The sequence below is a fragment of the Ruegeria sp. HKCCA4633 genome (assembly GCF_013034605.1).
In the GTDB taxonomy this organism is placed as follows: domain Bacteria; phylum Pseudomonadota; class Alphaproteobacteria; order Rhodobacterales; family Rhodobacteraceae; genus Ruegeria.
Window position 1 is genome coordinate 225,712 of record NZ_WQGJ01000004.1, and the last position, 114,390, is coordinate 340,101.

Sequence of the window (114,390 nt, forward strand, 5' to 3'; positions counted from 1 at the left end):
GTGTGTTGTCCAGCGCCAAATCCGCCACACCCTGCGCCAGAGCCGGGGCGAGCAGATAGCCGTGCCGATAAAGTCCGTTGGCATAGATTGTCCGACCCAAGCGACGGATGCGGGGCAAATTGTCGGGAAAGGCGGGACGCAGATCGACGCCGATTTCCAACACCTCGGCCTCACCAAAGGCCGGGTTCAGGGCATAGGCTGCGCTGAGCAGTTCCAGCATGGATCGGGCCGTGATGCGGCTGCTGTCTTCGCTTTCGATCATGGTCGCGCCCAGCATGTAGATGCCATCGCCCCGGGGCACGATATAAAGCGGCATTCGGGGGTGCAAAAGACGCACGGGGCGTGTCAACTCAACGTCCGGGCAACGCACGACCAGCATCTCACCCTTCACACCCCGAAGATCATGCAGGTATTCGCGTGCGTGCAGTCCGCGACAGTCGATCGCGTGCTCAATTTGTGCAGGGGCCAATTTGCGATGGAATTCCACCCCTTGTTCCTTCAAGCCTCGGTGTAGGTCCTGCAATGCCTGGCGGGGATCAAGGTGGGCTTCCTGGTCAAAGAACAGGCCCTTCCCAAACCCGTGCAAATCAGGCTCTAATTCAGCAATTTTTGCGCGATCGGCTTCCACAAACGCTTCGGTCCGACGCGCAAATCTGCGTAGGTCCGGCAGGTCTCGTGTATTGGCGACAACCAGCGTACCGCACCGCTGTACCTTTGTGCGACCAGCCCACCAATCGATTGCCCGCTGACCCAGTCTCAGCACCGGTTCTTCCGCGTTTTCGTATTCGCACCAGGGTGCCAGCATACCCCCGGCCCACCATGAACACCCGTGCGGGCCTGGCGGGCCGCCGGGATCAAACACCTGCACCTTCGCGCCGCGCGACACCAGTTCGCTGGCGACGGCCAGACCGGCCACCCCGGCTCCTATGACAGACCAGACGGTCACTTGGGCCAGACCTGATGGAAATGATGCACCGGACCGTGCCCAGAACCCACGTTCAGCTCATCTGCGCGTCCAATCGCGCCTTGCAGGTATTCATGCGCCTGCGCAACGGCATCCTGCATCGTCAGACCCTTTGCCAAACCCGCGGCAATCGAGGACGATAAAGTGCATCCAGTCCCATGCGTATTTTTGGTGTTCCGGCGCGGGGCCTGAAACTCTGCCACGATACCCGTCGGATCGATCAGCAAGTCATGGCATACCTCACCCGCACTATGACCGCCTTTCATCAACACAGCGCGCGCACCCAAAGCGCAAAGAGCCTGACCCTGGGCGGCCATCTCATCGGGTGTTTCGGCCTCTTTTGCATCCAACAGGCAAGCAGCTTCGGGCAGATTTGGGGTCAAAACCGCCGCCATCGGCAACAGCACATCGCGCAAGGTCTGGATTGCCTCTTGCGCCAGCAAGGCGTCACCAGACTTGGCGATCATCACCGGGTCCAGAACAATGGGTCGCTGAAAGTCGGCCAACCCGTTTGCGACGGTTTGAATGATCTCAGGTGTTGCCAGCATACCGATCTTGACAGCTTTGACATCCAGATCGCCCAGCACCGCTTGAATTTGCGCCTCGATCACGTCCAGAGGAATACCATGCACCGCTGTGACGGCCTGCGTGTTCTGTGCGGTGACGGCGGTGATCACGCTTGCACCAAAAACACCAAGTGCTGACATGGCCTTCATGTCAGCCTGTATTCCGGCACCGCCGCCGCTGTCAGATCCCGCAATGGTCAAGGCAATTGCAGCCATATCGTCGCTCCATCTTCTTTGGGCAACGATGTAGGAAAACTGTCTGCATTCAAAAGACCGTTCCCTACGCCGGAATTGCCCGGATCAGGTTCGATGGGTTAACGCAGCCACGCCTCTCAGCCCTGCAAATAGGGCACCCCAACGGTTGGGGCAGACAATCTCAGCCACCGACACCGAACGCAAGAGCCAAATGGGCGTTATCGGTCAGCAAACTGGATATATCGCTGGTCCGTTTTGCAACACGCGTAGTGGCGCGGCAGGCGCAAAACACATAAGGCGCGGCACCCTGACTGGGAAACCGCGCCTCATGATCTTTATGGGTGCACCCAGACGGTATTGACGTCTGGTGCAAGTCTATATCAGCTTTTGCCTTTCCAGGGCACCAGAATACGTTCGGCCCAGCGCATCAGCATGTCGATGCCGAAGCCGATGACACCAATCAGGATGATGCCCATGATCACGATGTCGGTATTCTGGAATTTGGAGGCAACCATAATCATCATGCCGGCCCCTTTTTCAGCGGCGACCAGTTCAGCAGCAACAACCGTGCCCCAGCAGACGCCCATCGCAACCCGCGCACCGGTGAAGATCTCGGGCAACGAATTGGGGATGATCACATGGCGCATCACCTGCCACTTTGACGCCCCAAGGGAATAGGCCGCGTGTACCTTCGAGATGTTCACGCCGGACACACCAGAACGGGCCGCAATCGCCATGATCCAGAGCGCAGCCAGGAACAGCAAGATGATCTTGCCTCCCTCACCGATCCCTGCCCAAATGATCACCAGCGGGATCAAAGCCAGCGGCGGAACCGGGCGCATAAACTCGACAATCGGGTCGAACCAGCCACGGAACCAGTTGGACAGACCCATGGCATAGCCCAAGGGAATGCCCACAAGCGATCCCAGTAGGAAGCCCACGATCACGCGGAACAGCGAGTAACCCAGATGCTCCCAAAGGGTGAAATTCCGGAAGCCTTCGCTGGCAATCTCGCCCAAGCGCTCGAAAACGTTTTCCGGTGCGGGCAGCCAGATCGGCTCCATCTGCCAGCCCTTGTCCGGGTCGATGTTGAGCGTGCCGCGCTGCGACATGACCACACGACCGAAATCAGTGTTCACAGAACCACCCGGCTCAATCGACTGACCATTCACGGCAACGATCTTTGCACCTTCGTCACGACCGATCTCATCATTTCGGTCAAGGCGGGCCAACTTACTGCGATAGGCCTGCACCACAACGGCATCGTCCTTGGCGAATCCGTCGCCGGGCGCGACCTCGGGTTCATCCACCGGTGCGTCCGCAGGGTGCACGATCACCGTCACTGAGGCGTCATCGGTCTGACCATCAGCCGTTTCAACAGTGTAGGTGAATGAGCCCTCTCCGACATAAGGACCGGGCGCGTGCAAGAAAGACGGCAACAAGGCCGACCCGGTGAATGCGCCCCAAAGCACGAAGATGGCGATGATCGAGATGATTGATGCCTTACGATCCGAGACAACGGCGCTTTCATCGCCGAAAGTGACCGTCTTAAGTGAGGTGAAATCATGGCGGTCTGTGCCTGCAGTCACCAGTTTGACCACAAAGAAAGCGCCGATAAATATCGCGATATAGATCAGAATGGGGATCATTGCGCTGCCTCCGTCCGACCCATGATTTCTTCTTCCATGTCCCAGATCATGCCCAGGATCTCTTCGCGGTTGGTGGCGAAGTCAGGGTGTTTCTTGACCTCACGCAGATCCTGGTCGACGCCCATATCTGCGAAGGGGAGGCGATATTCCTTGTGAATGCGCCCCGGTCTGGGTGCCATCACGAGCAGACGCTCGCCCAATAGCAGCGCTTCTTCCACCGAGTGGGTGATCAGGATGATTGTCTTGCCGGTCTCTTTCCACAGCTTCAAAACCAGCGATTGCATTTTTTCACGGGTCAGCGCGTCCAGCGCGCCAAGCGGTTCGTCCATCAGGATGACATCGGGGTCATTTGCGAGACACCGCGCCAGCGCCACACGCTGCTGCATCCCGCCAGACAATTCGTAGATAGCCTTTTCCTTGAAGTCCTGAAGCCCCACGACCTCAAGTAGATGATCGACCTCGGCCGCGTATTGCGCTTCCTTCTGCCCCTTCATCCGAGGGCCAAAGCTTACATTATCACGCACGCTCATCCATTCGAACAAAGCGCCCTTCTGAAACACCATGCCACGTTCGGCATCAGGGCCAGTGACCGTGTGGCCATTCATCACGATCTGCCCTTCGGTCGGGGCCAGAAAACCCGCAACGATGTTCAGCAGTGTGGTCTTGCCGCAACCTGAGGGGCCCAGCACGCTCATCAACTCGCCTTCGTTCAGATGCAACGTGACATCCTTCAACGCCTGCACGGCCGTTCCGTTAGGCAGGTCGAAGCGCATGGAGATGTTTTCGATGGATAAACCTGTCATATCCCGCTTTCTGTAGATGAGGGCGCCGCCACAAGCAGGCGGCACGCCCGATTGCCGGGGGAGGATCGGCGGGCGCATGGAAATGCGCCACGCCAAACCTTGTTACTTGCCGTCGGCAATCGTCATCGGCTCGGTGTTGACCGAGTTGGCATAGCTGTCCAGCGCACCGTCGATGCTGCCGGCCTCGACAAACACGTCGGCTACGCCCTTCATGAAGGTCTGCACATTGCCGCCCAGCCATTTCTGCGACAGCTGATCATCCATACTGGGGAAACCCATCGTCCCGATGGCCGCGCGCGCGCCTTCAAGATCCATGCCGGATTCTTTGGCAACAACTTCAAGCATCGCATCACCGCCCGCACCCGAGTTCCAACGCTCATTTGCATCCGCAGTTACCTGAAGGAACTGGGCGACCAGCTCAGGGTTTTCCGAGATAAAGCTTTCCGGGGCCGAGGTCACATCGAACACCAGAATACCCAGTTCTTCCTTCTCGGCACCGGTCAACAGAACGTTGCCGTGCTCTTTCATCCGGGACAGACCGCCGCCATAGCCACACGCGAAATCAACTGCGCCCTGGCTTAGGGCCGCAGCGCCTTCAGGCGGGGCCATGTCGACAACTTCAAGGCTGGCCAAGTCGATACCGAAGTGATCCATCTGGCGAAGGAAGCCATAGTGCGCGGCGGTACCCAGTGGCACAGCCACCTTTTTACCTGCCAGCTCGCTGGCGTTTTCCTTATCGATCTCCAGCGCTTCCGACACGACACAGTTGTCGTTCTCAGAATACGTCACAGCGACATCGACCACCTGAATCGCCTGACCAGCGGATGCGGCAACAACGAAAGGCGGAATGCCCTGGCTGACCGCGATCTGCACGTCGCCCGAGGCCATGGCCGCGCTCATCGCAGTGCCGGTTTCAAAGCTCACCCAATTCACCTTGAGGCCAAGTGCCTCGTCATAGGTTCCGTTGGCCTTGGCTTCTAGCATGGGCAGCGGCCATTCCAGGAAGTATGCAACGGTGATTTCGTCCAGGTCCTGCGCAAGCACTGCATGGCTTGTCAACGCAAGCACACTGGTCGCAGCGAGAGTGGCGAGTGTTTTTTTCATGGTATCCTCCGGTTGGGTCACTTTTTTACAGCGCGTTCCGCTGTTTTACTGTGAGAGAGCATTGGGTGCGCCTTACGGTACTGTGCCGTGTATTTTTCTTTTTTGCACGCCGCCAATCAAGAAGCCTCTCATTCTATCGTTTTGCAGAACAGGTGTTCTGAAATAGAACACTAGTGAGTACGCATTCTTTTCGTCAACTGTTTATTCTTCAAGTTTTGCTGTGAGCGTATTCAAAAGTTGAAACGGTTAAAAACTCGTCGTAGTTCTGCAATGCAGTAGATATGGGAGTGGGCATGGCAAGATCGACAGACAGCTCTATCGTCGCAAAGTGCGCTATGATCATGGATGCCCTGACCCACGCAAAAAGACCTATGGGTTTTTCGGATATCGTTGCGCGGACAGGTTTGGTCAAAAGCTCGTGCCACCGCGTACTTGCCGTTCTTCAAAGTGAGCGGATGGTCGAATACGACAAAAGCGGCAGAACCTACAAACCTGGCTCGCGATTTCAGGAATGGGCACGCGCCGGATTTCGACACCCGGATCTTCAGCAGGTTGTCGCAGAACCTGTTGACCGCCTCAGCGAAGCGACAGGATTGAACATTGCGCTGTCTGTTTTGGATGGCGATACCATTTTGTACCTGCGGACAACCAATAATGTTTCGGTTCGGTACGCAGCGCGTGCAGGCGACCACGCACCGCTGCACTGCACAGCCGCAGGCAAAGTTTTCCTTGCGTTTATGCCCGAAAAACAGCGCAATTCCGTGCTCGACTCGGCCGGATTGGAAAAGTTCACCGAATACACAAAGACAAACCTGCCAGAGCTTGAGACCGACTTGGGTGTCGTTCGGAATCAGGGCTATGCGGTTGTCGTGAAAGAGGAATTTCTCCAGGTCATGGGCATGTCCGCTCCTATTTGGAATGATCAGGGCAAAGTCGCCGCCTGTCTTTCTGTTTGGACTTTGACGGCAGACGACACGCCAGAGGAATTGCTTGCCAGCCTTGACTTGCTGAAACAAACCGCTGCCGAGATCTGTAGTCGGATCGGCGGCGAAGCACCCGAAAACTTCCACTTGACGACCTGACGGATGCTATCGAATATTGGAATTATTGTTCCGATATACGAGATTTTTATGTTCGCAACACCACCTGCCATGGCCACGCGGCCGAACTCGCTTTGGGCCAGCACTGCGCCGTCAATGCCCGACAGCCCACAATTGACCGGCGATCTGCACGCGGACGTGTCCATTCTGGGCGCTGGCTTCACCGGTCTGCGCGCAGCATTGGCCTTGGCCGAGGCAGGTACGTCAGCCGTCGTACTCGATGCCGGTGATGTAGGCTGGGGCGCATCGGGGCGCACTGGCGGGCAGGTCAATCCTATGCTGCCTTTCAACTCACCCAAAGACTTACAGCTTATGCTGGGACAGACTTATTTTGAGCGTCTGACCGAAGTGTCTCTGAATTCCGCCGACGAATTGTTCTCGTTGATCGACACCTATCAAATCCCGTGCCAAGCCCGGCAGAAGGGCTGGCTGAGGGTACTGCACAACGACCGGGCCTTGCAAAAGGCCGAGGCGGACGTGAAAGCCTGGAACGAATTTGGCGCAGGAATGGAGCTTCTGCGTGGGGATGATCTGCGAATCACCTCGGGCACTGCTGCCTATTCCAGTGGTGTCGTGACCCCACGCGGTGGCGCCGTACAGCCAATGATGCTGGCGCGCGGCGTAGCAGGTGCCGCCCAACAACGCGGCGTTTCGATTTTTGGAAACAGCGCTGTCACCTCGATGAACAAGGTCGGCGGTAAGTGGCAACTGCGCACAGATCAGGGTTCGGTCACCTCTGACACTGTGATCGTTGCAACCAACGGCTATACCGGCCCACTGGTGCCGAAACTACCCAACAGCATCATGCCTCTGACCCCGATCCAGATTGCAACAGACCCGTTGCCGGAAGACGTCATTGCTTCGATCCTGCCACAGGGGCACACAATCTCGGACAGCCGACGGATCATCATGTATGCACGGCGAGAGCCAGACAATCGGTTGGTCTACGGTGGGTTGGGCCGCATGGACCGCGCGGGCAACCTGGGCGGTTTCGATTGGCTTCAACGAGACGCCGAACGCGTTTTTCCTCAGGTGAAAGGAGCCAACTGGTCCCATCATTGGGGCGGGCGCATCGCGGTTACCGACGACCACCTGCCTCACCTGCATGAACCGCAGCCGGGCCTTTTAATCGGGCTAGGCTACAACGGGCGCGGCGTTGCAATGTCACATGTGATGGGCCGCGTTCTAGCCGAGCGTGCCCTGGGCGCTGACTCTGAATCTCTGACCTTTCCAACAACACCGGTGCGGGCCATGTCCTATCGCCCGTTCAAGATTGCAGGTCTGGGAACGGCGATCTGGTCGATGCGTTTCATGGATTGGCTGGAAACCAGATAGTGCCAAACGAAGCCATGTCGTTTTGATTTTTACAACGGTCAAAACGTAAAAGAGGCGGCAATCGCCGCCTCAGTCTTAGCCTTTCATTCCGTCCCAGAAGGATTTGACGGAAGAGAAAAAGCTTTTGGATTCCGGGTGGTTGTCTTCACCCAGGTCCTCAAACTCGCGCAGCAGCTCTTTCTGACGACTGGTCAGGTTGACCGGAGTTTCCACCGCCAGTTCGATGAACATATCACCAACGCCACCACCACGCAGGGCGGGCATGCCTTTGCCACGCAGGCGCATCTGGCGACCTGACTGACTGCCGGCTGGAATCTGGACACGGCCCCGTCCACCATCAATGGTCGGAACTTCGATCGAACCGCCCAGCGCGGCCTTGGCCATGCTAACCGGAACCCGGCAATAAAGGTTTACGCTGTCGCGTTCGAACAGTTTGTGGTCGGAGACCTCGACAAAGATATAGAGATCGCCCGGAGGACCGCCGCGCATCCCAGCTTCGCCCTCGCCAGCCAGCCGAATCCGTGTTCCGGTTTCAACACCAGCTGGGATATTGACGGACAAAGCACGATCTTTTTCGACACGGCCGGAACCCTGGCAGGATTTGCAGGGGTTCTTGATGATCTGACCCAGCCCAGAACAGGTCGGGCAAGTGCGTTCAACCGTAAAGAAGCCCTGTTGCGCCCGCACTTTGCCCATGCCCGAACAAGTGGGGCAGGTTGTGGGTTCAACGCCACCTTCAGCGCCGGTTCCGTCACAGGACGAACAGGCCACGGCGGTGGGGACGTTAATGGTTTTCTGCAGGCCCGAGAACGCCTCTTCCAGCGACACGCGCAGGTTATAGCGCAGGTCCGAGCCGCGCGCGGCGCGACGGCCGCCGCCTCCTCCGCGTTGACCGCCCATGAAGTCGCCGAACAGGTCATCGAACACATCCGAGAACGCGCTGGAGAAATCGCCCTGACCAAAGCCGCCGCCAGGACGCCCGCCGCCACCCATACCGTTTTCAAAGGCTGCGTGGCCAAAACGGTCGTAGGCCGCCTTGCGTTCGGCGTCTTTCAGAACGTCATAGGCTTCGTTCGCTTCCTTGAACTGCGCCTCGGCATCCGGGTTGTCCTTGTTACGGTCGGGATGCAATTCTTTGGCTTTCTTGCGAAAACCCTTTTTGATCTCGTCCGCCGATGCACCTTTGGCTACGCCGAGCACATCGTAATAGTCGCGTTTTGACATCAGTGTTTCCTTCTGCCTCAACGTAATCGGGCCGGCCCGGCAACCGGACCGGCCCGAATTGGCCCGGTTACCCGTTAGTTACGCTTGTCGTTGTCCAGATCTTCGAACTCGGCATCGACAATGTCATCGTCACCCGGTGCGGCGTCGGCTGCTGCGGGCTCTTCTTCGCCTTCTTCGGCTTGCGCCTTATAGATGGCTTCGCCCAGCTTCATGGCCGCTTCGGTGACGTTCTGGATGCCCGACTTGATCTTGTCGGCATTCTCGGTCTCCAGCTCGTCCTTCAAAGCGGCGATCGCCAGCTCGATGGCTTCGATGGTGGTCGGGTCGACCTTGTCGGAATGCTCTTCCATCGACTTCTCGGTCGAGTGGATAAGGCTTTCCGCCTGGTTCTTGGCGTCGACCAGTTCGCGGCGTTCCTTGTCGGCTTCCGCGTTCTCTTCGGCGTCCTTGACCATCTTTTCGATGTCCTCGTCGGACAGACCGCCCGAAGCCTGGATGGTGATCTTCTGCTCTTTGCCGGTGCCTTTGTCTTTGGCCGAAACCGAGACAATGCCGTTGGCGTCGATGTCAAACGTCACCTCGATCTGAGGCATACCGCGCGGTGCGGGCGGGATGTCTTCAAGGTTGAACTGACCCAGGATCTTGTTGTCCGCAGCCATTTCACGCTCACCCTGGAACACGCGGATGGTCACGGCATTCTGGTTGTCCTCGGCGGTCGAGAAGACCTGAGACTTCTTGGTCGGGATCGTGGTGTTGCGGTCGATCAGACGGGTGAACACGCCACCCAGAGTCTCGATGCCCAGCGACAGCGGGGTCACGTCAAGCAGAACAACGTCTTTAACGTCGCCTTGCAGAACACCGGCCTGAATGGCGGCGCCCATAGCAACCACTTCGTCCGGGTTCACACCCTTGTGCGGCTCTTTCCCGAAGAATTTGGTGACCTCTTCGATCACTTTCGGCATCCGGGTCATACCACCAACCAGAACAACTTCGTCCACGTCAGCAGCCGACAGACCGGCGTCTTTCAGAGCGGCAGCGCAAGGCTTCATCGACTTTTTGATCAGGTCCGACACCAGCGATTCCAGCTTGGCACGGGTCAGTTTCATGACCATGTGCAGCGGCTGACCGTTCGAACCCATCGAGATGAACGGCTGGTTGATTTCGGTCTGCGAGGTCGAAGACAGCTCGATCTTGGCTTTTTCAGCGGCCTCTTTCAGACGCTGCAGGGCCATCTTGTCTTGGGACAGATCGACGCCGTGTTCCTTTTTGAACTCATCCGCCAGGTAGTTGACGATGCGCATGTCAAAGTCTTCACCACCCAGGAAGGTGTCACCGTTGGTCGATTTGACCTCGAACAGGCCGTCATCGATTTCCAGGATGGTCACGTCGAAGGTACCACCACCAAGGTCATAAACCGCGATGGTTTGGGTTTCTTCCTTGTCCAGACCATAGGCCAGAGCAGCCGCTGTCGGTTCGTTGATGATCCGCAGCACTTCCAGACCGGCGATTTTACCGGCGTCTTTGGTGGCCTGACGCTGTGCGTCGTTGAAGTAGGCCGGTACGGTGATGACTGCTTGTGTGACTTCTTCACCCAGATAGCTCTCGGCGGTTTCCTTCATCTTGCCCAGAGTGAAGGCCGAGATCTGGCTTGGGGAGTACTTTTCACCGCGGGCCTCGACCCACGCGTCACCATTGCCGCCATCAACGATGGCGTACGGCACCATTTTCTTGTCTTTTTCGACTTCTGCATCATCCACACGACGGCCGATCAGACGCTTGACGCCAAAGATCGTGTTGTCGGGGTTGGTGACCGCCTGACGCTTTGCAGGCTGACCGACCAGTCGCTCATCTTCGGTGAAGGCGACGATCGAGGGCGTGGTCCGCGCCCCTTCTGCGTTTTCGATGACCTTCGGCTGCGAGCCGTCCATGATGGCCACACACGAGTTGGTGGTTCCGAGGTCAATCCCGATGACTTTTCCCATTTTTGCAATCCCTTTCTCTTCAAGGCGATGTCCCGAGAACCGGACCCGTTACGGCATCCCGTCCCCGATCTGATGTGCGCGACAGCACTACCATCGCGCGTCCCGGCGTATATAAGGGCGAGACCAAGGGCCTGCAAGCACCGTAAAAGGCAGGTTTTCGGGAATCTGTGGCCTTTTTTGGCAAGGATTTGGAAAGGATTGGGGTTTCCGGAATGGCGCGGCTGATTTTGCGGGGGTTCGACATCAGAAAAGGCCATCTGGATCCTGCCACCCAGACGCAGGTCATCGCTGATCTGCGGCCGATTCTGAAATCCGCGCCCTTGTTTCGCCCCGTCACGCCTTCGGGCAAAGAGATGTCGGTGCGTATGACCTCGGCCGGGGATTTGGGTTGGGTGACAGACAAGGCAGGCTACCGTTATCAGGAACAGCATCCCAAGGGCGGAGTTTGGCCCGGCATTCCCAACAGTATTTTGGGTATCTGGCATGACTTGGTCAGCACGGAACATGAGCCGGATTGCTGTTTGGTCAATTATTATGGCGAAGGCGCAAAGATGGGCCTGCATCAGGACAAGGACGAGGCTGATTTTTCCTGGCCCGTGTTGTCAATTTCTCTGGGCGATGACGCCCTGTTTCGCATTGGCAACACCACCCGTGGCGGCAAGACCGAGTCGATCTGGCTCAGCTCGGGGGATGTGGTCGTTATGGGTGGGTCCGCACGGTTGGCATATCACGGGGTGGACCGGATCAGATTCGGATCGTCGCGCCTGTTGCCTAAGGGCGGGCGGATCAATCTGACACTGCGGGTGGCGCGTTAACGGCGGGCATTCCAGCTTTGCGAAACATGCTGGCGCGTAAAGAACTCACCCATCAATCCGATCATCAACAAGGCGATCCCGACCCAAAGCGCGTATTCCCAACTGGTGTTGCGGGGGAAATAGTTCTGAAAAATGAAACCGCGGCACTGATCAATGATGTGAAAAAGCGGATTCCAGGCGAACATCATCAACAACCATCCGCCCATCGTGTTTGCGACAAACATTTTACCGGAAAACACCATGTTCATTCGGCGGTAAATGTTTGACAGCATAGCAACGGTTGTCGGGAACCAGGGTTTGATCGCCATGAACACAAGCCCGATCGCGCATCCGGTGAACCAGGCCAGTAAAACCATCCCAAAGGCACCACCGGGATTCTCAATGTCCAAAGGGGCGACTGCAACATTGTAAATGAACAGAAGGACGCACATGGCCATCACCTGTTTGTACAGCGTGCCGAAAGCCGCCGCCAGGATAAGGACCATCGCATTCATTGGTGAATGCAGCGTCATTGGGTTGTTGGCCGAACCAACCCCGGAAATCGACCCAATCGACTGGATATGCATCATAAACGGAAGGACGCCGGACAGGATATACAGCAGGAATTCACCCCTGATCTTGGCTATGCCACCCCGACCCAGCAATGTCATGAGCAGGTAGAACACCATGCACATCACCACCAGTTGTATGACGTTAATCAAAATGGCGATAACCGCATTCGGGTGCTGTGCCCGCACATTTCTGACAACAGCATGGAACACAAGCTCAGCAGTTGTGAACGCGCCGCCCAGCAGCGATTGATTGCGCTTGAAGTAAAACACTCGAAGGTCTTTCCTGCCTCGTCGCCCTCAATCTGGCATGAATATCTTGCCGTTCCGTAACCGCCACATCATAAGTCGGTCATGAGTTTGGATCAACAAACCACAGGAACGGAGCATTTTTGTGACCTATGACGCGCTTATCCCAGTCATCCGACGTCTTGCCCTTCAGGCGGGTGATAAGATCATGGAGATTTATGAGGCAGATGATTTCGATGTCAAAGTCAAATCTGACTCCAGCCCAGTAACCGAGGCAGATGAGGCTGCAGACGCATTGATTTCCGCCGGTTTGCGCGCAGCTTTCCCGGATATTCTGCTGGTCACTGAAGAACAGGCGGCTTCGCATTCGGAAAAAGGTGATACGTTCCTGATAGTTGATCCGCTGGACGGCACCAAAGAATTCATCAACCGCCGTGGCGACTTTACCGTCAACATTGCGCTGGTCGAAAACGGAACACCAACGCGAGGTGTTGTTTATGCCCCAGCTCGCGGTCGTATGTTCTACACACAAGCAGATGGCCGTTCGGTCGAGGAAACCGGCGCGTTTGACAAGGACACACCTGGTGATTTGACGAATATTTCAGTCTCTAAACCAGACAATTCGGCGCTTTTGGTCGTGGCTTCGAAATCCCACAGGGATCAGGCGACCGAGGATTACATCAGCAAGTACCAAGCCAAAGACAGCAAAAGCGCAGGGTCTTCCCTCAAGTTCTGTCTGGTGGCCACCGGTGAAGCGGATATCTACCCTCGTGTCGGTCGCACAATGGAATGGGATACAGCGGCAGGTCACGCGGTTCTGGCCGGGGCCGGTGGCCAGGTGGTGCGTTTTGACGACCATTCGCCGCTGCTCTATGGCAAAGAAGGCTATGCCAACCCGTTTTTTATCGCCTACGCTCCGGGTGTTGAACTAAAGGAAGCCTGATGTCTGTTCTGATTGCCATCCCCGCCCGCTATGCCTCGACCCGCTATCCGGGCAAGCCGTTGGTGCCGCTATCTGGTGCCACAGGCACTGCGATGACGCTGATCGAACGGTCCTGGCGCGCAGCCAAGTCTGTCTCGGGCGTTGATCGGGTGGTCGTTGCAACGGATGACGATCGTATCCGCGAGGTCTCGGAAGGGTTTGGGGCCGAAGTGGTGATGACTTCGGAAAGCTGTCAGAACGGCACCGAACGCTGCGCCGAAGCGCATGAGGTTCTGGGGGCTGGGTATGATATGGTGGTCAACCTTCAGGGCGACGCGCCACTGACGCCACACTGGTTTGTAGAAGACCTGATCGCGGGCCTGCGCGCGGCGCCGGATGCTGGTGTGGCCACGCCTGTGCTGCGCTGTGACGGCGACGCGCTGAACAGTTTGCTGAACGACCGAAAGCATGACCGTGTCGGAGGAACCACCGCTGTGTTCGGTCGCGATCACAGCGCGATGTATTTCTCGAAAGAGGTCGTGCCGTTTACCTCGCAGACCTATGCAGGCGACGAGCCGACCCCGGTGTTTCATCACGTGGGTGTATATGCTTATCGGCCCGATGCGCTTGCCGCATATCCAGGCTGGCCCACCGGCCCGCTGGAGCAATTGGAAGGCCTGGAGCAGCTTCGGTTCATGGAGAACGGCCGCAAGGTACTGTGCGTCGAAGTCGAGGCCAAGGGCCGCCAGTTCTGGGAACTGAACAACCCGCAGGATGTCCCAAAAATCGAAGAGATGATGGCGGCGATGGGGTTGGAATAACCGATTTTCCTCATGACATCCGGCGGTGCTCAAATTTTAAGTATAGTTAACTCGTTTTAAAGGACGCATCATGACAACTATCCTTGTTACTGGCGGTGCAGGGTATATCGGCTCGCACGCGTGCAAAGCGCTGGCGCAAGCGGGTTATGTGCCTGTGACATATGACAATCTGGTCACGGGTTGGCAGGATGCGGTGAAGTACGGCCCTTTCGAGCAGGGCGACCTGCTGGACCGCGCGCGTCTGGACGAGGTGTTTGCCAAACACCAACCGGCAGCCGTGATGCATTTTGCGGCCCTAAGCCAGGTGGGCGACGCGATGAAGCAGCCCGGATTGTACTGGTCAAACAACGTCACCGGTTCGTTGACCTTGATCGAAGCTGCGGTTGCAGCCGGGTGTTTGAATTTTGTGTTCTCGTCCACATGCGCCACCTATGGTGAACATGACAACGTGGTTCTGGATGAATCCACCGCGCAGTATCCACTGAATGCCTATGGTGCATCGAAACGTGCAATCGAAGATATCCTGAAAGATTTCGAAGCGGCCCACGGCCTGCGCCACGTCATTTTCCGCTATTTCAACGTTGCCGGGGCAGACCCTGACGGAGACGTTGGTGAATTCCACCAGCCCGAAACGCACCTGATCCCTCTGATGCTGGATGCGATCGACGGCAAACGCGAAGGCCTGACCGTCTTTGGGACCGACTATGACACCCCCGACGGCACATGTATCCGCGACTATGTACATGTCTGCGATCTGGTCGACGCGCATGTTCTGGGGCTGGAATGGCTGGAACAAGGCAAGGAAAGCCGTGTTTTCAATCTGGGCACCGGATCAGGATTTTCCGTGTTGGAGGTAATCGAGCAATCCAAATCCGTTACCAACCGCCCTGTGCCTTATTCAACCGGGCCTCGTCGGGCAGGCGATTGTACCAAGCTGGTCTCGGGCTCTGTTCGGGCTGAAACTGAACTGGGATGGATGCCAAAACGCTCCACGTTAGAGACAATGATAGCGGATGCCTGGCGCTGGCATCAGAACGGCCACTACGAGAAATGAGGCTAAATTGACCTTCAGCGCGTTACAAAAGCTGCCCAAGATCGGCTGGCGGCAAAAGTATCAGCTGCGCTGGAAACGTCGGCGGCTTCTGTGGCGATCCTTTCGCAGCCGGAACCAGTTGACCTGCCTGAACGATCGGACCGGCAAGATCCGCGCTGGTGACGTGCTGGCTTTTACCACTCTGCGCAACGAAATGACCCGCCTTTCCTGGTTTCTTCGCCACTACCGCCAGTTGGGTGTGCGCCACTTTCTGGTCGTCGACAATGGCAGCGATGACGGCTCGGCAGAGTATCTCTTGGATCAACCAGATGTTTCTGTCTGGCAAACCTATTCAAGCTATCGGGGATCACGATTTGGTCTGGATTGGCTGACTTGGCTCCAGATGCGGCATGGACACGCGCACTGGTGTCTTATGGTCGATGCGGATGAGCTGTTGGTTTATTCCCATTGCGATACCCGGCCCCTTCAGGACCTGACACATTGGCTGGAGCAGAAAGGGCGGGTTGGTTTTGGCGCGTTGATGCTGGACCTCTATCCCAAAGGTCCGTTGGGCCGCGACACCTATGACCCGGATACCGACCCAACAGATCTGCTGTGTTGGTTCGATGCGGGGCCATATCGCGCAGAGCGACAAAGCCCGATTGGCAATCTGTGGGTTCAAGGCGGCGCAAGGGAACGGATGTTCTTCACCCAGACGCGGCAGCGCTCTCCCACTCTGAACAAGATTCCACTGATCCGCTGGTCGCGGCGGTATGCGTATGTGAACTCATGCCACTCGGCCCTGCCGCGCCACCTGAACGCAGCTTATGATGGGCCCGGTGGAGCGGCGCCTTCGGGAGTATTGCTGCACACAAAATTCCTGCCGGAGATTGTTGAAAAGTCCAAATCGGAAAAAGAACGACGCCAGCACTTTCATGATCCAAGCCAATTTGCGGCGTATTATGACGGGATCATTAATCAGCCGGTCATGTGGACTCCACAATCAGTCCGTTATACCGGCTGGAAACAGTTGCAACAAATGGGGTTGATGCCTGGCGGGGATTGGGGCCTGCAATGAAAATACGACAGTCAACCGCACGTTTACACTTTGTCGGTTTAAAAAAGTTGCCTCAGAAGATGCATAGGTGGCATAAACCGGTAATGCCTTGTCCTGCCAACTGGAAAGACGAGGTCGGGGAAAGCTCGCGTAATAATAAAGGTTGGGCAGTCACGTGAGCCTGTTCGAATCCTACAAAATGCGATTGCGGCGCAAGCGCCGTATTCTGCGCTGCCTCAGACGAAGCCGTGAACTGAAACCCGCCAGCGTCAACACATCGGCCATCCGACACGACGACATTCTTCTAATGAGCGTTGTCCGGAACGAAAAAATCCGCCTGCCGTTTTTCCTGGAATACTACCGCAAACTGGGCATCAACCACTTTTTGTTCATCGACAACAATAGCGATGACGGAAGTTTCGAATTCCTACAAGAACAGGCCGACGTGTCAGTTTGGCGAACGACAACCAGCTACAAACGCGCGGGCTATGGTCTGGACTGGTCGAACTACATTTTGCGGAAATACGCACATGGTCATTGGGTTCTGACCGTCGATCCGGATGAATTCTTCATCTATCCGTTTTGCGACACCCGCCCTATACGCGCATTGACGGATTGGCTGGATGGCAGCGCCGTGCGCAGTTTTGGAACCATGCTGATCGACATGTACCCCGAAGGTCCGGTAGATGCAGAACCCTACCGCGAGGGGCAGAACCCGTTCGAAATCGCGCGCTGGTTCGATCCCGGGAACTACATGATCACCAAGAACCCGGATTATAAGAACCTGTGGATTCAAGGCGGTCCTAGAGCGCGCGTGTTTTTTCGCGAAAACCCCTCCAAAGCGCCTGCGTTGAACAAGATTCCCTTGGTGAAGTGGGATCGGCGCTATGTCTATGTCAGCTCGACCCATTCGCTTTTGCCGCGGGGTTTGAACCAAGTTTATGACGAGTGGGGCGGGGAAAAAGCCAGCGGGTCACTGCTTCATGCCAAACTGATCGACACCCTTGGCGACAAAGCGCGCGAGGAACTGCAGCGCGGTCAACATTACCGCGGATCAGGTGAATACAAAGCCTATGCCGCACAGCTTGAGGAAAAACCCGTTTTCTGGTGCCAATGGTCCGAGGCTTACATCAATTGGCGACAGCTTGAGATTCTGGGCCTTATGTCCAAGGGGAATTGGGCATGAGTAGCCTGGGCATCGTCATGCTGGTCCATACTTCGCTGGACCGAGCCGAGCAGGTGGCGCGCCATTGGACGGCTGCGGGATGTCCGGTTGTGGTGCACGTGGATCGCAAAGTCCCGGATGGCACTTACGCCCGTTTTGTCGCGTCCTGCTCAAACGATCCCGATATCGTTTTTTCTGAACGTCACCGGTGCGATTGGGGCGGCTGGGGCATCGTCGCTGCCTCGCAAAGCGCATCCGAATTGATGCTTGAGCAATTTCCTGACGTTCGGCACGCGTTTCTGTCTTCAGGAGCATGCCTGCCCCTGCGTCCGGTTCAGGAGCTAATCGATTACCTGGCTGAACGGCCCCGCGTGGATTTTATCGAAAGCGCAACGACATCCGATGTCAGCTGGACCATTGGCGGTCTGGATCATGAACGGTTTACCCTGCGGTTCCCATTCTCGTGGCGCAAACAGCGCAAGCTGTTTGACACCTATGTCAGGCTACAGCGTGCCGTGGGGTACCGCAGACAAATTCCAGATGGTTTGGTGCCTCATATGGGCAGCCAGTGGTGGTGCCTGACCCGCCAGACACTCTCAGCCATCCTTCAAGATCCCAAACGTAAACAATACGACAAGTATTTCCGCCATGTTTGGATTCCGGATGAAAGCTATTTCCAGACCCTTGCACGACAATATTCGACGCATATCGAAAGCCGATCCCTGACTCTGTCCAAATTCGATTACCAGGGCCGTCCTCATATTTTCTATGACGATCACCTGCAATTGCTGCGACGCTCGGATTGCTTTGTTGCCCGTAAGATCTGGCCTCAGGCCGAACGACTGTATCAGGCATTTCTGACGGACCAGACCAGTGCCATGAAACCGGCTGAGCCCAATCCCGGCAAGATCGACCGCATCTTCTCGAAAGCGGTGGAACGGCGGACGCGAGGACGCGACGGGCTTTATATGCAAAGCCGCTTTCCACGGCACGGCAGCGAAAACGGCCTGACATCTTCGCCTTATTCTGTATTCCAGGGATTTTCCGTGCTGTTTGAGGATTTTGAATCCTGGCTTGTGACCACCACGGGAGCAAAAGTCCATGGGCACTTGTTCGGACCTGATCGCGCCGAATTTGAACAAGGGGAAACCATCACAAACGGCGCCCTTAGCGACAGCGCAACTTTACGGGATTACAACCCCACAGCATTCCTGTCGAACCTGATCTGGAACACGCGGGGGGAACGGCAGTGTTTTCAGTTCAGCCCAAGAGACACGCAAGAGATCAACTGGTTTTTGGCGCGCGACAAGAACGCCCAGATTTCGGTCATCACCGGAGCCTGGGCAATTCCATTGTTCCGTTCAAACCTCAACTTCTCGGAGATCCGGTGCGAAGCGGCACGGTTGCAGCAGATTGAAACCAAGCAGCTCGAGGTTTTGACCTCGGTCTGGACCAAAGCCCGCATGCGCAGTTGGACCTTGGCCGATTTCATTGAATCGCCGATGGATCCGTTACAGACGATTCTGGATGAGATCGGCGCACATCAGGCCAGCCACTTGACCGAAGTGCCCACCATGGTTGATCTGACCGGTTTCGGGAAGTTCCTGCAAAATCTGAAGAATCAGGGTATGCACCCATATCTGATGGGTGATTTCCCGTCTGACGATGTGTTTGGTCGGCAGACAAAACCTTTCCGAAAACCCTATCTGGTGCAGTGACGGCCAATGGCAGCCAAATATGATTACTTTGTTGTACTGGCGGCCATGCGCACAGGGTCTAACCTGCTGGAGGCAAACCTGAACGCGCTTGACAGCGTGACCTGCCATGGCGAGGCGTTTAATCCCCATTTTGCCGGGAATCTGCAGTCAGATACACTGCTGGGCCTGACGCTGGAAGACCGTGACGCAGATCCGATGAAGCTGCTGAAAGCCATTCGTACAGCACCCGGTGACATCAACGGGTTCCGGTATTTCGAAGAACACGATCCGCGCATTCTGAAGCCCGTTTTGAATGACCATCGCTGCGCAAAGATCATTCTGACCCGCAATCCACTGGACAGCTACCTGTCCTTGAAGATCGCGCGGACCACACAGCAATGGCTGCTGAAGAATGTTAAACGCCGCGTCGATGCCCAAGTCACCTTTGATGCACAGGAATTCTTGGATTATCTGGAACAGGTCCAGAGCCATCAGCACATGCTGCGGCGACATTTGCAAAAGACAGGTCAGAGCGCTTTTTTCATCTCCTATGAAGACCTGACTGAAATGGACGTCCTGAACGGCCTAGCCGAATGGCTGGGGGTCAAAGCGCGACTGACCCGGCTGGACGACACGCTGAAACCGCAAAACCCAGCGCCCGCAGTGTCAAAAGTCACAAATCCTGACGACATGACGCGTGCGCTGGCGGATGTCGACCAGTTTGGGCTGCATCACACCTCTCGCTTTGAGCCGCAGCGCGGTGCCGCCGTCCCGCAATACGTCGCGGCACCAAAGTCGGCCTTGATGTATTTGCCCATTCGTAACGGATTAGAGGCTGTTATAAACCAATGGCTGGCCGATCTGGACGGCGGTAAGACTGGTGATCTAATCACCGATCGCAACCGCAAACAGATCCGCGCCTGGTTGAGGAACCACACCGGTCACCGAAAATTCACAGTCCTGCGCCATCCGTTGGCGCGGGCGCATACCGCGTTTTGCCAACACATTCTAAGTACTGGACCTGGCAGCTACAAAATGGTGCGCAACTATCTGCGGAACCGACTAAAGGTGCCGATTCCAGGGCAGGTGCGGGACACCAATTATTCTGTCGCGCAGCACCGTGATGCGTTTTTAGCCTTTCTCGGCTTCCTACGTCTTAACCTCAACAATCAAACCCCAATCCGCGTTGACGGGACATGGTGCAGCCAATCCCGGGTTCTGGACGGAATTTCCGGTTTCCTTTTGCCAGACCTGATCCTGCGGGAAGAAGACCTGACCACAGCGCTTCCAGCGCTTGCACGAGATATCGGTCATTCAAACCCGCCAAAGCCCAGCACACGCGCGCCTGATGAACCGTTTACGCTGGACCAGATCTATGATGCTGAGCTAGAGGCGCTGGCAGAGGACGTCTACCAGCATGACTATGAGGTGTTCGGGTTTGGAGCCTGGGCCCCGGTGCCGCCTAGGGACGCAAAGTGATTAGCGTGCCTTTGTTGACCATCGCATAAATCTCTTCAATCTCGTCATTCTTGACAGCGATGCATCCTGCGGTCCAATCGGGTGTTTTCCGCGCGCGCTTGAGCTCTGACCGAAGATTCGGCTGGCCGTGAATAAAGATATCACCGCCCGGATTAACGCCTGCTGCCTTGGCCTGAGCGATATCCTGAGAGTTGGGGTAGGAAATACCTAACGATAGGTGATAGCGGCTTCGCGGATTTCTGCGGTCAATCAGATAGCTGCCCTCTGGCGTGCGACCATCCCCTTTTTTGGTTTTGGTGCCTCGTGGCGCAAATCCCAAATCCACATCGTATTCTCGCAAAACCTGCTCATGATGCAGCAGATAGAGTTTGCGTGCGCCTTTGTTGACCACCAAAGAGGTCACTTCGGGCCCATCATAAGTCAAAAATCTTGGGCCAGCTTTGGCACAAGCCGTAAGGCTCAGCGTTGCCATAGCCCCCAATCCGAATGCTCGACGATCCATTTTTCACTGCCTGCTCTGTTTTTTGGAGATTAATATGCCAAAAACCTTGCGAAACGGAAATCACTTTTTGCTGTTCATCTGCTCGGCCAGACGGCGTTCGATGCTTTCCAGCCGTTCCAGCACTTCGTCGCGATAGGCATCGGTTTTAACCTCGTCCTCGGCATGGTGTGCGTCCTGCATCGAGTTCACGATCAAACCCACCAACAGGTTCACCACGGCAAAGGTCGTGACCATGATAAATGGCACAAAAAACAGCCAGGCGTAGGGATATACCTCCATCACGGGGCGGACGATGCCCATGGACCAGCTTTCCAACGTCATGATTTGGAACAAGGTATAGGCCGACAGGCCCAGATCACCGAACCAGGCGGGAAATGACACCGAGAACAGTTTGGTCGAGATTACCGCGCCGATGTAGAATAGGATTGCCATCAACAAGAAGACACTGGCCATCCCGGGCAGGGCCGAAATAAAGCCTTCGACCACGCGGCGCAGGCGGGGCGCCACGGAAATCACGCGCAACACCCTCAGGATCCGCAGGGCACGCAGCACGGAAAGACCACCAGCACTGGGGACAAGTGCGACACCCACGATCAGGAAATCGAATATATTCCAACCGCTTGTAAAGAATCTGCGCCCGGTCGCGATCAGCTTTATTGTGATCTCAGCCACGAAGATGGCAAGGCACAGCTTGTCTAGCGTGACAATCAGCGGTCCTGCTGCGTTCATCAAAGTGGGTGATGTCTCCATCCCCAAAAGAATTGCGTTGAAAATTATGACTGCCGTGATGAAACGCCCGAAAGCCGGGGCTTCGATGATGGTCAGCAAACGCTGTTTGACACTCATGTGTCGCGATCTCCTGTCTGGTCAAGATGCGGCGTTCAGGACAAAGCGCGCAGCAAGTTCCGTGTGTGACGACCACCGAAATTGGTCAACGACCTGTACCCATTCAAGGGTGTAGCCTGCGTTAACAAGGATTTTTGCGTCCCGCGCAAAGCTCACCGGGTTGCAGGAAACATAGGCAATCACTGGTCGACTGGCTTGAGCCAACTCCTCCACCTGCGCCTCGGATCCGGCGCGGGGCGGGTCTAAAACAATCGCGTCAAAGGCCTTTAGTTCATCAGGCATCAATGGACGACGAAACAGGTCGCGGGCCTCAGTTGTTACGCGTTTCAAACCCTGCGCTCTGCGCCAGCCCTGATCCAGCGCCTGAACCATTGCGGCCTCGCCTTCCACAGCATGAACTTCGGCTTTTTGGGCCAGGGGAAGCGAAAACGTACCGCTACCTGAAAACAGGTCGACGGCGCGCTTTGCACCCTCTGTTGCCTCCAAAACCGCCTGTAATAGAGCCTGTTCTCCGTCCTTGGTCGCTTGCAAGAACGCACCGGACGGCGGAGTGACGGCGGCTCTTCCAAACCGCTGAACCGGCGCCTGTCGCATAGCGATCACTTCACCGTCCCAACTCAGCCGCGCCAACCCGTGTTTCTCGGTCGCTTTAGCCAGCGCTAGTTCCAGCGGACCGTCCAAGGGTTTGCCGCCTCTAACAGCTACATCCAATCCGCCTTCGGAGAGTGTCAGTGTCACCGCCAGAACACCCTTACGGCTTCCACCCAGAACGGCCAGCGCCTCGGCCACAGGAATGGCCGCGGTCAACTCGGGGTCCAACAACCGGCAGTCGGGGATTTCCGTGATCGTGTCCGACGCGCGACCATGAAACCCGGCCAACGTACCTTTCTTTGTTCGTCTTACAGCAACCGTTGCACGCCTGCGCGACTGTTCGGGTGACGTGTGGATCGGGCGCATCTGTGCATCCAGACCCTGCGCGGCCAAGGCGTTGCGCACAATTTCAAGCTTCCAATCGGCCACAAAGGCGTCAGAGGCATGCTGCAACTGACACCCGCCGCAGGCTTTGTAGTGGCGACACGGCGCCTTGACCCGATCTTCGGATGGCGTTTCCACCCGGATATCGGTCAGCACTTGACCCGTCAAAGTGCCGCTTACGACCTCACCTGGTAGAGTGCGCGGGGCATAGACGGGGCCATCGGCAATACCATCGCCCTGATGGCCGAGCCGTGTGATTGTGAATCGCTGCGTCATGAAGGGCCTGATAGCCGGGCTTTCAAGTCAACAAAACCCTTATTCAGCAGCTTCCGCCTGAATAAAGCCGCCAGATTGACGATGCCAGAACCGCGCATACAGACTGCCCTGATCCAGCAGCGTCTCATGTGTTCCGCTTTCGACAATCCGCCCCTGGTCCAGGACAACGATCCGATCCATCTCGCTGAGGGTGGACAGCCGGTGTGCAATGGCCAGAACGGTCTTACCCTCCATTACCCGATGCAGCGCGGTCTGAATCGAGGCTTCGACCTCGGAATCAAGTGCCGAGGTTGCTTCGTCCAGAACCAAAATCGGCGCGTCCTTCAGAATGGCACGGGCCAAAGCGATCCGCTGACGCTGTCCGCCGCTGAGTTTTACACCCCTTTCGCCCAGATGAGCGTCATAGCCTTGGCGACCGTTAGCATCCTCAAGGCTGAGGATGAATTCATGCGCCTCGGCCTTTTTCGCAGCGGTTATCATCTCATCCTCGGACGCATCCGGGCGACCGTACAGGATGTTTTCGCGCGCCGAACGGTTGAACATTGCTGTTTCTTGTGTGACCATACCGATCTGGCGGCGCAGGCTGTCTTGTGTCACCTGCGACACGTCTTGCCCGTCAATACGAATAGCGCCACTTTCCCTGTCATAGAGTCGAAGCAGCAAGGACACGAGCGTCGACTTACCCGCGCCCGAGGCGCCGACGATACCCAGCTTTTCGCCGGGTTTTATAGTCAGGGTCAGATCTGTAACACCGCCTATGTCCCGACCATAAGCAAAGCTGGCATTTTCGAATGAGATTGATCCGTCGTGCACAACCAGGTCTTTTGCGTCCCCCGCATCCTCGACCCGGTCACGCTTGGCCAGCGTTTTCATCCCGTTTTCGATTTCACCCACATTGGCGTAGAGGCCCATTAGAGTGAAACTGACCCAACCCGTCATTTGCGCAATCCGGATTGAGACGGCACCTGCTGCCACTATATCCCCTGCGGTCGCAATGCCGATTTGCCACAACCAAAGCGTCGCACCCAGCAGCAGAACCGGCAAAACACCAGCCAACGTCATCAGGATAAATCGAAAACTGGCCGAAAGCTTACCGAAATCCAGCGACCGTTCGCGCAGTTCCACCATCGAGTCGCGCGCAGCCCGATCTTCAAAAGCGGAATGTGCAAACAACTTAACCGTCTTGATGTTGGTGATCGTGTCAACGACCTGCCCCGAAACCATCGCCCGCGCCCCGGCCCGCGCGGCAGAGCGTTGACGGATGCGCGGCAAATACCAGCGCACAAGCAGGAAGTAGACCACGAGCCAAGCGGCAAAAGGCAGCATCGCAAGCGGGTGAATAGACCCTAACAAAAGCAAAGACCCCACAAGAGACGCCAGGGCAAATACAATGGCGCTGATCGTTTCTGACACGACCGAAGCCATCGCGTTCGACGTTTGCATCTGCTTCTGTGCGATGCGTCCAGCGAAATCATCGTCGAAATACGTCACCGACTGGCCCAGCGTCCAACGGTTCAACTTGGCCAACACCAAGGGTGTGATGTTGGGCATGACGATGTAATTGTTCGAAACCGAAGACAGGCCAAACAGGATCGGACGCACCAGCATAAAGAAAGCGATCGAGCCGAAGATCATCCACATGTTTTGCACGGTCAGAAAGTTTTCCGGACCGCTAGACGTTGCCACGTCGATCACACGGCCCAAAATCCAAGCCGTGCCCGCCTCCATCGCGCCGGCTGTGGCCGAAAAGAACGCTGCAACAAACAACATCGGCCAAGCACCGGACAGGCTCCAGCGAATGAACGCTCCCAACGTCTGCGGCGGGGGCGTTTCGATGTTTTTGAACGGTTGGATGAGGTCAGCGACCCTCATTCCGCGGCCTCCGGATTCATGAAGCCGCCAGATTGCCGCGCCCAGAACTGCGCGTAAAGACCACGCTGCGTCAACAGGTCGGAATGGGCGCCTTCTTCGACGATGCGGCCATCATCCATGACCAGAATACGGTCCATCTGCGCGATCGTGCTGAGCCTGTGCGCAATGGCGATCACGGTTTTGCCTTGCATCATGCCGTATAGGGTTTCCTGAATTGACGCTTCAACCTCGGAATCTAGGGCGGATGTCGCCTCATCCAACAACAATATCGGCGCATCTTTAAGGATTACCCGTGCCAGCGTCACACGCTGCCGCTGCCCGCCGGACAGCTTTACACCACGCTCGCCCACATGCGCGTCGTACCCCGTGCGTCCTTGCGGGTCTTGCAGGTCAAGGATGAACTCATGCGCTTCGGCCTGCTTGGCGGCGGCGATCATCTGATCCTCGGTCGCATCAGGGCGGCCATAAAGGATATTGTCCCGCACCGACCGGTGCAGCAAAGCGCTGTCCTGCTGAACCATGCCGATATGACTGCGCAGGCTGTCCTGCGTGACATCTGCGATGTTCTGCCCGTCAATCAGGATCGCGCCCCGCTCGACATCATAAAACCGTAATAGAAGCTTAACTAGGGTCGATTTTCCAGCACCGGACCGACCGATCAAACCGATCTTTTCGCCGGGTTGGATGGTTAGGTTGATGTGGTCCAAACCACCGGCTTCGCGACCGTAGTGGTGCGACAGGTCGCGGATATGGATCTCACCCTTGTTCAGTCGCAAGGGTTTCGCAGCGGGCGCATCCAACAGATCAATGGGTTGGGCAATCGTCTCCATCCCCTCGGCCACGATACCAAGCTGGCGGAAAAAGCTGGTCAGCGCCCACATGATCCATCCGGTCATGGCGTTCAGACGAAGAGTCAGTGCGGTGGCAGCCGCAACGACACCAACCGAGGCGGTGCCTTGCATCCACAACGCAATTGCCCAACCAACAACGCCCACAATCAGCATGCCGTTCAAGGTGACCAGAACCGCATCCATGATCGTAAAAATCCGCATCTCAATCTGGAAAGTTCGGCGGGTTTCTTCGATCGCCTCGCGGGCATAGTCCAACTCTTGCGGACCATGGGCGAACATCTTGACGGAATGGATGTTGGTATAGCTGTCCACAACCCGGCCGGTGACAGTCGAGCGCGCATCTGAGGCCGCTTTTGACGCCGGACCGACACGCTGCACCGTCCAGCGCACCAGCATCGCATAAAACGCAAACCAGATTAGCAAGGGGATCAACAAACGCGGATCCGCTGCGTACAGCAAGATCGCCGCACCGATCAGATAGGCTAGCGAGAAGGAAATCGCATCAAAGACCTGAAAGACCACCTCGCCTGCGGCAGGTGGCGTTTGCATGATCCGGTTCGCAATCCGCCCGGCAAAATCGTTTTCGAACCAGCCAACCGATTGGCGCAGCACATGTTTGTGCGCGCGCCAGCGGATCAGCGTGCCAAAGTTAGGCAGGATCGTGTTGTTCAACAGAAGTACGTCGATCAGATGCAGTAACGGACGAAGCAGCAGAACAAACGCCGCCATCAATAACAGCTCTGTCCCGTGGTTCTGCCAGACTTCTGCAGGAGATCCGCCCAGCAGGTCGACAACGCGGCCCATATAATAGATCAACCCGATTTCGACCCCTGCGACGACGATAGAAATCAGTGCGGCCCAGACAAACACCCGGACGAAAGGCCGCGAATAATCCAACATGAACGGCCACAACTTGGTTGGTGGCGCGTCGGTCTCTTTGTAGGCGACAAAAGGGTTAACGAGATTTTCGAAATAGCGAAACATGGAGAGTGCTCCGATTGAGCAAAAATGTAGACGTGCGAAGAAGAATGGCGCCTGAACACCACCCTTTACGGGGCAAGTGTTCTGGCTTTAGCCGAACCAGATCCCGTAATACATTCGCAGTCCTCCATCCATGTGACAGTCGCACGTAACCACAAACGTGTTGGTTTGTCATCCCCTTTTGAGACTTAGCGCTAACTTGCCAGCAACTCCTCGCGCGACAACGCAAAGCCGGACGCGATCCAGCGGTTTTCAAGCTCGGCCAGTTTCTGGCCCAGCGCTGGTCCTGTGAAAGTGGGGATCAGATCCTTGGCTTGAATTGGAAAACGGGCAGCCGCCCCTTTATGCAAGTCATGCCTCAAGGCTTCGGACCAGGGTTGTTCCAGAAAAGCGCAACGCAGAAGAGTCTCGTGCAAACCGCCTTCGTCACCGTAGCGGTAACCCAGCTCGGCCACGCTGGTGGTGGCTTGTGCCTCGTTACGCATACGGGTCAGACGTTGCAATTGCGAACGGCTCAATCGCAATGTCGCTGCGTCTTCAGGCGTGGCGATGGCTGCCAGCCGTCGCACCGGATCGGGATCAGCACCCGCCGCCTGTTCGAGCGCAACAAGAGGCGCAAGGGATCGGTCGTTTGCGCCCGGCAACAGCTGCGCCAAGACACCCGTGCTGCGCATTGTTGCAATTGCAGGGGCCGGATCGGGCGCTGCCAGTAGTTTCAGCAGTTCCGCCCCGACCCGTTCGCGCGACAGTGATTTCAACCCGTCAAGATTGGCACCAATTGCGGAAAGTGCATCTGGGTCGAACCCAGCCTGTGGATCACCATACCAAGCGTGAAACCGGAAATATCGAAGCGAGCGCAAATAATCTTCGCGTATACGATTCTCGGCCGTTCCAATGAACCGCACCCGTCGCGCCTCAAGATCGGGCAACCCTTCAAGCGGATCCAACACAGTGCCATCTGGCTGCGCATAGATTGCGTTCATGGTGAAATCGCGCCGGGCCGCGTCTTCCTCGACATGATCGGAAAACGCAACAACAGCGCGCCGCCCGTCGGTTTCAACATCTCGACGGAAGGTCGTGATCTCGTGCGGGATACCGGCGCTGACGACCGTGATCGTACCGTGGTCAATACCCGTTGGAATAGCCTTGAGCCCCGCGGCCTGCGCCATCTCAACCACCTGCTGTGGTCGCGCGTCGGTAGCGATATCGATATCCGAGACAGGTGCGCCCAAAAGCGCGTTGCGCACACAGCCACCCACAAAAAGTGCCTGCGCACCAGATGCAGTCAGAGCGGCGCATACCTGTTGGGTCGCTGGTTCACTGACCCAAGGCTCGTTTATCTGCATCATTCATTCACCCGTGCTGCAAGCCCGCGCAATATGCGAGCCGTCGCACCCCAGATATAATAGGGGCCGAACGGAACTGTGTAATATCTGCGTTTCTGACCGCGCCAGCGACGCGACTCAACCAGATAATTCTCGGGATCTAGAAGATGGGCAAGAGGCGTCGAGAAAACCTCATCCACCTCGCCGGGTTCGGGCACAGGTTTGAATGTGTCACGTACCACTGCAACCACAGGGGTGACGTTGAAAGAGGTGACGGTTTCATGCGCCGGCAGAAACCCCAGAACCTCGGGCTGGTCAACGGGCAACCCAATCTCTTCCTGCGCCTCGCGCAGGGCTGCCGCGGTTACGTCGGCGTCACTTTCATCCTGCTTACCGCCCGGAAATGCGATCTGACCGGGGTGATGCTTCAGGGCTGAGGACCGTTTAGTCAAAAGCACCCGAGGCGTTTCATAAGCCAAAGATATGGCCACCAGAACACCGGCAGGACGCAGCCGCCGCCTGGGTGGCAAAACTGTGTCAGGGTTCAGGTCAAAATCGCTGGACCCGTGACCGGGGCGGCGCAAAGCCGCCCGGATCTGTTCAACCGGATCATGCACCTTTTCTGTCTTCAGCTTCAAAGCCCACAGTTGCCGGATCCAGCACGTAATGCGCACCACAGAATTGGCAATCAGCCGTGACCAGACCTTCCGGCGTTGTCATCTTTTCGATGTCCTTCGCCGAATAGATCGACAAGCTCTGGCGCACCCGGTCCTCGGAACAGGTGCAGCCAAATTGAACCGATTGCGCGTCATAAACACGCGGCTGTTCCTCGTGGAACAGACGAACCAATAGATCGGTCGGAGCAACCGAAGGGCCGATCATTTCCAGATCCTCGACAGTATCCAGCAGGATATTGACGCGACCCCAGTTCTCACCCTCTTCGCCGTCCACCAAGTCGCTTGCTGTCAGGATCTCGCCAGTACCTTCACCAGATGCTGCAAAGGGCGAGGCTTTCGGCATGTGCTGCAACATGATGCCGCCGGCGCGCCAATGCTCGCCCACACCAGGCTCGGTCGATTTACCAAAGCTCAACGAGAACCGCGTCGGCAACTGTTCGGATTGCGCGAAATACGCCTCGGCACATGCGCTCAGCGATCCGCCCGCCAGCGGCGTGATACCCTGATACGGTTGCGTGCCTTCGCCCTGGTCGATCATGATGGCAAAATACCCCTCGCCCACCTGATCAAAAGGTGCCGCGTCGGTCAGCCGGTCGCGGTCAAAGCTGGCATATGCACGGATTTGGGCGGCTTGGCCCTCTTCCTGCGGCGCGTAATAGTCGGTTGCGATCATGCGCACCGCCCCTTTGGACTGCACCTGCAACGACAGCTTCCAGCGCAACGCAACGGTCTGGCCGATCAACGCGGTCAGCAAGGCCATTTCAGCCACCAGCGCTTCGACTTGCGGCGGATAGTCGTGCTGCTTCAGGATGCCATCCAGCACGCCATCCAGACGGGCCACGCGGCCACGCATGTCGGATGCATCAAGTTGAAAGGGCAGGACGGTGTCGTCCCACGCGATTTTTGTTCCAAGAGACATGGGGTTTCCTTACACGCCACAGGTTGGCATACCGGCACCATATAGGTCGTACAGATTGGGTTTTAAGGGGCCATACATGATCAGACGGTTTGGTGAAACCCCTCAGGCAGGGCAGAAATACACACTGCGACCGGGAGTGTACGTGCTTTTGCCTCGTGGACGATCATTGTTGGTGACATGGTATGACGACGGCTTCAACCCAGAGCTGCAACTGCCGGGCGGAGGCATTGATCCAGGCGAATCGCCAATCACGGCCCTGCATCGCGAGGTCTACGAAGAAACCGGCTGGCTGGTTGCCAACCCACGTCGCGTCGGCGCCTTTCGCCGCTACGCGTATATGCCCGAATACGATCTGTGGGCGGAAAAGGTCTGCATGATCTATCGCGCGCGTCCTGTCCGCCGCATCGGACCGCCAGCCGAGGCGTTTCACGAAGCACGATGGATAGATGCATCAGATGCGATTGAAAAGCTTGGCAATGACGGCGATCGGCATTTTGCCAAGCTGCACCTTTGGTCGCTTTAAGGGCCGTTATATTCGAAGAACACGGCCGAGACGTCATCCCCTATCCCCTCGTTGGGCGACATCACCTGCGTCAGTCGCCAGAACATGTCATCCAGAAACTCGGATCCGCCATGTTCCGTAACGCAATGTTGTGCCATCTCCTGCAAACCGTTTTCGTCCAACAGACCGCCATCGGCCAGGGGACATTCGGTAAACCCGTCGGAATACAGCAACAGCTTGTCCCCGGGCTGCAATTTTGTCTCGATCTGTTGAAAGCCTGCGTCCTCGATCAGTCCGACAGGCAAACCGCCGTCGCCCAAAAACTCACTACCGCCATCCTTCCGCAACAAAAGAGGGTGCGGGTGCCCGGCCTGCACCATCTTCATTAGACCGTTGCGCAGGTCGACGATGGCATAAACCATCGTGAAATATTCTTCGATCCCCGTATCCGCCATCAGCCTTGAATTGAGCGTTTTGGCGACATCCTCGGGCGGTAAAAGTGCGTAGAATTTGTTAAATCGCTGTTCCATTGCGACGTTCTGATCAAAGTGCTTACTGGACAGATAGCTGCCCAACCGGGCCGTCATCATGGCCGATGTGATCCCGTGGCCGGACACATCAATGCTGTAGAACCCCAACCGATTCACGCCGGGCGAGAACATGCCAACAAGATCGCCGCCAATATGGCCGCACGGTTTCAGCAACAGGCTGACCCGCGAGTTGCCAAAGTCGCGCATTAGTTCAGGCACCAGCGATTCCTGAATCTTACGCGCCTGCATCAAATCCTTGTCGATCGCGTCATGCGCCAGCTTCAGCTCTTCCAGCGCGGATTCAATCAGCCTGTTTTTCTGCGAAAGCTCGCGCTGCATATCTAAAATACGCGCTCCGGCAGAGATACGCGCGCGCAGTTCATCCGCCTCCAAAGGTTTGATGAGGAAATCATCAGCCCCGGCATCCAGACCTCGGGCGACTTCTTGCTTTTCGCTCTTGGACGTCAGCAGAATGAAATAGCTGTATTGGTCCGAATTCAGCGCGCGGAACGCGCAGCAGAACTCCAGACCACTCATCCCCGGCATAACCCAGTCGCTAAGAACAAGATCGGGCGGGTCTGTCTGGCAAAGCTCCAACGCGGCCTCGCCGGTATCGGCCTCGACCACATCAAACCCCCATTTCCTGAGAGAGGCCACCAGGATGAGCCGCTGCAAACGGCTGTCATCCACAACCAGCACCTTGCGGATCGCGCCGAAGTCCAGATCTGATCTGGTGTCCTCAAGACTCGCCCTTGGTACCATTTACACTCAGCTCTTACAAAATTGACCGGTCAAAGAGACCCTAGCGTCTGCGGGCTTAACATCCGGTGAAGACCCGACTCACGTTCAAATGGTGCCCTTAACCTGGTTTTTACCAGCCGTGGTTTAACCAGAACCTTGAAGGTTAAATGGCAGGTATCTCACAATGATCCACTGGGACAGAGTCAGGCAATTGCGGGACGAAGTTGGCCCAGATGAATTTGACGAGGTGGTCGAGATTTTTCTGGAAGAGGTGCAAGAGGTTATCGCGCGTCTGCATCACGATACCAACCGAATCGAATTGGAACAGAACCTGCATTTCCTGAAAGGCAGCGCTCTCAGCCTTGGGTTCGATCAATTCTCGAAACTCTGCCAGGATGGCGAACGGCAGGCCGCGGCAGGTCAAGGCGTAGAAGTTGATCTGCCGGCCCTGCTGGCGCTTTTTGACAGCTCGAAACTCAAGTTCGAAGCAGAGTTGCAACAGAATCTCTGCTAGATCACAAACTGCGCCAGGGTCTCGTCCTCGGTGATGTCTGTATAGGTGAACCCGGCCTCATCCAGATGCGCAAACAGGCGCATGAAGTTTTCAGGTTTGCGGGTTTCAATCCCGATCAGGACCGAGCCGAAATTGCGCGCTGATTTTTTCATGTATTCAAAGCGGGCGATGTCGTCTTCGGGGCCAAGAATACCAAGGAACTCTTTCAGCGCACCCGGGCGCTGCGGCAGGCGCAGGATAAAGTACTTTTTCACCCCCGAGTAACGCTGCGCGCGTTCTTTGACCTCGGGCAAACGTTCGAAATCGAAATTACCACCGGACGTCACGCAGACTACGGTCTTGCCGCGCACAAAGCTTTGGACGTCACCCACCGCCTCAATCGCCAAAGCCCCAGCCGGTTCAAGCACGATGCCTTCGACATTCAACATTTCAATCATAGTGGCGCAGATACGGTCTTCGGACAGGACCAGCACATCCGACAGGTGGCGCGATTTCAGCAAATCGAACGGTTTCTCACCAATTCGTCCGACCGCCGCGCCATCGACGAAGGTATCCACATGATCCAGCACAACGGGATGCCCTGCCGCCAATGCAGCACGCAGACATGCGCCCCCAGCGGGCTCGACAAACAAGCAATGACTGCGATCCCCGAACCACGTCGCCACGCCCGAGGACATGCCGCCACCGCCCACCGGCAACACGACATGATCTGGCACCCCGCCCAGTTGCTCTTCGATCTCAACCGCCAATGAGGCCTGACCTTCGATCACATCCGCGTCGTCGAACGGTGACAGGAAATGCCCGCCCTGCTGCGTGCACCACGCTTGGGCAGCTGCCAGCGTGTCATCGAAATAGTCTCCGGTCAGGTGAATCTCGATATTTTCGCCGCCAAAGATACGAGTCTTTTGGATTTTCTGCTGTGGCGTCGTGACCGGCATGAAGATCACGCCCTTGACCCCCAGATGCTTGCACATGAAGGCCACACCCTGTGCGTGATTGCCCGCGCTGGCACAGACAAATAGGTCCTGCCCCTGCTGCTTGCGCATCGCGTTGAACGCGCCGCGAATCTTATACGACCGCACCGGGCTCAGGTCTTCACGTTTGAGCCAAATGTCCGCGCCATAACGGTCGGACAGATGGGCATTCCGCTGCAAAGGCGTTGCAGGAAACACAGAGCGCATCGCTTGTTCTGCGGCGCGGGCGCGGGTCATGAAATCAGTCATGTCCGCCTCACTGCCGTATCACCGCGATAAGGGCAAGGAATACATATGTGTACGGGCTCAGGACAGCTGGCGCTTTTCGAAAAAGACACCGTACATGGTGGTAAAGATGCTGACATTGATCATCGGAAGGATGAGCGTGCCGAAAAACACGGTCAGCAACACTCCAACAACCGGAATAATCGCCAGAGCGGTGAAAATCAATTGCACCAGAACCTGGAACAGGAACGCAACAACCAGCAACACCAAAATAGAAGGGCCGACGCCAGTTGTGTTGCTCCAAGCGTCTTTTAGTGAGATCGGGCTTCCAATTGCAGCCGCCGGAAGAATTATGGAAAGGCGGAAGAAGCAAATGACCAGAAAAACCGTGTAGGAAATCAAAATAATAAGGGAAAGCCACGCAAGGCTTTCGCCCAGAACCGCAACAACCAAGCTCATGGGGATAAATGCGATTGCCATTAGAATTCCCAGCATGAGAAAACGACCGAAGTAGGCTAGAATCCTGTCGAAACGGAATGTTGGAAGCACTCCCGTAGGATACTCTTCTAAAAGGATGAAGCGGTGCCATGACACGGCAATCCAGAACATGGTGCCCAACAACACTACCAGCAGGACGAACATAAAGATCAAGATTGACCCGGCAGTCGTGCCCGGAGGTAATTCGCCAGCATTTTCGTCAAGCGCCTCAAGCGGAATACCAAGGGCCAGAAACAAAGCCACAATTGCGATAGTCGCTATCACCGCAGGCCCAACCGTGATTTGCAGGACCTGTTTCAGGTTACCAAACACCATCCGCACTGAATGAACGAAAATTTGCCATCCCAACATCCGAAAACTGCCCCTTCAACCAAACATTGTTTTAATTGCGTATGTTTCACCCCAATTCCCGCTCTGCGTCAATCCACACAGCTTGCCCCCGAGTTCAAAACCCGTTAGGGGCCAATCGTTCTACGCATAAAGGGAAGTCAGATGTCCGCGCCCAAGAAAGTTGTTCTGGCCTATTCCGGTGGCCTTGATACCTCGATCATTCTGAAATGGCTGCAGACCGAGTATGGTTGTGAGGTCGTGACCTTCACCGCCGATCTGGGTCAGGGTGAGGAGTTGGAGCCCGCCCGCCAAAAGGCTGAACTGCTGGGGATCAAGCCCGAGAACATCTATATCGAGGACATCCGCGAAGAGTTCGTGCGCGACTTTGTCTTCCCGATGTTCCGCGCCAATGCGGTCTATGAAGGGCTGTATCTATTGGGCACGTCGATCGCGCGCCCTCTGATCTCGAAACGCCTGGTTGAGATCGCCGAGGCCACCGGTGCCGATGCTGTTGCGCACGGCGCGACCGGCAAGGGCAACGATCAGGTTCGCTTTGAACTGGCAGCTTACGCCCTGAATCCCGAGATCAAGGTGATTGCGCCCTGGCGTGAATGGGACCTGACCAGCCGCACCAAACTGCTGGAGTTTGCGGAACAGAACCAGATCCCGATTGCCAAGGACAAGCGCGGCGAGGCTCCGTTCTCGGTCGATGCGAACCTGCTGCACACCTCGTCCGAGGGCAAGGTTCTGGAAGACCCTGCCGACATGGCGCCTGACTACGTCTATCAGCGCACCGTCCATCCCGAGGATGCGCCAAACGAGCCCGAGTTCATCGAGATCGGCTTTGAAAAAGGTGACGCGGTCAGCATCAATGGCGAAGCGATGAGCCCGGCCACCATCCTCACCAAGCTGAACGAATATGGCGGAAAGCACGGCATTGGCCGTCTGGATCTGGTCGAAGGCCGCTTCGTGGGCATGAAGTCGCGCGGCATCTATGAAACACCCGGCGGCACCATCCTGCTGGAAGCGCATCGCGGGATCGAATCCATCACCATGGACCGCGGCGCGATGCACCTGAAAGACCAGCTGATGCCGCAATATGCCGAGCTGATCTATAATGGCTTCTGGTATTCGCCCGAGCGTGAGATGCTGCAAGCCGCCATCGACAAATCGCAAGAGCATGTCACCGGCACCGTTCGTGTGAAACTGTACAAGGGTCTGGCCTCGACCGTAGGCCGCTGGTCGGATCACTCGCTGTACTCCGAGGCGCACGTGACCTTTGAGGAAGACGCTGGTGCATACGATCAGACAGACGCAGCCGGTTTCATCCAGCTGAACGCACTACGCCTGAAACTTCTGGCCGCACGCGACAAGCGTTTGTCCAAGTGATCGACGAAGACGATAACGACGACGAACTCGATATGTTCATCGAGGCGCAGGACACGGTTTGGGCCGATGTCCTGCGTGAATTGGAACAGGGGCAGAAAACCAGCCACTGGATGTGGTTTGTGTTTCCGCAACTGGCCGAGCTGGGCCAATCTCATATGGCGCAGCTTTACGGCATAGAAGATCTGGACGAGGCAACGAGCTATCTGAACCACCCTGAACTGCGCCGTCGGCTGACGGAAGCAGCGTCGCTGATGCTGTCGCACAAAGGGCGAGATGCGGCTGACATTCTGGGTGGGGTTGATGCAAAGAAGCTTCGATCTTCGATGACGCTGTTTTCTTCTGTCGCGGATGCTCCGGTCGAATTTCAGGCTGTTCTCGACGCCTTTTACGATGGTCAGGCCTGCGATCGCACAACGCAGATGCTTGGTGCGTCATAAAGCCAAGCTCCCGTTGGGTCAGCCTTGCCTGCGCGCCGTCTGACCCTTTACGCATTCGGAAACTGCGAAAGGAACCCGGATGCTTGAAGACATCGCTGATGGAATTCAAAAGGGCCTGAACGGCAAAACCTTTGATGGCTCGTTGAAATTCGACTGTGGCGCAGACGGGGTGATTGTTCTGGCCGACAATCAGGCCACGACGCAGGATCAGGACACGGATTGCACCATCCGTATCTCACAAGACAACCTGACCAAGCTGCTGACAGGGAAACTGAACCCGATGACGGGTGTCGCTATGGGCAAGCTCAAGATTTCGGGCAATATGGGCGTCGCGATGAAGCTGGGTCAGCTGCTCGGCTAAACTCAGCGCAATTCTGCAATGGATTTCTGCATTGCCAGAATCAACGCGTCCCGTTGCTCGGACAGCTCGGCTTGGGTTTTCCCTGCGGCCTCAGCCATCACACCTTCTGTAAGCTGCTGGGCGACATCATCAGTCAAATAGACCTGACCCAAATCATCCCACCATCCATTGAACGTATCGGTGAAATGGTCGCAAAAGGCTTTCAACCCACCCTTGCCAGCGCCGAGGTTGAATAACATGGTCGGCCCCATCGCCGCCCACCTTACACCCGGTCCTGCCCAGACGGCTTTGTCCACATCTTCGACCGACGCAACACCCGACACCACAAGATGAATGGCTTCACGCCACAAAGCAGCTTGCAACCGGTTTGCTACATGGCCGGGCACCTCTTTGTTGACCCGGATCGTGGTCTTACCCACGCTTTCATAAAACGCCTGTGCCGCATCAACCACACCATCGGAAGTTTTCTCATTCCCCATCACCTCAACCAGCGGGATTAGGTGCGGTGGGTTGAAGGGATGCCCCAAAACAAAATGCGACGGGTCAGACCATCCAGGCTGCATTTGGCCAAGTGTTAGACCCGATGCAGAGCTGGCGACGATTGCGCCCTTGGACAAAGCAGGCTCAATCTCGGCAAAGGTTGCATGTTTTATCTGCAAACGCTCAGGCACATTTTCCTGAACAAATCCCGCATCAGCCACTGCGGCAGCAGCGCTGGAATGAAACGTGATGGCGTCCGGGTTTCCATTCTCCGTCAAGCCCAGCGCACCAAGGGTCGACCATGCATTCTCTACATACTGGCATACTTTCCTTTCGACGTTCGGGTCAGGATCAAAGAGGGCAACAGAACGCCCGGATGCCAGAAAAAGAGCTGCCCAACTAGCGCCAATGACGCCTCCGCCCAAGCAGGCCGTGTGCTGTATTTCCATCAGAACAATCCCGGGTTCAAAGGTGAAGCTGCTGTCATACCACCATCCACGGTGAAAAGCTGACCTGTGGCAAAGCTTGCCTCATCCGAAGCCAGCCAGACCGCCATGCTCGCAATATCCTCGGGTTTCCCAAAACGACCTGCAGCATGGCGGGCAATCGCATCCTTGTGCGCGGCATCAGGGTCATTGGCCAACTCGAACGCGGCGTCCAGCATTCCTGTTTCAATCCATCCGGGGCAAATCGCGTTGCAGCGGATCTTTGGCCCGTGATCGACCGCAATAGAACGGGTCAAGCCATGCACAAATGCCTTGGACGCGTTGTAAAGCGCCATGGACGGATCAGCGGTATTCCCGGAAATAGAGCCTATATTAATGATCGCAGCGCCCTCATCCATCCGAGGTATGTAAGCCCGGCACATATTGAAGACGCCCTTGCAATTGGTGCCAATCACAGCTTCCCAATCCGCGTCCGAACTGTCTGGAACAGTCTTTTCGACCTGCACACCAGCATTATTCACCAGAATGTCGATGCCGCCTGCGGCCTCGGCCAACGCTTCGACAGCGTCCGTGTCCGTGACATCCAGCGGACACCAGATGATGTCGTCAGCCAACCCATCAGGCCGCGCCCCGCGTCCACATGTCGTCACTGTCGCGCCTTCACGGCGAAAGGCTTCGACTATTCCTCGGCCAATGCCTTGCCGCCCACCTGTCACAAGCGCTCTTTTCCCAGCCAACCGCATCAGTGTGCCACCATCACATGGCGCACGGACGTGTAGGCATCCAGCGCATAAACCGACATGTCACAACCCGTGCCTGATCCTTTCATCGCAGCCCAGGGCATTTCCGCCGCTGGCATTCCGTGCGTATTCACCCAGGTCATGCCGTACCGCAGCCGCGCCGCCATTTTCATCGCGGTCGAGACATCCTTGGTCCAGACAGACGACGCCAACCCGTACCGCCCCGCGTTTGCAATCCGAAGGGCTTCGTCCGCCTCGGTAAATCGCGACAGAGTCACGACCGGGCCGAACACCTCGCTGCACGCGATCTCAGCGTTATTATCCACATTTGCGACGACGGTCGGCTGATAGAAGAACCCTTCCCCCTCACCAACCTTGCCACCTACGGCGATTTCAGCGCTGCTGCGGGCGCGATCGACAAATCCGGCGACCCGGTCGCGTTGGGCGGCTGATACGATGGGCCCCATTTCTGTACCATCGGCCTTTGGCGCACCGATCCTGATCTGAGCAACCTGATCAGCGACGGCAGCAACCACTTTGTCGTATACATCATCCTGCACCATCACCCGACAGGGCTGAGCACAATCCTGACCTGCGTTGAAGAACGAACCGTATCGGATCGTCTCGGCCACGGCGTCGATATCAGCATCATTGAACACGATGACCGGTGCCTTGCCCCCCAGTTCCAGATGCACATGGCGGATCTGGTTGGATGCAGCGCGCATCGCGGCCATTCCGGTCGCAGGTGAGCCGGTGATGGAAATCCCCTCAATCCGTGGGTCATTGATCAGGCTGTCACCAACCGACATGCCCCGACCATGGACCACGTTCAACACACCTTTGGGCAATACATCTGCCAGCAACTCTGCCAGCCGCAGAGTGGCCAGCGGCGTGATTTCGGACGGTTTCATTACAATGGTGCAGCCCGCCGCCAGAGGCGCAGCGATCTTCCATGCCGCCATCATAAGCGGATAGTTCCACGGTGCGATGGACGCCACGGGGCCAATCGGATCCTTTCGGATCATCGACGTGTGGCCCGCAGCGTATTCTCCGGCCACTGACCCGCTTATCGTGCGTGAGGCACCGGCCATGAAGCGGAAAGTGTCGATGGTCAGAGGCATCTCTTCATCGCGGGCCATCGGCCACGGCTTGCCGACGTCCAGTGTCTCTAACTCGGACAATTCATCTGTATTTTCTTCCATTACATCCGCAATCGTATGCAGATATCCCGACCGCTCGGCGGGCGTGACAAGCCGATAGGTGTCAAAGGCTTCATGGGCAGCACGTGTTGCGGCTTCGATCTGCTCGGGCGTTGCCTCGGGCACATGGGCTACTGTCTCGCCGGTGGATGGATCCAGAACGGGCAGAGCATCGCCCTGACCCTCAACCATCTCTCCGTTAATAAGCATCTTCGTCTGCATATCTTTCCCCCGTCAAAAAGCGGTCTGGTCGTTGCCCTTCAGGCCCAAACGTTGGCGGGCCTCGTCCGGTGTAGCGACCGTCAGGCCAAGATTTTCGATGATTGAGCGAATCTTGCGGACCTGATCAGCGTTGGACTTCGCCTTTTCGCCGGGCCCGATGTAAAGGCTGTCTTCCAGCCCAACCCGCACATTGCCACCAAGAATCGCGGCCTGTGTCGTGAAGGCCATCTGGTGGCGACCTGCGGCCAGCACCGACCATTCATAGCTATTTCCAAACAACTTTTCGGCAATTGTGTGCATGTGCATCAAGTTATCGGGGTCGGCACCAACACCGCCCAGAATCCCAAAAACCATCTGGATGAAAAATGGCGGCTTTACCCAACCCTGATCCACCACCCAAGCCAGGTTGTAGAGATGTCCCAAATCGTAGCATTCGAATTCGAATTTCGTGCCGTGACCTTCGCCCAATTCCTTCATCGCATATTCGATATCAGCAAACGTGTTGCGGAAAATGAAGTCGCGGGTCATGTCCAGAAACTCGGGTTCCCAGTCATGTTTCCAGCCTGAATATTTCTGCATCATAGGGAAGATGCCGAAGTTCATCGAGCCCATGTTCATGCTGGCCATTTCGGGGCTGGCCCGTAATGCCGCACGCAGGCGTTCTTCGCGGGTCATGCCCAACCCGCCACCGGTTGAGACATTCATCACAGCACCGGTTGCTTGTTTGATGCGGGGCAGGAACTGCATGAAAAGGTCAGGGTCCGGATCTGGTCGACCGTTTTCCGGATTGCGGGCATGAAGATGGATGATCGCAGCCCCGGCCTCGACGGCACCAATACTGGCCTCGGTGATTTCGTTTGGCGTGATGGGCAAGTGTTCTGACATGGTCGGCGTATGAATCCCGCCAGTCGGAGCACATGTAATGATGACCGGTTTGCTCATAGCTTCATCTGCTGGACTTGTGCGCTCAGCCCTCCGTCCAGAACCCAAAGTTGACCGCTGGCATATCGAGCCTCGTCCGAAGCCAGCCAATTCACCAGATTCGCGATGTCGTCGGGCGTGCCATATGTGCGCATCGGGTGCACATCGCGCACGGCCTGCTGCAACTGGTCGATGGTCTTGCCGCCACCGCCCGAGCCATCGCCGGTGAAAAAGCTCTGCAACATGGGTGTGTCGACATAGCCGGGGCATATGGCATTCACACGAATACCTTCCGGTCCATGATCACACGCCATTGCACGCGTCAGTGCATGAACAGCACCTTTGGTCGCGCAATAGGCGGCAAGGCCGGGGTCCGCAATGAACCCATCGTAACTCCCGAAATTGATGATCGAGGCTGACGTTCCCGACGTGGCCCCTTTGCGCAACAGTGGCAACGCGTGTTTTGAGGTCAAAAACGTGCCGTTGACATTCACAGCGAAGGACTGGTTCCATTCCTCCAACGTGGTCTGTTCGATAGTTTTCTCGATCTCAATACCAGCGGCGTTGACCAGAATGTCCAATTGGCCAGCTTCCGCACCAACCTGTTCCATCGCGGCAATCGCATCAGCTTCTTGCGTGACGTCCAGTTTCACAAAGATGCTGCCGTCGTCATCATGGGCTGACAAGGATCCTTCGGGCGTCAGATCAGCCGCATAAACCAGTGCGCCTTCGCGCAGAAAACGCGCCACGATCGCGCGCCCGATCCCGCCGCGCCCACCGGTTACAAGCGCTGTTTTGCCGTCCAGCATCATTCTTTGGTCTCCTTCAATGGCGGATAGCGATAGCGAGTCGCTGCAACCGTCCAATCCATGTGATTGCGTACATATTCCTGCGTGGCGTCTCGTGGCGGGGTGTAGTCCCAGGCCTCTCCGGCACCCGCCTCCATCGCGGCGTGCAAGGCGCGCCGGGACTTTTGCGTTGCAATGACGTCCGCACGCAGGCTTTCGCTGTTCCAACGTCGCGCCACGTCTTCAGCAAACTTTGCGGAATGTTCAGCGTAAGCCGGGTCATCGACCACATTCACCTTTTCCAACGGATCCTTGGACAGGTCGTAAAGCTGAGGTGGGTCCGGGTCGCAGTGAATATACTTCAACGGCCCGCGTCGGATCATGAATACCGGATAAGGCGTCATCTCGGCGCAATATTCGCCGATGGCTTCATCCACAGGGTCAGCTTCTCCGCGCGCAAGCGGCATCAAGGATCGGCCATCAATCGGCTCCCCGAAGATCGCGTCAGAACCGCTGGCGATGTCCACAAATGTCGGCAACAGGTCGAGCAGGGAACAGGCGTTGGCAGCACAGCCTTTGGCAACACCGGGACCCGCCATGATCAGCGGCACACGGGCCGAGTGTTCAAAGAAATTCATCTTGTACCACAACCCACGCTCACCCAGCATATCGCCGTGGTCTGCGGTGACGATGACGATGGTATTGTCTAACGCGCCGATGTCTTTCAAAGCTTTGACCATCGCGCCGACCTTGCTGTCAAAGTAACTGACATTGGCCAGATAAGCGCGACGCGCGCGGCGGATTTCTTCTTCGTTCAGAGGGACATAGCTTGCCTCGATCCCATCCATCACGCGACGTGAGAACGGGTCTTGCTCTTCGGGCGTCAGTGTAAATTCCGGCATCGGGACGTCTGCGTCGGAATACAGGTTCCACCACTCGGGCTTGGCGACATAGGGGTCATGCGGATGGATAAAGCTGGCCACCATACAGAACGGAGCATTGTCCCCAGCCGCCCGATCGCGGCCCCTGTCGATCAACCAGCGACGCGCGGCAAATTCGACCTCGTCGTCATAATCCGTCTGGAAGGTGGCGACCGCCTCACCGCTTTCCTTGACGGTTTGCATGTTGTGATACCACTTGTCGATCCGCTCGTCCGGGGCTTCCCAGTCCGGGGTCCAGGCAAAATCGGCGGGGTAAATGTCGGTTGTCACACGGTCCTGAAACCCGTGTTTCTGGTCTGGCCCAACGAAATGCATCTTGCCCGACAGGCAGGTCCAGTAGCCCAGCGCCTTGAGGTAATGCGCAAAGGTCGGGACCGAGGCACGAAACTCGCTGGCGTTGTCATATGCCGCGATGCGACTGATCAGCTGCCCGGCCATGAACGCAAATCGCGACGGCGCGCAAAGGGGTGAGTTGCAATAGGCCGCGTCAAATCGCATCCCGCGTGCGGCAAGCGCGTCGATGTTTGGGGTCTTGACCGTTGGATGGCCGTAAGCGCCGCAAAAATGCGGCGCCAGTTGATCGGCCATGATCACAACGATGTTCGGCCGTGTCACGGTGCAGCCTTTGCATATGCGTCCAGAACTAGCCCATGGAAATGATGCACCGCATGTTCCGATTTGCCCGAGCCATTGGGATCATGCACGATCCGGCCTTGCGTAAAGGCCGGGGTGCTCATACCGCGCTGAACGCTTTCGACAATGTCGATGTCTTCGCGTTGCAGAACCTCATCAAGATAGCGGATGGCTTCCAGTTCGGCTTCGTCTGGTTCCGGGGTTTCAAGGAAGAAATCATAGGTTTCGAGCGTGCGGTCAGGACCAATCGGGATAATATTCAGCACGATCATCGAAGACCGCCCCGGATAGCGCATCAAACATGTCGTGGGCCACAACCACCAAACTGCATGGGTTCGTACTGTGGCATTGGACACGTCATAAGCAGTGTTAGCACCCTTACCCGCCTCGGCCATATGGCTGGAGTAGATGCCGTATGTGGTCACCTTGTAGGTGTCCATATCGACCAAATCACAGAAATCCTTGTGCGCTGTCGGGCAGTGGTAGCATTCAAGGAAGTTGTCGACGACGTTCTTCCAGTTCGACTTGATGTCATAGGTCAGGCGGTGACCAAATGACAGCTGCTCGATATCCGGTGCCCAATGGCGGATTTCGGTTTCCAGATTCCCGGAAACTTCGCTCAAAGGCTGTGCATTAGAGTCTAAGTTGACGTATATGAACCCCGCAAACTCTTCGACCTGTACTTGGTCCAGGCAGATATCCGATGTTTTGAAATTAGCCAGGTTCTCGGTCTCGGGCGCGCGCACCAACTGGCCGTCCAGTTTATAGACCCAAGCGTGATACGGGCACATGATACGCGTGGTTTCGCCCTCGCCCGACAACAGATGATGTGCGCGGTGTTTGCAGACATTATAGAACGCACGCAATGTGCCCTCGCGGTCGCGCACGACAGCAATCGGACGTCCGGCGATTTCGACGGTTGTGTATGACCCTGGAACGCGCAGCTTTTCAACGTGGCACACCCATTGCCAGGTCTTGGCTAGCACTTCGTTTTGATCGACCTGATACCAGGACGGATCGACATAGGCTTCGGCTTTCAGGGAACTGGTATTGAAGGGATCGGTGCTAAAACCATCGGAAATCCGCTCGAACTGGGTTTTGGACGGCAGCTGGCTCATGGGTGGCTCCACAGCTCAGGGACAGGCTTTGCCCCAATGATTGACGTGTGGCGCGTATGATCCTCTGAGTCTTGGTTCGTCTCTTAACTTTTTTCGCCTTATTGTTTTCCGTTTTAGCCAACTTGATGATCCCGATTGCGTCAGTCTTTGGGCTTGCGATGCATCGGCCAAGCGCGGAACTCGAATGGAACTCTGCCCTCGACCCTGTCGCGCGTGGGGGGCAGGCCAAATCTTTCTTTATAAGCCCGGCTGAAATGCACCGGGCTGGAAAAGCCCGACGCCAGAGCGACCTCTGCAATGGGAAGCTCAGTCTGCGTGACCAGGCCACGTGCCCGATCCAAGCGAATGTCACGATAGTAAAGCGCGGGCGTTTTCTTGATGTAGGTCGCGAACAGCCGATCCAGTTGGCGATGAGAGATTCCCGCGCGTTTGCAAATCTGGGGAACGGGAATCGGCTCCTCAAGATTGGCCTCCATCACCTGAATCGCCGTTTTAAGCTTGGCGGGCACTGTCGTTCCCAAAGGCTCGGTTCCTTGGGGTTGCTGTTGTTCCGTGGGGCCACGCAAACGATCGTGAAAAACGTATCTGGCCGCTGCATTGGCAAGGGCGCTGCCATGTATCCCCTGAAGAATCTGCAGGCCAAAGTCAGTTGCTGCAGAGCCACCGCAACAGGTAAGCCGATTGCCGTCCATAACATAAAGATTCTCAACGACCTCGACTTCCGGATAAAGCTCCTGCAAGGCATCGATATGCTCGTAATGAACGGTGGCGCGCCGTCCGTTCAATAACCCCGCCTGCGCCAAAATAAAAGCGCCGGTATCCAATGCGCCCAAAGTCGCGCCGCTGCGCGCAAATTTACGCAAAGCTGTTCCCAGTTTGGATGTCAGGTGCCGTTCTGGTGTCCAACTGGAAGAGACAATGGCAATATCAGCCTCGGTGAACGAAAGCGCGTCAAGCGGTTGAGTTTCAATGCCAGCGCCGTTGCTGGACACACAGAAACCACCTGCTTCTGATACGAAGTCCCATTTAAAATAAGGCTTTCCATCCAGATAGTTGGCTGCACGAAACGGATCTATGAATGCCATGGTTGCCGCCATATTGAAGCTGGGCGCAACTATGACCAGCACGCGCGTCGAAACCTGCATCTCCTGTGTCATCGATCCTGAATCCAACCTTGCATCACCACATCTCAGAAAAGGTCTTTTGACTGCGATACACAAGGTTTCTTAGGGCTGGGCTGAATTTGATAAACTCGCCTCACCAGCGCGTGACATGAGATGTCAGGCAATTGCATGTTGATCCAAGTCGGGTCACCTTGGTCGTGAAAGGAGACCTGACATGACACGGACTGCTTACCTCGACACGCTTAAACCAGCCCTTCTGTTCACGCTGATCGCCTTGGCAGCGATGTTGCGTGCTTTACCTGCGCCGGCGGCCGGAACAGAAACACTGACAGTAGCCGGAGGATGTTTCTGGTGCGTTGAATCTGATTTTGAGTCTGTCCCCGGCGTCATCGAGGCTGTTTCAGGCTATACCGGCGGCAAGTCAGCTAATCCCACTTATGATCAGGTCTCAAAAGGAGGAACCGGCCATTATGAAGCGGTTCAGATCACGTTCAATCCAGTTCAAATCTCACGGGAAACGCTTCTGAACATGTTCTTCCGCTCGATCGACCCCACAGATGCCGGAGGTCAGTTCTGCGATCGCGGTGATAGCTATCGCACTGCGATTTTCGTCTCTAACACAGGGGAAAAAGCTTTGGCCGAGAAAGCAAAAGCAGATGCGCAGCGGGCCCTGGGCCAGACAGTGGTAACGCCGATCCTGAGCGAAGGAACTTTTTACCCAGCCGAGGCGTATCATCAGGATTACTACAAGGGGAACAAACTGATTTTGACCCGCTTCGGGCCGAAGCGACAGCACAGCGCATACAAAGCTTACCGCAAAGCCTGCGGCCGTGACGCGCGCGTCAAACAGCTTTGGGGTACTGACGCGCCGTTTGTTGGATCTTAGTCAAAGGACGCGTCGCGCACCTCTTTCAAATCGGGGATAACATCAGCCGTTCCGTGCCGCGTGACCATCAGGGCCGCGGCGCGGTTTGCTTGCAGAATAGCCTGTTCCATCGGCATTCCACGATCCATTCCTGCCAGTACATAGCCGGTGAAGGTATCGCCTGCCCCTGTTGTATCCACCGCTTGCACCTTATGTGCCGCAAACTCGACCGGTTCGCTGCCCTGCTGTAAATACCGCGCGCCCTTTGAGCCCAGCGTGACGATGACGTGCCGCACTGGCAAATCAGCGGCGCTTAAGCCGGTTTCCTGACGCAATTGTTCAGCTTCGACCTCGTTGAGGATCAGGAAATCCAGATAGGGAAGAACCGCCTTCACAGCCTCTGCCTGAAACGGCGCTGCGGCGTAACACACGGTTAGCCCCAGCCGGTGCCCCAACTGCGCAGCTTCCACTTGTGCGTTGGTTTCATTCTGAAGGATCAGCAGATCGCCCGTGTTTGCTGAGGATAGCGCTTGTCCCAGATCACTGACCTCTAACGCATGATTGGCACCGGGATACAGGATGATCAGATTCTCGCCCTCAGCATCCACCGCAATGATCGCGTGTCCGGTTGGCAAATCGACCTCTGAGATAAAGCGTGTATCCACGCCATATTCCGTCAATCGATCCTTCGCCCAGCGCCCATCCTGGCCAACAGCACCGATATGGCTGACGCGCGATCCGGCCCGAGCCGCAGCCACCGACATGTTGGCCCCCTTGCCGCCCAGAAACCGATCCAGTCCAAGGGCGGCCAGAGTTTCCCCCGGCGCAGGCAGATGCGGCAGGTCATAGACCATATCCGCGTTGATCGAGCCGAGGTTCCAGATTGTCATGTCTTATCCGATGTCGCACGAGGCCAGAATGGCCATGTTTAGAATGTCATTGGCGGTCGCAACGGTCGAACAGATTTGAATCGGTTTGTCGATGCCTGACAGAATCGGACCAATTACAGTTGCACCACCCATTTCTTGCATCAATTTGGTCGAGATGGAGGCCGAGTGCCGCGCCGGAACAATCAGAATGTTCGCCGGACCGGTCAGACGCTGGAAGGGATAGGTAGCCTGCTGATCAACGTTCAACGCCACATCCACGGTCATCTCGCCTTCGTATTCAAAGTCAACACCGCGCTGGTCCAGCACCGTCGGAGCCACGTGCATCTTTTCGGCCCGTTCGGACACCGGGTAACCAAAAGTCGAGAAGCTGACGAAGGCCACCCGGGGCTCCAGGCCCATGTGACGCGCAACCGCAGCCGATCGTTCAGCAATGTTTGCCAGGTCATTCTCATCCGGCCATTCATGAACCAGCGTATCGCCAATCAGAACAATCCGGCCCTTGTGCAAAAGGGCGGTCACACCAGCGGCCCCACGCGCTGCATCGGCATCAAACACGTGGTTGATCCGATCCATCACATGCGCCGATTTGCGCGTCGCACCCGTAACCAGCCCATCCCCATGGCCATGGGCCAGCATCAATGATGAAAACACGTGCCGATCCCGCGCGGCGAGGCGGTGAATGTCCTTTCGGTCGAAACCCTTGCGCTGCAAACGGTCGTAGAGGAAATTCGAATAGCTCTCGAGATGCGTTGTGTTGGCGGCATTCACAACCTCCAGCTCACGCACAGCGTCACCCAAGCCCGCTTCTTCCAGCTTGGCCCTGACCTCATCGGCGCGACCGACCACCAGCGCCTTTCCGAAGCCGGATCGTTGGTACATGACCGCAGCGCGCAGCACCCTTGGATCATCACCTTCGGCAAAGATCATCCGGCTTTGTGCCTGACGCGCACGGGCGTTCAAACCGCGCAGGATGCTTGCGGTCGGATCCATGCGGGATTTCAGGCTCAGCTCATAGGCATCCATGTCGATGATCGGGCGCCGCGCCGCACCGGTGTCCATCCCGGCCTTGGCAACGGCTGGCGGGATACGGTGGATCAGACGTGGGTCGAACGGTGTCGGGATGATATAGTCGCGCCCGAAGGTCAGAGATTTGCCATAGGCCATCGCGACCTCGTCCGGCACATCCTCGCGCGCCAGATTAGCCAACGCATGGGCGCAGGCAATTTTCATTTCGTCATTGATAGCGCGCGCATGGATGTCCAATGCGCCCCGGAACAGATAGGGGAAGCCAAGTACGTTATTGACCTGATTGGGATAATCGCTGCGCCCGGTGGCGACGATGGCATCAACGCGGACTTCGTGTGCTTCTTCCGGAGTGATTTCGGGGTCAGGGTTCGCCATCGCAAAGATCACTGGGTTGTCCGCCATGCTGGCGACCATCTCTTGCGTGACCGCACCCTTGACCGACACGCCCAGGAACACATCCGCGCCCTTCATCGCATCTTCCAGCGTACGCAAATCTGTAGAGATGGCATGCGCGGACTTCCATTGGTTCATACCCTCTGTACGGCCCTGATAGATCACGCCTTTGGTGTCGCACACGATGCAGTTCTCGTGCCGCGCGCCCATCGCCTTGAGCAACTCGATACAGGCGATCCCTGCCGCACCCGCACCGTTCAGGACAATCTTTACATCCTCGATCTTCTTACCCGAGATTCGCAGTGCGTTCAGCAAACCCGCCGCGCAGATCACCGCCGTGCCATGTTGGTCATCGTGGAAGACTGGGATATCCATCTCTTCCTTCAGGCGCTGCTCGATGATGAAGCATTCAGGTGCTTTGATGTCTTCCAGGTTGATCCCGCCAAAGGTGGGGCCCATCAGGCGTACCGCACGGCAGAACTCATCCGGGTCTTCGGTGTCCAGTTCGATATCGATCGAGTTCACATCAGCGAACCGCTTGAACAGGACGGATTTCCCTTCCATTACCGGCTTCGAGCCCAGCGCGCCAAGATTGCCCAGGCCCAATACGGCGGTACCGTTCGAGATCACGGCGACCAGATTACCTTTGTTGGTATAGTCATACGCGGTTTCGGGCGCTTCGGCGATGGCTTCACATGGAACAGCAACACCGGGGCTATAAGCCAGCGACAGATCACGCTGCGTGGTCATGGGCACGGTGGCTTGCACCTCCCACTTGCCGGGGGTCGGGTCCAGGTGAAAGGCCAGTGCTTCTTCTTTGGTGATCTTCGCTTTGGGCATGGAATTGGTCGTTTCTTTACAACTGCGGGACCTTCGCCTCATAGCGCAGGCAACCGCGCGCCTCAACGAGAATACGTTTTCACCTTTCGCAGCAGATGGGGGATTTGTAAGGTCGCGCCCGGAATACGCCAAAAGGGGGCCGCTTTTGTCCACAGTCACGCCGATGATGGCGCAATATCTCGAGATCAAAGAGGCCCACGCCGATGCCCTGCTGTTTTATCGCATGGGCGATTTCTACGAGATGTTCTTTGAAGATGCCGTCAATGCCGCCGAAGCGCTGGACATCGCCCTAACCAAACGCGGCAAGCACAATGGAAATGATATTCCAATGTGCGGCGTGCCAGTGCACGCAGCCGAAGGGTATTTGCTTACACTGATCCGCAAAGGCTTTCGTGTCGCTGTCTGCGAACAGATGGAAAGCCCTGCGGAAGCGAAGAAAAGAGGCTCTAAATCAGTCGTAAAGCGGGACGTCGTGCGTCTAGTGACGCCCGGCACACTGACCGAAGACGCCCTGCTGGAAGCCCGCCGCCACAACTTTCTGGCTGCCTATGCCGAGGTTCGGGATGAGGCCGCCTTGGCCTGGGCCGATATCTCGACCGGCGCGTTTCACGTGATGCCTCTGACCTCGATTCGGCTCAGCCCGGAACTGGCACGGCTGGCCCCGTCCGAGTTGATCGTGGCCGACGGTGTTCAAGACAAGCTTAGTGAGCCGGTTCGGGATCTGGGGATTTCTCTGACGCCTGTGGGACGTGCCAGTTTTGACAGCACAGCAGCGGAAAAGCGCATATGCGGCTTGTTTCACGTCGGTGCGCTGGATGCGTTCGGGACTTTCGGTCGCGCCGAAGTTTCGGCGATGGGCGCACTGATCGATTACCTTGAGATCACGCAAAAGGGCAAATTACCCCTGCTGCAAACCCCTCTCAAAGAATCAGAAGACCGCGTCGTCCAAATTGACGCCGCAACACGCCGCAATCTGGAACTGACACGGTCGCTCTCTGGTGGGCGCGCCGGGTCTTTGTTGTCCGTGGTCGATCGCACCGTAACACCCGGCGGCGCGCGGTTGCTGGAACAGCGCCTGTCCAACCCGTCCCGAAATCTGGACGTGATCCATGCGCGCCTGGATGCGGTAAGCTTCGCAACTGAGGACAGCCTGATTGCGTCAGACCTGCGTGAAGCGCTACGCAAAACACCGGATCTGGACCGCGCCTTGTCACGCTTGTCGTTGGACCGAGGTGGTCCGCGCGATCTGGCTGCCATCCGTAACGGGTTGGCGCAAGCGGCCACGATTGCCAGTTTGCGCAGTGTCCAAGAGTTGCCAGTACTGTTGTCAACCGCCGTCCAAAACCTGACTGGGTTTGACGATCTCTTGACCCTTCTGGACGAAGCGCTTGTTGCGGAACCACCTCTGCTGGCACGTGACGGCGGCTTCATCGCCCCCGGTTTCGAAGTTGAACTGGACGAAGCCCGTACCCTGCGCGACGAAGGCCGCTCGGTTATCGCCGGCTTTCAACAGAAATACGCGGAACACACGGGTATCGCCTCGCTTAAGATAAAGCACAATAATGTGCTGGGGTACTTCATCGAAACCACAGCGACCCATGCCGAGAAAATGCTGAACCCGCCGTTCAGCGAAACCTATATCCACCGTCAGACCACCGCCAATCAGGTGCGTTTCACCACCGTCGAACTGTCAGAGATCGAAACCCGTATCCTGAACGCAAGGAATCTGGCGCTTGAGATTGAAAAGCGGCTCTATCAAAGACTTTCTGATGAGGTTTTGACCCTTGCAGCACAGCTTAATCAAGCTGCCCGCGGGCTGGCAGAGCTGGATTTAACCACTGCCCTCGCCGATCTGGCACGCGGGGAAAACTGGTGTCGCCCACATGTGGACACATCACGTGCGTTCAACGTGCACGGCGGTCGACATCCGGTCGTTGAGCACGCCTTACGGCAGCAAAGCGGCGATGCCTTTGTCGCCAACGACTGCGATCTAAGCGCGGATGACGGCGCGGCCATATGGTTACTGACCGGCCCCAACATGGCTGGTAAATCAACCTTCCTGCGCCAAAACGCCCTGATAGCCCTGCTTGCCCAAATGGGCAGCTACGTGCCTGCTGAACAGGCCCATATCGGCGTTGTCAGTCAATTGTTCAGCCGGGTCGGTGCATCCGATGACCTGGCCCGGGGTCGCTCGACCTTTATGGTGGAAATGGTCGAAACCGCTGCAATTCTCAATCAGGCCGATGATCGCGCACTGGTCATTCTCGATGAAATTGGCCGCGGCACCGCCACTTATGACGGCCTCTCGATCGCGTGGGCTACGCTTGAACATCTACATGCATCCAACAAATGCCGCGCTCTGTTCGCAACTCATTACCACGAACTCACCGCTTTGGCCGGTAAACTGGAAGGCGTGGATAACGCAACCGTTGCGGTCAAAGAATGGGAAGGCGAAGTGATCTTCCTGCACGAGGTCCACAAGGGCGCCGCCGACCGCTCCTATGGTGTGCAAGTTGCCCAGCTTGCCGGATTGCCTGCATCAGTCGTCGAACGCGCTCGCGTGGTACTGAATCAATTGGAAAAAACCGAACGGGAAGGCGGTAAACAAAAGGCTCTGATCGACGATCTGCCTTTGTTTTCTGCAGCATCACCGCCACCGCCGCCCTCAACCAAAGCATCTCCTGTCACAGATATGTTGAGCGACGTCCTGCCCGACGAACTCACCCCACGCGAAGCGCTCGACCTGATTTACAAACTGAAAGAGGCGGCCAATTCCTGACCGCCCCTTCTTCTTGTTGATAAATACGGCCGCCAGAGGCTTGGCCTCTTCGAGGCCAACTAGTTCGAAGGTGTTGACGACACCCCAACCTGCGCCGGACGCAGCAAGCGGTCGTGCAACATGAAACCTTCGGCAGACACCTGAATGATGTCGCCGGCTTTTGTGCCGGGCACCGGTGCCTCAAACATCGCCTCATGCACATTAGGATCAAAGCGGTCGCCAACCTCAGGTGTGATCACCTCAATCCCGTGCTTCTGGAACACATCCTTCAGCGCGCGCATGGTCAATTCAACGCCTTCCAGCAGGCCAGCAGCAACTTCTTTCTGCTCATCCGTCGCTGCCTCAAGCGCGCGCTTCATGTTGTCGTAAACCGGCAGCATGTCCCGTGCCAGCTTGGAACCGCCATATTGTTCCGCATCGCGACGCGCCTTGTCGCCACGCTTGCGTGCATTCTCGGCATCTGCCAGCGCGCGCATGAACTTGTCTTTATAATCGTCCCGCTCAGCGCGCAACTCATCCAATTCCAGCGCTTCGTCGCTGATCTCTGCAAACTCCTCGGCCAGCTCTTCCGCTTCCGCAGACATGATATCGTCCAGAAAATCTTCGTTCTTCGGCTCTGCCATCTCTTACCCTCTAGCTCCGGTCGGATATCAGCTTGCCGACCAGTTGCGCCGTATAATCCACGATCGGTACGATCCGTCCATAATTCAGACGCGTTGGCCCGATGATCCCGACCGCACCGATTATCTTACGATCAGCGTTCATATATGGAGACACCACCAAAGAGGAACCCGAAAGTGAGAAAAGTTTGTTCTCAGACCCAATAAAAATGCGCACACCTTCGCCATCTTCGGTCAATTCAAGGAATTCAGCGATGTCCCGCTTACGCTCCAGATCATCAAACAGGGTCCGAATCCGATCAAGTTCTTCGGCCCGACCCGGTTCGTTCAAAAGATTCGCCCGTCCACGCACGATCAAACGGGCCGAGTCGCTGCCATCTCCGTCCCAGACGGCCATTCCACTTTCCACCATCTCACGCGCCAGAACGTCGATCTCTTGCTTGCGTGCATCAATCTGCGTCTGCATCTGCCGACGCACTTCGCTGAGTGTCCGCCCCTCGATGAGCGCATTAAGGAAGTTCGCAGCCTCACGCATCGAGCTTGGGGTTTGTCCGGGCGGCGGGGTGAACAGGCGGTTTTCCACATGACCATCCGAGAAAACCAGCACTACCAAAGCCCGATCATGACCCAGTGATACGAATTCAATATGTTTGATTTCCGATTCATGCTTGGGCGTTAAAACCAGCGAGGCGCCTTGTGTCACGTGTGACAAAGCCGAGCCCACACGATCGAGCATTCCGCCAAAATCGCCTGTGTTAGAGCCTAAAGTTTGTTCTAATTTCTCGCGATCATCCGCGCCCAAGTCTCCGACTTCAAGCAATCCGTCCACAAACATCCGCAGACCTTGCTGCGTTGGAATTCGACCAGCGCTGATGTGGGGGCTGTCCAGAAGACCCAGAAACTCCAGATCTTGCATCACATTGCGAACGGTCGCTGCGCTCACCTTTTCGGACAAGGTGCGCGTTAAAGTGCGACTGCCGACAGGCTCACCGCTTTCCAGATAGCTCTCGACAATCAAACGGAACACTTCGCGAGACCGGTCGTTCATCTCATCCAGAATTTTGCTTGCTTCGCTCATGCGTCTTCCCCTGCTCGTTCGTCATTAAATCGCAGGCAAATGAAAGGTCAATCGGGGTTGCATCGTAATGCTGCGGGGCGTTATCCCCAACCCAGCAAACAAAGGAATTCCGATGCGACCCTCTGGAAGAGATTTAAGCGAAATGCGCGCCGTTTCAATCGAAACGGGGTTCACCAAACATGCCGAAGGTTCCTGCCTGATAAAAATGGGCGACACTCATGTGCTGTGCACCGCAACGATCGAAGATCGCGTGCCGCCCTTTATCAAAGGCTCCGGCTTGGGCTGGGTCACGGCTGAGTACGGTATGCTGCCTCGCGCCACCAACACTCGGATGCGGCGCGAAGCCGCCAGCGGCAAGCAAGGCGGTCGCACCGTGGAAATCCAGCGCCTGATCGGCCGCGCCCTACGCGCTGGTGTGGATCGGGTCGCGCTGGGTGAGCGTCAGATCACCGTGGACTGCGACGTGATCCAAGCCGACGGCGGCACCCGCTGCGCCTCGATCACCGGCGGTTGGGTGGCCCTGCGGCTGGCTGTGAACAAGCTGATGAAAGCGGGCGATGTTATCTCTGACCCCCTAGTGGACCCGGTAGCAGCTGTGTCTTGCGGAATTTACGCCGGTCAACCGGTTCTGGATCTGGATTACCCGGAAGACAGCGAAGCCGGCGTCGACGGCAACTTCATCATGACCGGATCCGGCAAACTAATCGAAGTGCAGATGAGCGCCGAAGGCTCGGTCTTCAGCCGCGCTCAGATGGATCAGCTGATGGATCTGGCCGAAAAGGGCGTCGGCGAACTGGCAGCTGCGCAAAAGGCCGCTACAGCATGACCCGCAAGTTCGACGGGGACAGGCTGCTGGTCGCCACCCATAACAAAGGCAAGCTCGAGGAGATGGCGCATCTCCTTGAGCCTTTTGGCGTCACTGTTGTGGGTGCTGGGGACATGAACCTGCCCGAGCCGGAAGAGACTGAGGACACATTTGTCGGTAACGCCCGGATCAAGGCCCATGCCGCCGCCAAAGCCACCGGCCTGCCTGCCCTGTCGGACGATTCCGGGATCACCATCGACGCGCTGGATGGCGCGCCGGGAGTTTACACCGCCGACTGGGCGGAAACGGCAAATGGTCGTGATTTCCTAATGGCCATGAATCGCGCACATAATGAGTTGGAGGCTAAAAAAGCCCCTCTCCCGCGCACTGCGCAATTCCGTTGTACACTGGTCCTGGCCTGGCCCGACGGACATGACGAGGTGTTCGAAGGCATCGTCCCGGGCCACCTGGTCTGGCCGATCCGCGGCAAGGACGGATTCGGCTATGACCCGATGTTTGTTCCGGACGGGCACGACATTACCTTTGCCGAAATGGATCGCTGGGAAAAGAACAAGATCAGCCACCGCGGCCGCGCGGTTGAGAAGTTCGTGAAAGGCTGCTTTGGCGGATGATTGGCGCAACGGGGGCTTTGGCCTGTACGTGCATTGGCCTTTTTGCGAGGCCAAATGCCCCTATTGCGACTTCAACAGCCATGTCTCGAAGAAAATTGACCAAGAAAGATGGCTTGCAGCTTATCTGAGCGAGCTGCGCCGCTCTGCCTCTGAAACGCCGGGTCGGGTACTGAACACGATTTTCTTTGGGGGCGGCACCCCGTCTCTGATGGACCCGGAAACCGTTTCTTCCGTGATTGATGAGGCGCGCGCGCTTTGGCACCCATCCAATGACATGGAAATCACTCTCGAGGCCAACCCCGGCTCGGTTGAAGCAGGTCGGTTTGCAGCTTATCGAGATGCCGGCGTAAACCGAATTTCGATGGGCGTTCAGGCGCTGAATGACGACGATCTACGGCGTCTGGGCCGCATTCATACTGTTGCCGAGGCCCAAGCCGCCTTTGAAATCGCACGGACCTGCTTTGATCGTGTCAGTTTTGACCTGATCTATGCCAGACAGCACCAAACACCTGAAGCCTGGCGCGCGGAACTGAGCGAAGCCCTGTCGATGGCCGTGGACCACCTGTCGCTGTACCAATTGACGATTGAAGACGGAACTGCCTTTGGCGATCGCTATGCCGTTGGAAAACTGCGTGGGTTGCCCGAAGATGACAGCGCCGCCGACATGTATCTGATCACGCAGGACATTTGCGAAGCGCACGGTTTGCCCGCTTATGAAGTGTCCAATCACGCGCGCACGGGGGCTGAGTCGCAACACAATCTGATCTACTGGCGATACGGTGATTATATTGGCATTGGTCCCGGCGCCCATGGGAGGCTTACGCTTAACGAAGAAAAATACGCAACCGAGACCTATCTGAATCCACAGCGCTGGCTTGACGCTGCAGAGCGTGGGGGTGGAGAGAAAGGACGAACAACACTGTCCCTTGAAGACCAGGCGAGCGAATACCTTATGATGGGGATGCGAATTTCGGAAGGACTAGATATTGATCGGTGGGAGCGCTTAGCAGGCCGAAAACTCTCGGAAGACACGGTTGATCATCTGATCGGGATCAAAATGATTGAACATGAAAACGGCAGACTTCGGGCAACATCAGATGGTCGCGCTGTACTGAACGCCGTCATTCGGGAGCTTTTGAGCTAGCCATGCATTACCTTTGGGCCGGACTGGGATTGTTATGTGTTGCGCTGGCAATGGTTGGGGTTGTCCTACCCCTTTTGCCAACCGTCCCATTTCTGCTATTGGCTGCGTTTTTCTTTGCCCGATCTTCTTCGCGTTTGCACACTTGGTTGTTGACCCATCAACTGTTCGGACCGCTGATACAAGATTGGCAAAGCTCAGGCGCAATCCGCCCTAGTGCAAAAAGGGCGGCAACTGTTTCTGTCGCCGCCGTTTTTGGAATCTCAATTTGGATGTCCGCCCCGGTTTTCGTTTTGGCCATTCAAGCTGTCGTTCTGGGGGGTGTTTTGATCTTTATCTGGACGCGACCTAACGGCTGAGCTTAGCGCACAGATCATCAAGCTGATCCAAGTTCTCATATGTTAGGACAACCTGACCCGTCTCTGTTCCAGCCTTGTGATTGATCGAGACTTTCATCGCCAGAATTGCAGATAGATCTTTTTCCAAAGCGCGCGTATCGGCATCCTTGCCCGCATCCAGATTTCTGGACCGCGGTGCAGCGCGTTCGGCGTCACCTTGTTGCTGCTTCTTGACCAAAGCTTCGGTTGCGCGCACCGAAAGCCCCTCTTTGACGATCTGCTTCGCCAATTCCGATGGGTTTTCGGCCGTAATCAGGGCTCTTGCATGTCCTGCAGATATTTTTCCTTCAATAACAAGGGCTTGAACATCCATTGGCAAGGACAAAAGACGCAGAAGGTTTGCAATGTGGCTGCGGCTTTTACCCAAAGCTTCAGCCAGCTTTTCCTGCGTATGGCCGAAACGATCCATCAGTTGCTTGTACCCAGCGGCCTCTTCCACCGCGTTCAGGTCCGCGCGCTGGATGTTTTCGATTATCGCAACTTCCAGAACTTCGGTGTCGTCAAAATCCCGCACGATGACAGGGATATCATGCAGCTGCGCCATTTGCGCTGCCCGCCAACGACGCTCCCCTGCAACGATTTCGTATTCATCAGCTCCGGTCGACCGGACAATCAGAGGCTGGATAATACCCTTTTCCTTGACCGAGGCGGCCAATTCGTCCAGCTGTTCGGGCAGGAATGTGCGGCGCGGCTGATTGGGATTGGCCTTTAGCTTCTCAATTGGAACCTTAAGATCGGGCCGACGCACTTCGGACTGTGCCCGCCCTTCCGTTTCGGTATTTACGTCCGCCATAAGAGCGGACAGCCCGCGCCCCAACCCTCTGGATTTTGTTTTTTTGGCGCTCATGTCGCCCTCCTCATTTCCGCCTACGCAGCGGTTTTATTGTTCTTGTGCATGATCTCGCGGGCCAGATGCCGATAAGCCATCGCGCCAAGCGAACCCGAATCATATTGCAACACTGGCAGCGCATATGACGGAGCCTCGCTGACTCGCACATTTCTGGGTATCTTTGTCTTAAAGACCATCTCACCCAAATTGTCACGCGCATCCTTTTCAACCTGACGGGACAAGTTGTTGCGGTTGTCATACATGGTCAACACAACACCTTCGATTCTCAGATCAGGATTTGCTGTTTGCCGAACCTCTCGGATCGTCAGCATCAGTTGAGAAAGACCTTCTAAAGCAAAGAATTCACTTTGCAGCGGCACAAGGACTGAATGCGCCGCCACCATTGCATTGACGGTCAACAGGTTCAAAGACGGCGGGCAATCGATAAGGATGAAATCAAGGTTGAAAGCATCAACCGCAGTCTGCCTCAATGCATCGTGCAACAAATAACTGCGCTTTTCATTGGATATCAATTCAATGTCGGCAGAACTCAGATCAACGGTTGCCGGAACAACCATAAGGTTTTCTATTTCCGTCTCTTGAACAACGGCCTCTAACGGAGCGTCGTCAAGGATGAGGTCATAGGTTGTCCAATCCCGATCCTCTACACCCAATCCGGTGGACGCATTCCCTTGAGGATCAAGATCAACCACCAAAACCCGGCAACCGGATTCCGCAAGCCCTGCTGCAAGATTGATTGCCGTCGTTGTTTTCCCCACTCCGCCCTTCTGATTGGCGACCGCAATAATCCGAGGTCCTGAAGGTCGGGACAGATCAACCACGTGATACTCCTTTGATTTTAAGGATAACGGCCTGAGGTTCAGTTAAACTTGTAATCGGCTCGACGTCGAAATTCCATTCTTCTTGCGCCTCTGACAGTTCTTTTTTCCAGGTTGCGCCTTTGGGCAACAAAGCTGTTCCCGTTTTACTTAAATGCCTGTCGCAAAAGGACAATAATACCCGCAACTCTGCCAGGGCACGAGCCGAAAGGACATCTGCATCCAAAGGATCAACACTTTCGATTCGCTTCGAAATCACCTTGCATTTGATTTCACATTCCCGCGCTACATTGCGTAAGAAGGCAGACTTCCTTTGATCACTTTCAACGAAAGTAAATCGTGAGTCTGGTGAATGATCAGCCGCGATCAAGGCGCATACCATTCCCGGAAATCCGCCTCCACTGCCTATATCCACCCAGCTTTTGTATTGACCAGCACATCTATAAACTTGCACGGAGTCGAGGATATGGCGATCCCAGATGTGTTCCAGACTACTTCGGGACACTAGATTGATTTTAGGATTCCAGCGATTTACGAGATCAACGTAGGTTTTCAAACGCTTGAATGTTTCACGTGAAACATTTAGCCGCTCAAATGCCGAATAACCAGCGCTCATGCCCGTCGCGCCCTGTCTTCGCGGCGTAGCTTCGCAAGTACAAGTGTCAGCGCGGCAGGTGTTACCCCCTCGACTCGACTTGCTTGGGCTATGTTCGAAGGCTTCGCCTGCGATAGCTTATGCTTCATCTCGGAAGATAAGCCATCTAAAGAGGAATAGTCGAAGTCGCGAGGGATAACATAAGATTCATCCCGCTTCATCGCCTCCACATCTCGCTTCTGGCGCGCAATGTAGTTTGCATAAAGCGCGTCACGCTCAATCTGAAGTCGGATTTTTTGATCCACATCTTGTAGATCCGGGATCAATGGTAACAGATTGTCGAAAGATACGTCCGGAAATGCCAAGATCGCCATCCCGTCGCGGCGATTGCCATCTTGGTTGACGTTAATTCCGGCCGACAGCACCTGTTTCGGTGTGTATGTACGCTCTGCCAGCTTAGCCTTTACCGCATCGAGCTGGTCCATTTTGTCTTTGAAGTGCGCCTCACGATCGGACCCAACGCATCCAATATCCATGCCAATCGGCGTCAAGCGCTGGTCTGCATTATCAGCACGTAAGGAAAGCCGGAATTCCGCACGTGATGTAAACATCCGATAAGGTTCAGCCACACCGCGTGTTGTAAGGTCATCTACCATGACCCCGATATAGCTGTCAGATCTTGTGAAGTGCACAGGATCACGGCCTTGCACTTCAAGCGCTGCATTGAGCCCGGCAACCATACCCTGCGCGGCGGCCTCTTCGTATCCTGTGGTTCCATTGATCTGACCAGCCAAGTACAACCCCGGAATTTCTGGCAGAGACAGTGTCGCGGTTAGAACACGAGGATCTACGTAGTCATACTCAATGGCATATCCTGGTTGCAGAATCTCTGCTTTTTCAAGGCCTTTGATGGATCGTACATACTGCAGTTGGACGTCCTGAGGAAGTGAGGTTGAAATACCGTTAGGATAGATCGTGTGATCATTCACTCCTTCGGGTTCCAGGAAGATCTGATGGGATTCCTTGTCTGCAAATCTTACAATCTTATCCTCAATAGACGGGCAATACCGAGGGCCTATACCATCAATATGGCCACCGTACATCGCTGACTTTGAAAGATTGGCCTCGATGATCTCATGTGTTTGTGCGTTGGTATGCGTTATTCCACAGGAGATCTGCGGTGCGACCACGTCTGTCGACAGAAATGAGAATAGTGTTGGCTCTTCGTCCCCGTCTTGACGCTCTAGATCGGACCAGTCAATTGTCCGCCCATCCAAACGAGGCGGCGTACCTGTCTTCAAGCGTCCCAGCGGCAAATCATAACTATCCAAACGTTCGGCAAGCTTGATAGAAGGGCGATCTCCCATCCGCCCACCAGGTCGTGAGACGTCACCGATATGAATGACTCCGCGCAGAAATGTCCCAGATGTCAGTATGACTGCCTGCCCGGAAATCTCTGATCCATCCGCAAGCAAAACGCCGGAAACACGCGGCCCGTTCATAAGAAAGTCGACAACTTCACCGACGATAACGGACAGATTGTTCTGGTTTTGCGTTTCTTTTTGCATCGCCGCCCGGTAAAGCGCTCGATCCGCTTGTGTTCTGGGGCCCTGTACTGCAGGTCCTTTACGACGATTCAACAAACGAAACTGAATGCCGGCTTGATCCGCAACACGCCCCATAACGCCGTCAAGAGCATCAATCTCACGAACCAAATGGCCTTTCCCCAAGCCACCAATTGCCGGATTACAGGACATTACACCAATGTCCGATGCGGACAGGGTTACCAAAGCAGTATTGGCACCCATCCTTGCAGAGGCATGAGCAGCCTCTGTCCCGGCGTGCCCAGCACCAATAACGATGACATCAAACTTCGAATGTTTCACGTGAAACACTCCTTACTTTCCCAAACAGAAGCTAGAGAAGATTTCATCCAGCAGTGTTTCGACATCTATTCTGCCCACCAGCGATTCAAGTGCCCTTATGGCGGTTCGTAATTCTTCCGCGGCGATATCATACATCTCTGGACCTGATTCCAGAACCGGGATTGCCGATTGGAGAGAAGTCAGTGCCCCATTGATTGCAACCCGATGTCGTTCCCGCGTTGCAATACCATGGGTGGTAGTTCTTTCACAAAGGACATACGAAATCTGGTTTACAAGCGCGTCAATCCCCTGCCCTGTTTTACCAGAAACGCCGAGACTATTTTCACTTCGAAGATCAGCTTTCGGCAAAACATGAATATCACCTGCCTGCATCCCAACCCCCAGGTCTTCGGGTGTATCTGACAGGAAAACACGCAGGTCGGCGGCCTCCGCTCTGCTGCGCGCCAACTTGATACCCAAGTTTTCAACATGATCCTCAGTTTCACGCAACCCGGCCGTATCCAGCAAAGTCACAGGTAAACCAGCCAGATCCATCCGAACTTCGATCACGTCCCGCGTGGTTCCAGCGTATTCCGAAGTGATGGCGGCGTCTCGACCTGCCAAAGCGTTCAGAAGAGTGGACTTTCCTGCGTTCGGAAGCCCAACAATTGCAACTTCAAACCCCGTGCGTATACGTTCAGCGATTTTTACTCCTTCTGCCTCACGGCGAAGGTCTGACAAGACACCAGTGATCAATTCGCGAACTTCAGGCGTTACATCCGTTGGAACCTCTTCATCGGCAAAGTCGATGACAGCTTCCAGCAAAGACGCAGCGCGGATCAAATCCCGGCGCCACCGTTCTGCCAGTATGCCCAGCTCACCAGCCAGAATTGTTTGCGCTTGTTTGCGTTGCGCCTCGGTTTCGGCATCAATCAAATCGGCCAGGCCTTCGACCTGCGTCAGATCCATCTTGCCATTCTCAAGCGCTCGGCGTGTGAACTCGCCCGGCTCCGCGATGCGCAGCCCTTCAGTATCCGACAAACATTGCAATACCGCGTTGACGGATGCTGTACTGCCATGAATCTGAAGCTCTGCCACATCCTCTCCGGTGAAACTGGCCGGGGCCTGGAACGTAAGAACCAAGCCATCGTCAAGACGCGCACCACCCTGATCCCGCAATGTGCGCAGAACCATGCCACGTTCAGGCAGCGTGCCACCTGTCAGCCGCGCCGCCGCAGAGTGCGAGTCCGGCCCTGAGAGGCGGATGACCGCCACCCCAGCTTTGCCTTGCGCGCTGGCCAGGGCAAATATCGTATCCATGAATAGCCCCCGCGTCAGTACCGGTTCGGCGTCAGGTGTTCATTGAATCGAAGAATTCCGAGTTCGTCTTGGTCTGCTTCAACTTGGATAGCAGGAACTCGATTGCATCGGTCGTGCCCATCGGGTTGAGGATGCGGCGCAGAACGAAGGTCTTGGCCAGATCGCCCTTGTCGACCAGCAGGTCCTCTTTCCGGGTACCGGACTTGAGGATGTCGATGGCCGGGAACACACGTTTATCAGCGATTTTACGATCCAGAACGATTTCCGAGTTACCGGTGCCTTTGAATTCTTCAAAGATCACCTCGTCCATCCGGCTACCAGTGTCGATCAGCGCGGTGGCGATGATGGTCAGCGATCCACCCTCTTCAATGTTCCGTGCCGCACCAAAGAACCGCTTGGGCCGTTGCAGAGCGTTGGCGTCCACACCACCGGTCAGAACTTTACCCGAGGATGGGACCACAGTGTTAAAGGCCCTACCAAGTCTTGTGATCGAGTCGAGAAGAATAACAACATCTCGTTTATGTTCGACCAAACGCTTGGCCTTTTCGATCACCATCTCGGACACGGCCACGTGGCGTGTTGCGGGCTCGTCAAAGGTCGAGGACACAACCTCACCCTTCACCGAGCGCTGCATGTCGGTCACCTCTTCCGGGCGTTCGTCGATCAGAAGGACGATCAGGTAACACTCTGGATGGTTCTGTTCGATTGAATGCGCGATGTTCTGCAGGATGACCGTCTTACCGGTCCGCGGAGGCGCCACGATCAGCGAGCGCTGGCCTTTACCGATCGGCGACACAAGGTCGATCACACGGGCCGACTTGTCTTTGATGGTCGGATCCTCGATCTCCATCTTCAGACGCTCATCTGGGTACAGAGGCGTCAGGTTGTCGAACAGGATCTTGTGCTTGGCCTTTTCAGGATCTTCAAAGTTGATCTTGGTGACCTTGGTCAGCGCAAAGTAACGCTCATTATCATCAGGTGCCTTAATCTCACCCTCAACAGTATCTCCGGTGCGCAGCGAGTGTTGACGGATCATATCGGGCGAGACATAGATATCGTCGGGACCTGGCAGATAGTTCGCCTCGGGCGAGCGCAGGAAACCGAAACCGTCCTGCAGCACCTCAAGCACACCATCACCGCCAACGGTCCAGCCCTCATCCGCGCGTTCGCGCAGAATCTGGAACATCATCTCGCCTTTCCGCATGGTCGAGGCGTTTTCGATCTCCAGTTCTTCGGCCATCGCCAGAAGGTCTTTGGGGCTTTTGGCCTTCAGGTCGGCCAGATTAAGGGCGTCAGTTGTCATGATATATACCTTCACCGCGATCAGCGCGGCACGAAGTGAAATTTCAGTACGGAAGATACGCCGCCCGGACGGGCGAGTTGTCCCCTACATAAGCGCGACTGCTTTCGGAGTCAAACAGCCCGTCAGAACTTCAGAATGACCGCCAGAACGATGATAACCATCAAAACGGTCGGAACCTCGTTCATCATACGATACTGCCGCCCAGTGAGCTTATTTCGGCCTTCCAGGAAATCCTTGCGACGCGCCATCAACCAGTGATGGAACCAGGTCATACCGATCACGGCTGCACCTTTGATCCAAGGCCAGGACCAATCCCATCCAACAATACCCGGTGTGAACACCATGATCAGGCCGCACACCCAAGCCACGATCATCGCAGGGCGCATGATCACACGCAGCAGCTTTTCTTCCATTTCAAAGAAGATTTCTTGCGCCCCGTCGACAGCCTGAGCTTTTTCAACGTGATAGACGAACAAGCGTGGTAGATAGAACAGACCCGCCATCCATGAGATCACGGCCATGATATGGAGTGACTTCACCCACGGGTACAGCGTGAAAAGAAGATCAGTCATCTTGGCTCCGAGCGTTGTTCGGAACTCTCCCTAATAAAAAAATAAAGAAAGAGAAAGGAAGATGGTTTTGTAGGGATAACAATTTCCGTGGATTACTTTTTTACCCATGTGTTTTCCCCAGGTGGACAGAACTTTTTGATTTTCTAGTGATTCTGTTGAAACTTAATTTATAATAATAAAAACAGATACTTAAGTCTGTTACACCCAGGTAGCGTTTGGGGATAACTCTTTGGGTATCATGGGACAATCAGATTATCCCGGTATTCCAAGTTATCCTTGTCCTGGCTGGATTGGATTAGAGCGACTCGAGGATCTTTCACGCGAATTTCCTGGGGTTGCGTGTCAACCGTAAAACCATACAAAGCACCCCAGAGCTCTCATCGACTTTCACACGGGGTTTTCCACATGTCTGTCCCCATTCTTCTCGCCTCGGGATCTGCCATACGGGCACACTTGCTTGAGAACGCAGGCGTTCCATTCACGGTTCAAACCGCGCGCGTGGATGAAGAGACCGCCAAGCGCGCCTTGCTGGCTGAAAGCGCATCACCACGAGATATTGCCGACACGCTTGCGGAAATGAAAGCCCGCAAAGTCAGCGACAAGAATCCTGGCGCTATGGTGATGGGGTGTGATCAGGTTCTGGATTTTGACGGTCAGCTGCTGTCAAAACCTGAAAACCCGGAACAAGCAGTGGCTCAGCTAAAAGCGATGCGCGGCAAACGGCACATGCTTTTGTCAGCGGCCGTGATCTATCAGGACGGTGAGCCGATCTGGCGGCATGTAGGACAGGTACGATTGCGGATGCGGGCCAGCTCTGATGCCTATCTGAAAGACTATGTCTCACGGAACTGGGACAGTATCCGCCATGCCGTCGGAGCATATAAGCTGGAAGAAGAAGGCGTCCGGTTGTTCGCCACCATTGACGGCGACTATTTTAATGTTTTGGGTATGCCATTGTTGGAGCTTCTCAATTTTCTGGCTGTCAAAGGGGTGATCGATCAATGACGGACTACCGGGTTCCTCTGGCCGGGGTGATCGGACATCCCATTGGGCATTCGCGTTCCCCGAAACTGCATGGCCATTGGCTGAAGACGTATGGTCTTGCCGGGCACTACATCCCAATGGATGTTGCCCCAGCCGATCTGGAAACCGTGCTACGTACGCTGCCCAAAGCCGGTTTTGTTGGGGCCAATGTAACTGTTCCCCACAAGGAAGCAGCGTTGAAGATCGCGGATCACGTGTCCGATCGCGCAACGGTGATTGGTGCTGCGAATACACTGGTGTTCCGCGAAGATGGCTCGATCCACGCAGATAACACTGATGGGTACGGGTTCATGGAAAACCTGCGCAGCGGTGCCCCCGACTGGAATGCCAAAGACGGCCCGGCTGTTGTGTTCGGGGCCGGAGGGGCAGCTCGCGCCGTTCTGCAAGCGTTGTCTGATGCAGGTGTGCCGGAAATCCTGTTGACCAATCGGACGCGCGCCCGTGCGGATCATCTGAAAGAGGAATTTGGTCAACGAATCCGCGTTGTAGATTGGGTTCAGGCCGGAAACGTCATCGAAAACGCGGAACTGGTGGTCAATACGACCTCATTGGGGATGCAGGGCCAGCCGGAATTGCGGGTTCCACTGGATGGGTTGCAGCCCGGTGCCGTGGTCACGGATCTGGTCTATGCTCCGTTTAAAACAAACCTTCTGAAAACTGCGGAAGAGGCAGGATGCACCACAGTCGACGGATTGGGCATGTTGCTGCACCAGGCGGTTCCTGGATTTGAACGGTGGTTCGGTGTGCGCCCTGAGGTGGACGCGGATACGCGCGCGGCTGCTTTGGCATGAGTTTTGCGCTGGGTCTGACTGGTTCCATTGGTATGGGGAAAAGCACCACGGCGCAGATGTTTGTCGAAGAAGGCTGCGCCCTGTGGGATGCGGACGCTGCTGTGCATCGGTTATACGCGCCCGGAGGTGCTGCAATTGAACCGATGCGTGCAGTTTTCCCTGCCGCTATTGTTGACGGAGCTGTAAGCCGGGACGCGTTAAAGCAGATCATTGCGAAGGACTCTGATGCGTTGAAAGCAATCGAAGCGATTGTGCATCCTCTGGTCGCGAAAGATCGCGCTGTATTTCGCGAAAACACAACAAGCGACATTCTGGTGTTCGACATACCCCTTCTTTTCGAAACAGGCGGAGACGCAGCCATGGACGCCGTCGCCTGCGTTTCGATCCCGGCGGATGAACAAAAGCGCCGTGTTATGGAACGGGGAACCATGTCCGAGGCGCAGTTCGAACAGATCCGCGCCAAGCAGATGCCGAATGCAGAGAAATGCGCGCGATCAGACTTCGTGATCGAAACAGACACGCTGGACCATGCCCGTCAGCAAGTGCAGGATGTGGTCAGGCAGATACGGGCGGGGATGAATCATGCGTGAGATCGTACTTGATACCGAAACCACCGGGTTCGATCCCGAAAGCGGCGACCGGATTGTTGAGATTGGTGCCGTAGAGCTGTGGAACCACGTCGCGACGGGTGAAACGTATCACGTCTATATCAACCCGGAACGCGGTATGCCGGATGAGGCGTTTGGCGTGCATGGCATCGGCCCGGATCTGTTGGACAACCCGCGTCCACCGGAAAAGGGTGAGGTGACGCTGAAAGACAAACCGGTGTTTGCCAAGGTGGGTCACGGGTTTCGTGAGTTTGTTGGGGATGCGCGGTTGGTGATCCACAACGCATCGTTCGACATGAAGTTCCTGAACGCTGAACTGAAGTGGATGGGCGCGCCGTTGATCCCGATTGAACAAGCACTGGATACGCTGGCAATCGCCCGCAAACGGTTTCCCGGCTCTCCGGCGTCTTTGGATGCGCTTTGCCGACGTTTCAATATCGACAATTCGAACCGTGTTCTGCATGGCGCTTTGCTCGACTCTGAAATTCTGGCCGAGGTTTATCTTGAGTTGATCGGTGGGCGGCAGCCTGATTTTGGCCTGTCAACATCCGCATCATCCGCATCCGGTGGCGGTGAAGACTGGCGGCCAATGTCGCGCGGCACACCGTTGCCATCCCGGATCACCGAGGATGAGCGCGCAGCGCATGAGGCATTTGTAGAAAAGCTGGGCGAAAGCGCCCTGTGGACCCGCGCCTGATCCGATCAGGCGCGGGTCAAAGCCTTAGGCGTCGGTCTTTTCTGCCTGAGCGGCCTGACGACGCATTAATTCGTTGCGATACAGCGCGACGAAATCGATATTGTCCAGGTTCACCGGCGGGAAGCCGCCATCACGGGTGATGTCGCTGACAATGCGGCGCAGGAACGGGAACAGCATCCGGGGGCATTCGATCATCAGGAACGGGTGCATTTGATCTTCTGGCACACCTTCCACGTGGAACAGACCGCAATAGTCCAGCTCACACAGGAACAGCACATCATCCATGCCTTTGGCCTTGGATGTCAGGTTCAGCTTGATGGACACTTCGAACTGATGTTCAGCGCTGCGCTTTTTCGCGTCCAGGTTCACCTGAACAGCGATTTCCGGCTGCACGTCGCCTGACACACCCTTTTGCGCCATCACGTTTTCAAAGGACATATCACGGATGAACTGCCCCAGAACCCGCATCTGAACCTGCGGGGCGGCTTGGGCCGCAGTGTTTTCTGCAGCGTTTTCTTCGGCCATGGATCTACTCCAAAATTGAATTTCGCCACTGCTTAGCAAGTTGGGCGCGGCACCTCAATGCTGGTGGGGGCCTTCCACCCATTTCGATGGCTTTGAAGGCTCTTTTTTCGGGCGAACTTCACTGAATTCACCGTCAATGATGTCCCCTTGCTCGAAAGGGTTTTGTTGTGACTGAAATCCAGTGCCCGTTCCCATCTGAAAATGTGCCACGGTGACTTTCGACTTCAGATAGCGGAACACAGCGACACGAACGCCCGGTACCAGCAAGGCAAATCCTATGGCATCGGTGAAAAAACCCGGTGTCAGCAGCAATGCGCCTGACAAAAGGATCATCGCACCGTGGGCCAAAGGCTCGGTCGGGTCGTCCAGTTCAGCAAAGGAACGCTGCAGATTTCCCAGTGCCATGCGACCTTGTGTCCGCACCAAAACCGTGCCCAAAACCGCGGTCAGCACAACAATGGAAAGGGTTGGCCAAAGGCCGATCAGACCACCAACCTGAATAAACAGCGCAATCTCGATGATGGGCACCAACAAAAATGCCAAGAACAGATACATTTGCGTTATCCTTTCCCTAAGGCCGGGCTGTGGACTTGCCACCCACGCTCACCTACATAGTAGCATGAGGCCGCGTATACAAAGTCGCGGTTCTGAAAAGAGGATGAAATGAACGAACCCATGATCCAGCTACTGGTCCTGGCCGGAATTGCCGTTTTCCTGATCCTGCGCCTTAAAAGCGTGTTGGGTACGCGTGAAGGTTTTGAAAAACCACCTTTGCAGCAACAGCCTGAAGCGCACAAATCGCGTCGCGATTTCGAGGTGATCGAAGGCGGCCCGGATCATGACATCACTGACCATGTCGCTGAAGACAGCGAACAGGCGCAAACCCTGGCCGCCATGAAACGGGTTGAGCCCGGCTTTTCGGTCAGTGAATTTGTTCACGGCGCGCGTGGCGCTTATGAAATGATCGTTATGGGGTTCGAAAAAGGAAACCTCGACGAAATCCAGCCATTCCTGTCGGAAGAGGTATTTGAGTCTTTCGTTGCGGGTGTTGCTGCACGCGAAGATCAGGGCCTGACCATCGAAGCCGAATTCATCGGCGTCCGAGAGACCGCCCTGTCGGATGTTAAATTCGATAAGGATACCAATGAAGCCGAGATCACCATGAAATTTGTAGGTGAACTGACTTCGGTTGTGCGGGATCGCGGCGGTGATATTGTCGAAGGCAACCCCAACACCGTGAAACGCCAAAAGGACAGCTGGACCTTTGCTCGTGTGATGGGCAAGGACGATCCGAACTGGCTGCTTGTTGCCACGGACGCATGATTGCAACGCTCCGGTCGCTTTTTCTGGTGGGTGTAATGACCGCTGCCAGCGCTGCCGGAGCCGAGGCAACGCGATCCATTCTGTCGTTTGACGATCTGCAGGGCTGGGCCGATGATGACCACGGCGCAGCCCTTTCCGTTTTTCTGAACACCTGCGGCGATCTGAAGGACCCGGACTGGCGCGCGTTATGCGCTGTAGCAGAGACGTATGACACGGATGCAGCAAAGGCATTTTTTGAGCTCTTCTTCCGCCCAGTTCTGGTCGAGGATGGCGAAGAAGCCCTGTTCACGGGGTATTTTGAACCCGAACTCGATGGTGCGCGCCGCCGAACTGATCGCTTCAAATATCCTATTTACAAGATGCCGCCCGAAGCGCGAGATGGGCCATGGCTCAGCCGTCGGGAAATCCTGACTGGTGATGTGATGCAAGGGCGCGGTCTTGAGATTGCCTGGGTGGACGATCCAGTTGAGTTGTTTTTCTTGCAGATTCAGGGGTCTGGACGTGTCCGGCTGCCCGATGGCGGTGCTTTGCGCGTTGGCTATGGCGGTGCGAATGGTCATCCCTACAGATCTATAGGAGTTGAGTTGGTGCGGCGCGGGGTCTTGGGCGCGCATGAAGTTAGCGCCCAGATGATCCGAGCATGGGTGCGCAAGAACCCAGAATCTGGTGCCGAGCTGCTGTTCCACAACCCATCCTATGTGTTCTTCCGCGAAGTTTCGCGCGTTGCGCCCGAACTTGGGCCGCTGGGCGCGATGAACCGGTCAATTACCACGATGCGCAGCATAGCTGCAGATCCGACCTATACCCCGTTGGGGGCTCCGGTCTGGGTTGAGAAAGACGGCAAAAACCCAATGCGTCGCCTGATGATCGCGCAGGATACAGGTGCCGCGATCAAGGGCGCCCAGCGGGCAGATATCTTTTTCGGAACGGGTGACGAGGCCGGGCAAGCCGCCGGCAGGTTAAAAGATCCGGGTCGGATGGTCGTACTGTTACCAATACAGCGGGCCTATGCTCTATTGCCGGATGAGTTCTGATGACCCGGCGCAAACTGACGACAGAAGAGATCGAGCTGTGGCGCAAGGTCGCCAAACAGGCCGAGCGGATGCATCCGGAAATACCGCAGACGGTTCATCCGACCTCTTTGCCGAAACCCAAGCCCAAGAATACGCCGAAACCCCGGTTTGAAGCGTTTGAACTTGGTCAGGCCCACCAGGCAAAGCCCAAGCCGAACGATTTGAAGCCGTCGGTCACAGATGCGCTGCGCAAAGTGCCGGTTCAGATGGACAACAAGGCTTTCGGTCGGATGAAACGAGGTAAACTGAAACCCGAAGGCAAGCTTGATTTGCACGGTATGCGGGTCGACACCGCGCATCCCGCTCTGATCCGTTTTGTCTTGACCGCGCAGGCACAGGGAAAGCGGCTTGTTCTGGTCGTGACCGGGAAAGGCAAAGACCGGGACGAACCTGGCCCGATCCCAACACCGCGCGGCGTTCTGCGGAACCAGGTACCCCATTGGCTGTCCATCCCGCCATTGGCGCAAGCGGTGATGCAGGTCACGCCTGCTCATATCAGCCACGGCGGAGATGGGGCGTATTACGTTTACTTGCGGCGTATTCGCTAAAGGGTACGTACCGCGCTGGTGACACCTATGTGGACCAGTGCGCAGACCAAAAGGAAAAAGATGCCAATCCAAAGGAATTGAGTGTCCAGCGAAACGCCCCAATCGATCAGCACTCCGGTCCAGCCCGGTCCGATGGCTGATCCAAGGACCATAACGGCCGTTGCCATCGCCTTGATCGCGCCGATGTGTCGGGTGCCATAGAACTCGGCCCAGAAGGCGCTGGGCAAGGTGCTGTTGGCCCCGACGGTCAGGGCCAACAGGATCAGCCCGATCGTAGCACCCATGACCGAGGTCGACAGGCCCAGAACGACAAAACCAAGAGCTAGAGGCAGCTGGTAGTAGGGCATCATCCGCGCCGTGCCCCATTTATCCAAGGCCCATCCGGCGGAAAACATCGAAAGCAGCGACACCCCGGTATAGACCGGGAACAGGGCGACCAGTTGGATATGGGCCCATCCTTTCACCTCGGCCAAATGCACTTGGTGAAAGAAGAATGCCGTAATAAAAGCCGATGGACCCAGAACAGCTGGCGTCATGAACCAGAACAATGGGTGGCTTAGCGCATCGCGCCGTGTCCAGTGACGGCCGTGCATCCCGGTGGCTGAGTACGCACTGGCCAGGCTCTGCGGTGTGCGTTCTTCCCGAAGCAGGCGCGTCAAAACAGGGATGCCCAGCAGAGTGATGACGGCAGCGACCCCCCACAGCAATCGCCAGTCCAGAAATACCATGGCGGTGACAAAGATCAGTGGCAGTAAGGCTTCGCCGAGTGCATAGCCGATGGACGCAATAGAAAGCGCTTTGCCTCGTGTCGCGATAAACCATCGCGCCATCGCGACCATCGCGAGATGGGTGCTCATACCTTGTCCAAACAGGCGCAGAAGGAAGATTGCCGCCGGCAACAACACAACCCAGCTGTTCATTGCCATGGCCAACGCTGCCAATGCCAACCCAAGCAGCACAACAGGCCCCAACACGCGGACACGAAAAACATCTGTCAGGCCGCCTGCCCATATCATTACTACCGCTGACACGAGCGTACCCAAAGAATACAACCCACCCCACGCGCCGTGGCTAAGCCCGAAAGCGGCGCGGATTTCGCCTGCAAAAACCGAGATAAAGAAGGTCTGACCAAAGCTGGACAGGAAGGTCAGCAATACACCCGCGCCCAGCCACGCCGCGTTGTCGATGAGAAAGCGGCGCAGGCTAAACTGCGTCACGGAGTATTCACCTGTGCCTGTCCTGTTTCAGTTAGCACAATTTCCGTTGCGCCATCAGGGTTACGCTCGCTGGGCGGCACCAGAATATCGATTGCTGGGCGGTCCTCGCGTCCAAAGGTATTGTTGACGCGCCTCAATGAGTTGAGGATCGACAGCAATGCCGGAGACGTCGCCGCAACGAAGTGTGATGATGTCGCATCGCTGTTAAACGCTGTTGTATCAATCACGCTGATCGGGAATTCCTCGAGCGTCTCAACCGAGCTGATGTTTCCAAGCCTTTCACCCTCATCCGTGCCGCGCAGTCGGGCCGAGATGTTCAGGATTTTGTCTTTCTGGGAAACCATCACAAGGAATGGATCGGGTGGATTGTCGATCCGTTTCATTTGCGAACGGAACAGATCAAGATCCAGATCGGGTGAGATCAGCACGACGCCCTCGATGTTTCGATTGGCCCATCCGGGTTCCTGCAGTTCAGCTTGCCGCATCATTTCCATCGACAAGGCCCCACCCATGGAATGCGCAACCAGAATAACGCGCTTCACACCCATGGATTTCAACTCGCGGATGGTCTGTTCCAAACCGTCGCGCGCAAACAACATGCTGTCCAGGTCATAGGCGTACCCATAGCCGGTGGCGCGGCTAGGCCACGAATAAACCAGCGTCGATCCCGGTAGACCAATGTCATGCGTCAGCTGGGCGGCACGAAAGATCGTTTCAGTCTGGGTCGAGTTGTAGCCGTGCACAAAAATCGTGACGTCGTCCTGCCCACGCAGGTGTTTGCGCAGCCCCTTTGGCCCGTCCAACTCTGTCACATCCGCCAAAACAAATTCCTTCTGCGGATTGGGGTTTGCATATGAGAATTTGAGCGTGCCCGGGGTATGCGTTGGCGGAATCGAAACCGTGGTTTCCAGAAACTTGAGCGCCTCGCCACGACGAAACCCATAAGAGCCGTCGGCTTCACGTGCACGGGTCGTGCTGGCGAAGATGGTTTCAGGTGTGCCGATATTTACCGCATTAGGCACAATCTCGGACACCGTCCGGTCAACGCAGGCGCTCAGCGAAAGGGATACGAGTAAAATGATGAAATAGCGCAGCACGGGCCAGCCCTCGGGGTGAATCGTGCATACGCTAGCGGATTCTCGACCAACGTCCAGCGGGGCCGACCGAAAACAGCGGCAAAAACCGGCCTGTACCGTTACAAAACGTAACGGCTGAGGTCGGTTGATTTGGTCAATTCACCTAGATTGTCGCTGACAAACTGGTTATCCACAGTAATTTCTGTGCCAGCCTTGTCCGGTGCCGCGAAAGACAGGTCCTCAAAAACCCGCTCCATCACCGTATAAAGCCGCCGTGCGCCAATGTTTTCAACGCTTTGGTTTACATCCGCAGCAATCTTAGCCAGTGCTGCAATTCCGTCATCGGTAAAGCTGACCGTGACTTCTTCGGTCCCCATCAGGGCGGTGTATTGCCGGGTCAGCGCGTTGTCGGTTTCGGTCAGGATGCGCACAAAGTCTTCTTCCGTTAGGGCGCGCAGTTCCACACGGATCGGCAGACGTCCTTGCAATTCCGGCAGCAGATCCGAAGGTTTGGCGATGTGGAATGCACCAGACGCAATGAACAGGATATGGTCGGTTTTCACCGGACCGTGCTTGGTGCTGACGGTGGTACCTTCGATCAGAGGCAGCAGGTCACGTTGTACGCCCTCGCGGCTGACATCGCCGCCGCGTGCGTCCGAGCGGGCGCAGACCTTGTCGATTTCATCCAGAAACACGATGCCATTCTGTTCGACCGATTCCAGAGCGATCCGATTGACGGTTTCGTCATCCAGTAGCTTGTCGGCCTCTTCCCCGATCAAAGCATCATAGCTTTCGGCGACGGTCATGCGTTTTTTGACAGTGCGCCCGCCAAACGCCTTGCCGAAAATGTCACCCAGATTCATCATGCCCATCTGACCGCCCGGCTGCCCTGGAATGTCAAACATAGGCATCGGGTTCGAGGTATCTGATAATTCCAGCTCGATCACTGTGTCGTCCAGCTCCCCGGCTTTCAGTTTCTTGCGGAACATCTCGCGCGTGCCTTCGCGAGCGTCTTCGCCCGCAATCGCGGCAATCACGCGATCTTCGGCGGCCTGATGCGCGCGCGCTTTGACGTCTTCACGCATGTATTCGCGGGTTTGGATAATGGCTGCATCTGCCAGATCGCGTACGATCTGTTCTACGTCGCGACCAACGTATCCTACCTCGGTGAACTTTGTGGCCTCGACCTTGATAAAGGGCGCACGGGCCAGTTTGGCCAGACGACGGCTGATCTCGGTCTTGCCAACGCCGGTGGGGCCAATCATCAGGATATTCTTGGGATAGACCTCGTCCCGGATATCATCAGCCAGCTGCTTACGCCGCCACCGGTTGCGCAGGGCAACGGCCACCGCTCGTTTGGCATCCTTCTGGCCGATAATGAAGCGGTCCAGTTCCGAGACGATCTCGCGCGGGGTCAGGTCGGTCATGTGTATTCAATCCGGTTGTTTCGAGACGGAACCTAATCATAAGACACGAAAACACAAGCTGATCACGGAAAACTCACGCCAACTCACAGGTGCCACACGGAAATTCGTGACGATGTGAATCGCCAGAGGCGTTTCGCGTGCTGCATAGTTATTGCGACGGGCAATTCAGCCTGGATACATCAGTGGAGATACCAAATCATGATGACTCGTCGTTCGCTTTTTGTGAAAGCTGCTGCCACGGGCGCGGCCCTGACACTGGCCGGCACCACCGCTGCTGTGGCTGGCGGTGCCAAAAAGAAAGGCTCGTTCGAAGGCCGATCGAACCACATCACAACCGGTTCCGTGAAGCTGGTCAAAGACGGTGATCGGTACATCGTCGAACTGGGTGACGACTTCTCGCTGGACAACGGCCCTGATCCTCGCGTCGCTTTTGGTAAAGACGGAACTTATGCCCCGGACAGCAAACTGGGTGCGCTACTGCACCTGACCGGCAAGCAATCCTATGCCGTGCCGCCCACAATGGATGTGTCTGGCTACAACGAAGTGTACATCTGGTGCGAGGTCGCTGGTGTGCCGCTGGGCGTCGCGTCACTGAAGTAGCTACATCGCTCAGAGGCCGACCCATCCGGCCTCTGACACATCGTTAGGTAACAGAGCAGCTGTCTGTTACAATCGCCCCAAGCCATTGGAACCGGGGGCGTTTTCATGACCAAGATTGCCAAGATCACCTTGTTGTTCGTGGTTTTTGTCGACCTGATCGGTCAAGGCTTGGTTTTTCCTATCATCAACTCGCTCATCATGGATACGAAATCAGGCTTCCTGCCGGATGGCACGCCCGTGGGGCGGCGCCATTTCTACTATGGTCTGGTGATCGGGTGCTTCTTTCTGTCCTGGTTTCTGGGGGTCGTTTATGTTTCGAAAGTCTCGGACTCCATTGGGCGCAAGAATGCACTTCTTGTTTGTCTGGGCGGAGCGTTGGTCGGTTACGCCCTAACCATCGCGGCGCTGTACATGAACAGCCTGCTGCTGCTGATCGTCGGGCGGTCGGTCACCGGCTTCACTGCCGGAAACCAGCCCATCGCTCAGGCAGCTATGATTGACGGCAGCACCGATGCGGCCGACCGCGACCGCAACATGGGTTATATCGTGACTGGCGTCAGCTTTGGCCTTGTGGGCGGCCCGATCATCGGGGCGGTTCTGTCCGACGCTGCTCTGCTGGGCAGCTACGCGACACTTAAGACCCCGTTCTATGGCGCATTTGTTCTGGTGCTGATTGCGATATTTCTTGTGATGACCTTTTTCAAAGACACCCGGACAGAGCGTGAGCCCTTTGTTTTTCGCCCACGTGACATCACCGACAGCCTAATTGCCGTGCGTGGCCATCCGATGGTTCGTAAAATCCTGCCGGTCTACGCATTCTTCATGATCGCCAACGTGACGTTCTATGTCTTTGTCGACAACTTCCTGACCAGTGCTTTCGGCTACGGTGTTATTGGCGGCAGTATGGCGATGGTGGTGATTGGCTTTGCGCTGGCGTTCTCAAGCACCTTCCTCGTCAAACCCGCGCAAGAGCGATTCAGCAAACACCAGATCATCTGCACGTCTCTCATAGTAATGGTGATCTGTGGACTTGCCTTTGCATTCAGTCCTAATGGTGTGCTCAGCTATGTGCCGGTCTTCTTCTTCTACTTCCTGTTCGGCGTTGCCTACCCGACCATGCTGGGTCTGTTTTCCTCGAGCGTAAGTGAGACGGACCAAGGCTGGGTTATGGGCGTGACCACCGCCGTCTTCTGTCTGGCCGGAGGCATCATGTCCCTGATCGGCGGCGGGTTGATGAGCATCGACATCCGTGTGCCCTACTACATCGTTGTCATTGCCGCGATTTTCGGGCTGATCGGAATGCACCGTCGCTGGAAAGGGAAAGAGATCAAGGCGCTGTTAACCTGACAGGCGACCCGCGGCTGAGTTAAAGCGAAGAAAGCTATTACTCTTGATCTTCCTCGATCTCTTCTTCGTCCAGTTTGCGTTGGCTCTCTGGTAACGGCGCTCTTTCGATCAGCGCCCAACCCTCTTTCTTTGATTTCTTCAAAACGGTGCCCCGAGCACCCAGCTCAATCAACAACGAGCGTGTTTCATCCTCGGTGCAGCCAATCGTCCTGCTGAGCCTTTCCAAAGATTTGAACTTGTACTTCGAGTCCTTCAACATGGATTTCAGGAGCTCTTTGCGAGGCTCTTTCCATTCCTTGTTGTGCTTCCTGCTCCGATATTCCTCTAGGACAATTGGCCCAATAATACCGCCGATTAGGCCGCCGAATATGGCTGCGAGAACCGCACTCATGATGCTATCGTCTCGACTGTCAGGTTACCATTTGTATAGACGCAGATATCGGCGGCAATCACCATCGCTTCACGCGCCACTTGCTCGGCGTCTTTGTCGCCGTCCATCATTGCGCGGGCCGCGGCGAGTGCAAAGTTCCCGCCCGATCCGATGGCGGCCACGTTGTGCTCAGGCTCCAGCACGTCCCCTGCCCCGGTGATGACCAGCAGATCCTTGCCATCAGTGACAATCAGCATCGCCTCAAGCTTTTGCAGGTATTTGTCAGTGCGCCAGTCCTTGGCCAGTTCGACCGAGGCGCGCGCCAATTGGCCGGGTGTGGCCTCAAGCTTGGCTTCCAAACGTTCCAGCAGTGTGAAAGCATCTGCGGTCGATCCGGCAAAACCCGCCACAACCTCGAATCCGCCGGGCGACAAACGGCGCACTTTGCGGGCCGTTCCCTTGATCACGGTCTGACCAAGGCTGACCTGACCATCACCGGCTATGACAACCTGACCGTTCTTTTTGACGCCAATGATCGTCGTGCCGTGCCAACCGGGAAAGTCGTTATCTGCCATGATCGTCTCCGTTTTCGCTGGCGGTATATATGGGCCGGGTAAGGTGTTGGCGCAACCCGTTCTTAAAGTGCCCAAAAGATATGCAGAAAATGCAATCCGGGGTTACCAGACCAGCAATTGTGAGTCCAAGCGCGCGGGACTACATGAGGCTTACAACCGACAACGGGTCGGCTGTTTCACATCTAAGGACTGCGCACATGGCAACCACAGCTAACATTCATGCGCCGCTCGGAGCAGCTACCATCCTGCACGTGGCGGACGCGTTCTCAAACGTCGTCAAATCTGTTGCGAAATGGAACGACGCACGCAAAACACGGAACCTTCTGTCGGAGCTCAGCGACGCACAGCTGGAAGACATCGGTCTGACCCGCGAAAGCATCGCAAATCTCTGATCCTTCGTCTGGATTACCGAATTGGAACAGCCGCCCGGAACCCCGAGCGGCTTTTTCTTTGTCAGCTTTGCACGAATTTCCCTGACAAGTCGGGCAGGAATGCTTCGACCGCTGCGGTCGCAATCACGTGGTGTGTTCCAGCGTCGCTGTCTGCTACGTCCAGACCGCCCTTGACCGCGCGCACTTCGGCGCGGCCCCGCGGCAGATCGGCAGCAACCAGATCACAATCCACCTGATCGGGCTCTTGGACGCCGATGGTCACGCCGACCCGCATCTGAGAATGATCAATGCCCAGCTTGGAAAACAATGTGATTGATGAATGATGCAACGCATCCTGCACCGCGCGACGGGCCGCTTTGGTATAGTCCTGACCGTATAGGTCGTTGCCTGTTCCCATTTCCAGAATAATGCGTTTTTCGGTCATTGTGCGGGCTCCATATCAAAAGAAACAATCAGTGCGGCATTTGCGATGACCGTATGTCCGTCGCTATGGGGTTTCTCTATATCCAGCCCGCCTTTTGTGACGGTGATGTTCGGCTGGCCATATGGAAAGACCGCCTTTAGCGCATCAGTGTCCACCTGATCCGGTTGCTGCACCCCGATTTCGGCATCGATGATCATTGCCTCTTTTGGAAACCCGAACAGTTCGGCCATGTTGACCGAGTTGTGCCACAGCGCATCCTTGATCGCCCGCAACGACGCCTCTGTATAGTCCATTCGGCGCAGGGATGTACCCATGCCGAATTCTACAAGCACCCGCGTTTTTGCCATTGGTTTCTCCGATGTTTGCAACAAAAAAGGCGCCCCGATCTGAGGCGCCTTTGGAACGTTCTGCTAGAACCAGATCAGATGGATTCGTCGATCCAGCTTTGCAGTGCAGCCTTAGGGGCCGCACCTGCGCGGTTTGAAACAACCTGGCCATCCTTAAAGATGAACAGCGCCGGAATACCGCGCACGCCCATTGCGGCGGCAGAGTTCGGGTTGCTGTCCACATCGACCTTGGCGATTTTCACCTTGTCACCATACTCGGCGGCCAGTTCTTCCAGCGCCGGGCCAATTTGCTTACAGGGACCGCACCATTCTGCCCAGAAGTCCACGACCACGGGAACGGTCGAGTTTTTGACTTCGGCGTCAAAGGTGTCGTCAGTAACGGCTACGGTCGACATATTCTGTCTCCTGAATGGGGTAAACTCGGAAACAGAACGTAGGTGTCGCGCCGGGTAAGGTCAAGGTATCCGGGTTCGGGTCAGTGCATCCGTCACAAGATCGTGTGGCAACCACATGAGGTTTGCTGTCCGGGTCCACAAAATAGCGGTTCGGATGTTCCGGCCGGGGTAGATCTGAGCAAGCGCCTGCGCATAAGCCCCCATTTGACGTAACAGGCCCTCAGGGCAGTCTTCAACGCGAATTGGAACAGTTACATTTGTTTTGAAGTCAATCACTTGTACGTCCGTATCCGAAACGATGAGCCGGTCGATGACCCCATGCATACGCTGCCCATTCAAATCTGCGGTTACTGGAACTTCGGCCAGAGTTTCAGGTGCAAAAATATTCCTTAGCGATTCTGCCGTCAGAACCTGGGTGGCTTCGGCCAAAAGCTCTTGCCGGTCTGTGTCTTGCATATCCGGTAGAAGCCGTGCGCAAAGTTCGGGCCAAATCTCCGGTTCAGCTATCGGCAAGTGCTCCAGCAACAGGTGAATACGTGTTCCACGCAGTTTCGCAGCGTCTTCATCCAAACCAGCTTCACCGGGTAGCGCTTTGACCCCCCCCAGATCCGAAGGGCTGAGCGTGCTTGTGGGTTCAATGGGGTCAGGTGCCGGATGCAGAAATATGTCTGGTAACTCGGATCGTTCAGTCGTCATTTGCGGTTGATCGACCAAAGGCAGCGCATCCCAATCCCCATGAGACAGTCGGCGAATGTCGGAACCCGGCAGCTGCGCGGCTCCGGCCCTCTCCATCGCGGCCTCGACCATTTGATACCAGCTGTTGCCGTCTTTCCCCAATTCGCCGGCTGCGGCCACGATCAACCGCTTTTCGGCCCGTGTTAGAGCCACATATAGCAGCCGGAGCCGTTCATCTTCCTCACGCGTACGCGCCTGTTCCCGCGCCTGTGCGATCAGTTTGGGCGATGCATCTGCCGACACTTTCCACAGCGGAATGCCTTCGGTCACCATGATCTCGGCATCGCGCGGTGCTTGGCGTTTGGCGGTATCCGGCAGGATCACGATTGGAGCCTCAAGTCCTTTTGAGCCATGCACGGTCATCACCCGGATCATGTTGCCCACACCGCTCATCTGCCGTTTGATTTCCAGATCGTCGGTCTGCATCCAGACCAAAAACCCAGTCAAGCTGGGGATATCGGTGCGCTCATAGGCCAACGCCTGGGACAACAAGGCGTTGATGCCGTCTTCAGCTTCGGCCCCCAGACGGCCTAGCAATTTGCGCCGCCCGTCATGGCGGGTCAGAATGCGCTCGATCAGGTCATAGGGGCGCAAAAAGTCGATCTGACTGCGCAAATCGTTCAAAATGGCAAGCGTTTCGGGAAACTCCTCAGCCCGGTTGCGCAGCGCGGCCCAGAGGAATTGCTCCTTTCGCCGGTGCGCCAGATCGAAAAGCTGTTGTTCAGACCATCCGAACAAAGGGGATTTCAGAACCGTTGCCAGCGACAGGCTGTCTTCGGGCGTGGCCAGAAAGCTCAGCAACGCGGCGAGGTCTTTGACCGCCAGTTCAGCACCCACCTTAAGCCGGTCGGCCCCGGCGATGGGCAGACCGGCGGATTTGCAGGCGCGGATGATTTCGGCAAAAAGATCCGAGCGGCGCTGTACGAGGATCAGGAAATCCCCCGGCTTCACCTTTCGCCTTTCGAACTTGCCGTTCTTGCCATCTTCAGGGATCGTTTCACCCCGTTCGATCATGGCCTTGATCGACTGTGCAACCTGTTCGGCCAGAATGACAGTATGGTGCCGCGCGCCAGGGCGATCCACCGGATCGGTCCAGTCGCCCTCCTCGGCCTCTTCGACCTTCTCCACAACTGGCCAAAGATCAACCCGGCCCGGCAGGTCAGCTTTGAAAGCACGGTGCTGGCTGTCCTTGTGAAACCCTGCCTCGATCCGGTTTTCAAATAGAATATCGACCAAGGACAGGATCGCGCTGGAGGAGCGGAACGAATATTCCAGCGTCATATCCCACAGTTTAGAGTCTGATTCAGCCAGTTTCCGGCCAAACTCTTCCTGCATTCTGTCAAACGCCTGCGGGTCTGCGCCCTGAAAGGAATAGATCGACTGTTTCTTGTCGCCCACGACAAAAATCGTGCGTTCAACCCCGGATCGGGCCCCTTCCCCACTGGTGAATTCCTGAGCCAGTTTTTCGACCACGTCCCATTGGTCTGGGCTGGTGTCTTGTGCTTCGTCCACCAGAATATGGTCGATGCCGCCGTCCAAGCGATACAGAACCCATTCGGCCACCGCCGGGTCATTCAGCACTTTCCGCGCGCGCAGGATGAGGTCATCGAAATCCAGCCAGCCCCGCAACTGCTTGCGCCGTTCGTACTCTGGCAGGTAGGCTGCGGCAAAGCGGTGCAGGACAGCGGTTTTTTGGGCCGCGACCAAGGCTAGACGCTGTTCGCGCGCGGCCTCGACCCGCAGCATGAAGGATTCCAATTGCGGCATCCGGTCGGCCAGTTCGCCCTCACGCAGGGGTTTGGTCGGAAACCCATTGATCTTGGCGGTGAAAGGCTCTTTTGCGCCTTTTCCGGTCAGCAACACGCCTTCCAGAATAGGCAGATATGCCAATCGGGCCTCAGTGAACCCGGCTAGCTTCGCCGCTGCCTTGCCATCGTTGACGCCGCTTTCTGTCAATGCGGGCAGCATGGACTGGATCAACTCGACTTCGCCGCCCAGAAACACCCGCTCGGCCAGGGCCGTTTCGTCAAAGCCTTCCGGCAGATCGAACCGTTTCAACAGATCGGACCAGCCCAATGGCTGGGCAAACAGACTGCGCCTGTGCGTGATCGCAGCTGTCAATTTGTCAAAGCCCGTATCGGTCACGAACCGCGCCACATCTTCAATCAGCCCGGCTTGCGGACCTTCTGCGAAATCCTCGACGATCTCTTCCCGCAACAGGGCGGCTGCACGGTCTTCCATTTCGGAGAACTGAGGGCTGACCCCGGCCTCCAGCGGGAAGCGCCGCAGCAACGAAGCGCAGAACGAGTGAATGGTCTGGATTTTCAAACCGCCCGGCGTTTCGATGGCGCGGGCAAACAATGTGCGCGCTTGCGCCAATCTGTCCGAGTCGATGTCGCCAGGCACGCCTAGATCGGTCAGTTGCTCCAAAAGAGCAGCGTTTTCCAGCATTGCCCACTCACCAAGGCGCTTGAACAATCTGTTCTGCATCTCGCTTGCTGCCGCCTTGGTAAAGGTCAGGCACAAGATGTGTTGAGGTTGAACCCCACCCAACAGCAACCGCGCCACGCGGTCGGTCAGAACCCGCGTTTTGCCGGACCCCGCGTTGGCCGCTAGCCAGGTCGAGGCGTCGGGGCGCGCGGCCTGCACTTGCCGTTCGGTTGCATCGTTGCGCGGGCTCATTTCAGGTCCTCGGGGCAGGTTTCAGCAGTACGGTCCCATTCGCCGAACCGCGCCAGATGATCATAGTCACCGATATCCGTATCCTTGTGCAGCATCCGACGGGATGAAAACCCCTGATCAGGCTCTAAATAAGCCGAAATTAGCTCTTTCAGCTCAGCAATAACTTTATCGGCCGGCTCTTTGACCAAGGGTGCGGAGACCTCTTTGTAACTGCCGCCCATGCCGATGAAGATGGCTTCGGCTACATCAATTGGGTCAATGCCTTCAATCCCGCCCTGCTCAGCCATGGCCGCCTCGATCAACAGTTGTTTGTCGAATTTGGATTGCTGACTTTCCGTGGGCGGCGCGCCGGTTTTGTAATCGATGATCCGCAACGCGCCCCGGCCATTGTGATCGATCCGGTCCGCACGTCCGACTATGGTAAAATCCACTGGATCCAGCACCAGCTTCATGGCCGCCTCAAACGCAATTGGCCCGCCGTCACCTCGGCGCGTTAGTTCAGCGCCTAGGAAGTCGTCTGCGATCCGTTCCAACCGGGCCAGCCAGAGTTTGCGGGCGGTGGGCCAGGCCACATGCTGTTCCAGAAGGCTGTGCGCCCGTTTGAGGAAATTCTCACGTGTCAGCAAAGCGCTGTCGAGAACGCTGTCTTTAACGAAATGCTCAAGGATTTCATGGATCACGATCCCACGCAGCAAGGCGTCAGGGGCCTGTACAAGCGGATCGAGTGGTTTCAGGCGCAGCACGTGTTTGGCATAGATCGCGTATGGATCGCGGATCAGCCGCTTGATTTCGGTCACAGACAGGCGACGCGGGCGCGCGGCGACGGGTGGCCGTGGCGAGGGGCGAGACGCGGGTTCAATGCGCGGCGCTTCTTCCAAAGCTTCCGACCAGTTCAGCCAGTGCTGACCACGCGCACGCATTCCTACCAGAGCGTTGCGACCACCCTGCTCCGGCAACCCTTGCAACAGGTTTGTCAGCCGGTTCAACCACCGTGACGGCACCGTTTCCGCGTCATCCGAGCGGATCGCGCGGGTCAGCCAGACCTCGGGCGCGGCGATGGCTTGTTGGAAATCATGCGCCGACAGACCGATCCGGCGTTCAGGCAGCAGCAATCCGGCCTTGTCGCGCATCTGACGGTTGAGCCACGGATCTGGCGTCGGGGCCTCGGGCCAGCTTCCTTCATTCAGCCCGCCCAGAATCAGCAGGTCGGCACCCTGCACCCGCGCCTCAAGCGTACCCCAGATCATGATATGCGGGTGCGGGGCATCGCGATCACGAACCTCTTCGCTGGCCAAAAGCGCGCCCAGAAGATCGGCAAAATCATGGGCCGTCATCGGGCCACCATGCTGCGCTTCATCTTTGAGAGAGTTCACAACCGCCAGCGCCTTTTGACCTGCGTTTTTGTCCCAAAGCGTGCCGGTTACACCTGTACTACCAGCCGAGATCGCTTCGGCCAGTGTTGTCAGTCGGTCTACCCAGTCGGACAGATGCAGTTCGCCGCTGATGTGCTGGTCGCAAAAGTGATGTACGACCCATTTGACCCAGCTTTCCGGCGCTTCTTTGCGGATCGCAAACGCCGTCAGGCTGATACTGTCGGGGAATGGCGGGCCATGGCGGCGCAGGTCCAGTTCCAGATCACGGGTATGCAATAGATGAGCGCCGCGCTCACCCCCGTCATGGCACAGCGGGTGTTTCAGCAGCGTCAGCAACGCCTCGCCTTCAAGGCGGCGCGTGAACAGGTTGGCCACATGGCGCAGAAAACGACCGGGCGGTGAGAGTTGCAGAGGCAAGCCCGCACTGTCATCCGGCAGGATATTCCACCGATCCAGTGCGGCGCTGACCTGACGGGTCAACATGCGATCCGGCGTGATCAAAGCGGCGGTTTGTCCGGTTTCAGCAGCTTGTCGCAAGCGCAAGGCGATGGCCAAAGCCTCGGCTCTGGGCGATTGCGCCTCGACCAGGGTCAGGTCCTTGGTTGCGGCCCCCAAATCGGTAAGTTTTGGCCCTTCGGTCATCCAGGCGTCTGTTACCGGCGCTGGGCGCAAAGCAAGTGAAACCAAACGGTTGCGAGCAGGAGAGGGGGAGGACAGATCAGTCCATACTGCAATTTGATCAGGCACTAGTTCCAACGCGCGCATAAGTTTGCGGAACCGGTATTGTGGGTGATCTTCCGACGTCAGCGCGTCGTCCAGCCCCTGCCATACACTATCGGGTTGGTTGAAATCATAGCCCGGCAGAACCAGCGCCCCTTGTGGCAGACGCGCGATGGCCTCCATCAACATAAGCGTTGTTCCGCGCGACCCGGTGGAGCCCGCCAGAATGACCGGATGGTGCGGAGGATTCTCCTGCCAACGCGCGATCAGGTTTTCGACAACGCGGCGCTGGCGAGCTTGCGCATCCATCGCCTCTGCACTGGTGTCAATGAAGTGATCCGCAATGCTGATGAAAGCCTGCGCTCGTGCCCAATGCCCCGACATGTCGCTGACATCCAACTGCCGAATGGCCTCGGGCGACACACCTTCACCCTGCATTTCATCAATGAGCGCCGCCAAACTGTCAGAGAGGTCGAAGACCGAAGAGCGCGCCGCTAAATCCGGTTGCTGTTCCAGCAGTTTGGCCACCAATTGCGTCAGTTCCAGACGTCGTCGAAGCGGTGGAATGGCAGGGGGAATCTTTGCCAAATCAACGCTTTCCCCCAAATCGGTGACCAGCGACAGACGTGGCAGCAGGCACGGTGGACCTTGATTGAACAAATCGCGGATGCGCCGTTCCATACGCCGCGTATTCAGCACCAGTTCCACCCGCGCCAAGGCTTCCGGCGGACCAGCGCAGCGTCGCCGCAGACCATCGACCAGTGCTTTTGGGAAATCCGCGCCTGGTGGCACAGCAAAGACTCGGGGCAGGGCGCTGGGTTCAAACATCAGCCAACAGACCTTCGGCCAGGGCGATACCCTCGGGTCGTCCAACATCACACCAACGCCCCGGATACTCGGCTGCAAACAGGCGGCCTTGATCTTGCATCTGGTTCCAAAGCAGGTTCAGCGAAAAAGCGGGTTGCGCAAACCTTTGTAATCCATCCGTTTTGACAATTTGCGCCCCCCCATAGACCAAACCGGGACCGCGTGTGATGCGACCGTCCGCGTCGACCGAGAAATCTCCGTCCCCCGTGTGACCAATGGTTTGGGCGATTGGAATACACATCAAAAGCGCATCCATACGAGTCGGATCCCACGCTTTTTGCAACAGGGTCAGAGGGTTTGGGCCCGACCAGATGGCATCGGTGTTCAGCGTGAAAACGGGGTCGGTGCCCAACAAGGGTAGGGCGGCCCTTAATCCGCCGCCGGTTTCCAGAATCTCTGGTTCTTCGCGTGAGATCATTACCCCTTTGGGGTTGAGATGCGCATACAGCTGATCGGCGTGGTAATGCACGTTCGCCACGATGCGCACAGGGTTAAGTTCGTGCGCAAGATCCAGCGCGTGATCAATCAGAGGGCGCCCGGACACATTAATCAACGGCTTGGGACGGTCCTTGGTCAAAGCGCCCATGCGCGTGCCAAACCCTGCTGCAAACAGCATCACGCCAAAGGGTGAACCGGTCATTGCACCCTCAGCTTGTTCAGGTTTTCAGGGGATGGGATGGGCAAAGCCTCGTGCAGCAACGGTGCGATCGACACCAGGGCCGGATGATCCAGATCGCGCATCAGATGATCCCAGACCGCTGGTATCATGTCCACGTAGTGCGGTTTGCCAAAGTCCGTGGCAAGGCGTGCGAACACACCTAAAATGCGCAGGTTCCGTTGTGCGCCCAGCACACTGTAGGCCGTGCGAAAATCGTGATCGTCCATGCCAGAGGCCGCAATATACCGATTGATCATCTGCATTTCGACCCCGGGAGAGACCTTGCGGCGAATGTCCTGCAGCAGTGAGACCAGATCGTAGGCGGGATGGGCCAGAACGGCTGATTGGAAGTCCAGCAGGCCAACGCGTTTTAGCCCGTCGCGATCCGGGAGCCAAATCAGATTTTCCGCGTGATAGTCCCTGAGCGCGACCACTTTCGCACCTGATGTTTCGCGGTGCAGAACATCCGCGAAACGGTGTTCAAACCGGCTTAGTGCACGTGCGTCGTAAGACCCCAATATTCCGGCCGCGTAACTTGTAAAGGCCAGCGTGCACAGTTCGGTCATCAGCGGCGGGTCAAAGGATGTCAAAGACAAAGACGGCGCTTGATGCAGGTGCAGCAAAACGTCTGTTGCCGCTTCATACAAAACACGTTCCTTCGAAGGATCCTTTGCTAGCACCCGGCTAAAAAGTTCGTCACCCAGATCTTCCAGCAACAGAAAGCCGTATTGCGCATCTTCTGCGTAGATCCCAGGTGCGCTCAGGCCAACCGAACGCAGGTAATTCCCGATGCGCACAAAGTCCTCGACATCCTCGCATTTTTCAGGTGGTGCATCCATCAAAACAGCCGTGTGCCCACTGGCCTGGTCGGTCAGCCGTTCGTAGCGGCGGTCCGAAGCGTCGCCCGCCAGCGGTGCACGGGTGGCGTTGGCCCACTGGGTTTGAGCAATCAGGGCTTCGGCGAGGACCGTCCTGTTTGTCATCCAAAGGTCTCCAGTTTTTTCGTCCATTTCGGATCATTCCATGACAGGGTCAAATGGCGCAAATCTTCAGTGTTAGGGTCTGTTTTGAAGGTCAGCTTCAAAGCGGCACCTGGGGTAAGTGGACCAAGTTTGTCAGGCCACTCGACAAGGCAGATAGCAGTTTCGAAAGCGTCAATCAGGCCCAGTTCCTCAACCTCGTCTACTGCACTCAAACGATAGAGGTCGCTGTGCCAGATTTCGCCAATCGGCGTATCGTAGACCTGCACCAAGGTAAACGTGGGCGAAGGGACATCTTCGGGCTCGGACATGAGCGACTGAATAAGCGCGCGCGCAAAATGGGTCTTTCCGCTGCCGATCTCACCTTCCAACAACACAACATCGCCCGATCGCAAGTTTGCACCAAGATGCACGGCGAAATTGGCTGTTTCTTCGGGGGACTGGAACGTTAGGGATCGGGGCAGCTTCGTCATGGCGCCACAATGACCTTGCGCCCGACAGGCTGCAACCCGGTTCAGGCGCTGATCTGCTCGATCAGAGGGATTTTTGCCGGGGTTTTAGTAGCCGAAAACCGCACGATTGTCGCGCCATTGTGAACCGGAATGATTGTGCATTCCACAAGGATGCCGGATTTTAATTGAATGTCAGCTGACCATTCAGCCCGGTCGTCGCGTGTTTCGACAAAATCCCGGATTTCACCCAAGATCGGGGTCGCGTAACACTGATCCTGCCAGCGCCGCATTACGTCTGTGGCTGTGTCCGTCTGAAACCCGGTCTCTTCCGTGCCACCCCAAAGCCTTTGATAAGCATAATTTGTAAAAGCGAGGGTACCGTCGTCGGCAAAAACGGCAATTGCATCTGCAAGCTTGTCGAAAATGGATTGCATAAGATCCATTTCAGACCGAAAGCGGCGCGTCAGGGTGATTTCGGCGGTAATATCCTCGAACAAAAACGCCACTGCTCCATCCGGGTGGGGTCGACCGCTGACGGAATAAACCGATCCCGATGGAAGTGACCATGTCTCGTGATAGTTTCCGTCTTCTGCCGCTTCGAGAAGATCATTCATCTGTCGCCGCCAACTGCGATAGTTTTTGGGTTCCGGCATCATATGTTGATCCCGCAGGCGGTCAAAAAAGCTGCTTAAGCTAGGACGGCAGCTCAGGAAATCGGGTGGAAGAGTGGTCAGGTCGATCAAAGCGGGATTAAAAAGTGCAAGCTGCCGATTGCGATCAAAGATGGCCAAACCGATCGAAAGTTGAGCAAAGGTCTTGGTCATGGTCTGAACGAATTTACGCTGTGCGGTTTCCGCTTCGACTATTGCGTTAATGTCTACGGCATAACAAAGGTGGCCGGGCTCCTGCTCAATCTGGGTCAGGTCGAACCAAAGCTTGTTGCTGCTGCCTGAAACACCGACCGAAACTCTGGTTCTTCCGACGGATCGTTCTTCAGGGGCAGAGGGAAACAGGGGGACGGTCAGATCGGTGTCCTGATCTCGCGTTTTTCGGACAAGCGAAACATAGGCGGCGTTGCACCATTGCACCCGATTGTTTTGATCCAACAGCCACACAGGGTATGGGGCTTGATCCATGGCCAGCCGGGTCGGGTTGTTCAGAGCACCTGACACTTCGGGCTTTTTCTCGGTAGATTCACGTAGCCGAACGCGGACAATTCCGTCAATCCACTCGCACAGAACATCACGTTCAAACGTGCAGTCGATTGGAGAGACCACAACATACCCACTGTCGCGCACGGTATCCGGAGATTCCGGAAAAGTCGGGAAATCCCTTTGCAGCAATCGGCGCAAATCTGGCCAGTTTCTCACGTGTTCGAAACCCGCAAGCGCAATGTCGGAATGGCTGATCAGCCGTTCTCCGTCGAACAGAAACACCGCATCGAACAGAGAGGTAGTCGAAAACAGCCCATACGACTGATCCCTGTACGCCCGGCGCGGCACAAGCCACAGAACGGCAAAACAGCCCGAGACGATGCTGATTGCGCCCAGAATCATCCAATCGGCCATCATTATCCCCAAAGCAGATTCCAACCCGGTCTGACTATGGGTGTGTTTGGTTAACGGTCTCTTAACTTACACCTGGATACGTTCGTTCAAACCCGAAGGGACGGGTGTGTCACCTTTTTGCGCGTCGATCAGTTTGCGGGGCCACGACACTTTGACAATAGCCCCCTTGCGCGCCGGGTCGTCAGTCAGGTTTTGATAAGGATCCGCGCCGTTGGCGAATTCCAACTCGGCACCGCTGCGCTCCAATAAGGTTTTGGCGATGAACAGGCCAAGGCCCATGCCTTCGTATTCAGGCCGGGCTTTCTTGTCGGCGTCAGCGCGCCTGCGCCGCATAAAAGGATCACCGATGCGTCCGATCATGTGTGACGGATACCCTCGACCGTCGTCCATGATGCTGACTGTGATCACTGTGTCGGTCCACTCGGCCTCGACCCAGACATTGGCTCGGGCAAAATCCACTGCATTCTGGATCAGGTTGCGCAACCCGTGAATGATTTCGGGTTTTCGCAGGATTGACGGCTGCTGCACATCGCCGTCCAACGCCGGCCCTTCCGAGAAATGAACCTCTTTTCCGCGCCCCACATGTGGCTCGGCCGCCTCGTTCACCACGGTTGACAGTGGCGCCTGTCGCAAATGAAGGTCGTCTTTGCCGGCTCGGCCCATATCCCGCAGAATATCGCGGCACCGATCGGCCTGCTCGCGGATCAATGCGGCGTCTTCCTTCAAGTCCGGGTGATCGTCCAGTTCTTCGATCAGTTCCGCGCTGGTCAGTTTGATTGTTGCCAGAGGTGTCCCCAGCTCATGCGCGGCAGCCGCAACAACGCCACCCAGATCGGTCAGCTTCTGTTCGCGCGCCAATGCCATATGCGTTGCGGCCAATGCCTCGGACATGGATTGAACTTCCGAGCTGACGCGGTGGGAATAGGCGCCGATAAACACAATAGCGATGACAATCGCGGCCCAGTTTCCGAACAGCAGAATATCTGGGATATCCAGAACAAGTCCCAGACTGGTGCGTAGAGGCAGGTGGAACTCGGCCAGCAGGGTTGTCAGAACAATCGCCACGGCCCCAACTATCAGGGTCGATCGGGTGCTCATAACATTGGCGGAAATTGTAACCGGCCCTAACAGAAGCAGTGCAAACGGGTTGTTCAACCCCCCCGTCAGATACAGCAATATCGACAGTTGCAGCAGGTCGAAAAGAACCATTAAGAAGTTTTCGAACTCGGTCAGGCGCTTGTTTTGTGGGAACAACAGGATGGCTGTCAGGTTGCCCATGACGGAAATGCCAATGGCCAGATAACACAGGCCCAGTTGCAGTTGCACATCATAATATTGCTGGGCAACGGTGATGGCTGTGAACTGGCCAATGATGGCCACCCATCGCAACAGGATAAGGGTGCGCAGGCGAATCCAGCTGCTGCGTTCCTGGCCGCGCCAAAAGGTCTGGTTGGATTCTGCCATTGGTTCCTTATGTCCTGTTGCATAGGCTGATCATCTTGATAGGTGTCCCGGCCGAAACGTTCAACAACCCCTTGCGACCGGAAAACTGAAATGACCCGTCTATACGCAATTCTTGCAGCTGTTGTGTTGGCAATTGGCCTTGGGGCCATGTGGCTTCTGACGCGTGGTAGCGGTTCTGATGACCAGTTCGCGCAATGCCGGTCCAGTCAGATCGCCGGAGGCGCGGCGGCCATCGGCGGGCCCTTTGAGCTGGTTAATGGCAAGGGTGAGACTGTCACTGACGCAGATGTGATCACCGAACCTACGCTGGTTTATTTTGGCTATACGTTCTGCCCGGATGTCTGCCCCTTCGACATGTCGCGCAATGCAGAGGCCGTGGATATTCTGGCCGAACGGGGTTATTCCGCAACGCCGCTGTTCATTTCAATCGACCCCGAACGCGACACGCCAGAGGTTGTGGATGACTATGCCTTTAATCTGGGCGGCAAGACCATCGCGCTTACCGGCTCGCCCGAGCAAGTGAAGGCGGCCAGCAAGGCCTACAAGACCTATTACAAGGCGCATGACAAAAGCGACGAGTATTATCTTGTCGATCACTCCACTTTTACCTATCTGGTCACGCCCGAACATGGTTTTCTTGAGTTTTTCAAGCGCGATGACACGGCCGAGCAGATGGCGGACAAAGTTGGGTGCTTTCTGGATCAGGCCGCATCGTAACAAGGTTGTTTGACCTTTGTTCGCGCGCTGCTATTACTCATACCCAAGCCAAAGGCATGAAATAGCAGAAAGACCCAAATATGGCAGACAGTTCTCAGCTTGATATCGGCCCTGACAAATCCCTGCTTCTGGTAGATGATGACGAGCCGTTTCTGAGACGTTTGGCCAAGGCCATGGAAAAGCGTGGCTTTGAGGTCGAAACCGCGGGTTCCGTTGCAGCAGGACGCGCGATTTCAACCGCGCGTCCTCCGGCTTATGCCGTTGTTGATCTTCGGCTCGAGGATGGCAACGGGCTGGATGTGGTCGAAGTGCTGCGCGAAAAGCGCCCCGATAGCCGGGTTGTGGTCCTGACCGGGTATGGCGCCATCGCCACCGCCGTGGCCGCTGTGAAAATCGGCGCGACGGACTACCTTTCAAAACCTGCCGACGCGACTGACATCACAAACGCGCTGCTGGCCAAGGGCGACGAACTGCCTCCGCCCCCTGAAAACCCCATGAGCGCCGATCGCGTGCGGTGGGAACATATCCAGCGGGTCTACGAGTTGTGCGACCGGAATGTCTCTGAAACCGCTCGGCGGTTGAACATGCACCGCCGGACTTTGCAGCGGATTTTGGCGAAACGCAGCCCGCGGTAAGATATTCTGGTATTGCGACAAAGATCGCGACCCAAACTAAAAGAAAGACAGTCCAGCCACGGCTAATTTGACTGGCATTAAACTGCCTGCACCATTACTTTTCGTCGTTCGGATTGCTGATTATAGCTGCGCAAGCAGGTCTTCATGCCGCGCGGTATAGGCTTGCCGCACCTCAATCGGAGGTCTCAGCGTAATCTGCAACCCCTCCATCACCGCCCGATCCGGGCGGCCAAAGAACTTCGTTGCCTCGGCCTCGGAAAACCCAGCGATTTGGGTTGCCTCCATCCAGGCGCTGATCTTGTCGGCCTTCTTGATTTGACGTTTTACGGTCTTCGGCACCTCGGCGGGCAGACCGAACCGGATATGAATGGCGGCCGCCAACCGATCATCCAGCGCGCCATAGTCGGGGCCAACAGCGGATTTGACGGGTGAGATCATGTCGCCGATCACATATTCCGGTGCGTCATGTAACAGCGCCGCCAGCCGCCATTTTATCGGTGCATTTGGGGCAATCCGGCCAAAAATTTCTTCGACCAGCAGGGAATGTTCGGCCACGGAATAGGCAAAGTCGCCGTTCGTCTGGCCGTTCCAACGGGCGACAAAGGCCAATCCATGCGCAATATCTTCGATCTCGATATCTACCGGGGTTGGGTCCAAAAGGTCCAGCCTGCGGCCTGACAGCATCCTCTGCCATGCTCGGGGTTGTGTTGCCATTTTGCCATGCCTTGTGAAGTCGGACACATAAAAATCGTATTTTGTGGTATGATTTACCTGTCAGGATCACTTGCTGCCAACGTTTTCTTGAGCATTCGTGCTTTGAAACAACATCATCCGATCCCGACATAAAAACCGAGGGGGGCACACGCTTCTCCCGGTGTGCTCCTCTCACAAGCGAAACGCGAAACGAAAGGAGTTTGCCATGTTCAAGCGTTTGTTCGCCCTTGCACTGACTTTTGGAATGGCTGCCACAGCCCCACCGGCCTTTGCCAAGAATTGCGCTGAGCGCGACGATATTATCGCCAAATTGCAGGAAAACTACGCCGAGGAATTGGCCTTTGGTGGTCTGCAAAAGACACGCGGGGCGCATTCGGTGATGGAGGTTTGGACCTCTAAGGAAACTGGTAGCTATACCGTTTTGGTCACCAATGCGAATGGAATCAGTTGCATTGTTGCCGTTGGCACTGATTTTTTTGAAGCGATACCAAAGATTAAAATTGAAGGAATCCCAAGCTGACAAAGACTTACATCTTTTGGTTGGAAGTCGTCTACATTGCCTCCTGCCCCAAGGAATGCTAGGGCAGCCGGGACTAAGATTAACCGGAAAATGGAGCGCCTGATGGCCGGGGACTATATCGTTAAGGACATTTCACTGGCCGGGTTCGGCCGTAAGGAATTGGACATTGCCGAAACCGAAATGCCGGGCCTGATGTCCCTGCGCGCGGAATACGGTGAAAGCAAGCCGCTCAAAGGTGCGCGCATCGTTGGATCGCTGCACATGACCATCCAGACGGGTGTACTGATCGAAACACTGGTCGCGCTGGGTGCGGATGTGCGTTGGGCGTCATGCAATATTTTCTCAACCCAGGACCACGCAGCGGCAGCGATTGCCGAAGCCGGTGTTCCGGTCTTCGCTATCAAGGGTCAGACGCTGGAAGAGCATTGGGATTATCTGGACAAGTCCTTCCTGTTCGAAGACGGCCCGAACATGATCCTGGACGATGGCGGCGACGCGACACTGTATATCCTGCTGGGCGCTCGCGCCGAAGCGGGTGAGGACATTATCCCGGTCCCGGGCTCTGAAGAGGAAGAAGTGATCAAGAAGCAGATCGCTAAGCGCATGGAAGCATCGCCGGGTTGGTTCACCAAGATGCGCGACCAAATTCAGGGTGTGTCCGAGGAAACCACGACTGGTGTGAACCGCCTGTATCAGCTGGTGAAAGACGGCCACCTGCCGTTCCCGGCGATCAACGTGAACGACTCGGTCACCAAGTCGAAATTTGACAACAAATACGGCTGTAAGGAATCGCTGGTCGATGGCATTCGCCGCGCCACCGACACCATGATGGCCGGTAAGGTTGCCGTGGTTTGTGGCTATGGCGACGTGGGCAAAGGCTCGGCCGCTTCGCTGCGCGGCGCCGGTGCCCGCGTGAAAGTGACCGAAGTTGACCCGATCTGCGCCTTGCAAGCGGCGATGGACGGTTTCGAAGTCACCCTGTTGGAAGATGAAGTCGCGTCGGCGGATATCTTTATCACAACTACTGGCAACAAGGACGTTATCCGTATCGAGCATATGCGCGCGATGAAGGACATGGCCATCGTTGGCAACATTGGTCACTTCGACAACGAAATCCAGGTCGCCAGCCTGAAGAACCACAAATGGACCAACATCAAGGAACAGGTGGACATGATCGAGATGCCCTCGGGCAACCGCATCATCCTGCTGTCCGAAGGCCGTCTGCTGAACCTCGGCAACGCCACCGGGCACCCCTCGTTCGTGATGTCGGCATCCTTCACCAACCAGGTTCTGGCGCAGATCGAGCTGTTCACCAAAGGCGACCAGTACCAAAACGAGGTCTACATCCTGCCCAAGCATCTGGATGAGAAAGTGGCTCGCCTGCACCTCGACCGCATCGGCGTGAAGCTGACCCAGATGGACGCCGATCAGGCCGCCTATATCGGCGTGAAGCCGGAAGGTCCCTACAAGCCGGAACACTACCGCTACTAAGTGCTGTCTGACGATGACGCAGACTTCTAGACGCCGCCGGTTTTTGTACTCGGCGGCGTCTTTCTTTTTCAGGCTGGCGGTCGTAGTGATCCTGCTGGGCGGTGGGGGATGGTGGCTGCTGGCGCATCCCAATAAGCCGGTTCCTTCTTATTGGAATCCGTTGCGCGATCTGAAAATCAGCGCGCCGGTGACGCCGGTCACAAAATGGCAGTTGAACCGCGCGCTGGCAAATGAGGCGCAGTGCAGGGCTGCTTTGGCAGAGGCAGGTGTGCAATTCCCAGCAATGCAGGACCTGATTGTCGATCAGAATTGCGGCATCAGCGGTCGGGGTTTGCTGTCGCAACTGGTGACGGCTCGGATGGAGCCTGTGGAAACGAGTTGCACCACCACGTTGCGTCTGGCCATGTGGGAAAACCACGTTGTGCAACCCGCCGCGCAGGATCTACTTGGGACCGAAATTACCCGATTGCGCCACATCGGCAGTTACAATTGCCGTCCTATGCGCACAGCGCAGGGCGAAAACAGCGGGTGGAGCAGCCACGCGCGCGCAGACTCGATTGATGTTATCGGGCTGGATACTGCCGATGGTCGGACGCTGACCTTACTGGCTGACTGGCAACGTAATGAACCAGAGGCAGCGTTTCTGAGACAAATCTGGCGTGGCGCCTGCGATTGGTTCCGCGTAGTTCTTGGCCCTGATTTCAATCGTTTGCATGCCGATCACTTTCACTTGCAAGGACCGGGTTGGGGATACTGTCGTTAGATTGTTTAGAAGCCTTCATCCCAAATTTGACCAAGGGGGAGAAATCGCGAATTTTTTTCCTTTTGGAATACACACGGGCGCGGCTAGTCTTCCGGCCATCGGTGATAAGGGCCGAATTAACGCATTAAGGAGATTGGGATATGGGCAAGCGCGACGAATTGATCGCCAAATACGCAGAAGACCTGAAGGACAAATGTGGGATGGATCCCGATATGGACCTTTTAACCAAGGTTACGATCGGTTGTGGTCCGGCGATCTATGACGCAGATGCGGCAACTGTTGCAGCCAGCCAAGAGTCCGAACTGGAAACCGTCAAGAACAACTTCCTGATCAAAAAGCTGGGTCTGGCCGATGGGCCTGAATTGATGGAAGGGATCAATAAAGCCATGGAAACCTATGGCATGTCCGAGCGTAACAAATACCGCGCTGTGGTCTATTACATGCTGACCAAGCATTTCCGTAAAGAGTCTGTTTACAGCTGATCATCGCGCAAAGTCATTCTGCGCCCGTCGACTAATGACGGGCGTTTTGTTTTTGAATTGAAGTTTAGGGACTTGGTATTTGAAACCATGGTCATGGTTGGGTTAAGTTTAAACCGTGACCAGGACGGTCAGAACCAGACATTTCCATACGCGTGTGGTGAGTAGGGAGCACGCGGGGGTAGGGAAGGTTCTGCATGGTCAGAACCTTCCCTTATTTGTTATCTAAGCTCATTCAGAATGCGTTCTATAAAGTTGTCGAAACTGTTGGGTTGATTGTCTGAAGTGCGGTTTGCACCTCCGCCTGCGCCAGCAAGATAGACCTCAATGCGCCCAGGGCGTGTTTTGCTGCCAGAACCTGTGAAGTCCCGCGCAATACCACCCAAAGCCTTGGCAGCAAGGTCGGCGTTTTCAGCGTCTGCAGGGTGATAATACCGCACCTGAGTTTCTCTGATCCGATAGCCTACACGCGCGGTCGCAACCACATTCGCTTGGCTTTCGTTCAAAAGTTCGAATGCCCGGTCGCTGGTGTCTTGTGATACCCGTGCCGGAACGAACAGTGACACTTCAAGGTCGATCGAAGGTTTAGAGGGTTGAAGTGGTTTTACCTCAGAGTAATTCGGAGTCGCTGATTGCGTGATCTCTTTGGGCAATGGGTCGAAGACTGCCTGTGTCGGCTGTAAAGAACTACGCTTGTTCAGCAGGCTGGAAGCGGGATTTTGCGGCGCAACGGGAACTGAAAATGATACTGGTTTGGCAAGCGTTTCCGGAGCCTCCAAAACAGGTTCAAGTAAGGAGGGAAGAAACACAATCGGCGGGGCAAGTGATGCTTCGGTTTCTTGCGGTGGTGTTTCATCAATATCAATGGAAGGGGTAACTGGCTTTTTCTCAAGAATCGGAGCTTGGATTTCTTCCTCAAGCACGGGCGCAGCCGGATCCTCAGGAATTTGCTCGATCGCTGCAGATGTAGGCGAAAGTGTTTCGTCCAATGCAGGTTCGTCGATAGGATCATTCGATTGCACAACAGAGTTTTCTGGCGTGGACTGTCGTGTTTCAATCACCTTTGTTCCGGCCCAATGCAGCAAAGCCCCACAAAACAGAGCCGCCAAAATTATAGGGATTCGGCTTTTCGAAGGCGGTTTGCTGACAGGTTCGTTCAGGTGGAGTGAGCGTACCCGTTCGGACACGATCTCGTCGATCTCAGTGTCATCTGTTGGCGGTAGCAGGTCTGTCTCAGTTGGTTTCAAGCGCGGTGGTTCGCGCGCTTCGACCTTTCCATCAGCCAGCGCGTTTGCACGCTTTTCGCGCGCCTCTTTCAGGCGCGCTTCCCAGGTTTTTGTGTTCTTCGCAGCGACGGCGTCTTCGAGAATCCCACTGCCGCCTTTAACGTCAGACATGGGGTCACACTTTCAAGAAAGACCGAATTTTATTCGAACACCACCAAGCGTCTGCGGTTGTAAAAACCGCAGATGGCAAGCCCCCACCCGGCGAAGCCCAGAGAAACATAGCATTTTGTCGAGCGCTTGAGAAGTTTTACGCCAGACACAGGTTTACACGTCAATCAGGCTGCGTATCGCCCAGTGCGCAAATCACCTTCCATTCGTATTCAGTCACCGGCTGCACCGACAAGCGCGAGTTCTTGACCAGCACCATTTCAGCCAGACGTTCGTCCGCCTTGATCTGGTCCAGCGTCACCGGTTTGGCAAAGGGCCGAACTGCCTTGATATCCACGCATTCCCACCGTTCATCGTCAGTGGTGCTGTCGGCATGCGCCTCAGCGCAAACCTCGACGATTCCCACCACCGATTTGTCCTTTTGCGAATGGTAGAAGAACCCCCAATCTCCGATGGCCATCTGCCGCATAAAATTGCGCGCCTGATAGTTGCGCACGCCATCCCACTCTTCGCCTGCGTCCTCCTTGGCGATTTGTTGGTCCCAGCTCCAGGTTGAGGGTTCGGACTTGAACAGCCAATATGCCATCAGCCAATCACTTTTTTCCATGGAATCAGGTCAACGGATTGGAACAACCCTGCTTTGGCGTAAGGGTCGTTGTCGGCCCATGTTTGTGCAGCAGCCAAATCTTTGACATCCAGAATTACCAGTGAGCCGATCATGGCATCGCCATCCAGCAGAGGGCCAGCCTGCGCCACAACACCTGTTTCCTCGATATACGCCAGATGCGCGCTGCGATTGTCCAGCCGGGTTTGCAGGGCACCGGGTTTGTCTTTGGCGATGAGAGCGATCAGCATGTTATTCCTCCTTAAGGGGTCGATTGAGTAGGGTTTGAATGGCCTCAGGTACACTGTAAGCACCGCGACTCAGGTCCGCCACAGTGGTACTGATGGGCATGTCCAAGCCTTCTTTGCTTGCGATGTCGGACAAGGCGCAGGCAGTCGCGACACCTTCGACTGTCGTCTGGCTGTCAAAGCGCTGATTTCGACCCAAACTAAGGCCAAAACGATAATTTCGGGACAGATCGGATGAGCAGGTCAGCACCAGATCACCCAGCCCGGACAGGCCCATCAGCGTATCTGGTCGCGCCCCGCGCGCTGTGGCGAAACGCTGCATTTCGACAAATCCGCGTGTCAGCAAAGCCGCCCGCGCACTGTCACCCAACCCGGCACCCATCGTTGCGCCACATGCGATGGCCATGACATTCTTCAATGCCCCGCCCAGCTCGGCCCCAACCGTGTCGGTCGTGCGATAAAGACGAAGATTTGTCGTTGTTAGCTCGGCTTGCAGCGATTTGCCGATCTGGGCATCTGCACATGCCAGTGTCAGCGCTGTTGGCAGGCCGCGTGCGATGTCGTCTGCAAAGCTGGGCCCGGTCAGCAGTGCGACGTCGGCGGACGGCACAACACTTTCAATCACGGCTATCGGACCGAGGCCCGAGGACAGTTCAATCCCTTTGCAGCAGGCGACCAGCGTTTTGCCCTGCAGCAAGGGCGCATGAGACGTCAAAGCCTGTCGCAGTTTCTGCATTGGAACAGCCAGAAGAAGCGTATCTGCTGTGCAAGCTTCCTTGATGTCTGCCGTAGCGGCAATGCTTGGCGGCAGGGTTACACCGGGCAGGCGGGTCTCGTTTCTTCGCGACATTTGCATTTGTTGCGCCTGCTCCGCATCCCGCGCCCACAACGTCACCGGCCCGTTGCCCGCCAGCGAGATCGCCAGCGCGGTTCCGAATGCGCCAGAGCCCAGGACAGAAACGCTCATGCCTTGGCTCCTTTCCTACCGCTGCCCAGCATTGCAGGGCTGCGTTGATCCAGTGGCCACCGGGGACGTGCGGTCAGGTCTAGGCCGTCGCGTGAGCCGGCGCGAAACCGTTCGAGCCCCACATAGGCGATCATGGCGGCGTTGTCCGTACACAGCGGAAGCGGGGGGGCCGTGAATCTCGTACCCTTTTCGGCGCAAACAGTCTCTAACGCGGTACGAATGGCCGAATTTGCCGCCACGCCCCCTGCAACGGCGATGACGGGTTCGGAAGGGTTGAGGGCCAGATACTGGTCCATCGCGCGTCGGGTTTTCTCGGCCAAGGTGTCCACAATCGCCTGTTGGAATCCGGCGCATAAATCCGCGCGGTCCTGACGGGTCAACCCACCCTTTTCCGCGACGATTTGGTCGCGCATCCGCATCAAAGCCGTTTTCAAACCCGAGAAAGAGAGATCACAGCCGGGCCTGTCCAGCAGCGGCCGGGGAAAGCGAAAGCGTTTCGGGTCACCTGTGTGGGCTTCAGCTTCGACCGACGGGCCGCCCGGTTGCGGCAGGCCTAGCAAACGCGCGGTTTTGTCAAAGGCTTCTCCGGGTGCGTCATCAATTGTGCTGCCAAGACGGGTGAACTGTTCTGGCCCGTGGGCGATCAGGTACTGGCAATGGCCGCCCGAGACCAAAAGCATCAGGTAGGGAAAGCTGATCCCGTCTGTCAGGCGCGGTGTCAGCGCGTGCCCGGCAAGGTGATTGACGCCGATCAGGGGCAAGCCGGTGGCGGCGCTCAGCCCCTTGGCACACATGACGCCGGACATGACGCCACCGATCAGGCCAGGGCCGGCAGTGACGGCGATGGCGTCCATGTCACGCAGACCAAGGTCGGCGGCCTCTAGCGCTTGTTTAACGCAGATGTCCAGCTTTTCCGCGTGTGCCCGCGCAGCGATTTCGGGCACAACACCACCATAAGCACTGTGCAACTCGGTTTGGCCATGCACCACCGATGACAGGATTTCAGCATCCGCACCTTCGGTTTGGCGCACAACAGCAGCAGCCGTGTCATCACAGCTGCTTTCCAATCCCAGCACGGTAAGTGTTTGCACCATCACCCTGATCCGTTGCATCATGTTACCAACGGCGGGGTATCACCCTGCGCGGATGCAAACAATCCTCAAGGGCCAAGGCGCCAAACGTTGTATTTGTTGATGACCCGCCCGCGCGCAGCCTCGAAACGGTTTGTCGCGCAGTTGCCGACCCGCACCAGGTCCCGGGTTCAGGTCATCTATTCCCCGATTCTCGAAATTCGCCCACTGCCCGCTGCGGTTGATACCGTAGGTTTGCAGGGTGTGATCTTTACCTCGGCCAATGCGGTGAACGCGGCGGCTTCAATGGGTGTCGACCGCGATTTGCCCGCCTATTGCGTTGGCCCCGCGACGACCGGGACAGCCAAGGGCTATGGCTGGCAGGCCGAGATGGCAGGCACCACAGCCGAAGAGCTTGTGGGGCATCTGTTGAAACATCGACCCCAAAGCCCTTTGTTGCATTTGCGTGGCGAACATACACGAGGCAACATCGCGGGGCGGCTCACCGAATCCGGCCTGACGGTACGCGAACAGCCGGTTTATCAACAGATTCTGTTGCCGCTAACATCCGAGGCGACCCAAGCCGCGAACGACGATTTGCCGATAATCGCCCCACTTTTTTCGCCTCGAACGGCGCGACATTTTGCCGATATTTGGTCGGGCTCGGCTCCGCTTTGGCTGGCCGCAATCAGCCGCGCGACGGCTGATCCCCTTTATTCCTTGGACTATACGCACCTGAAGATCGCCAAAGCGCCGACACCCAAGAAAATGCGTAAGGCGGTTAAAAAGCTTGTAAAACATGTGTTGCGGGTTGAGAGAGACGAGGTCCCCGATTAACTTAGCTTGGGCTGTTATTCATCTGAATTTGGATTCGATAAGGGGAATATTGCGGTGGCTGGTAAGAAGAAATCCGACGAAAAGCCGGTGGAAGACCCCAAGGTAGACGACGTTGTTGAATCCGAGCTGCAACAGGAAGGTACGCCTGTTGACCCCGATAAACCTGTAGCAGAAGACCTTTCCGAAGCCGAAGCCGAAGCCGAAGCCGAAGCCGAAGCCGAAGCCGAAGCCGAAGCCGAAGCTCCGACGGAGGAGATCGCTCCGGTTGCGGAAAAGACGGTTGAGCGCGTGGTCGAAAAACGCGGTGGCTTTGTGCCTGCTTTGCTGGGCGGTGCCGTTGCTGCCGTGGTCGGATTTGCGCTGGGCAATGGCGGGCTGCTGCCGGGTGGTGCTGACAATTCTGACGCGCTGGCGGCGATGGAATCGAAACTTGCGGATCAGTCGGATCAAATCGCCAAACTGTCACAAGGGCTGACAAACGGCCCGGATACGTCTGGTTTGACGGATCAGATCAAAGCGCTGTCGGATAAATTGACCCCGGTCGAAGGTGACCTGAGCGCGGTCAAATCCTCGGTTGAAGCGCTGTCCGGTCAGGTCGCGCCTTTGGCGGATCGGATCACAGCGCTTGAGAAAGCTCCAATCGAATCCAATACCTCACCTGAAGCCACAGCCGCCTTTGAGGCTGAACTGAAAAAGCTCCAGGATTCGCTGGCGGCGCAACGGGCCGAGGTTGAAAAAATGGTGTCGGATGCGCAGGCGCTTGAGGCGAAAGCATCCGCCGACGCACAAGCTGCGACGAACGCCGCGGTTCTGTCTCGTCTGCGCGGGCAGCTGGATGCAGGACAACCTTATTCCGAACTGGTTGCTGAACTGAAGTCGGGCGGTGTGGATGTACCGGATGCTTTGACAGGGCCAGCTGAGGAAGGCGTGGAAACCTTGTCATCCTTGCGGGCGACTTTTGACCCTGCTGCCCGAACTGCACTGGCAGACGCGCGCGATGCGGATAAGGGTACGGGTCTGATCGCTTTCCTACAACGGCAGACAGGAGCACGTTCAGTTACGCCGCAGGAAGGCGACGGGCCTGACGCAGTCCTGTCGCGCGCGCAGGCCGCATTGGCGGATGGAGACCTGCCCAAAGCGTTAAGCGAACTGAAATCACTTCCCGAAGCGGCGCAGACCGCGATGGCCGATTGGCAGCAGGCGGCCCAGACACGGGTTGCTGCTGTTGATGCGGCGAACTCATTGGCTTCCAGCCTGAACTCGAACTGAAGGACCTGCCATGCTGTGGTCACTGTTTAAGATCCTTGTCTTTGTTGCGATTATCGGCCTGCTGGCGCTGGGCGGTCACTTCCTGATGCAAACCAGTGGCGGGGTGCAGATCACCGTCGCGGGTACGGAATTTACACTGGGGCCGCTGCAATCCGTGATTGCGCTGGGCGTGCTGGTGTTTGCGGTCTGGCTGTTCTTCAAACTGCTTAGCCTTTTGGTGGCGACGCTGAAGTTCTTGAATGGCGATGAAACGGCCCTGTCGCGGTATTTCGACCGTAGCCGTGAACAGCGCGGGTATCAGGCTCTGGCAGATGGATTGATGGCTTTGGCTTCAGGTGAAGGGCGTGCGGCCATGACCAAGGCCAACAAGGCCGAAAAGCTGCTCAACAAGCCGGAATTGACCAATCTATTGGTGGCGCAAGCGGCCGAGATGACGGGCGACACCAAGAAAGCGGCCGACACCTACAAGAAACTCGTGACCAATAACGCGACTCGATTTGTCGGCGTGCGCGGGATCATGAAGCAGAAACTGGCCGAAGGTGATGACGAAACCGCTCGCAAGCTGGCTGAAAAGGCGTTGGCAATCAAACCGCGCCATGCAGAAACGCAAGATGTTCTGCTGAACCTTCAAACCAAGGCGCAGGACTGGGCCGGTGCGCGCTCGACCTTGTCGTCCAAATTAAAGGCCGGTTACCTGCCGCGCGATGTGTTCAAGCGCCGTGATGCGGTTTTGGCTTTGTCTGAAGCCAAGGACATTCTGGACGAAGACGCCAGCCTGGAACAGCAGGAACATGCAATCGAAGCCAATCGACTGTCGCCAGATCTGGTGCCCGCGGCTGCGATGGCCGCTCGTGCGTATATTGCCAAAGGTAAACCCCGCCCCGCGACCAAGATCCTGAAAAAAGCCTGGGAGGCGCAGCCGCATCCTGACCTGGCCCACGCTTTCGCCGAGATAGCACCGGATGAGACGCCCGCGCAAAGGATCAAGCGCTTTACCGCACTTACGCGTATTCACCCCGAGAATATGGAGACCCGTCTGATTCTGGCCGAGTTGAACATCGTGGCCGAAGACTTCCCCGAAGCCCGCCGCGCGCTGGGGGATGTGGTTGAAAAACAAGGTGATGCGCGGGCGTACACTCTGATGGCGGCGATCGAACGGGGCGAGGGCGCTTCGGACGCTGTTGTACAAGGCTGGTTGGCCAAGGCGCTCAACGCACCGCGTGGTCCTCAGTGGGTCTGTGACAATTGTCACGACATCCAACCCGAATGGGCCCCGGTCTGCCAGAATTGCGGCAGCTTCGATACGCTCAGCTGGCAAACGCCGCAAACCCCCGAGATCGCCAGCGCAACCGGTGTCCACATGCTGCCACTCATTGTCGGCGCGCTTGAGGATCAGTCGGACGAACCTGAAGAGGTGGAACCATTGGACGAAACCGACACAGTTGATGTGACGGCAGAGCCTGCTGAGTCTGCGGACGAGGCAGGAGTGCAGAAACAAGCCTGAGCGCATCAATGACCATTGGTGTGGTGGCGTCACATCGGCTTGTTTGTTGTCGTCAGGCGCAGGCTGGTTGTTTTTTAAGCTTCCGGCTTACCGCGACTGGGATTGCCAATGAAATGGTGACCAGGCGCACTGCAAGAGAATATGGGTCCGTATCAATCAAATCCGCACCCTTGCCGGAATTCAGCGTGATGACACACAGCTAGCAGTACCGTTTTGATCTGCAATCGGCACCGATGCCGAACCGAAAGCAGGATTCAAGCAGTGTTCGGCAGTCACAGAACAACCGTACGAGAACCACGTTTGAATTCAGGTTTTTAGGAAGAATTTGGTGCCCAGGAGAGGACTCGAACCTCCACGTCCATACGGACACTAGCACCTGAAGCTAGCGCGTCTACCAATTCCGCCACCTGGGCAGGTGTCGTGAGGGGGCGTTTAAGCCCAGTGGCAGAGGGCGTCAACCAGATTCGCGGAGATTTTTGAAAGTTTTTTGAATTTAGGCTTTGCCCCCCGATTTGTGCCTTTGAATTTCACCATCCTCGCGGCGAATTAGCGCCTTGTTTGAAAGGGCTGCGGGCGTTAGGTCTAGGGCGCAATTTCTCAGCAGGAGCCCTCTCATGTCGAAACTTGTGACGATTTATGGCGGATCTGGATTTGTCGGCCGCTACATCGCGCGGCGCATGGCGAGTGAGGGATGGCGTGTGCGTGTGGCGGTGCGCCGCCCGAACGAGGCGATGTTCGTGAAACCTTATGGTGTCGTCGGCCAGGTTGAGCCGGTGTTGTGCAATATCCGCGATGACGCGTCGGTTGCCCAGGCCATGCACAGTGCGGATGTCGTGGTCAACTGCGTCGGTGTCTTGAACGAGTTGGGCAAAAACGACTTTGGCGCTGTACAGGCCGAAGGGGCGGAGCGGATCGCGCGTTTGGCGGCAGAGCAGGGGATTGAGCGGATGGTTCATGTCTCGGCCATTGGAGCCGATGCAAATTCTGCCAGCGAATATTCTCAGACCAAGGCGCGGGGTGAGGCAGGTGTGCTGAAGCATATGCCAAACGCGGTGATCCTGCGGCCATCCGTGATCTTTGGCACAGAAGATCAATTCTTCAACCGCTTTGCCGGAATGACACGCATGGGGCCGTTCCTGCCGTTGGTTGGGGCCGAAACCAAATTCCAGCCGGTCTATGTGGATGACGTGGCCCAGGCTGCAGTTAAAGGCGTTCTGGGACAGGCCGAACCCGGCGTGTACGAGTTGGGCGGGCCCGAGGTGAAGACTTTCCGCGCTTTAATGCAGCAAATGCTGGATGTGATTCACCGTCGCCGCGTCATCATTGGTATGCCGTTTTTTGCAGCACGGATCATGGCGGGTGTTCTGGACATCATTAAGTTTGTCAGCTTCCAGTTGTTCCCGAACAACATTCTGACCCGAGATCAGTTGAAGAATCTGCGGAATGACAATGTGGTTGCCGATGAGGCCAAGTCTTTTGCCGAACTTAGGATCACACCGACCACCTTGGAATCGGTGCTGCCCGAGTACCTGTGGAAGTTCCGTCCGTCGGGTCAGTATGACGACATTCAGAACTCGGCCAAAAACCTGCGTATCTGATCAGCTATAGGCCATGATCAGCAGGACAACGCCAAGAATGACTCGGTAGATGACGTAGGGCGTGAAACTGACGCTGCGCAGCAGCCGCATCATCAGGCTGAGTGCTAGAAGGGCCGCAATGAACGCAAAGACAGCGGCAATGGCGCCGTCACGTGCCAGTTGCGCGTCAGCGTCGCGCATCACGTCCACAGCCAACAAAGCGCCAGACGCCAGAATCGTCGGGATTGACATCAGCATGGCTATCTTCGCCCCGTCCTCGCGGGTATAGCCCAATTTGCGCGCCCCGGTGATTGTGATCCCCGAGCGCGAGGTGCCGGGAATCAGTGCAAGAACTTGCCACAGCCCCATGATGAATGCATCACGGACGCCCCACGCACTGCTCTCTTTGGTTTCCGGACTGCTCTGATCGACCCAATACAGAACCAGGCCGAAACCAAGCATAGCCCAGCCGATTACCGCGATCGAGCGCAGGGCATCGCTTAATCCGGTCAGATGTAGAATCAGACCTGCAATCACCGTTGGAATCGTCGCTAGGATGAGGCCCAGTGCCAGTCGCGTCTGTGACGTATCTGCCCGGCCAAGCAAGGCCCCAGGCAACCCCGCAAGGGCTTGTTTTACATCCGACCAGAAATACAGAACAACCGCGCCCAGCGTTCCAACATGCACTGCAACATCAATGGCTTGACCTTGATCCTGAAGACCAGTGAGCCTTGGAAGCAGGATCAGATGACCTGATGATGATATGGGCAAAAACTCAGTGATTCCCTGAACAATTGCTACGAGAATCAGGTGAAAAAGACTCATCTGCCCTGCCAATTTGCGGTCACGTATTGCTTGCGAGTTATGGGTATAAGGGTGGTGGGGAAAAGGAAAGCGCACATATAGGTCCGATACGGAACTAAAAATAGTGAACTTTTCAAGAAAATTAGCTCTACACAGTAAACTTTCTTTATTTAGGTCAGTATGATTGACTTTTAATCCCCTACGGTATCTCGTAGAGAAACCGGACCAAGCCAATTCATGGAGTCTGACCCGTGGCCAAGCAACCGATGCTGAAATTTGTGCAGATCGACCGAGTCATGCCGGAAAAGCGTGCTGCAAGTGACCGCAAGGAAGACTTTGACGAAATCTATGCCGAATACGCCGCCGAAAAAGCTGCCGAACAGGCCAGCCGCTGCAGCCAGTGTGGTGTGCCGTACTGCCAGTCACATTGCCCGTTGCACAACAATATTCCGGATTGGCTGCATCTGACTGCCACTGGCCGACTGGAAGAAGCCTATGAGACAAGTCAGGCGACCAATACTTTCCCCGAAATCTGCGGGCGAATCTGCCCACAGGATCGCTTGTGTGAAGGCAACTGCGTCATCGAGCAATCGGGTCACGGCACAGTTACCATCGGCACCATTGAGAAATACATCACGGACACCGCCTGGGATAACGGCTGGGTGAAACCGGCCACCCCATCTGCGGAGCGCAGCGAGAGTGTGGGCATTATCGGCGGTGGCCCCGGTGGATTGGCTGCAGCGGATATGCTGCGCCGCGCAGGTATTCAGGTGACAGTATATGATCGTTACGACCGTGCGGGTGGCCTGTTGATGTATGGCATTCCGGGCTTCAAGCTTGAAAAGGACATCGTGCAAAGGCGCAATGACCTTTTGGCCGATGGCGGTGTCCGGTTCGAACTGAACTGTGATGTTGACGCCACCAAGTTTGAAGAAATTCGTGCCCGGCATGACGCTGTGATTATTGCCACCGGCGTTTATAAATCCCGCGACCTGTCCATGCCGGGAAGCGGTCTGGGTGGAATTGAAAAGGCGATCGACTTCCTGACCGCCTCGAACCGCAAAAGTTTTGGTGATGCCGTCGAAGATTTTGACAATGGCCGCCTGAATGCCGAAGGAAAAAAGGTCGTTGTAATTGGCGGCGGCGACACCGCCATGGATTGCGTGCGTACTTCGATCCGTCAGGGAGCGACCTCGGTCAAATGCCTCTATCGTCGCGACCGAGCCAATATGCCAGGCTCGCAGCGTGAAACGCAAAACGCCGAGGAAGAAGGCGTTGTTTTTGAATGGCTGAGCGAGCCCAAAGGCTTCACCGGTGACGATAAGGTCACGGGCGTGATGGTTCAAAAGATGCGTCTGGGGCAGCCTGATGCGTCGGGTCGCCAGGCGCCCGAAGTCATCGAAGGTGCGGATTACGTGGAAGAGGCCGATCTGGTGATCAAGGCGCTGGGCTTTGAACCCGAAGACCTGCCCACCCTGTTCGGCCAGCCGGACCTGCCTGTGACACGCTGGGGCACCGTAAAGGCCGCGTTCCAGACCGGAGAAACTGAAATGGACGGTGTTTACGCCATTGGTGACATCGTGCGTGGTGCTTCACTGGTGGTCTGGGCGATCCGCGACGGCCGCGACTGCGCCGACGCGATCATCGACCGGTTCAATGCCAAAGCGGCCATCGCAGCCGAGTAAGCCCAAGGATTAAGAGGGTTCGTCGCCAAACGTTCCCTTGAAAGAAGGAAATAGCCAATGACCAAATATGATGCCGATTGGGTGCGGGCCGAGGAAGCCAAGCGCAATTGGATGGCGGAAAACGGTCTCTATTCCGAGGAAGAAGAGCATTCTTCCTGCGGTGTGGGTCTTGTCGTATCCGTCGACGGCAAACCGTCGCGCAAGGTGGTAGACGCAGGGATCGATGCGCTTAAGGCGATTTGGCATCGCGGTGCAGTTGATGCCGACGGTAAAACCGGTGACGGCGCGGGTATTCACGTGCAGATCCCGGTTCCATTTTTCTATGACCAGATCCGCCGTACCGGCCACGAACCCAAGTTGGATGAGCTGATCGCAGTGGGACAGGTTTTCCTGCCTCGTACCGATTTTGGCGCCCAGGAACAGTGCCGGACCATCGTAGAAACCGAAGTGCTACGCTTGGGCTATTACATCTACGGCTGGCGTCACGTACCGGTTGATGTGACGTGCCTGGGCGAAAAAGCCAATGCGACCCGGCCCGAGATCGAACAGATTCTGATCTCGAATTCCAAGGGCGTGGATGAAGAGACCTTTGAGCGTGAGTTGTACGTAATCCGCCGCCGCATCGAAAAGGCTGCAGCGGCTGCTGGGATTTCCGGGCTCTATCTTGCCTCTCTGTCCTGTCGTTCGATCATCTACAAAGGTATGATGTTGGCCGAGCAGGTGGCGGTTTTCTATCCCGACCTCATGGATGAGCGTTTTGAATCAGCTTTTGCGATTTACCACCAACGCTATTCGACCAACACTTTCCCGCAATGGTGGCTTGCGCAACCGTTCCGCATGTTGGCGCATAACGGTGAGATCAACACCCTGAAGGGCAATATCAACTGGATGAAAAGCCACGAGATCCGGATGACTTCGGACAGCTTTGGCGATTATGCGGAAGATATCAAACCGATCATCGCGGGGGGATCATCAGATTCGGCCGCATTAGACTCGGTTTTTGAGGTTTTGGTGCGCGCAGGCCGTTCCGCACCCATGGCGAAGACCATGCTGGTGCCGGAAAGCTGGTCTAAACAGGCGGTTGAGTTGCCGCAGGCGTGGCGCGACATGTATTCCTACTGCAACTCGGTGATGGAGCCATGGGACGGCCCCGCCGCGCTGGCGATGACCGATGGTCGCTGGGTCTGTGCCGGTTTGGACCGGAACGGACTGCGCCCGATGCGGTATGTCGTGACGGGTGACGGGCTTGTTATCGCGGGCTCTGAGGCGGGCATGGTTCCGATCGACGAGGCCAGCGTAACCGAAAAGGGGGCACTTGGCCCGGGCCAGATGCTGGCCGTGGATATGAAAAAGGGCAAGCTGTACCGCGATACGCAGATCAAGGACAAGCTGGCCGCTGCGCTGCCATTCGGTGAGTGGGTCGGCAAGATCAACGATCTTGACGGCACGCTGGCGGGTGTCACCGAAGCCCCGATCTTTTCCGGCGAAGAGCTGCGCAAGCGTCAGATCGCGGCGGGGTATTCGGTTGAGGAGTTGGAGCAAATCCTCGCTCCGATGGCAGAAGACGGTAAAGAGGCGCTTGCGTCGATGGGTGACGATACCCCTTCGGCGGTATTGTCGAAACAGTACCGACCACTTAGCCATTTCTTTCGTCAGAACTTTAGCCAGGTGACCAACCCACCGATCGACAGTTTGCGTGAATACCGGGTGATGTCGCTGAAAACGCGCTTTGCCAACCTAAAGAACGTGTTGGATGAGGACAGCAGCCAGACCGAAATCATCGTCCTCGAAAGCCCCTTTGTCGGCAATGCGCAATGGGACAATTTGGTCGAGAATTTTGATGCACCGTTGGTCGAGATTGATTGTAGCTTTGAACCAGGTCGCGGCGCGCTGAGCGCAGGTTTGGCCCGTGTTAGAGCCGAATCTGAAGAGGCGGTACGCTCGGGCGCTGGGCATATCGTGTTGTCCGACATGAACACAGGCGAGGGTCGGGTTGCGATGCCAATGATCCTGGCGACCAGCGCGATACATTCTCATCTGACCCGGCAAGGGTTGCGGACATTCTGCTCGTTGAACGTGCGTTCAGCTGAGTGTATTGACCCGCACTATTTTGCCGTACTGATCGGCTGCGGGGCGACGGTTGTGAATGCATATTTGGCCGAAGATTCGCTGGCTGACCGCATTGACCGCGGCCTGCTGGACGGAACTTTGACCGAGAATGTTGCGCGGTATCGCGAAGCCATCGACCAGGGCCTTCTGAAGATCATGGCCAAGATGGGCATTTCAGTGATCTCATCCTATCGTGGCGGGCTGAATTTTGAGGCCGTGGGCCTTAGCCGCGCTATGGTTGCCGAGTATTTCCCGGGCATGACCAGCCGGATCTCGGGTATTGGCGTGACCGGTATCCAGACCAAGCTTGAGGAAATCCACGCAAAGGCCTGGGACAGTGGTCTGGACGTGCTGCCTATCGGGGGATTCTACAAGGCGCGGAAATCGGGTGAGACCCATGCGTGGGAAGCCACATCGATGCACATGATGCAAATGGCATGTAATCGCGCTTCCTATGAGCTGTGGAAGCAATATTCCGCCAAGATGCAATCGAATCCGCCGATCCATCTGCGTGATCTGATGGACTTCAAACCCAAGGGCAAAGCGATCCCGATTGAAGAGGTCGAATCGATCACCTCGATCCGCAAGCGGTTTGTCACCCCGGGCATGTCGCTGGGCGCGCTGTCGCCAGAGGCGCATAAGACGCTGAACGTGGCGATGAACCGGATCGGTGCTAAGTCTGATTCAGGCGAAGGTGGTGAAGATCCGGCGCATTTTGTGCCAGAGCCCAATGGCGATAATCCATCGGCCAAGATCAAACAGGTTGCCTCGGGTCGGTTCGGTGTAACCGCCGAGTATCTGAACCAGTGCGAAGAGCTTGAAATCAAGGTCGCGCAGGGCGCGAAACCCGGTGAGGGTGGTCAGTTGCCTGGCATGAAGGTTACGGACCTGATCGCGCGTTTGCGGCACTCAACCAAGGGCGTGACGCTGATCTCTCCGCCGCCGCACCACGATATCTACTCGATCGAGGATCTGGCGCAGTTGATCTACGATCTCAAGCAGATCAACCCGCGTTGCAAGGTGACGGTCAAGCTGGTTGCATCTTCGGGCGTAGGCACGATTGCGGCCGGTGTAGCCAAGGCGAAAGCAGATATTATCCTTATTTCGGGTCACAATGGTGGCACTGGTGCGTCTCCGGCGACCTCAATCAAATATGCCGGTCTTCCGTGGGAGATGGGCCTGACCGAAGCGCATCAGGTGCTGGCGATGAACAACCTGCGCGACCGCGTAACTTTGCGGACCGATGGTGGCCTGCGCACTGGACGTGACATCGTTATGGCCGCGATGATGGGGGCCGAGGAATACGGCATTGGTACTGCCGCCCTGATTGCGATGGGCTGCATCATGGTGCGTCAGTGTCAGTCGAACACCTGCCCGGTCGGCGTGTGTACGCAGGACGAAAGCCTGCGCGCCAAGTTCACTGGCAATGCAGACAAGGTGGTGAACCTGATCACCTTCTACGCGCAAGAAGTGCGCGAGTTGTTGGCCAGCCTCGGCGCGCGTTCGATGGATGAGATCATTGGCCGGGCGGATCTACTGGCGCAGGTCAGCCGTGGGTCTGCGCATCTGGACGATCTGGACCTCAACCCGCTGCTGATCACCGTCGATGGAGCACAAGACATCGTTTATAACCGGGACAAGGACCGTAACGCAGTTCCGGATACACTTGACGCCGAAATCGTGCGTGATGCTGCACGGTTCCTGAAAGATGGCGAAAAAATGCAGCTGTCTTACGCCATTCAGAACACGCATCGGACGGTAGGTACGCGTGTGTCCAGTCACATTGTGCAGAATTTCGGGATGCGGAACACGTTCCAGGATGACCATCTGCATGTGAAACTACAGGGCTCGGCCGGTCAGTCTTTGGGTGCGTTTGCCGCGCCGGGACTGAAGCTCGAGGTTTCGGGCGATGCCAACGACTATGTGGGTAAAGGTCTGTCTGGTGGCACGATTGTTGTGCGCCCGCCGCAGGTCAGCCCTTTGAAGGCGGATGACAACACGATTATCGGCAACACGGTCCTTTACGGGGCCACCGACGGTCATCTGTTCGCCGCTGGTCGTGCAGGTGAACGGTTTGCTGTGCGGAACTCAGGTGCCAAGGTGGTCATCGAGGGCTGCGGCTCGAACGGATGTGAGTACATGACCGGCGGTGTTGCAGTGATCTTGGGCGATATCGGAGCCAACTTTGGCGCTGGTATGACAGGCGGCATGGCTTATCTGTATAATCCCGAAGGCAGGGCCCAAGCGCTGATGAACATGGAGACGCTTGTCACCTGTCCGGTTTCTGTCGCACATTGGGAAGAGCAGTTGAAGGCTCTTGTTGCTCGCCACGCTGAAGAGACCTATAGCCGGAAAGCCGTTGATATTCTGCAACATTGGGACATGGAAAAAGGCAACTTTTTGCAGGTGTGCCCCAAGGAAATGCTGAACAAACTGAGCCATCCGCTGAGTATCGAAGCCACCGCAGTTCCTGCTGAATGAAGCCTGATGTAACAATCTAAGGCTGAACAGTATTAAAAGTCGGGCCTCGCGTGTCATTTGCACCACGCGAGGCCCGGTTTGTTTACGCTGTCTTAGTAGGTTTCTTGCCTAATCACAGGAATTTCGCCAGTCTTTGTAGAATTTGAACGAAAACCAAGGATGATTTTGGAAATCCTGTGGTGCAAATCGAGGGCAGAAGTATGCCAACAACGTATCGCGACCAGTTCTATACCTTCGATCCGGCGAACCCGCCGCCGGCGGGAACATCTGTTGCGGTCGTCAGTCTTGATTTCACGGATGTGGATGATGACAACGAAATCGATGCGCCAAGCGGTGATACCGTAAATGGGCAGGACGTCACAAACTCCTGGCCAGGGGACACAATTACGATCAATGTGGCAGGTGTCGGCAACGTAACATATGTCGGAACCACGTTTTATCTTGCCGATGGCTCTCGGGTTTTTACGCCGACGGACGGTCAGGTGCTACAACCCGGCACGTTGGTTTCGACCACATTTGTCACCACGCAAGGGCCATTGGATGTCGGTACCCTGGGTCCGCCCTGTTTTACACCTGGCACGATGATCGCGACCCCCGAAGGGGACCGCGCAGTGGAAGACCTGAAAGCCGGTGATCTGGTCACAACTCTGGATCATGGCCCACAACCATTGATCTGGGTGGGGCGTACGGTGGTCAAGGCCAAGGGTAAATTAGCACCGATCCGTTTTGAGACAGGCGTTTTTGATCTTGATCGTCCACTTCTTGTCTCGCCGCAGCATAGAATGCTGATCGAAGATTGGCGTGCATCCTACTTTTTTGGACATGCCGAGGCGCTGGTTGCAGCCCATGTTCTGGTCAATGGCGATACCGTCACACGTGTCGAAGGTGGTGAAGTGGAATATATCCACCTGTTGTTCAGGCAGCATCAGATTATCATCGCCAATGGGGCAAAGAGCGAAAGTTATTATCCGGGTCATGCCTTATCAGCGTCAGACCGGGAAACTCAAAGCGAAGTGTTACATTTGTTCCCCGAACTGGCGGGGGCGGATCCAATGTTTCTGGAAACAGCGCGGCCGGTGGTTCACCCGCGCGAGGCGCGCGCATTCGTGATTTAGGTCGTTTCAAACGCAGGCGGTGCGTCGTATAGCTGAGACATGGCGAAGAAAGCAGCCCGCAAATCAAGCGGTAAGAATAAGAAGGCATCCAGCAAGAAAACACCAGTGGCGCAACAACTTCGCCGTTGGGTGATGCGAGTCGCATTGGCGGCTGTCGCGTTGGTTGTCGCGTTGGTCTTGCTGTATTCAGTTGTAAATCCGCCGGTAACCCACACCATATGGTCGGAGTGGCGTCGGTTGGGCAAGGTTGAGCGCGAATGGGTCTCGATTGAAGAAATCTCTCCCATCATGGCGCGATCCGTCGTTGCGGCTGAGGATGCAAATTTTTGCCTGCACTGGGGATTCGATGTCGAGGCCATTCGTGACGCGATTGAGGGCGGCGGCAATCGCGGTGCGTCGACCATCACACAACAGGTGGTGAAGAACGTATTCCTGTGGCAGGGGCGCAGTTGGGTCAGGAAAGCGATGGAAACCTCGATCACTCCGGTCGTCGAGGTTTTCTGGAGCAAGCAACGCATTCTGGAAGTTTATCTGAACGTCGCGGAAACCGGGAATGGAGTGTTTGGCGTTGAAGCAGCCGCACAGCGTTATTTCAACAGAAGTGCAGCGCAGTTGAGCTCGGTTCAGGCGGCGCGGATTGCTGCCATCCTGCCATCTCCGCGCAATCGTTCGGTCACGGATCCAAGCGTGCGCACGCGTCGGCGTGCGGCTGCGATTATGGATGGGGCGGCCACCATCCGCGCAGATGGTCGCGCAGATTGTTTCGAGGATTGAAACCCGCCTCCCTCAAGGGCTAAATCAGTCAGGAATTCACTGGTTCGATTGGAAGCCCATGGCGCGTCTGTTTCATGTTCCCCTATCTCCGTATTGCCGCAAGGTCCGATTGTCTTTGGCAGAGAAGAAGATCGAGGTTGAATTGGTCGAGGAGCGATACTGGGAACAGGATCCGGATTTTCTGCGCCGCAACCCGGCAGGTAAAGTACCAGTGCTGCGTCTGGATGGGCAAATCATGTCTGAAAGCGCAGCAATCTGCGAATATATCGAAGAAACCCGCCCCGAACCGCCGTTGATGCCGAAAAACCCCGAAGCCCGGTTTGAGGTCCGGCGCCTAGTGGGCTGGTTCGATGACAAGTTCCATCACGAAGTGACGTCCAAGCTGCTGTACGAACGGGTGAACAAGAAAGTGACAGGTCAGGGATACCCGGACAGCAAGAATGTCAAACAGGGTGCCAAGGCGATCAAGTATCATCTGGACTACATGGCCTGGCTGCTGGATCACCGCCGTTGGCTGGCC

The 114,390-nt window shown here is 56.3% G+C and carries 108 protein-coding genes, 1 tRNA gene and 1 riboswitch (2 of these 110 cut by a window edge); of the genes, 46 read left to right on the plus strand and 63 right to left on the minus strand.

Features of this window, described 5'->3' with window-relative positions; all coding sequences use genetic code 11:
- From thiO to GOV85_RS12455, 5 genes are all read right to left on the minus strand, one after another.
- On the minus strand, nt 1-946 hold the 5' portion of the coding sequence (gene thiO / locus GOV85_RS12435) for a glycine oxidase ThiO (protein ID WP_171178579.1). 32 nt of this gene lie to the left of the window's left edge; 946 of the gene's 978 nt are visible here — the first part of the coding sequence; it begins with the start codon at nt 944-946; its stop codon lies off the left edge, out of view.
- Nucleotides 943-1,746, minus strand: coding sequence for a bifunctional hydroxymethylpyrimidine kinase/phosphomethylpyrimidine kinase (gene thiD / locus GOV85_RS12440; protein ID WP_171178581.1), 804 nt, complete (start codon nt 1,744-1,746; stop codon nt 943-945). The genes thiO and thiD overlap by 4 nt, the downstream gene beginning before the upstream one ends.
- 44 nt (nt 1,747-1,790) lie before the next feature.
- A riboswitch (TPP riboswitch) is annotated at nt 1,791-1,897 on the minus strand.
- Between the two features lie 208 nt (nt 1,898-2,105).
- On the minus strand, nt 2,106-3,374 hold the full coding sequence (locus tag GOV85_RS12445; RefSeq protein ID WP_171178583.1) for an ABC transporter permease subunit: 1,269 nt from the start codon (nt 3,372-3,374) through the stop codon (nt 2,106-2,108).
- Nucleotides 3,371-4,177, minus strand: a complete 807-nt coding sequence (locus GOV85_RS12450) for a taurine ABC transporter ATP-binding protein (RefSeq protein WP_171092888.1) — start codon at nt 4,175-4,177, stop codon at nt 3,371-3,373. The genes GOV85_RS12445 and GOV85_RS12450 overlap by 4 nt, the downstream gene beginning before the upstream one ends.
- Before the next feature lie 102 nt (nt 4,178-4,279).
- Nucleotides 4,280-5,281, minus strand: a complete 1,002-nt coding sequence (locus tag GOV85_RS12455; protein WP_171178586.1) for an ABC transporter substrate-binding protein — start codon at nt 5,279-5,281, stop codon at nt 4,280-4,282.
- Between the two features lie 293 nt (nt 5,282-5,574).
- On the opposite strand from GOV85_RS12455, the gene GOV85_RS12460 reads away from it, so the two are divergent.
- On the plus strand, nt 5,575-6,363 hold the full coding sequence (locus GOV85_RS12460) for an IclR family transcriptional regulator (protein WP_245222876.1): 789 nt from the start codon (nt 5,575-5,577) through the stop codon (nt 6,361-6,363).
- Between the two features lie 48 nt (nt 6,364-6,411).
- On the plus strand, nt 6,412-7,716 hold the full coding sequence (locus tag GOV85_RS12465; RefSeq protein WP_171178589.1) for an FAD-binding oxidoreductase: 1,305 nt from the start codon (nt 6,412-6,414) through the stop codon (nt 7,714-7,716).
- A 75-nt stretch (nt 7,717-7,791) separates the two neighbouring features.
- Here the strand turns inward: GOV85_RS12465 and dnaJ are convergent, their stop codons facing one another.
- Together dnaJ and dnaK are read right to left on the minus strand one after the other, a co-directional pair.
- Entirely contained in the window at nt 7,792-8,940 is a 1,149-nt protein-coding gene (gene dnaJ, locus GOV85_RS12470; RefSeq protein WP_171178591.1) for a molecular chaperone DnaJ, read from the minus strand.
- Nucleotides 8,941-9,014: 74 nt separating this feature from the next.
- The gene (gene dnaK / locus GOV85_RS12475; protein ID WP_171178593.1) at nt 9,015-10,922 is read right to left on the minus strand and encodes a molecular chaperone DnaK; all 1,908 of its coding nucleotides are present in this window, start codon (nt 10,920-10,922) and stop codon (nt 9,015-9,017) included.
- Nucleotides 10,923-11,134: 212 nt separating this feature from the next.
- Here dnaK and GOV85_RS12480 point away from each other — a divergent pair, with 212 nt between their 5' ends.
- Nucleotides 11,135-11,737 (plus strand): alpha-ketoglutarate-dependent dioxygenase AlkB, encoded by a 603-nt coding sequence (locus GOV85_RS12480; RefSeq protein WP_171178596.1) that lies wholly within the window; start codon nt 11,135-11,137, stop codon nt 11,735-11,737.
- On the opposite strand, the gene GOV85_RS12485 is transcribed toward GOV85_RS12480, so the two are convergent.
- Nucleotides 11,734-12,558, minus strand: a complete 825-nt coding sequence (locus GOV85_RS12485; RefSeq protein WP_171178597.1) for an ABC transporter permease — start codon at nt 12,556-12,558, stop codon at nt 11,734-11,736. The genes GOV85_RS12480 and GOV85_RS12485 overlap by 4 nt on opposite strands.
- Nucleotides 12,559-12,679: 121 nt before the next feature.
- Between GOV85_RS12485 and cysQ the strand changes: the two genes are divergently transcribed.
- The 7 genes from cysQ (at nt 12,680) to GOV85_RS12520 (ending at nt 20,708) form a co-directional block, all read left to right on the plus strand.
- On the plus strand, nt 12,680-13,477 hold the full coding sequence (cysQ, locus tag GOV85_RS12490) for a 3'(2'),5'-bisphosphate nucleotidase CysQ (protein ID WP_171178599.1): 798 nt from the start codon (nt 12,680-12,682) through the stop codon (nt 13,475-13,477).
- Complete coding sequence (locus GOV85_RS12495; RefSeq protein WP_171178601.1) at nt 13,477-14,277, plus strand: manno-octulosonate cytidylyltransferase; 801 nt, start codon at nt 13,477-13,479, stop codon at nt 14,275-14,277. The genes cysQ and GOV85_RS12495 overlap by 1 nt, the downstream gene beginning before the upstream one ends.
- 70 nt (nt 14,278-14,347) lie before the next feature.
- The gene (gene galE, locus GOV85_RS12500) at nt 14,348-15,331 is read left to right on the plus strand and encodes a UDP-glucose 4-epimerase GalE (protein WP_171178603.1); all 984 of its coding nucleotides are present in this window, start codon (nt 14,348-14,350) and stop codon (nt 15,329-15,331) included.
- Nucleotides 15,332-15,338: 7 nt separating this feature from the next.
- Nucleotides 15,339-16,388, plus strand: coding sequence for a glycosyltransferase family 2 protein (locus GOV85_RS12505; protein WP_245222875.1), 1,050 nt, complete (start codon nt 15,339-15,341; stop codon nt 16,386-16,388).
- 178 nt (nt 16,389-16,566) lie between these two features.
- Nucleotides 16,567-17,553, plus strand: coding sequence for a glycosyltransferase family 2 protein (locus GOV85_RS12510; protein ID WP_171178861.1), 987 nt, complete (start codon nt 16,567-16,569; stop codon nt 17,551-17,553).
- A complete protein-coding gene (locus tag GOV85_RS12515) occupies nt 17,550-19,250 on the plus strand; it encodes a beta-1,6-N-acetylglucosaminyltransferase (RefSeq protein WP_171178607.1) in 1,701 nt (566 codons plus the stop codon). The genes GOV85_RS12510 and GOV85_RS12515 overlap by 4 nt, the downstream gene beginning before the upstream one ends.
- Before the next feature lie 6 nt (nt 19,251-19,256).
- The gene (locus tag GOV85_RS12520) at nt 19,257-20,708 is read left to right on the plus strand and encodes a sulfotransferase family 2 domain-containing protein (protein ID WP_171178608.1); all 1,452 of its coding nucleotides are present in this window, start codon (nt 19,257-19,259) and stop codon (nt 20,706-20,708) included.
- Here GOV85_RS12520 and GOV85_RS12525 read toward each other — a convergent pair.
- The 8 genes from GOV85_RS12525 to GOV85_RS12560 all read right to left on the minus strand — a co-directional run bounded on the left by GOV85_RS12525 (nt 20,692) and on the right by GOV85_RS12560 (nt 29,932).
- Nucleotides 20,692-21,210 (minus strand): murein L,D-transpeptidase family protein, encoded by a 519-nt coding sequence (locus GOV85_RS12525; RefSeq protein WP_171178610.1) that lies wholly within the window; start codon nt 21,208-21,210, stop codon nt 20,692-20,694. The genes GOV85_RS12520 and GOV85_RS12525 overlap by 17 nt on opposite strands.
- Nucleotides 21,211-21,270: 60 nt before the next feature.
- A complete protein-coding gene (locus tag GOV85_RS12530) occupies nt 21,271-22,056 on the minus strand; it encodes an ion transporter (RefSeq protein WP_171178613.1) in 786 nt (261 codons plus the stop codon).
- A gap of 21 nt (nt 22,057-22,077) precedes the next feature.
- Nucleotides 22,078-23,307 carry a class I SAM-dependent RNA methyltransferase gene (locus GOV85_RS12535; protein ID WP_171178615.1) on the minus strand — a complete coding sequence of 410 codons (1,230 nt, stop codon included), beginning with the start codon at nt 23,305-23,307 and terminating at the stop codon, nt 22,078-22,080.
- A 39-nt stretch (nt 23,308-23,346) separates the two neighbouring features.
- Entirely contained in the window at nt 23,347-25,179 is a 1,833-nt protein-coding gene (locus GOV85_RS12540; RefSeq protein WP_171178617.1) for an ABC transporter ATP-binding protein, read from the minus strand.
- Entirely contained in the window at nt 25,176-27,014 is a 1,839-nt protein-coding gene (locus GOV85_RS12545; protein WP_171178620.1) for an ABC transporter ATP-binding protein, read from the minus strand. Before GOV85_RS12545 ends, GOV85_RS12540 begins: the two co-directional genes overlap by 4 nt.
- Before the next feature lie 191 nt (nt 27,015-27,205).
- On the minus strand, nt 27,206-28,360 hold the full coding sequence (locus GOV85_RS12550) for a CCA tRNA nucleotidyltransferase (protein ID WP_171178622.1): 1,155 nt from the start codon (nt 28,358-28,360) through the stop codon (nt 27,206-27,208).
- On the minus strand, nt 28,357-28,974 hold the full coding sequence (locus GOV85_RS12555) for a CoA pyrophosphatase (RefSeq protein WP_254442985.1): 618 nt from the start codon (nt 28,972-28,974) through the stop codon (nt 28,357-28,359). Before GOV85_RS12555 ends, GOV85_RS12550 begins: the two co-directional genes overlap by 4 nt.
- A complete protein-coding gene (locus tag GOV85_RS12560; RefSeq protein ID WP_171178624.1) occupies nt 28,946-29,932 on the minus strand; it encodes an Hsp33 family molecular chaperone HslO in 987 nt (328 codons plus the stop codon). The genes GOV85_RS12555 and GOV85_RS12560 overlap by 29 nt, the downstream gene beginning before the upstream one ends.
- A 76-nt stretch (nt 29,933-30,008) precedes the next feature.
- Here GOV85_RS12560 and GOV85_RS12565 point away from each other — a divergent pair, with 76 nt between their 5' ends.
- Nucleotides 30,009-30,455, plus strand: coding sequence for an NUDIX hydrolase (locus GOV85_RS12565; RefSeq protein WP_171178626.1), 447 nt, complete (start codon nt 30,009-30,011; stop codon nt 30,453-30,455).
- On the opposite strand, the gene GOV85_RS12570 is transcribed toward GOV85_RS12565, so the two are convergent.
- A complete protein-coding gene (locus GOV85_RS12570) occupies nt 30,452-31,726 on the minus strand; it encodes a PP2C family protein-serine/threonine phosphatase (protein WP_171178628.1) in 1,275 nt (424 codons plus the stop codon). The two genes, GOV85_RS12565 and GOV85_RS12570, sit on opposite strands and share 4 nt — an antisense overlap.
- A gap of 163 nt (nt 31,727-31,889) precedes the next feature.
- Here GOV85_RS12570 and GOV85_RS12575 point away from each other — a divergent pair, with 163 nt between their 5' ends.
- On the plus strand, nt 31,890-32,219 hold the full coding sequence (locus GOV85_RS12575) for an Hpt domain-containing protein (protein WP_171178630.1): 330 nt from the start codon (nt 31,890-31,892) through the stop codon (nt 32,217-32,219).
- Here GOV85_RS12575 and ilvA read toward each other — a convergent pair.
- Nucleotides 32,216-33,442, minus strand: coding sequence for a threonine ammonia-lyase IlvA (ilvA, locus tag GOV85_RS12580; protein ID WP_171178632.1), 1,227 nt, complete (start codon nt 33,440-33,442; stop codon nt 32,216-32,218). The two genes, GOV85_RS12575 and ilvA, sit on opposite strands and share 4 nt — an antisense overlap.
- A gap of 57 nt (nt 33,443-33,499) precedes the next feature.
- A complete protein-coding gene (locus GOV85_RS12585) occupies nt 33,500-34,159 on the minus strand; it encodes a hypothetical protein (protein WP_348540057.1) in 660 nt (219 codons plus the stop codon).
- A gap of 249 nt (nt 34,160-34,408) precedes the next feature.
- Here GOV85_RS12585 and GOV85_RS12590 point away from each other — a divergent pair, with 249 nt between their 5' ends.
- The 3 genes from GOV85_RS12590 (at nt 34,409) to GOV85_RS12600 (ending at nt 36,433) form a co-directional block, all read left to right on the plus strand.
- A complete protein-coding gene (locus GOV85_RS12590; protein WP_171178636.1) occupies nt 34,409-35,635 on the plus strand; it encodes an argininosuccinate synthase in 1,227 nt (408 codons plus the stop codon).
- 32 nt (nt 35,636-35,667) lie between these two features.
- Nucleotides 35,668-36,072, plus strand: a complete 405-nt coding sequence (locus GOV85_RS12595; RefSeq protein ID WP_171178866.1) for a DUF1810 domain-containing protein — start codon at nt 35,668-35,670, stop codon at nt 36,070-36,072.
- A 79-nt stretch (nt 36,073-36,151) separates the two neighbouring features.
- Entirely contained in the window at nt 36,152-36,433 is a 282-nt protein-coding gene (locus tag GOV85_RS12600) for an SCP2 sterol-binding domain-containing protein (RefSeq protein ID WP_171178639.1), read from the plus strand.
- A gap of 2 nt (nt 36,434-36,435) precedes the next feature.
- On the opposite strand, the gene GOV85_RS12605 is transcribed toward GOV85_RS12600, so the two are convergent.
- From GOV85_RS12605 to GOV85_RS12640, 8 genes are all read right to left on the minus strand, one after another.
- Nucleotides 36,436-37,362, minus strand: a complete 927-nt coding sequence (locus GOV85_RS12605; protein ID WP_171178641.1) for a 3-hydroxyacyl-CoA dehydrogenase NAD-binding domain-containing protein — start codon at nt 37,360-37,362, stop codon at nt 36,436-36,438.
- Nucleotides 37,362-38,102 carry an SDR family NAD(P)-dependent oxidoreductase gene (locus tag GOV85_RS12610; RefSeq protein ID WP_171178644.1) on the minus strand — a complete coding sequence of 247 codons (741 nt, stop codon included), beginning with the start codon at nt 38,100-38,102 and terminating at the stop codon, nt 37,362-37,364. The genes GOV85_RS12605 and GOV85_RS12610 overlap by 1 nt, the downstream gene beginning before the upstream one ends.
- Nucleotides 38,102-39,520, minus strand: a complete 1,419-nt coding sequence (locus GOV85_RS12615) for a gamma-aminobutyraldehyde dehydrogenase (protein ID WP_171178646.1) — start codon at nt 39,518-39,520, stop codon at nt 38,102-38,104. The genes GOV85_RS12610 and GOV85_RS12615 overlap by 1 nt, the downstream gene beginning before the upstream one ends.
- A 12-nt stretch (nt 39,521-39,532) precedes the next feature.
- On the minus strand, nt 39,533-40,462 hold the full coding sequence (locus tag GOV85_RS12620; protein WP_171178648.1) for a 3-keto-5-aminohexanoate cleavage protein: 930 nt from the start codon (nt 40,460-40,462) through the stop codon (nt 39,533-39,535).
- Nucleotides 40,459-41,253 carry an SDR family NAD(P)-dependent oxidoreductase gene (locus GOV85_RS12625; protein ID WP_171178650.1) on the minus strand — a complete coding sequence of 265 codons (795 nt, stop codon included), beginning with the start codon at nt 41,251-41,253 and terminating at the stop codon, nt 40,459-40,461. The genes GOV85_RS12620 and GOV85_RS12625 overlap by 4 nt, the downstream gene beginning before the upstream one ends.
- Entirely contained in the window at nt 41,250-42,785 is a 1,536-nt protein-coding gene (gene betC / locus GOV85_RS12630) for a choline-sulfatase (RefSeq protein WP_171178652.1), read from the minus strand. Before betC ends, GOV85_RS12625 begins: the two co-directional genes overlap by 4 nt.
- Entirely contained in the window at nt 42,782-43,921 is a 1,140-nt protein-coding gene (locus GOV85_RS12635) for an SRPBCC family protein (RefSeq protein WP_171178662.1), read from the minus strand. Before GOV85_RS12635 ends, betC begins: the two co-directional genes overlap by 4 nt.
- A 140-nt stretch (nt 43,922-44,061) precedes the next feature.
- Entirely contained in the window at nt 44,062-45,078 is a 1,017-nt protein-coding gene (locus GOV85_RS12640; protein WP_171178664.1) for a GlxA family transcriptional regulator, read from the minus strand.
- Between the two features lie 181 nt (nt 45,079-45,259).
- Here GOV85_RS12640 and msrA point away from each other — a divergent pair, with 181 nt between their 5' ends.
- Nucleotides 45,260-45,931, plus strand: coding sequence for a peptide-methionine (S)-S-oxide reductase MsrA (gene msrA, locus GOV85_RS12645; RefSeq protein ID WP_171178666.1), 672 nt, complete (start codon nt 45,260-45,262; stop codon nt 45,929-45,931).
- Here the strand turns inward: msrA and GOV85_RS12650 are convergent.
- Entirely contained in the window at nt 45,928-46,800 is an 873-nt protein-coding gene (locus GOV85_RS12650) for a ribokinase (RefSeq protein WP_171178668.1), read from the minus strand. The two genes, msrA and GOV85_RS12650, sit on opposite strands and share 4 nt — an antisense overlap.
- Nucleotides 46,801-46,803: 3 nt before the next feature.
- Nucleotides 46,804-49,059: an NADP-dependent malic enzyme gene (locus GOV85_RS12655; protein ID WP_171178670.1), complete on the minus strand. Its 2,256-nt coding sequence runs from the start codon at nt 49,057-49,059 to the stop codon at nt 46,804-46,806.
- Nucleotides 49,060-49,222: 163 nt separating this feature from the next.
- Here GOV85_RS12655 and mutS point away from each other — a divergent pair, with 163 nt between their 5' ends.
- Nucleotides 49,223-51,838, plus strand: coding sequence for a DNA mismatch repair protein MutS (gene mutS, locus GOV85_RS12660; RefSeq protein WP_171178868.1), 2,616 nt, complete (start codon nt 49,223-49,225; stop codon nt 51,836-51,838).
- A 59-nt stretch (nt 51,839-51,897) separates the two neighbouring features.
- Here the strand turns inward: mutS and GOV85_RS12665 are convergent, their stop codons facing one another.
- Complete coding sequence (locus tag GOV85_RS12665; protein ID WP_171178672.1) at nt 51,898-52,461, minus strand: nucleotide exchange factor GrpE; 564 nt, start codon at nt 52,459-52,461, stop codon at nt 51,898-51,900.
- 10 nt (nt 52,462-52,471) lie between these two features.
- Nucleotides 52,472-53,536 carry a heat-inducible transcriptional repressor HrcA gene (hrcA, locus tag GOV85_RS12670; RefSeq protein ID WP_171178674.1) on the minus strand — a complete coding sequence of 355 codons (1,065 nt, stop codon included), beginning with the start codon at nt 53,534-53,536 and terminating at the stop codon, nt 52,472-52,474.
- 112 nt (nt 53,537-53,648) lie between these two features.
- On the opposite strand from hrcA, the gene rph reads away from it, so the two are divergent.
- The 4 genes from rph to GOV85_RS12690 are packed head-to-tail and all read left to right on the plus strand — an operon-like array spanning nt 53,649 to nt 56,473.
- Nucleotides 53,649-54,362 carry a ribonuclease PH gene (rph, locus tag GOV85_RS12675; protein WP_170655392.1) on the plus strand — a complete coding sequence of 238 codons (714 nt, stop codon included), beginning with the start codon at nt 53,649-53,651 and terminating at the stop codon, nt 54,360-54,362.
- A complete protein-coding gene (gene rdgB / locus GOV85_RS12680; RefSeq protein ID WP_171178676.1) occupies nt 54,359-54,973 on the plus strand; it encodes an RdgB/HAM1 family non-canonical purine NTP pyrophosphatase in 615 nt (204 codons plus the stop codon). The genes rph and rdgB overlap by 4 nt, the downstream gene beginning before the upstream one ends.
- Nucleotides 54,963-56,117, plus strand: coding sequence for a radical SAM family heme chaperone HemW (hemW, locus tag GOV85_RS12685; protein WP_171178678.1), 1,155 nt, complete (start codon nt 54,963-54,965; stop codon nt 56,115-56,117). The genes rdgB and hemW overlap by 11 nt, the downstream gene beginning before the upstream one ends.
- 2 nt (nt 56,118-56,119) lie before the next feature.
- A complete protein-coding gene (locus tag GOV85_RS12690) occupies nt 56,120-56,473 on the plus strand; it encodes a YbaN family protein (protein WP_171178680.1) in 354 nt (117 codons plus the stop codon).
- On the opposite strand, the gene GOV85_RS12695 is transcribed toward GOV85_RS12690, so the two are convergent.
- The 7 genes from GOV85_RS12695 to GOV85_RS12725 form a co-directional block, all read right to left on the minus strand.
- Nucleotides 56,463-57,359, minus strand: coding sequence for a ParB/RepB/Spo0J family partition protein (locus GOV85_RS12695; protein WP_171178682.1), 897 nt, complete (start codon nt 57,357-57,359; stop codon nt 56,463-56,465). The two genes, GOV85_RS12690 and GOV85_RS12695, sit on opposite strands and share 11 nt — an antisense overlap.
- 20 nt (nt 57,360-57,379) lie before the next feature.
- Nucleotides 57,380-58,183, minus strand: a complete 804-nt coding sequence (locus GOV85_RS12700; protein WP_171178684.1) for an AAA family ATPase — start codon at nt 58,181-58,183, stop codon at nt 57,380-57,382.
- Nucleotides 58,176-58,796 (minus strand): 16S rRNA (guanine(527)-N(7))-methyltransferase RsmG, encoded by a 621-nt coding sequence (gene rsmG / locus GOV85_RS12705; protein WP_171178686.1) that lies wholly within the window; start codon nt 58,794-58,796, stop codon nt 58,176-58,178. Before rsmG ends, GOV85_RS12700 begins: the two co-directional genes overlap by 8 nt.
- Nucleotides 58,793-60,661: a tRNA uridine-5-carboxymethylaminomethyl(34) synthesis enzyme MnmG gene (mnmG, locus tag GOV85_RS12710; protein ID WP_171178688.1), complete on the minus strand. Its 1,869-nt coding sequence runs from the start codon at nt 60,659-60,661 to the stop codon at nt 58,793-58,795. The genes rsmG and mnmG overlap by 4 nt, the downstream gene beginning before the upstream one ends.
- A 12-nt stretch (nt 60,662-60,673) precedes the next feature.
- Nucleotides 60,674-61,960 (minus strand): tRNA uridine-5-carboxymethylaminomethyl(34) synthesis GTPase MnmE, encoded by a 1,287-nt coding sequence (gene mnmE, locus GOV85_RS12715; RefSeq protein ID WP_171178690.1) that lies wholly within the window; start codon nt 61,958-61,960, stop codon nt 60,674-60,676.
- A gap of 31 nt (nt 61,961-61,991) precedes the next feature.
- Nucleotides 61,992-63,263, minus strand: coding sequence for a transcription termination factor Rho (gene rho, locus GOV85_RS12720; protein ID WP_171178692.1), 1,272 nt, complete (start codon nt 63,261-63,263; stop codon nt 61,992-61,994).
- 122 nt (nt 63,264-63,385) lie between these two features.
- Nucleotides 63,386-63,835 (minus strand): CopD family protein, encoded by a 450-nt coding sequence (locus GOV85_RS12725; RefSeq protein ID WP_171178694.1) that lies wholly within the window; start codon nt 63,833-63,835, stop codon nt 63,386-63,388.
- Between the two features lie 405 nt (nt 63,836-64,240).
- On the opposite strand from GOV85_RS12725, the gene GOV85_RS12730 reads away from it, so the two are divergent.
- The 4 genes from GOV85_RS12730 to dnaQ are packed head-to-tail and all read left to right on the plus strand — an operon-like array spanning nt 64,241 to nt 66,975.
- Entirely contained in the window at nt 64,241-64,840 is a 600-nt protein-coding gene (locus GOV85_RS12730) for a nucleoside triphosphate pyrophosphatase (RefSeq protein ID WP_171178696.1), read from the plus strand.
- The gene (locus GOV85_RS12735; RefSeq protein ID WP_171178698.1) at nt 64,837-65,670 is read left to right on the plus strand and encodes a shikimate dehydrogenase; all 834 of its coding nucleotides are present in this window, start codon (nt 64,837-64,839) and stop codon (nt 65,668-65,670) included. Before GOV85_RS12730 ends, GOV85_RS12735 begins: the two co-directional genes overlap by 4 nt.
- A complete protein-coding gene (gene coaE, locus GOV85_RS12740) occupies nt 65,667-66,260 on the plus strand; it encodes a dephospho-CoA kinase (RefSeq protein WP_171178700.1) in 594 nt (197 codons plus the stop codon). The genes GOV85_RS12735 and coaE overlap by 4 nt, the downstream gene beginning before the upstream one ends.
- Nucleotides 66,253-66,975: a DNA polymerase III subunit epsilon gene (dnaQ, locus tag GOV85_RS12745; protein WP_171178702.1), complete on the plus strand. Its 723-nt coding sequence runs from the start codon at nt 66,253-66,255 to the stop codon at nt 66,973-66,975. Before coaE ends, dnaQ begins: the two co-directional genes overlap by 8 nt.
- Before the next feature lie 24 nt (nt 66,976-66,999).
- Here the strand turns inward: dnaQ and secB are convergent, their stop codons facing one another.
- Together secB and GOV85_RS12755 are read right to left on the minus strand one after the other, a co-directional pair.
- Nucleotides 67,000-67,500, minus strand: coding sequence for a protein-export chaperone SecB (gene secB, locus GOV85_RS12750; RefSeq protein WP_171092779.1), 501 nt, complete (start codon nt 67,498-67,500; stop codon nt 67,000-67,002).
- Nucleotides 67,501-67,554: 54 nt separating this feature from the next.
- Entirely contained in the window at nt 67,555-68,055 is a 501-nt protein-coding gene (locus GOV85_RS12755; RefSeq protein ID WP_171178704.1) for an FxsA family protein, read from the minus strand.
- A 108-nt stretch (nt 68,056-68,163) separates the two neighbouring features.
- Here GOV85_RS12755 and GOV85_RS12760 point away from each other — a divergent pair, with 108 nt between their 5' ends.
- Genes GOV85_RS12760 through GOV85_RS12770 form a run of 3 tightly spaced genes read left to right on the plus strand, consistent with a single transcriptional unit; the run spans nt 68,164 to nt 70,444 of the window.
- A complete protein-coding gene (locus tag GOV85_RS12760) occupies nt 68,164-68,823 on the plus strand; it encodes a Tim44/TimA family putative adaptor protein (protein WP_171178706.1) in 660 nt (219 codons plus the stop codon).
- Nucleotides 68,820-69,857: a murein transglycosylase A gene (locus GOV85_RS12765; RefSeq protein WP_171178708.1), complete on the plus strand. Its 1,038-nt coding sequence runs from the start codon at nt 68,820-68,822 to the stop codon at nt 69,855-69,857. Before GOV85_RS12760 ends, GOV85_RS12765 begins: the two co-directional genes overlap by 4 nt.
- Nucleotides 69,857-70,444, plus strand: coding sequence for a Smr/MutS family protein (locus tag GOV85_RS12770; RefSeq protein ID WP_171178710.1), 588 nt, complete (start codon nt 69,857-69,859; stop codon nt 70,442-70,444). The genes GOV85_RS12765 and GOV85_RS12770 overlap by 1 nt, the downstream gene beginning before the upstream one ends.
- Here the strand turns inward: GOV85_RS12770 and GOV85_RS12775 are convergent.
- The 3 genes from GOV85_RS12775 to hslU all read right to left on the minus strand — a co-directional run bounded on the left by GOV85_RS12775 (nt 70,441) and on the right by hslU (nt 74,164).
- Entirely contained in the window at nt 70,441-71,661 is a 1,221-nt protein-coding gene (locus GOV85_RS12775) for an MFS transporter (RefSeq protein ID WP_171178712.1), read from the minus strand. The genes GOV85_RS12770 and GOV85_RS12775 overlap by 4 nt on opposite strands.
- Nucleotides 71,658-72,758, minus strand: coding sequence for an alpha/beta fold hydrolase (locus GOV85_RS12780; RefSeq protein WP_171178714.1), 1,101 nt, complete (start codon nt 72,756-72,758; stop codon nt 71,658-71,660). The genes GOV85_RS12775 and GOV85_RS12780 overlap by 4 nt, the downstream gene beginning before the upstream one ends.
- A 98-nt stretch (nt 72,759-72,856) precedes the next feature.
- On the minus strand, nt 72,857-74,164 hold the full coding sequence (gene hslU / locus GOV85_RS12785; protein WP_171178716.1) for an ATP-dependent protease ATPase subunit HslU: 1,308 nt from the start codon (nt 74,162-74,164) through the stop codon (nt 72,857-72,859).
- A 198-nt stretch (nt 74,165-74,362) separates the two neighbouring features.
- Here hslU and GOV85_RS12790 point away from each other — a divergent pair, with 198 nt between their 5' ends.
- Together GOV85_RS12790 and GOV85_RS12795 are read left to right on the plus strand one after the other, a co-directional pair.
- Nucleotides 74,363-74,764 (plus strand): DM13 domain-containing protein, encoded by a 402-nt coding sequence (locus GOV85_RS12790; protein WP_171178718.1) that lies wholly within the window; start codon nt 74,363-74,365, stop codon nt 74,762-74,764.
- Nucleotides 74,765-74,869: 105 nt separating this feature from the next.
- On the plus strand, nt 74,870-76,111 hold the full coding sequence (locus GOV85_RS12795) for an MFS transporter (protein WP_171178720.1): 1,242 nt from the start codon (nt 74,870-74,872) through the stop codon (nt 76,109-76,111).
- Nucleotides 76,112-76,148: 37 nt separating this feature from the next.
- On the opposite strand, the gene GOV85_RS12800 is transcribed toward GOV85_RS12795, so the two are convergent.
- Together GOV85_RS12800 and hslV are read right to left on the minus strand one after the other, a co-directional pair.
- Nucleotides 76,149-76,502 carry a hypothetical protein gene (locus GOV85_RS12800; protein WP_171178723.1) on the minus strand — a complete coding sequence of 118 codons (354 nt, stop codon included), beginning with the start codon at nt 76,500-76,502 and terminating at the stop codon, nt 76,149-76,151.
- Nucleotides 76,499-77,056 (minus strand): ATP-dependent protease subunit HslV, encoded by a 558-nt coding sequence (gene hslV / locus GOV85_RS12805; RefSeq protein ID WP_171178725.1) that lies wholly within the window; start codon nt 77,054-77,056, stop codon nt 76,499-76,501. The genes GOV85_RS12800 and hslV overlap by 4 nt, the downstream gene beginning before the upstream one ends.
- Nucleotides 77,057-77,253: 197 nt before the next feature.
- On the opposite strand from hslV, the gene GOV85_RS12810 reads away from it, so the two are divergent.
- Nucleotides 77,254-77,448, plus strand: coding sequence for a DUF1127 domain-containing protein (locus GOV85_RS12810; protein WP_171178727.1), 195 nt, complete (start codon nt 77,254-77,256; stop codon nt 77,446-77,448).
- A 61-nt stretch (nt 77,449-77,509) separates the two neighbouring features.
- Here the strand turns inward: GOV85_RS12810 and GOV85_RS12815 are convergent, their stop codons facing one another.
- The 10 genes from GOV85_RS12815 to regB all read right to left on the minus strand — a co-directional run bounded on the left by GOV85_RS12815 (nt 77,510) and on the right by regB (nt 90,113).
- The gene (locus tag GOV85_RS12815) at nt 77,510-77,872 is read right to left on the minus strand and encodes a Lin0512 family protein (protein ID WP_171178729.1); all 363 of its coding nucleotides are present in this window, start codon (nt 77,870-77,872) and stop codon (nt 77,510-77,512) included.
- A complete protein-coding gene (locus tag GOV85_RS12820) occupies nt 77,869-78,219 on the minus strand; it encodes a Lin0512 family protein (RefSeq protein WP_171178731.1) in 351 nt (116 codons plus the stop codon). Before GOV85_RS12820 ends, GOV85_RS12815 begins: the two co-directional genes overlap by 4 nt.
- Nucleotides 78,220-78,293: 74 nt before the next feature.
- A complete protein-coding gene (gene trxA / locus GOV85_RS12825; RefSeq protein ID WP_152459632.1) occupies nt 78,294-78,614 on the minus strand; it encodes a thioredoxin in 321 nt (106 codons plus the stop codon).
- A 60-nt stretch (nt 78,615-78,674) separates the two neighbouring features.
- A complete protein-coding gene (gene addA, locus GOV85_RS12830; protein ID WP_171178733.1) occupies nt 78,675-82,031 on the minus strand; it encodes a double-strand break repair helicase AddA in 3,357 nt (1,118 codons plus the stop codon).
- Nucleotides 82,028-84,952 carry a double-strand break repair protein AddB gene (gene addB, locus GOV85_RS12835; protein ID WP_171178735.1) on the minus strand — a complete coding sequence of 975 codons (2,925 nt, stop codon included), beginning with the start codon at nt 84,950-84,952 and terminating at the stop codon, nt 82,028-82,030. The genes addA and addB overlap by 4 nt, the downstream gene beginning before the upstream one ends.
- Complete coding sequence (locus GOV85_RS12840; protein ID WP_171178737.1) at nt 84,945-85,631, minus strand: nucleotidyltransferase family protein; 687 nt, start codon at nt 85,629-85,631, stop codon at nt 84,945-84,947. Before GOV85_RS12840 ends, addB begins: the two co-directional genes overlap by 8 nt.
- Nucleotides 85,628-86,632: an aminoglycoside phosphotransferase family protein gene (locus GOV85_RS12845; RefSeq protein WP_171178740.1), complete on the minus strand. Its 1,005-nt coding sequence runs from the start codon at nt 86,630-86,632 to the stop codon at nt 85,628-85,630. The genes GOV85_RS12840 and GOV85_RS12845 overlap by 4 nt, the downstream gene beginning before the upstream one ends.
- Entirely contained in the window at nt 86,629-87,102 is a 474-nt protein-coding gene (gene tsaE / locus GOV85_RS12850; RefSeq protein WP_171178749.1) for a tRNA (adenosine(37)-N6)-threonylcarbamoyltransferase complex ATPase subunit type 1 TsaE, read from the minus strand. The genes GOV85_RS12845 and tsaE overlap by 4 nt, the downstream gene beginning before the upstream one ends.
- 41 nt (nt 87,103-87,143) lie before the next feature.
- Nucleotides 87,144-88,649, minus strand: a complete 1,506-nt coding sequence (locus tag GOV85_RS12855) for a PAS-domain containing protein (RefSeq protein WP_171178758.1) — start codon at nt 88,647-88,649, stop codon at nt 87,144-87,146.
- A 66-nt stretch (nt 88,650-88,715) separates the two neighbouring features.
- Nucleotides 88,716-90,113, minus strand: coding sequence for a sensor histidine kinase RegB (gene regB, locus GOV85_RS12860; RefSeq protein ID WP_171178767.1), 1,398 nt, complete (start codon nt 90,111-90,113; stop codon nt 88,716-88,718).
- A 90-nt stretch (nt 90,114-90,203) separates the two neighbouring features.
- On the opposite strand from regB, the gene GOV85_RS12865 reads away from it, so the two are divergent.
- On the plus strand, nt 90,204-90,830 hold the full coding sequence (locus GOV85_RS12865; RefSeq protein WP_171178769.1) for an SCO family protein: 627 nt from the start codon (nt 90,204-90,206) through the stop codon (nt 90,828-90,830).
- 80 nt (nt 90,831-90,910) lie between these two features.
- A complete protein-coding gene (locus tag GOV85_RS12870) occupies nt 90,911-91,465 on the plus strand; it encodes an ActR/PrrA/RegA family redox response regulator transcription factor (RefSeq protein WP_050604676.1) in 555 nt (184 codons plus the stop codon).
- Between the two features lie 120 nt (nt 91,466-91,585).
- On the opposite strand, the gene GOV85_RS12875 is transcribed toward GOV85_RS12870, so the two are convergent.
- The gene (locus GOV85_RS12875) at nt 91,586-92,179 is read right to left on the minus strand and encodes an HD domain-containing protein (RefSeq protein ID WP_171178772.1); all 594 of its coding nucleotides are present in this window, start codon (nt 92,177-92,179) and stop codon (nt 91,586-91,588) included.
- 205 nt (nt 92,180-92,384) lie between these two features.
- On the opposite strand from GOV85_RS12875, the gene GOV85_RS12880 reads away from it, so the two are divergent.
- The 4 genes from GOV85_RS12880 to GOV85_RS12895 all read left to right on the plus strand — a co-directional run bounded on the left by GOV85_RS12880 (nt 92,385) and on the right by GOV85_RS12895 (nt 95,435).
- Entirely contained in the window at nt 92,385-92,699 is a 315-nt protein-coding gene (locus GOV85_RS12880; RefSeq protein ID WP_171178774.1) for a hypothetical protein, read from the plus strand.
- Between the two features lie 102 nt (nt 92,700-92,801).
- The gene (gene ahcY / locus GOV85_RS12885; RefSeq protein ID WP_171178776.1) at nt 92,802-94,190 is read left to right on the plus strand and encodes an adenosylhomocysteinase; all 1,389 of its coding nucleotides are present in this window, start codon (nt 92,802-92,804) and stop codon (nt 94,188-94,190) included.
- Nucleotides 94,191-94,203: 13 nt separating this feature from the next.
- Nucleotides 94,204-94,953: an extensin family protein gene (locus GOV85_RS12890; protein WP_171178777.1), complete on the plus strand. Its 750-nt coding sequence runs from the start codon at nt 94,204-94,206 to the stop codon at nt 94,951-94,953.
- A 140-nt stretch (nt 94,954-95,093) separates the two neighbouring features.
- Nucleotides 95,094-95,435 carry a DUF2853 family protein gene (locus tag GOV85_RS12895; RefSeq protein ID WP_171178779.1) on the plus strand — a complete coding sequence of 114 codons (342 nt, stop codon included), beginning with the start codon at nt 95,094-95,096 and terminating at the stop codon, nt 95,433-95,435.
- Nucleotides 95,436-95,653: 218 nt separating this feature from the next.
- On the opposite strand, the gene GOV85_RS12900 is transcribed toward GOV85_RS12895, so the two are convergent.
- From GOV85_RS12900 to tsaD, 5 genes are all read right to left on the minus strand, one after another.
- Nucleotides 95,654-96,829, minus strand: a complete 1,176-nt coding sequence (locus tag GOV85_RS12900) for a hypothetical protein (RefSeq protein WP_171178782.1) — start codon at nt 96,827-96,829, stop codon at nt 95,654-95,656.
- A gap of 160 nt (nt 96,830-96,989) precedes the next feature.
- Entirely contained in the window at nt 96,990-97,412 is a 423-nt protein-coding gene (locus GOV85_RS12905; RefSeq protein ID WP_171178791.1) for an EVE domain-containing protein, read from the minus strand.
- Nucleotides 97,412-97,681 carry a YciI family protein gene (locus tag GOV85_RS12910; protein ID WP_171178793.1) on the minus strand — a complete coding sequence of 90 codons (270 nt, stop codon included), beginning with the start codon at nt 97,679-97,681 and terminating at the stop codon, nt 97,412-97,414. Before GOV85_RS12910 ends, GOV85_RS12905 begins: the two co-directional genes overlap by 1 nt.
- A gap of 1 nt (nt 97,682) precedes the next feature.
- On the minus strand, nt 97,683-98,645 hold the full coding sequence (locus GOV85_RS12915; RefSeq protein ID WP_171178795.1) for an NAD(P)H-dependent glycerol-3-phosphate dehydrogenase: 963 nt from the start codon (nt 98,643-98,645) through the stop codon (nt 97,683-97,685).
- On the minus strand, nt 98,642-99,739 hold the full coding sequence (gene tsaD, locus GOV85_RS12920) for a tRNA (adenosine(37)-N6)-threonylcarbamoyltransferase complex transferase subunit TsaD (RefSeq protein WP_171178797.1): 1,098 nt from the start codon (nt 99,737-99,739) through the stop codon (nt 98,642-98,644). Before tsaD ends, GOV85_RS12915 begins: the two co-directional genes overlap by 4 nt.
- Nucleotides 99,740-99,838: 99 nt before the next feature.
- On the opposite strand from tsaD, the gene GOV85_RS12925 reads away from it, so the two are divergent.
- From GOV85_RS12925 to GOV85_RS12935, 3 genes are read left to right on the plus strand one after another with little or no spacing between them, the layout of a single operon-like run.
- A complete protein-coding gene (locus tag GOV85_RS12925) occupies nt 99,839-100,552 on the plus strand; it encodes a uroporphyrinogen-III synthase (RefSeq protein ID WP_171178799.1) in 714 nt (237 codons plus the stop codon).
- 54 nt (nt 100,553-100,606) lie between these two features.
- Nucleotides 100,607-101,821: a hypothetical protein gene (locus GOV85_RS12930; protein ID WP_171178801.1), complete on the plus strand. Its 1,215-nt coding sequence runs from the start codon at nt 100,607-100,609 to the stop codon at nt 101,819-101,821.
- 10 nt (nt 101,822-101,831) lie between these two features.
- The gene (locus tag GOV85_RS12935; RefSeq protein ID WP_171178802.1) at nt 101,832-103,325 is read left to right on the plus strand and encodes a heme biosynthesis protein HemY; all 1,494 of its coding nucleotides are present in this window, start codon (nt 101,832-101,834) and stop codon (nt 103,323-103,325) included.
- Between the two features lie 326 nt (nt 103,326-103,651).
- Here the strand turns inward: GOV85_RS12935 and GOV85_RS12940 are convergent.
- Nucleotides 103,652-103,738 (minus strand) — tRNA-Leu (locus GOV85_RS12940).
- 201 nt (nt 103,739-103,939) lie between these two features.
- On the opposite strand from GOV85_RS12940, the gene GOV85_RS12945 reads away from it, so the two are divergent.
- Nucleotides 103,940-104,923 (plus strand): complex I NDUFA9 subunit family protein, encoded by a 984-nt coding sequence (locus tag GOV85_RS12945; protein WP_171178804.1) that lies wholly within the window; start codon nt 103,940-103,942, stop codon nt 104,921-104,923.
- On the opposite strand, the gene GOV85_RS12950 is transcribed toward GOV85_RS12945, so the two are convergent.
- Nucleotides 104,924-105,727: an undecaprenyl-diphosphate phosphatase gene (locus GOV85_RS12950; RefSeq protein ID WP_171178807.1), complete on the minus strand. Its 804-nt coding sequence runs from the start codon at nt 105,725-105,727 to the stop codon at nt 104,924-104,926.
- Nucleotides 105,728-105,957: 230 nt separating this feature from the next.
- Here GOV85_RS12950 and GOV85_RS12955 point away from each other — a divergent pair, with 230 nt between their 5' ends.
- The 5 genes from GOV85_RS12955 to GOV85_RS12975 all read left to right on the plus strand — a co-directional run.
- On the plus strand, nt 105,958-107,391 hold the full coding sequence (locus GOV85_RS12955) for an NAD(P)-dependent oxidoreductase (RefSeq protein ID WP_171178809.1): 1,434 nt from the start codon (nt 105,958-105,960) through the stop codon (nt 107,389-107,391).
- Nucleotides 107,392-107,448: 57 nt separating this feature from the next.
- The gene (gltB, locus tag GOV85_RS12960; RefSeq protein ID WP_171178811.1) at nt 107,449-111,981 is read left to right on the plus strand and encodes a glutamate synthase large subunit; all 4,533 of its coding nucleotides are present in this window, start codon (nt 107,449-107,451) and stop codon (nt 111,979-111,981) included.
- Between the two features lie 200 nt (nt 111,982-112,181).
- Entirely contained in the window at nt 112,182-113,096 is a 915-nt protein-coding gene (locus tag GOV85_RS12965; RefSeq protein ID WP_171178813.1) for a Hint domain-containing protein, read from the plus strand.
- A 39-nt stretch (nt 113,097-113,135) separates the two neighbouring features.
- Nucleotides 113,136-113,870, plus strand: coding sequence for a monofunctional biosynthetic peptidoglycan transglycosylase (gene mtgA, locus GOV85_RS12970; RefSeq protein WP_171178815.1), 735 nt, complete (start codon nt 113,136-113,138; stop codon nt 113,868-113,870).
- A 58-nt stretch (nt 113,871-113,928) separates the two neighbouring features.
- On the plus strand, nt 113,929-114,390 hold the 5' portion of the coding sequence (locus GOV85_RS12975; RefSeq protein WP_171093340.1) for a glutathione S-transferase family protein. It continues 204 nt past the right edge of the window; 462 of the gene's 666 nt are visible here — the first part of the coding sequence; the start codon lies at nt 113,929-113,931; the stop codon falls past the right edge of the window.

Coding starts and splice junctions, on each gene's coding strand:
- GOV85_RS12910 (WP_171178793.1), bottom strand. CDS start 97,681: ATGCTGATCGCTCTCATCGCCAAAGACAAACCCGGTGCCCTGCAAACC.
- GOV85_RS12735 (WP_171178698.1), top strand. CDS start 64,837: ATGACGGACTACCGGGTTCCTCTGGCCGGGGTGATCGGACATCCCATT.
- GOV85_RS12865 (WP_171178769.1), top strand. CDS start 90,204: ATGACCCGTCTATACGCAATTCTTGCAGCTGTTGTGTTGGCAATTGGC.
- GOV85_RS12525 (WP_171178610.1), bottom strand. CDS start 21,210: ATGGATCGTCGAGCATTCGGATTGGGGGCTATGGCAACGCTGAGCCTT.
- GOV85_RS12890 (WP_171178777.1), top strand. CDS start 94,204: ATGACGCAGACTTCTAGACGCCGCCGGTTTTTGTACTCGGCGGCGTCT.
- hrcA (WP_171178674.1), bottom strand. CDS start 53,536: ATGAGCGAAGCAAGCAAAATTCTGGATGAGATGAACGACCGGTCTCGC.
- GOV85_RS12810 (WP_171178727.1), top strand. CDS start 77,254: ATGGCAACCACAGCTAACATTCATGCGCCGCTCGGAGCAGCTACCATC.
- GOV85_RS12800 (WP_171178723.1), bottom strand. CDS start 76,502: ATGAGTGCGGTTCTCGCAGCCATATTCGGCGGCCTAATCGGCGGTATT.
- GOV85_RS12640 (WP_171178664.1), bottom strand. CDS start 45,078: ATGACACAGGAGATGCAGGTTTCGACGCGCGTGCTGGTCATAGTTGCG.
- GOV85_RS12595 (WP_171178866.1), top strand. CDS start 35,668: ATGTTCATCGAGGCGCAGGACACGGTTTGGGCCGATGTCCTGCGTGAA.
- GOV85_RS12765 (WP_171178708.1), top strand. CDS start 68,820: ATGATTGCAACGCTCCGGTCGCTTTTTCTGGTGGGTGTAATGACCGCT.
- GOV85_RS12665 (WP_171178672.1), bottom strand. CDS start 52,461: ATGGCAGAGCCGAAGAACGAAGATTTTCTGGACGATATCATGTCTGCG.
- GOV85_RS12605 (WP_171178641.1), bottom strand. CDS start 37,362: ATGGAAATACAGCACACGGCCTGCTTGGGCGGAGGCGTCATTGGCGCT.
- mnmE (WP_171178690.1), bottom strand. CDS start 61,960: ATGGATACGATATTTGCCCTGGCCAGCGCGCAAGGCAAAGCTGGGGTG.
- trxA (WP_152459632.1), bottom strand. CDS start 78,614: ATGTCGACCGTAGCCGTTACTGACGACACCTTTGACGCCGAAGTCAAA.
- GOV85_RS12900 (WP_171178782.1), bottom strand. CDS start 96,829: ATGTCTGACGTTAAAGGCGGCAGTGGGATTCTCGAAGACGCCGTCGCT.
- GOV85_RS12495 (WP_171178601.1), top strand. CDS start 13,477: ATGTCTGTTCTGATTGCCATCCCCGCCCGCTATGCCTCGACCCGCTAT.
- GOV85_RS12480 (WP_171178596.1), top strand. CDS start 11,135: ATGGCGCGGCTGATTTTGCGGGGGTTCGACATCAGAAAAGGCCATCTG.
- addA (WP_171178733.1), bottom strand. CDS start 82,031: ATGAGCCCGCGCAACGATGCAACCGAACGGCAAGTGCAGGCCGCGCGC.
- GOV85_RS12535 (WP_171178615.1), bottom strand. CDS start 23,307: ATGACGCAGCGATTCACAATCACACGGCTCGGCCATCAGGGCGATGGT.
- GOV85_RS12925 (WP_171178799.1), top strand. CDS start 99,839: ATGACCCGCCCGCGCGCAGCCTCGAAACGGTTTGTCGCGCAGTTGCCG.
- GOV85_RS12600 (WP_171178639.1), top strand. CDS start 36,152: ATGCTTGAAGACATCGCTGATGGAATTCAAAAGGGCCTGAACGGCAAA.
- GOV85_RS12545 (WP_171178620.1), bottom strand. CDS start 27,014: ATGTTTCGCTATTTCGAAAATCTCGTTAACCCTTTTGTCGCCTACAAA.
- GOV85_RS12620 (WP_171178648.1), bottom strand. CDS start 40,462: ATGAGCAAACCGGTCATCATTACATGTGCTCCGACTGGCGGGATTCAT.
- GOV85_RS12935 (WP_171178802.1), top strand. CDS start 101,832: ATGCTGTGGTCACTGTTTAAGATCCTTGTCTTTGTTGCGATTATCGGC.
- GOV85_RS12815 (WP_171178729.1), bottom strand. CDS start 77,872: ATGACCGAAAAACGCATTATTCTGGAAATGGGAACAGGCAACGACCTA.
- GOV85_RS12610 (WP_171178644.1), bottom strand. CDS start 38,102: ATGCGGTTGGCTGGGAAAAGAGCGCTTGTGACAGGTGGGCGGCAAGGC.
- GOV85_RS12770 (WP_171178710.1), top strand. CDS start 69,857: ATGACCCGGCGCAAACTGACGACAGAAGAGATCGAGCTGTGGCGCAAG.
- ahcY (WP_171178776.1), top strand. CDS start 92,802: ATGGCCGGGGACTATATCGTTAAGGACATTTCACTGGCCGGGTTCGGC.
- GOV85_RS12540 (WP_171178617.1), bottom strand. CDS start 25,179: ATGAGGGTCGCTGACCTCATCCAACCGTTCAAAAACATCGAAACGCCC.
- GOV85_RS12635 (WP_171178662.1), bottom strand. CDS start 43,921: ATGAGCCAGCTGCCGTCCAAAACCCAGTTCGAGCGGATTTCCGATGGT.
- addB (WP_171178735.1), bottom strand. CDS start 84,952: ATGTTTGAACCCAGCGCCCTGCCCCGAGTCTTTGCTGTGCCACCAGGC.
- ilvA (WP_171178632.1), bottom strand. CDS start 33,442: ATGACTGATTTCATGACCCGCGCCCGCGCCGCAGAACAAGCGATGCGC.
- GOV85_RS12950 (WP_171178807.1), bottom strand. CDS start 105,727: ATGAGTCTTTTTCACCTGATTCTCGTAGCAATTGTTCAGGGAATCACT.
- GOV85_RS12465 (WP_171178589.1), top strand. CDS start 6,412: ATGTTCGCAACACCACCTGCCATGGCCACGCGGCCGAACTCGCTTTGG.
- GOV85_RS12760 (WP_171178706.1), top strand. CDS start 68,164: ATGAACGAACCCATGATCCAGCTACTGGTCCTGGCCGGAATTGCCGTT.
- thiD (WP_171178581.1), bottom strand. CDS start 1,746: ATGGCTGCAATTGCCTTGACCATTGCGGGATCTGACAGCGGCGGCGGT.
- GOV85_RS12840 (WP_171178737.1), bottom strand. CDS start 85,631: ATGACCGGTTCACCCTTTGGCGTGATGCTGTTTGCAGCAGGGTTTGGC.
- mutS (WP_171178868.1), top strand. CDS start 49,223: ATGATGGCGCAATATCTCGAGATCAAAGAGGCCCACGCCGATGCCCTG.
- GOV85_RS12550 (WP_171178622.1), bottom strand. CDS start 28,360: ATGATGCAGATAAACGAGCCTTGGGTCAGTGAACCAGCGACCCAACAG.
- GOV85_RS12870 (WP_050604676.1), top strand. CDS start 90,911: ATGGCAGACAGTTCTCAGCTTGATATCGGCCCTGACAAATCCCTGCTT.
- GOV85_RS12515 (WP_171178607.1), top strand. CDS start 17,550: ATGAGTAGCCTGGGCATCGTCATGCTGGTCCATACTTCGCTGGACCGA.
- GOV85_RS12730 (WP_171178696.1), top strand. CDS start 64,241: ATGTCTGTCCCCATTCTTCTCGCCTCGGGATCTGCCATACGGGCACAC.
- GOV85_RS12460 (WP_245222876.1), top strand. CDS start 5,575: ATGGCAAGATCGACAGACAGCTCTATCGTCGCAAAGTGCGCTATGATC.
- GOV85_RS12945 (WP_171178804.1), top strand. CDS start 103,940: ATGTCGAAACTTGTGACGATTTATGGCGGATCTGGATTTGTCGGCCGC.
- rho (WP_171178692.1), bottom strand. CDS start 63,263: ATGACAACTGACGCCCTTAATCTGGCCGACCTGAAGGCCAAAAGCCCC.
- secB (WP_171092779.1), bottom strand. CDS start 67,500: ATGGCCGAAGAAAACGCTGCAGAAAACACTGCGGCCCAAGCCGCCCCG.
- GOV85_RS12695 (WP_171178682.1), bottom strand. CDS start 57,359: ATGAGCGCCAAAAAAACAAAATCCAGAGGGTTGGGGCGCGGGCTGTCC.
- GOV85_RS12510 (WP_171178861.1), top strand. CDS start 16,567: ATGCGATTGCGGCGCAAGCGCCGTATTCTGCGCTGCCTCAGACGAAGC.
- GOV85_RS12855 (WP_171178758.1), bottom strand. CDS start 88,649: ATGGCCGATTGGATGATTCTGGGCGCAATCAGCATCGTCTCGGGCTGT.
- GOV85_RS12905 (WP_171178791.1), bottom strand. CDS start 97,412: ATGGCATATTGGCTGTTCAAGTCCGAACCCTCAACCTGGAGCTGGGAC.
- galE (WP_171178603.1), top strand. CDS start 14,348: ATGACAACTATCCTTGTTACTGGCGGTGCAGGGTATATCGGCTCGCAC.
- GOV85_RS12690 (WP_171178680.1), top strand. CDS start 56,120: ATGCATTACCTTTGGGCCGGACTGGGATTGTTATGTGTTGCGCTGGCA.
- GOV85_RS12875 (WP_171178772.1), bottom strand. CDS start 92,179: ATGGCAACACAACCCCGAGCATGGCAGAGGATGCTGTCAGGCCGCAGG.
- GOV85_RS12845 (WP_171178740.1), bottom strand. CDS start 86,632: ATGACAAACAGGACGGTCCTCGCCGAAGCCCTGATTGCTCAAACCCAG.
- GOV85_RS12650 (WP_171178668.1), bottom strand. CDS start 46,800: ATGACAATCTGGAACCTCGGCTCGATCAACGCGGATATGGTCTATGAC.
- GOV85_RS12915 (WP_171178795.1), bottom strand. CDS start 98,645: ATGAGCGTTTCTGTCCTGGGCTCTGGCGCATTCGGAACCGCGCTGGCG.
- GOV85_RS12530 (WP_171178613.1), bottom strand. CDS start 22,056: ATGAGTGTCAAACAGCGTTTGCTGACCATCATCGAAGCCCCGGCTTTC.
- GOV85_RS12655 (WP_171178670.1), bottom strand. CDS start 49,059: ATGCCCAAAGCGAAGATCACCAAAGAAGAAGCACTGGCCTTTCACCTG.
- gltB (WP_171178811.1), top strand. CDS start 107,449: ATGACCAAATATGATGCCGATTGGGTGCGGGCCGAGGAAGCCAAGCGC.
- dnaJ (WP_171178591.1), bottom strand. CDS start 8,940: ATGTCAAAACGCGACTATTACGATGTGCTCGGCGTAGCCAAAGGTGCA.
- msrA (WP_171178666.1), top strand. CDS start 45,260: ATGACACGGACTGCTTACCTCGACACGCTTAAACCAGCCCTTCTGTTC.
- GOV85_RS12790 (WP_171178718.1), top strand. CDS start 74,363: ATGATGACTCGTCGTTCGCTTTTTGTGAAAGCTGCTGCCACGGGCGCG.
- GOV85_RS12820 (WP_171178731.1), bottom strand. CDS start 78,219: ATGGCAAAAACGCGGGTGCTTGTAGAATTCGGCATGGGTACATCCCTG.
- GOV85_RS12445 (WP_171178583.1), bottom strand. CDS start 3,374: ATGATCCCCATTCTGATCTATATCGCGATATTTATCGGCGCTTTCTTT.
- GOV85_RS12565 (WP_171178626.1), top strand. CDS start 30,009: ATGATCAGACGGTTTGGTGAAACCCCTCAGGCAGGGCAGAAATACACA.
- mtgA (WP_171178815.1), top strand. CDS start 113,136: ATGGCGAAGAAAGCAGCCCGCAAATCAAGCGGTAAGAATAAGAAGGCA.
- coaE (WP_171178700.1), top strand. CDS start 65,667: ATGAGTTTTGCGCTGGGTCTGACTGGTTCCATTGGTATGGGGAAAAGC.
- GOV85_RS12615 (WP_171178646.1), bottom strand. CDS start 39,520: ATGCAGACGAAGATGCTTATTAACGGAGAGATGGTTGAGGGTCAGGGC.
- dnaQ (WP_171178702.1), top strand. CDS start 66,253: ATGCGTGAGATCGTACTTGATACCGAAACCACCGGGTTCGATCCCGAA.
- tsaD (WP_171178797.1), bottom strand. CDS start 99,739: ATGGTGCAAACACTTACCGTGCTGGGATTGGAAAGCAGCTGTGATGAC.
- GOV85_RS12570 (WP_171178628.1), bottom strand. CDS start 31,726: ATGGTACCAAGGGCGAGTCTTGAGGACACCAGATCAGATCTGGACTTC.
- GOV85_RS12455 (WP_171178586.1), bottom strand. CDS start 5,281: ATGAAAAAAACACTCGCCACTCTCGCTGCGACCAGTGTGCTTGCGTTG.
- GOV85_RS12575 (WP_171178630.1), top strand. CDS start 31,890: ATGATCCACTGGGACAGAGTCAGGCAATTGCGGGACGAAGTTGGCCCA.
- GOV85_RS12520 (WP_171178608.1), top strand. CDS start 19,257: ATGGCAGCCAAATATGATTACTTTGTTGTACTGGCGGCCATGCGCACA.
- hslV (WP_171178725.1), bottom strand. CDS start 77,056: ATGGCAGATAACGACTTTCCCGGTTGGCACGGCACGACGATCATTGGC.
- GOV85_RS12450 (WP_171092888.1), bottom strand. CDS start 4,177: ATGACAGGTTTATCCATCGAAAACATCTCCATGCGCTTCGACCTGCCT.
- GOV85_RS12625 (WP_171178650.1), bottom strand. CDS start 41,253: ATGATGCTGGACGGCAAAACAGCGCTTGTAACCGGTGGGCGCGGCGGG.
- rdgB (WP_171178676.1), top strand. CDS start 54,359: ATGACCCGCAAGTTCGACGGGGACAGGCTGCTGGTCGCCACCCATAAC.
- dnaK (WP_171178593.1), bottom strand. CDS start 10,922: ATGGGAAAAGTCATCGGGATTGACCTCGGAACCACCAACTCGTGTGTG.
- regB (WP_171178767.1), bottom strand. CDS start 90,113: ATGGCAGAATCCAACCAGACCTTTTGGCGCGGCCAGGAACGCAGCAGC.
- GOV85_RS12560 (WP_171178624.1), bottom strand. CDS start 29,932: ATGTCTCTTGGAACAAAAATCGCGTGGGACGACACCGTCCTGCCCTTT.
- GOV85_RS12725 (WP_171178694.1), bottom strand. CDS start 63,835: ATGACTGATCTTCTTTTCACGCTGTACCCGTGGGTGAAGTCACTCCAT.
- rsmG (WP_171178686.1), bottom strand. CDS start 58,796: ATGAGCGCTGGTTATTCGGCATTTGAGCGGCTAAATGTTTCACGTGAA.
- GOV85_RS12880 (WP_171178774.1), top strand. CDS start 92,385: ATGTTCAAGCGTTTGTTCGCCCTTGCACTGACTTTTGGAATGGCTGCC.
- GOV85_RS12795 (WP_171178720.1), top strand. CDS start 74,870: ATGACCAAGATTGCCAAGATCACCTTGTTGTTCGTGGTTTTTGTCGAC.
- GOV85_RS12755 (WP_171178704.1), bottom strand. CDS start 68,055: ATGTATCTGTTCTTGGCATTTTTGTTGGTGCCCATCATCGAGATTGCG.
- tsaE (WP_171178749.1), bottom strand. CDS start 87,102: ATGACGAAGCTGCCCCGATCCCTAACGTTCCAGTCCCCCGAAGAAACA.
- hslU (WP_171178716.1), bottom strand. CDS start 74,164: ATGACCGACCTGACCCCGCGCGAGATCGTCTCGGAACTGGACCGCTTC.
- rph (WP_170655392.1), top strand. CDS start 53,649: ATGCGACCCTCTGGAAGAGATTTAAGCGAAATGCGCGCCGTTTCAATC.
- GOV85_RS12895 (WP_171178779.1), top strand. CDS start 95,094: ATGGGCAAGCGCGACGAATTGATCGCCAAATACGCAGAAGACCTGAAG.
- GOV85_RS12965 (WP_171178813.1), top strand. CDS start 112,182: ATGCCAACAACGTATCGCGACCAGTTCTATACCTTCGATCCGGCGAAC.
- GOV85_RS12590 (WP_171178636.1), top strand. CDS start 34,409: ATGTCCGCGCCCAAGAAAGTTGTTCTGGCCTATTCCGGTGGCCTTGAT.